The organism is Mesorhizobium sp. SP-1A, from assembly GCF_032460275.1.
Classification (GTDB): domain Bacteria; phylum Pseudomonadota; class Alphaproteobacteria; order Rhizobiales; family Rhizobiaceae; genus Mesorhizobium.
The window spans coordinates 1-115,343 of the sequence record NZ_JAVXZD010000011.1; the positions used below are offsets into that span (position 1 = coordinate 1).

104 protein-coding genes (1 of these 104 running past the window's edge) are annotated in these 115,343 nt (G+C 64.0%); 39 read left to right on the forward strand and 65 right to left on the reverse strand.

What is annotated here, in order from left to right; genetic code table 11:
• Both QU595_RS27795 and QU595_RS27800 read left to right on the forward strand, forming a co-directional pair.
• On the forward strand, positions 1-378 hold a 378-nt coding region (locus QU595_RS27795; RefSeq protein ID WP_315928141.1), incomplete at its 5' end, for a hypothetical protein.
• A gap of 228 nt (positions 379-606) precedes the next feature.
• Positions 607-2,343, forward strand: coding sequence for a hypothetical protein (locus tag QU595_RS27800; protein ID WP_315928143.1), 1,737 nt, complete (start codon positions 607-609; stop codon positions 2,341-2,343).
• 63 nt (positions 2,344-2,406) lie between these two features.
• On the opposite strand, the gene QU595_RS27805 is transcribed toward QU595_RS27800, so the two are convergent.
• Both QU595_RS27805 and QU595_RS27810 read right to left on the reverse strand, forming a co-directional pair.
• Complete coding sequence (locus QU595_RS27805) at positions 2,407-3,702, reverse strand: FAD-binding oxidoreductase (protein ID WP_315928145.1); 1,296 nt, start codon at positions 3,700-3,702, stop codon at positions 2,407-2,409.
• Between the two features lie 23 nt (positions 3,703-3,725).
• A complete protein-coding gene (locus tag QU595_RS27810; RefSeq protein ID WP_315928147.1) occupies positions 3,726-5,039 on the reverse strand; it encodes an MFS transporter in 1,314 nt (437 codons plus the stop codon).
• 89 nt (positions 5,040-5,128) lie between these two features.
• Between QU595_RS27810 and QU595_RS27815 the strand changes: the two genes are divergently transcribed.
• On the forward strand, positions 5,129-6,118 hold the full coding sequence (locus tag QU595_RS27815) for a LysR family transcriptional regulator (RefSeq protein ID WP_315928149.1): 990 nt from the start codon (positions 5,129-5,131) through the stop codon (positions 6,116-6,118).
• A 95-nt stretch (positions 6,119-6,213) separates the two neighbouring features.
• On the forward strand, positions 6,214-7,137 hold the full coding sequence (locus QU595_RS27820; protein ID WP_315928151.1) for a LysR substrate-binding domain-containing protein: 924 nt from the start codon (positions 6,214-6,216) through the stop codon (positions 7,135-7,137).
• A 14-nt stretch (positions 7,138-7,151) separates the two neighbouring features.
• Here QU595_RS27820 and QU595_RS27825 read toward each other — a convergent pair whose 3' ends face one another.
• From QU595_RS27825 to QU595_RS27880, 12 genes are all read right to left on the reverse strand, one after another.
• Positions 7,152-7,940: an ABC transporter permease gene (locus QU595_RS27825; protein ID WP_315928153.1), complete on the reverse strand. Its 789-nt coding sequence runs from the start codon at positions 7,938-7,940 to the stop codon at positions 7,152-7,154.
• Positions 7,941-7,946: 6 nt separating this feature from the next.
• Positions 7,947-8,831 carry an ABC transporter permease gene (locus QU595_RS27830; RefSeq protein WP_315928155.1) on the reverse strand — a complete coding sequence of 295 codons (885 nt, stop codon included), beginning with the start codon at positions 8,829-8,831 and terminating at the stop codon, positions 7,947-7,949.
• A complete protein-coding gene (locus tag QU595_RS27835) occupies positions 8,824-9,930 on the reverse strand; it encodes an ABC transporter ATP-binding protein (protein ID WP_315928157.1) in 1,107 nt (368 codons plus the stop codon). The genes QU595_RS27830 and QU595_RS27835 overlap by 8 nt, the downstream gene beginning before the upstream one ends.
• 2 nt (positions 9,931-9,932) lie before the next feature.
• Positions 9,933-11,012 carry a polyamine ABC transporter substrate-binding protein gene (locus QU595_RS27840; protein ID WP_315928159.1) on the reverse strand — a complete coding sequence of 360 codons (1,080 nt, stop codon included), beginning with the start codon at positions 11,010-11,012 and terminating at the stop codon, positions 9,933-9,935.
• Between the two features lie 47 nt (positions 11,013-11,059).
• The gene (locus QU595_RS27845; RefSeq protein ID WP_315928161.1) at positions 11,060-12,328 is read right to left on the reverse strand and encodes an FAD-binding oxidoreductase; all 1,269 of its coding nucleotides are present in this window, start codon (positions 12,326-12,328) and stop codon (positions 11,060-11,062) included.
• A 4-nt stretch (positions 12,329-12,332) separates the two neighbouring features.
• On the reverse strand, positions 12,333-12,722 hold the full coding sequence (locus QU595_RS27850; RefSeq protein WP_315928163.1) for a RidA family protein: 390 nt from the start codon (positions 12,720-12,722) through the stop codon (positions 12,333-12,335).
• A 153-nt stretch (positions 12,723-12,875) separates the two neighbouring features.
• Entirely contained in the window at positions 12,876-14,498 is a 1,623-nt protein-coding gene (locus QU595_RS27855; protein ID WP_315928165.1) for a 5-guanidino-2-oxopentanoate decarboxylase, read from the reverse strand.
• Positions 14,499-14,623: 125 nt separating this feature from the next.
• Positions 14,624-15,415, reverse strand: coding sequence for an amino acid ABC transporter ATP-binding protein (locus QU595_RS27860; protein ID WP_315928167.1), 792 nt, complete (start codon positions 15,413-15,415; stop codon positions 14,624-14,626).
• On the reverse strand, positions 15,405-16,469 hold the full coding sequence (locus QU595_RS27865) for a uroporphyrinogen decarboxylase family protein (protein ID WP_315928169.1): 1,065 nt from the start codon (positions 16,467-16,469) through the stop codon (positions 15,405-15,407). Before QU595_RS27865 ends, QU595_RS27860 begins: the two co-directional genes overlap by 11 nt.
• Positions 16,470-16,481: 12 nt before the next feature.
• The gene (locus QU595_RS27870; RefSeq protein WP_315928171.1) at positions 16,482-17,180 is read right to left on the reverse strand and encodes an ABC transporter permease subunit; all 699 of its coding nucleotides are present in this window, start codon (positions 17,178-17,180) and stop codon (positions 16,482-16,484) included.
• A 2-nt stretch (positions 17,181-17,182) separates the two neighbouring features.
• A complete protein-coding gene (locus QU595_RS27875) occupies positions 17,183-17,890 on the reverse strand; it encodes an ABC transporter permease subunit (protein ID WP_315928173.1) in 708 nt (235 codons plus the stop codon).
• Between the two features lie 131 nt (positions 17,891-18,021).
• Positions 18,022-18,858 (reverse strand): transporter substrate-binding domain-containing protein, encoded by an 837-nt coding sequence (locus tag QU595_RS27880; RefSeq protein WP_315928175.1) that lies wholly within the window; start codon positions 18,856-18,858, stop codon positions 18,022-18,024.
• Between the two features lie 125 nt (positions 18,859-18,983).
• On the opposite strand from QU595_RS27880, the gene QU595_RS27885 reads away from it, so the two are divergent.
• From QU595_RS27885 to QU595_RS27905, 5 genes are all read left to right on the forward strand, one after another.
• Positions 18,984-19,883 carry a LysR substrate-binding domain-containing protein gene (locus QU595_RS27885; protein ID WP_315928177.1) on the forward strand — a complete coding sequence of 300 codons (900 nt, stop codon included), beginning with the start codon at positions 18,984-18,986 and terminating at the stop codon, positions 19,881-19,883.
• Positions 19,884-20,053: 170 nt separating this feature from the next.
• On the forward strand, positions 20,054-21,709 hold the full coding sequence (locus QU595_RS27890; protein ID WP_315928180.1) for a sulfatase-like hydrolase/transferase: 1,656 nt from the start codon (positions 20,054-20,056) through the stop codon (positions 21,707-21,709).
• 293 nt (positions 21,710-22,002) lie between these two features.
• Positions 22,003-23,559 (forward strand): ABC transporter substrate-binding protein, encoded by a 1,557-nt coding sequence (locus QU595_RS27895; RefSeq protein WP_315928182.1) that lies wholly within the window; start codon positions 22,003-22,005, stop codon positions 23,557-23,559.
• 242 nt (positions 23,560-23,801) lie between these two features.
• Positions 23,802-24,809 (forward strand): hypothetical protein, encoded by a 1,008-nt coding sequence (locus QU595_RS27900; protein ID WP_315928184.1) that lies wholly within the window; start codon positions 23,802-23,804, stop codon positions 24,807-24,809.
• 53 nt (positions 24,810-24,862) lie between these two features.
• Entirely contained in the window at positions 24,863-26,044 is a 1,182-nt protein-coding gene (locus QU595_RS27905; RefSeq protein WP_315928186.1) for an acyl-CoA dehydrogenase family protein, read from the forward strand.
• A 152-nt stretch (positions 26,045-26,196) separates the two neighbouring features.
• Here QU595_RS27905 and QU595_RS27910 read toward each other — a convergent pair whose 3' ends face one another.
• The 8 genes from QU595_RS27910 to QU595_RS27945 all read right to left on the reverse strand — a co-directional run bounded on the left by QU595_RS27910 (position 26,197) and on the right by QU595_RS27945 (position 33,113).
• Positions 26,197-26,481 (reverse strand): hypothetical protein, encoded by a 285-nt coding sequence (locus tag QU595_RS27910; RefSeq protein ID WP_315928188.1) that lies wholly within the window; start codon positions 26,479-26,481, stop codon positions 26,197-26,199.
• A 131-nt stretch (positions 26,482-26,612) separates the two neighbouring features.
• Positions 26,613-27,002, reverse strand: coding sequence for a carboxymuconolactone decarboxylase family protein (locus QU595_RS27915; RefSeq protein WP_315928190.1), 390 nt, complete (start codon positions 27,000-27,002; stop codon positions 26,613-26,615).
• On the reverse strand, positions 27,002-27,925 hold the full coding sequence (locus tag QU595_RS27920; RefSeq protein ID WP_315928192.1) for a fumarylacetoacetate hydrolase family protein: 924 nt from the start codon (positions 27,923-27,925) through the stop codon (positions 27,002-27,004). The genes QU595_RS27915 and QU595_RS27920 overlap by 1 nt, the downstream gene beginning before the upstream one ends.
• 42 nt (positions 27,926-27,967) lie before the next feature.
• Positions 27,968-29,191, reverse strand: a complete 1,224-nt coding sequence (locus QU595_RS27925) for an acyl-CoA dehydrogenase family protein (protein ID WP_315928194.1) — start codon at positions 29,189-29,191, stop codon at positions 27,968-27,970.
• Positions 29,192-29,276: 85 nt separating this feature from the next.
• Positions 29,277-29,840, reverse strand: a complete 564-nt coding sequence (locus tag QU595_RS27930) for a VOC family protein (protein WP_315928196.1) — start codon at positions 29,838-29,840, stop codon at positions 29,277-29,279.
• 193 nt (positions 29,841-30,033) lie between these two features.
• Positions 30,034-30,849 carry a helix-turn-helix transcriptional regulator gene (locus QU595_RS27935; RefSeq protein WP_315928197.1) on the reverse strand — a complete coding sequence of 272 codons (816 nt, stop codon included), beginning with the start codon at positions 30,847-30,849 and terminating at the stop codon, positions 30,034-30,036.
• A 64-nt stretch (positions 30,850-30,913) separates the two neighbouring features.
• Positions 30,914-32,284: an aminotransferase class III-fold pyridoxal phosphate-dependent enzyme gene (locus QU595_RS27940; protein WP_315928199.1), complete on the reverse strand. Its 1,371-nt coding sequence runs from the start codon at positions 32,282-32,284 to the stop codon at positions 30,914-30,916.
• A gap of 28 nt (positions 32,285-32,312) precedes the next feature.
• Positions 32,313-33,113 (reverse strand): IclR family transcriptional regulator, encoded by an 801-nt coding sequence (locus tag QU595_RS27945; RefSeq protein ID WP_315928201.1) that lies wholly within the window; start codon positions 33,111-33,113, stop codon positions 32,313-32,315.
• Positions 33,114-33,342: 229 nt separating this feature from the next.
• Between QU595_RS27945 and QU595_RS27950 the strand changes: the two genes are divergently transcribed.
• Both QU595_RS27950 and QU595_RS27955 read left to right on the forward strand, forming a co-directional pair.
• Complete coding sequence (locus QU595_RS27950; RefSeq protein WP_315928203.1) at positions 33,343-34,830, forward strand: aldehyde dehydrogenase; 1,488 nt, start codon at positions 33,343-33,345, stop codon at positions 34,828-34,830.
• Positions 34,815-36,131: a Tm-1-like ATP-binding domain-containing protein gene (locus tag QU595_RS27955; RefSeq protein ID WP_410000588.1), complete on the forward strand. Its 1,317-nt coding sequence runs from the start codon at positions 34,815-34,817 to the stop codon at positions 36,129-36,131. The genes QU595_RS27950 and QU595_RS27955 overlap by 16 nt, the downstream gene beginning before the upstream one ends.
• 103 nt (positions 36,132-36,234) lie before the next feature.
• Here the strand turns inward: QU595_RS27955 and QU595_RS27960 are convergent, their stop codons facing one another.
• The 5 genes from QU595_RS27960 to QU595_RS27980 form a co-directional block, all read right to left on the reverse strand.
• Complete coding sequence (locus QU595_RS27960) at positions 36,235-38,079, reverse strand: ABC transporter ATP-binding protein (RefSeq protein WP_315928207.1); 1,845 nt, start codon at positions 38,077-38,079, stop codon at positions 36,235-36,237.
• A complete protein-coding gene (locus tag QU595_RS27965; protein WP_315928209.1) occupies positions 38,076-38,951 on the reverse strand; it encodes an ABC transporter permease in 876 nt (291 codons plus the stop codon). The genes QU595_RS27960 and QU595_RS27965 overlap by 4 nt, the downstream gene beginning before the upstream one ends.
• A 17-nt stretch (positions 38,952-38,968) precedes the next feature.
• Positions 38,969-39,901, reverse strand: a complete 933-nt coding sequence (locus tag QU595_RS27970) for an ABC transporter permease (protein WP_315928211.1) — start codon at positions 39,899-39,901, stop codon at positions 38,969-38,971.
• Positions 39,902-39,918: 17 nt separating this feature from the next.
• Entirely contained in the window at positions 39,919-41,460 is a 1,542-nt protein-coding gene (locus tag QU595_RS27975; protein WP_315928213.1) for an ABC transporter substrate-binding protein, read from the reverse strand.
• 221 nt (positions 41,461-41,681) lie between these two features.
• On the reverse strand, positions 41,682-42,332 hold the full coding sequence (locus QU595_RS27980) for an HAD-IA family hydrolase (protein WP_315928215.1): 651 nt from the start codon (positions 42,330-42,332) through the stop codon (positions 41,682-41,684).
• Positions 42,333-42,529: 197 nt separating this feature from the next.
• Here QU595_RS27980 and QU595_RS27985 point away from each other — a divergent pair, with 197 nt between their 5' ends.
• The 9 genes from QU595_RS27985 (at position 42,530) to QU595_RS28025 (ending at position 53,784) form a co-directional block, all read left to right on the forward strand.
• Positions 42,530-43,804: an acyl-CoA dehydrogenase family protein gene (locus tag QU595_RS27985; protein ID WP_315928217.1), complete on the forward strand. Its 1,275-nt coding sequence runs from the start codon at positions 42,530-42,532 to the stop codon at positions 43,802-43,804.
• A gap of 103 nt (positions 43,805-43,907) precedes the next feature.
• A complete protein-coding gene (locus QU595_RS27990) occupies positions 43,908-44,447 on the forward strand; it encodes a flavin reductase family protein (protein WP_315928219.1) in 540 nt (179 codons plus the stop codon).
• 215 nt (positions 44,448-44,662) lie between these two features.
• Positions 44,663-46,057 carry an MFS transporter gene (locus QU595_RS27995; protein ID WP_315928221.1) on the forward strand — a complete coding sequence of 465 codons (1,395 nt, stop codon included), beginning with the start codon at positions 44,663-44,665 and terminating at the stop codon, positions 46,055-46,057.
• A gap of 104 nt (positions 46,058-46,161) precedes the next feature.
• Positions 46,162-47,184 (forward strand): LacI family DNA-binding transcriptional regulator, encoded by a 1,023-nt coding sequence (locus QU595_RS28000; protein WP_315928223.1) that lies wholly within the window; start codon positions 46,162-46,164, stop codon positions 47,182-47,184.
• Between the two features lie 13 nt (positions 47,185-47,197).
• Entirely contained in the window at positions 47,198-48,178 is a 981-nt protein-coding gene (locus tag QU595_RS28005; protein ID WP_315928225.1) for a nucleoside hydrolase, read from the forward strand.
• 464 nt (positions 48,179-48,642) lie between these two features.
• On the forward strand, positions 48,643-49,581 hold the full coding sequence (locus tag QU595_RS28010) for an ABC transporter substrate-binding protein (RefSeq protein ID WP_315928227.1): 939 nt from the start codon (positions 48,643-48,645) through the stop codon (positions 49,579-49,581).
• A gap of 158 nt (positions 49,582-49,739) precedes the next feature.
• On the forward strand, positions 49,740-50,825 hold the full coding sequence (locus QU595_RS28015) for a betaine/proline/choline family ABC transporter ATP-binding protein (protein ID WP_315928229.1): 1,086 nt from the start codon (positions 49,740-49,742) through the stop codon (positions 50,823-50,825).
• Positions 50,822-52,924 (forward strand): ABC transporter permease, encoded by a 2,103-nt coding sequence (locus QU595_RS28020; RefSeq protein ID WP_315928231.1) that lies wholly within the window; start codon positions 50,822-50,824, stop codon positions 52,922-52,924. Before QU595_RS28015 ends, QU595_RS28020 begins: the two co-directional genes overlap by 4 nt.
• Positions 52,925-53,013: 89 nt before the next feature.
• Positions 53,014-53,784, forward strand: coding sequence for an SDR family oxidoreductase (locus tag QU595_RS28025; RefSeq protein ID WP_315928233.1), 771 nt, complete (start codon positions 53,014-53,016; stop codon positions 53,782-53,784).
• A 98-nt stretch (positions 53,785-53,882) separates the two neighbouring features.
• Here the strand turns inward: QU595_RS28025 and QU595_RS28030 are convergent, their stop codons facing one another.
• From QU595_RS28030 to QU595_RS28055, 6 genes are all read right to left on the reverse strand, one after another.
• Positions 53,883-54,332: a DoxX family protein gene (locus tag QU595_RS28030; protein ID WP_315928235.1), complete on the reverse strand. Its 450-nt coding sequence runs from the start codon at positions 54,330-54,332 to the stop codon at positions 53,883-53,885.
• A 67-nt stretch (positions 54,333-54,399) separates the two neighbouring features.
• A complete protein-coding gene (locus tag QU595_RS28035; RefSeq protein ID WP_315928237.1) occupies positions 54,400-54,870 on the reverse strand; it encodes a tetratricopeptide repeat protein in 471 nt (156 codons plus the stop codon).
• Between the two features lie 15 nt (positions 54,871-54,885).
• Complete coding sequence (locus QU595_RS28040; RefSeq protein ID WP_315928239.1) at positions 54,886-55,860, reverse strand: MBL fold metallo-hydrolase; 975 nt, start codon at positions 55,858-55,860, stop codon at positions 54,886-54,888.
• A 150-nt stretch (positions 55,861-56,010) separates the two neighbouring features.
• Positions 56,011-56,265, reverse strand: a complete 255-nt coding sequence (locus QU595_RS28045; protein ID WP_315928241.1) for a DUF680 domain-containing protein — start codon at positions 56,263-56,265, stop codon at positions 56,011-56,013.
• Between the two features lie 106 nt (positions 56,266-56,371).
• Positions 56,372-57,244 (reverse strand): anti-sigma factor, encoded by an 873-nt coding sequence (locus QU595_RS28050; RefSeq protein ID WP_315928243.1) that lies wholly within the window; start codon positions 57,242-57,244, stop codon positions 56,372-56,374.
• Complete coding sequence (locus QU595_RS28055; protein ID WP_315928341.1) at positions 57,241-57,783, reverse strand: sigma-70 family RNA polymerase sigma factor; 543 nt, start codon at positions 57,781-57,783, stop codon at positions 57,241-57,243. The genes QU595_RS28050 and QU595_RS28055 overlap by 4 nt, the downstream gene beginning before the upstream one ends.
• A 488-nt stretch (positions 57,784-58,271) precedes the next feature.
• On the opposite strand from QU595_RS28055, the gene QU595_RS28060 reads away from it, so the two are divergent.
• The gene (locus QU595_RS28060; protein ID WP_315928245.1) at positions 58,272-59,435 is read left to right on the forward strand and encodes a cytochrome P450; all 1,164 of its coding nucleotides are present in this window, start codon (positions 58,272-58,274) and stop codon (positions 59,433-59,435) included.
• 359 nt (positions 59,436-59,794) lie between these two features.
• Here QU595_RS28060 and mnhG read toward each other — a convergent pair whose 3' ends face one another.
• Genes mnhG through QU595_RS28090 form a run of 6 tightly spaced genes read right to left on the reverse strand, consistent with a single transcriptional unit; the run spans position 59,795 to position 65,816 of the window.
• A complete protein-coding gene (gene mnhG, locus QU595_RS28065; protein WP_315928247.1) occupies positions 59,795-60,178 on the reverse strand; it encodes a monovalent cation/H(+) antiporter subunit G in 384 nt (127 codons plus the stop codon).
• A complete protein-coding gene (locus QU595_RS28070) occupies positions 60,175-60,456 on the reverse strand; it encodes a K+/H+ antiporter subunit F (RefSeq protein WP_315928249.1) in 282 nt (93 codons plus the stop codon). Before QU595_RS28070 ends, mnhG begins: the two co-directional genes overlap by 4 nt.
• Positions 60,453-60,938, reverse strand: a complete 486-nt coding sequence (locus QU595_RS28075) for a Na+/H+ antiporter subunit E (RefSeq protein WP_315928251.1) — start codon at positions 60,936-60,938, stop codon at positions 60,453-60,455. Before QU595_RS28075 ends, QU595_RS28070 begins: the two co-directional genes overlap by 4 nt.
• A complete protein-coding gene (locus tag QU595_RS28080; protein WP_315928253.1) occupies positions 60,935-62,578 on the reverse strand; it encodes a monovalent cation/H+ antiporter subunit D in 1,644 nt (547 codons plus the stop codon). The genes QU595_RS28075 and QU595_RS28080 overlap by 4 nt, the downstream gene beginning before the upstream one ends.
• Complete coding sequence (locus tag QU595_RS28085; protein ID WP_315928255.1) at positions 62,578-62,919, reverse strand: Na+/H+ antiporter subunit C; 342 nt, start codon at positions 62,917-62,919, stop codon at positions 62,578-62,580. The genes QU595_RS28080 and QU595_RS28085 overlap by 1 nt, the downstream gene beginning before the upstream one ends.
• A complete protein-coding gene (locus QU595_RS28090) occupies positions 62,919-65,816 on the reverse strand; it encodes a monovalent cation/H+ antiporter subunit A (protein ID WP_315928257.1) in 2,898 nt (965 codons plus the stop codon). The genes QU595_RS28085 and QU595_RS28090 overlap by 1 nt, the downstream gene beginning before the upstream one ends.
• A 259-nt stretch (positions 65,817-66,075) precedes the next feature.
• Here QU595_RS28090 and QU595_RS28095 point away from each other — a divergent pair, with 259 nt between their 5' ends.
• Entirely contained in the window at positions 66,076-67,467 is a 1,392-nt protein-coding gene (locus QU595_RS28095) for a multicopper oxidase family protein (protein ID WP_315928259.1), read from the forward strand.
• 17 nt (positions 67,468-67,484) lie between these two features.
• On the opposite strand, the gene nadC is transcribed toward QU595_RS28095, so the two are convergent.
• The 6 genes from nadC to QU595_RS28125 all read right to left on the reverse strand — a co-directional run bounded on the left by nadC (position 67,485) and on the right by QU595_RS28125 (position 74,991).
• Positions 67,485-68,333 carry a carboxylating nicotinate-nucleotide diphosphorylase gene (nadC, locus tag QU595_RS28100; protein WP_315928261.1) on the reverse strand — a complete coding sequence of 283 codons (849 nt, stop codon included), beginning with the start codon at positions 68,331-68,333 and terminating at the stop codon, positions 67,485-67,487.
• A 4-nt stretch (positions 68,334-68,337) separates the two neighbouring features.
• Positions 68,338-69,885 carry an L-aspartate oxidase gene (locus tag QU595_RS28105; RefSeq protein WP_315928263.1) on the reverse strand — a complete coding sequence of 516 codons (1,548 nt, stop codon included), beginning with the start codon at positions 69,883-69,885 and terminating at the stop codon, positions 68,338-68,340.
• A complete protein-coding gene (gene nadA / locus QU595_RS28110) occupies positions 69,882-70,856 on the reverse strand; it encodes a quinolinate synthase NadA (protein ID WP_315928265.1) in 975 nt (324 codons plus the stop codon). Before nadA ends, QU595_RS28105 begins: the two co-directional genes overlap by 4 nt.
• A gap of 67 nt (positions 70,857-70,923) precedes the next feature.
• The gene (locus tag QU595_RS28115; protein WP_315928267.1) at positions 70,924-71,892 is read right to left on the reverse strand and encodes an NrtR DNA-binding winged helix domain-containing protein; all 969 of its coding nucleotides are present in this window, start codon (positions 71,890-71,892) and stop codon (positions 70,924-70,926) included.
• Positions 71,893-72,028: 136 nt separating this feature from the next.
• Positions 72,029-73,360 carry an MFS transporter gene (locus tag QU595_RS28120; RefSeq protein WP_315928269.1) on the reverse strand — a complete coding sequence of 444 codons (1,332 nt, stop codon included), beginning with the start codon at positions 73,358-73,360 and terminating at the stop codon, positions 72,029-72,031.
• Positions 73,321-74,991, reverse strand: coding sequence for a choline dehydrogenase (locus QU595_RS28125; RefSeq protein WP_315928271.1), 1,671 nt, complete (start codon positions 74,989-74,991; stop codon positions 73,321-73,323). Before QU595_RS28125 ends, QU595_RS28120 begins: the two co-directional genes overlap by 40 nt.
• A 191-nt stretch (positions 74,992-75,182) precedes the next feature.
• Here QU595_RS28125 and QU595_RS28130 point away from each other — a divergent pair, with 191 nt between their 5' ends.
• The 8 genes from QU595_RS28130 (at position 75,183) to QU595_RS28165 (ending at position 83,154) form a co-directional block, all read left to right on the forward strand.
• The gene (locus QU595_RS28130; protein ID WP_315928273.1) at positions 75,183-75,956 is read left to right on the forward strand and encodes an IclR family transcriptional regulator; all 774 of its coding nucleotides are present in this window, start codon (positions 75,183-75,185) and stop codon (positions 75,954-75,956) included.
• A 228-nt stretch (positions 75,957-76,184) separates the two neighbouring features.
• Complete coding sequence (locus QU595_RS28135; RefSeq protein ID WP_315928275.1) at positions 76,185-76,622, forward strand: antitoxin Xre/MbcA/ParS toxin-binding domain-containing protein; 438 nt, start codon at positions 76,185-76,187, stop codon at positions 76,620-76,622.
• Entirely contained in the window at positions 76,622-77,323 is a 702-nt protein-coding gene (locus QU595_RS28140) for an RES family NAD+ phosphorylase (protein ID WP_315928277.1), read from the forward strand. Before QU595_RS28135 ends, QU595_RS28140 begins: the two co-directional genes overlap by 1 nt.
• 52 nt (positions 77,324-77,375) lie before the next feature.
• Positions 77,376-78,833, forward strand: coding sequence for a phospholipase D-like domain-containing protein (locus QU595_RS28145; protein WP_315928279.1), 1,458 nt, complete (start codon positions 77,376-77,378; stop codon positions 78,831-78,833).
• A gap of 126 nt (positions 78,834-78,959) precedes the next feature.
• Complete coding sequence (locus tag QU595_RS28150; protein ID WP_315928281.1) at positions 78,960-79,793, forward strand: endonuclease/exonuclease/phosphatase family protein; 834 nt, start codon at positions 78,960-78,962, stop codon at positions 79,791-79,793.
• 212 nt (positions 79,794-80,005) lie between these two features.
• A complete protein-coding gene (locus tag QU595_RS28155) occupies positions 80,006-81,007 on the forward strand; it encodes an ABC transporter substrate-binding protein (protein ID WP_315928283.1) in 1,002 nt (333 codons plus the stop codon).
• Positions 81,008-81,221: 214 nt separating this feature from the next.
• Positions 81,222-82,109, forward strand: a complete 888-nt coding sequence (locus QU595_RS28160) for a proline/glycine betaine ABC transporter permease (RefSeq protein WP_315928285.1) — start codon at positions 81,222-81,224, stop codon at positions 82,107-82,109.
• Positions 82,102-83,154 (forward strand): glycine betaine/L-proline ABC transporter ATP-binding protein, encoded by a 1,053-nt coding sequence (locus tag QU595_RS28165; protein ID WP_315928287.1) that lies wholly within the window; start codon positions 82,102-82,104, stop codon positions 83,152-83,154. The genes QU595_RS28160 and QU595_RS28165 overlap by 8 nt, the downstream gene beginning before the upstream one ends.
• 59 nt (positions 83,155-83,213) lie before the next feature.
• Here the strand turns inward: QU595_RS28165 and QU595_RS28170 are convergent, their stop codons facing one another.
• The gene (locus QU595_RS28170) at positions 83,214-83,645 is read right to left on the reverse strand and encodes an organic hydroperoxide resistance protein (protein WP_315928289.1); all 432 of its coding nucleotides are present in this window, start codon (positions 83,643-83,645) and stop codon (positions 83,214-83,216) included.
• Positions 83,646-83,794: 149 nt separating this feature from the next.
• On the opposite strand from QU595_RS28170, the gene QU595_RS28175 reads away from it, so the two are divergent.
• Entirely contained in the window at positions 83,795-84,274 is a 480-nt protein-coding gene (locus QU595_RS28175; RefSeq protein ID WP_315928291.1) for a MarR family transcriptional regulator, read from the forward strand.
• A 74-nt stretch (positions 84,275-84,348) separates the two neighbouring features.
• Here QU595_RS28175 and QU595_RS28180 read toward each other — a convergent pair whose 3' ends face one another.
• From QU595_RS28180 to QU595_RS28250, 15 genes are all read right to left on the reverse strand, one after another.
• Entirely contained in the window at positions 84,349-85,542 is a 1,194-nt protein-coding gene (locus QU595_RS28180; RefSeq protein WP_315928343.1) for a GGDEF domain-containing protein, read from the reverse strand.
• A gap of 119 nt (positions 85,543-85,661) precedes the next feature.
• Entirely contained in the window at positions 85,662-86,939 is a 1,278-nt protein-coding gene (locus QU595_RS28185) for an NAD(P)/FAD-dependent oxidoreductase (protein WP_315928293.1), read from the reverse strand.
• Positions 86,940-87,088: 149 nt separating this feature from the next.
• Positions 87,089-88,807 carry an adenine deaminase gene (ade, locus tag QU595_RS28190; RefSeq protein WP_315928295.1) on the reverse strand — a complete coding sequence of 573 codons (1,719 nt, stop codon included), beginning with the start codon at positions 88,805-88,807 and terminating at the stop codon, positions 87,089-87,091.
• 168 nt (positions 88,808-88,975) lie between these two features.
• Entirely contained in the window at positions 88,976-89,800 is an 825-nt protein-coding gene (locus QU595_RS28195; RefSeq protein WP_315928297.1) for a family 1 encapsulin nanocompartment shell protein, read from the reverse strand.
• The gene (locus tag QU595_RS28200; RefSeq protein ID WP_315928299.1) at positions 89,797-90,861 is read right to left on the reverse strand and encodes a Dyp-type peroxidase; all 1,065 of its coding nucleotides are present in this window, start codon (positions 90,859-90,861) and stop codon (positions 89,797-89,799) included. Before QU595_RS28200 ends, QU595_RS28195 begins: the two co-directional genes overlap by 4 nt.
• A 124-nt stretch (positions 90,862-90,985) precedes the next feature.
• On the reverse strand, positions 90,986-91,513 hold the full coding sequence (locus QU595_RS28205) for a DUF1269 domain-containing protein (RefSeq protein WP_315928301.1): 528 nt from the start codon (positions 91,511-91,513) through the stop codon (positions 90,986-90,988).
• Positions 91,514-91,637: 124 nt separating this feature from the next.
• Entirely contained in the window at positions 91,638-91,928 is a 291-nt protein-coding gene (locus QU595_RS28210) for a chaperone modulator CbpM (RefSeq protein WP_315928303.1), read from the reverse strand.
• Positions 91,925-92,827 carry a J domain-containing protein gene (locus tag QU595_RS28215; protein WP_315928305.1) on the reverse strand — a complete coding sequence of 301 codons (903 nt, stop codon included), beginning with the start codon at positions 92,825-92,827 and terminating at the stop codon, positions 91,925-91,927. The genes QU595_RS28210 and QU595_RS28215 overlap by 4 nt, the downstream gene beginning before the upstream one ends.
• Positions 92,828-92,965: 138 nt before the next feature.
• Complete coding sequence (locus tag QU595_RS28220) at positions 92,966-93,664, reverse strand: CDGSH iron-sulfur domain-containing protein (protein ID WP_315928307.1); 699 nt, start codon at positions 93,662-93,664, stop codon at positions 92,966-92,968.
• Between the two features lie 221 nt (positions 93,665-93,885).
• Complete coding sequence (locus QU595_RS28225) at positions 93,886-95,283, reverse strand: FAD-binding oxidoreductase (RefSeq protein WP_315928309.1); 1,398 nt, start codon at positions 95,281-95,283, stop codon at positions 93,886-93,888.
• Between the two features lie 33 nt (positions 95,284-95,316).
• A complete protein-coding gene (locus QU595_RS28230) occupies positions 95,317-96,123 on the reverse strand; it encodes an ABC transporter permease (protein ID WP_315928311.1) in 807 nt (268 codons plus the stop codon).
• A 1-nt stretch (position 96,124) separates the two neighbouring features.
• A complete protein-coding gene (locus tag QU595_RS28235; protein WP_315928313.1) occupies positions 96,125-96,958 on the reverse strand; it encodes an ABC transporter permease in 834 nt (277 codons plus the stop codon).
• A 10-nt stretch (positions 96,959-96,968) separates the two neighbouring features.
• On the reverse strand, positions 96,969-98,084 hold the full coding sequence (locus tag QU595_RS28240) for an ABC transporter substrate-binding protein (RefSeq protein WP_315928315.1): 1,116 nt from the start codon (positions 98,082-98,084) through the stop codon (positions 96,969-96,971).
• Positions 98,085-98,150: 66 nt separating this feature from the next.
• The gene (locus tag QU595_RS28245; protein ID WP_315928317.1) at positions 98,151-99,257 is read right to left on the reverse strand and encodes an ABC transporter ATP-binding protein; all 1,107 of its coding nucleotides are present in this window, start codon (positions 99,255-99,257) and stop codon (positions 98,151-98,153) included.
• A 182-nt stretch (positions 99,258-99,439) separates the two neighbouring features.
• On the reverse strand, positions 99,440-100,348 hold the full coding sequence (locus QU595_RS28250; protein WP_315928319.1) for a LysR substrate-binding domain-containing protein: 909 nt from the start codon (positions 100,346-100,348) through the stop codon (positions 99,440-99,442).
• Positions 100,349-100,508: 160 nt separating this feature from the next.
• Between QU595_RS28250 and QU595_RS28255 the strand changes: the two genes are divergently transcribed.
• Genes QU595_RS28255 through QU595_RS28270 form a run of 4 tightly spaced genes read left to right on the forward strand, consistent with a single transcriptional unit; the run spans position 100,509 to position 106,425 of the window.
• Entirely contained in the window at positions 100,509-102,092 is a 1,584-nt protein-coding gene (locus QU595_RS28255; protein WP_315928321.1) for an amidohydrolase, read from the forward strand.
• A gap of 41 nt (positions 102,093-102,133) precedes the next feature.
• Positions 102,134-103,861, forward strand: coding sequence for an amidohydrolase (locus tag QU595_RS28260; protein WP_315928322.1), 1,728 nt, complete (start codon positions 102,134-102,136; stop codon positions 103,859-103,861).
• Positions 103,855-104,811, forward strand: coding sequence for a GTP-binding protein (locus QU595_RS28265; RefSeq protein ID WP_315928324.1), 957 nt, complete (start codon positions 103,855-103,857; stop codon positions 104,809-104,811). Before QU595_RS28260 ends, QU595_RS28265 begins: the two co-directional genes overlap by 7 nt.
• Positions 104,812-106,425, forward strand: coding sequence for a 5-guanidino-2-oxopentanoate decarboxylase (locus QU595_RS28270; RefSeq protein ID WP_315928326.1), 1,614 nt, complete (start codon positions 104,812-104,814; stop codon positions 106,423-106,425).
• A 42-nt stretch (positions 106,426-106,467) separates the two neighbouring features.
• On the opposite strand, the gene QU595_RS28275 is transcribed toward QU595_RS28270, so the two are convergent.
• Complete coding sequence (locus QU595_RS28275) at positions 106,468-107,133, reverse strand: GntR family transcriptional regulator (RefSeq protein WP_315928328.1); 666 nt, start codon at positions 107,131-107,133, stop codon at positions 106,468-106,470.
• Between the two features lie 108 nt (positions 107,134-107,241).
• Between QU595_RS28275 and QU595_RS28280 the strand changes: the two genes are divergently transcribed.
• From QU595_RS28280 to QU595_RS28295, 4 genes are read left to right on the forward strand one after another with little or no spacing between them, the layout of a single operon-like run.
• On the forward strand, positions 107,242-108,027 hold the full coding sequence (locus QU595_RS28280; RefSeq protein ID WP_315928330.1) for a 5-oxoprolinase subunit PxpA: 786 nt from the start codon (positions 107,242-107,244) through the stop codon (positions 108,025-108,027).
• Positions 108,020-109,627: an urea amidolyase family protein gene (locus tag QU595_RS28285; protein WP_315928332.1), complete on the forward strand. Its 1,608-nt coding sequence runs from the start codon at positions 108,020-108,022 to the stop codon at positions 109,625-109,627. Before QU595_RS28280 ends, QU595_RS28285 begins: the two co-directional genes overlap by 8 nt.
• Entirely contained in the window at positions 109,624-111,330 is a 1,707-nt protein-coding gene (locus tag QU595_RS28290; RefSeq protein WP_315928334.1) for an acetyl/propionyl/methylcrotonyl-CoA carboxylase subunit alpha, read from the forward strand. Before QU595_RS28285 ends, QU595_RS28290 begins: the two co-directional genes overlap by 4 nt.
• A 57-nt stretch (positions 111,331-111,387) precedes the next feature.
• Positions 111,388-112,251 carry an urea carboxylase-associated family protein gene (locus tag QU595_RS28295; protein WP_315928336.1) on the forward strand — a complete coding sequence of 288 codons (864 nt, stop codon included), beginning with the start codon at positions 111,388-111,390 and terminating at the stop codon, positions 112,249-112,251.
• Positions 112,252-112,395: 144 nt separating this feature from the next.
• Here QU595_RS28295 and repC read toward each other — a convergent pair whose 3' ends face one another.
• From repC to repA, 3 genes are all read right to left on the reverse strand, one after another.
• Positions 112,396-113,637: a plasmid replication protein RepC gene (repC, locus tag QU595_RS28300; RefSeq protein WP_315928338.1), complete on the reverse strand. Its 1,242-nt coding sequence runs from the start codon at positions 113,635-113,637 to the stop codon at positions 112,396-112,398.
• A 154-nt stretch (positions 113,638-113,791) separates the two neighbouring features.
• Positions 113,792-114,817: a plasmid partitioning protein RepB gene (gene repB, locus QU595_RS28305; RefSeq protein WP_315928340.1), complete on the reverse strand. Its 1,026-nt coding sequence runs from the start codon at positions 114,815-114,817 to the stop codon at positions 113,792-113,794.
• Positions 114,802-115,343, reverse strand: partial view of a plasmid partitioning protein RepA gene (gene repA, locus QU595_RS28310; protein WP_315928345.1) — the 3' end only. The gene runs 649 nt beyond the window's last position; the window shows 542 of its 1,191 coding nt (coding positions 650-1,191); its start codon lies off the right edge, out of view; its stop codon occupies positions 114,802-114,804. Before repA ends, repB begins: the two co-directional genes overlap by 16 nt.

Genomic DNA, 115,343 nt, shown 5'->3' on the forward strand with positions numbered 1-115,343 from the left:
ACCGCCGTCGTTGATGACGCGTATATAGTCGCCACCTCACAGAACTGTCAATCGCATTCTCTCCCTTTTTTGAACTTTTTGCGACGACACCAAAAACTCACCAAAAACCCAACAACCAACCCAACCCAAAACCAACCCGCAGCCGGGCAAGCGCCAACCGCCAGAGCGGGAGAGGGACTTAGCAGTCTCGGGAGGAATAGCTGGAACGCGCAGTTGGGCCTGCGGCGTCAGCGTCCAGCCATCGTCCAGCGCCACCCGCTCACCGGCATCGAGACTGAATGCATAGCCGAAGCCGCCATGTTCACATTGGCCGCATGGCGGTTTGACGGTCGGGCTTGTGTGCGCGCGCCGAGCACATTTGCCGGAAGGAGACTTTGACCTCGATCATTTGATCTCCGAGCTACATGGCTACTTTTTGAACCCCTGCCCAACCTCTCCGGGTTCCTACTGGAGAGCCCACCGACTAGGAAAAGGGAACACGGTTGGGTTCGCCCAACGTTTCAGACATACCTTGTAACGGTTCGATGACATAAAAAAGCAACGTTATCGCGGCCTGTTTCGATATTGCTTTGGGTTCGAGGCCGGCAGGTCGCAGAGACAAAATATATGAAGCCAAAAACCGCCATCGACCAACCGGCCCATGAACAGATTCTTGCGGCGGTAGACCGTATCTGCACTTCCGAGATTTTCAAAAATTCCGACCAGCTACGCAGGCTTCTCGTCTATCTTGTCACCGAGACGTTGGAAGGCCGCAGCGCGCGCATAAAATCCTATTCCATCGCATTGGGCGTCTTCGGCCGTCCAGCGGATTTCGATGGCACCCGCGACACCATTGCGCGAACCACGGCAAGCAGGCTGCGAACGGCGCTGGAAAAATACTACGCCGAGAACGGTAATGAGCCGGTCCGGATCCGCTTGCCCAAGGGACGTTATGTGCCGGAGTTCGCGACGATCTCGACATCCGGCAATGGCGGGCCGGCACATCGTATGAAACCGTCGAGACGGTGGGCACTCGTGTTCCCTTTCTTGATCCTCGGCATTCTCGGCGTGGCCGTCGGCGCATCTTATTTCCGCTCTCCCGACGAATTGCGCAAAGCTGAGATATTCGTCTCGCCCGTGGAAATTTCGCCAGGTCGAACAGACAGTTTCAAGGCCGCGACGGCGCTCTCGGAACGCCTCGTCACAAAACTGGTCACCCGCGGTGGCGCAGACATCGTGGCACTGCCGCCCGGAACGGAGGCGCCGGGAGAATCTCAAGACACATCCCGCGTACAGCTTCTGTTGACCAGCGCGATTGAGAAGCAAAGCGGACCTTTCATGGTCCGCTGGAAACTGACGGACCTTCTTTCGCAAAAGATCATATGGGCGGCGAAACTGGACATGGACGGCGAGGAAACGGCCGACATCGACCGGGTTGCGTCCGCCATTGCAGCTCGCGTCCTGGGGATCGAAGGTGTTCTGCCGAGCTGGCTGGCGCAGTCGATGCCGATAAGACCCAGCCTGTATCAATGTCTTACCGGGTCGCCGCGTGACGAAATATATTACGACACTGCCGTGCAACTGGCCGCCGCCAACTGCCTGGAAGAAGAGGTCCGCGCCCGACCCGGCCAAGGCGAGGTCTGGGCCGCGCTAAGCCTTGTCTATGATGCCCTCGGCCGGAACTCTGCCTCCTTCGGTGAAGACCCCGGCGGATATTTGCGCAAACAGCGGAACGCCGCCGAGAAGGCACGCGCACTGGCGCCGCAGCTGCTTCTGACCAAGCAGGCGATCATGTTCTCCGCCTTTGCCGACGGCCAGTTTTCGATCTTTCGGGACACCGAAAAGCAATTGCTCGCTGAATTTCCGGGTGATTCCTTCATCAAGTTCCAGATCGGGCATGCACTGGCGGCCATGGGTCAGTTTGACGAGGCTTTGCCGCTGGTGAAACAGGCGATCGCCGAGACCGAAGGGGAAACGAGCGTCGGCTATCTGGTCCTTGCCTTCAAGAGCTTTATAGATAAGGATTTTCAATCCTGCATAGATTACCTGTACAAGACGGGGACAGAGAAATATTACATCGTCGACCTCCTGAGAACGGCCGCATTCTCCCAGCTTGGCTATCAAGACAAAGCGAGGGAATCATGGGACATGATTGCTAAAGCTCAGGCCGAACTACGACAGATATTTCTATTCCGATTTCAAAAGCAGGAAGGTCAGCGCTCAGTACTACACGCCGATCGCAGACGGACTGACAAAGCTCGGCATTTCTCTCGAAGGAGACCAAAGATCGGACGAACCCGCTCGCCGGCTATCGAGGACCATGACCGATGGCAGGTTTTGATGATCATGTTGCGCGGGAGATAGGCGAATCTATCGTCCCGGCAAGGCCGGAGAAAATCCTGCCGAAGACTGACGGGCCGCTCCGGGTCATGGGCGCGCTTGCGCGACCAGCCGGATATGCTTGCGCATCGACATGGCGACGCCGATGCGACGCAACGGCTCGGGCGGTATCCAGGACGGCTTTGCCCATTCAAGGCAACCCCGCAGCAGCGTGCTATCCTGCCCGGCGATATGTTCGGCCAGAAGCTTGCCGAGCAGGGACATCTTGATGATGCCCGAACCGTTGCAGCCTGAAACGCCATAGAGCCCTGGGCCGACCTCGCCGAAGAACGGCGCGCCGTTGCGGGTGATGCTCACCGCGCCGCCCCAGACATATTCCAGCTCATGCGACGGCATGTCGGGATAGCGCTTGCGATAGGCGTTCCTCAGGGCGGCCTCGACCTCGGCATTGTCGAGTTCGCGCTCGTAGGAGAAGCCGGTGCGGATCATGTAGCGATCGCCGACCTTGCGCGTGGTCGCGCCCATCCGCTCGGCCGGCACCATGCCCCAATCGGACGCCGCGCCCAGCCGGTCCGCATCTTCGGCAGGGAGCGCGGGCGTCAGTCCGGCGTAGGTGTACATGGTGATCTGGCGGCTGCGCGCGATGCCGAAACGGCCGAGGAAGCTGTTGTTGGCGAAGATCACCATATCGGCCTCGACCTCGCCTTGCGGCGTCACGACAGTGTGCGGCTTGCCACGCCGCACATCGAGAACCGGCGTCTCTTCAGCCAGAATGACATTCTGTGGCAGGTTGTCTGCCAGGCCGCGCACCAGCGCCGCAGGCTGCACGAGAATGCAGTTCGGCATCCAGACGGCGGCACGATAGAACGAGGTGCCGAGCCTGTCCGCCAAATCGGCCCGGGACAGCGCCTCGAAGGAGGCGCCCACCGATTTCAGCCGCCCGGCAAGCTCCTTCAGCTCGGCTTCGCCCTGCTCCGTCATTGCGGCTTTGTAATTGCCGCAAGGATTCCAACCGCAATCGATGCCATGCCGACCGACCAGCTCTTCGAGCCATTTGCGGCCGGTCTGCAGGAACAGCTTCTGCCACTCGGCTTCCTTTGCATCCTTGCTGGCCTGGATCTTGGCGTAGGGCTGGTCGATCAGGAAGCCGGAATTGCGGCCGGCCGCGCCCTCTCCCACCGTCGAGCTTTCCAGCAGCACGATCCTTTCGTCGGGAAACAGTTCCGCCAGGCGCCGGGACACCGCGATACCCGCATAGCCTGCGCCGATGACGGCGAAACGCGCCTTGCGGATGCCGGAGAGCCCTGCGGTAACCACGACTCGCGGCGCGAGAAGCCTGTTCCAGCCGCTAGGCCGGCCATAGACGGGAGAGATAACGCGCATCCGGGTTTCCTTGGATATTCTGCCTAGCTCAGCGCCACGCCGCGGGTCTCACGCAGGTAGAACAGCGGGATCATCGAGATCAGGCAGCAGAAGATGACGAGATACGCCGGCGCCAGCGAATCGCCCGTCACGCCGATCAGCCAGGTGGCGGTGAACTGGGCGAAGCCGCCGAAGATGGCCGCGCCGATCGCCTGGGCGATGCCCATGCCGCTGGCGCGCACCTTGGCCGGAAAATTCTCGGTGACGAGGGTCAGATTGCCCACGGCGCACATGGCTGCCAGGAAGGCCAGGCCACCCAGCATCGGCATCAGGATCCAGAGCGAAGGCTGCATGTTCATGAGGTGGAAGCTGGGGATGGCCACCGCGATCGACAGGATGCGCGAAGCCCAGGCGAGCGGCTTGCGGCCGATGACGTCGCTGAGCGCTCCGAGCAACGGACTTGCCACACAGGCGACGATTCCGCCGACGATCGTTGCCGACAATGCCAGCGAGGCCGGCATCTTCAGCTGCGCCACTGCATAAGTCGGCAGGTAGATGATGAAGATGTAGGAGGTGATCTGCGAGCCGGCCTGGATCAAGGTCGACATCAGCGAAAGCCCGGCATGGCTGCCGGCCAATTCCGACAAAGCACCTTCGTCGGCCTTCGTGGCTTGCGGTTCGAGCTCACGCGCGAACGTCTCCTTGAGGCGCCGGCGTATGTACATGCCGATCGGGGCGATCAGCATGCCGACCACGAAGGGTATCCGCCAGCCCCAGGATTCCAGCGAAACCGGGTCGAGGATCTCGGTGAGGCTGAACGAAATGAAGGCGGCGACGAGGATCGCGAGGCCCTGGCTGGCCATCTGCCAGCTGATGAAGAAGCCACGCCGGTCGGCGGGCGCGGCTTCGGCCAGCATCGAGGTCGACGCACCCACCTCGCCGCCGGCGGAAAAGCCCTGAAGGACGCGGCCAGCCACGATCAGCGCCGGAGCGAGCACGCCGATCTGCGCATAGGTCGGCGCGAAGGCGATGATGCCGGTGCCGAGCGCCATCAGGCCGAGCGTCAGCGACATGGCCACCTTGCGGCCGCGACGGTCGGCATAGGCGCCGAGCACGATGCTGCCCAGCGGCCGGAAAAAGAACCCGACGCCGAAAGTGGCGAGCGACGCCAGCATGGAGCCGAATTCGTTGCCGACCGGGAAGAAGGCCTTGCCGATGGCGGCCGCGAAGAAGCTGTAGATAAGGAAGTCGTAGAATTCCAGGGCGTTGCCGACGGTGATTGCCGCCACTACCCGCCGCTTGGACATGACATTGTTTGACATGCGAGCAAATGTGCCCGCGTTGAGAACGCTTTCCACGATTTTCCTCCTGAATCGGCGCGCTGCGGATCAAATTCCAGCCGCGACGGTCCTGATCTCCTCAATCCTCATTATCGAATTGCACATCTTTGCTGTCCAATGCATTGTTAGACGCATTTTCATGCAGTGAGTGCATCATGGACCTGAAGCACCTTCATCATGTCGTGGCATTGGCCGACACACTGAATTTCCGCAAAGCCGCGGAGCAGGTGCATCTTAGCCAGCCCGCCTTCAGCCGCAGCATAGCCGCTTTCGAGCACGAGATTGGCTTGCGCGTCTTCGACCGGGACCGCAGCACCGTCGAACCGACTTCCATCGGGAAGCTCGTGGTGCAGCGCGCCAGAAGGTTGCTTCTGGAGGCCGGCAGCCTGTCCAACGACCTGAAACTCATCCGCAATGCCGAACTGGGCGAGGTGATCTTCGGCGCGGGACCCTTCCCCGCCGCCTCCATCGTCGCGCCTGCGTTGCGCTCGTTCCATGCCCGCCACCCGAGGATTTCGATCCGGGTGGAGGTCAACAACTGGCTGCAACTGCTGCGGATGCTTCATGAAGGCCTCATCGATTTCTTCATCGCCGACACGCGCGCCCTCCCCGCCGACGACCATGTGGACATAAACTGGCTGGGCGGCCTGCCGATCGGTTTCTTCTGCCGCAACGGACATCCGCTGCAACCTGCCGCCGATACCGCCGAGCCGCACCGGATCACGACCCGGGACCTGCTCGCCTATCCGCTGGCCTCGGTGCGGATGCCGGAGATAGGCAGGCGCGAACTGAGCCAGTCGCTGGGCCTTCCACCAGCCTCGCCGCTGCCGTTGCAAATCGAATGCGACGACATCACCCTGCTCAAGCAATTGGTGCCGGGCGCCGACATCGTGCTGATCTGCGCCAACCTGCTGGTGCAACGCGAACTGGACGCCGGAGAGATGGTGCAGCTGCCCATTCCCAATCTCGCGCCGGCCTATGGCGACTGGGGCATCGTCAAGCTTGCCGGCCGGACTCTGTCCCCGGCCGGACAGATCGTCGCCGACGAGCTGAGCGCCATCATGGCCGGGATCGTCGGCGCGTTGCCGAAAAAATAGATCGGCGCGCGCGGGCGCGTTGCGGGTCGGCTCCTTTCCCTTTGGCGCAATAAGTCCCTATATCGGCTCCGTGGAACGACTAGGAAGGGGAACCGTTGGCAGCGTCCATCAATTTCCGGCATCTGGAGGCAATACGTGCGCTCATCCTGTCCGGCTCGGTCACGGGAGCGGCCGCCCGGCTGAATGTGACCCAGCCGGCGGTGAGCCAACTCATCCGGGATGCGGAGGAGCGGCTGGGCTTTACCTTGTTCAACCGGGAACTAGGACGGCTGTCGCCCACCAAAAAAGCCGAACTGATTCTGGAGATGTTCGAGCGCTCCCTGTCGGGACTCGATGCGATCAACGACTATTGCGCCCATCTGAAACAATCCGAGCATCGCCGGATCGTCGTCTCCACGATCCCAAGCTTCGCGGCTGCCGTGCTGCCGCAGGTCATCAGGACCTATCGGGACGAGATCAGCCCAGATTTCTTCCTGATAAAATCGGCGAACACCGAGATGGGCATCGCGTCCGTCCGCTACAATTCGTCCGATCTCGCCTTCGGCGTGAACCTCGATCCCGTTCCGGGCGTGGAATGCGCCACCGTTTGCCGGTCGCAGGCGCTTTGCTACCTGCCGCCCGACCATCCGCTCGGTCAAAAAAGGGTCATCACGCCGGCTGATCTGGCCGGTCTGCCGATGATCACGCTGTCGCGAATGGAAGGCATCGCACAGGCGATTGCCGCCAGCATTCCGGATCATGGCCGCGCGGTGGTGGAATGCCCCGCGGCAATCACCGTGCTGGCGCTGGTGGAGGCAGGTATCGGCTATACGCTGCTGGACCCGATGACGGCCTCGGTCTTCCGTTCCGAACGGATCATCCTGCGCCATTTCTCCGAGCACGTACCGTTCGACCACAGGGTCTATTGGTCCACCTCCAAACCCACCGGCTTCGAACTCGACCGGGTGATCGAGCTGTCGCAGTCTTTCGCCGCCGCTGCGGTGAACCGGACGCTGGAAAGGGTGCCGGCCAGCGGTTGAGCGCACCGGCGACGTCAGCCGGTGGAGCGCCGTGCGAGCAGCCGCTTCACCGCAGCATCCGCCAAGAGAACGATGGTCGTGATGCCGATCAGGAAAGCGCTGACGGCCGCGATGGTCGGCTCGATTTCCATGCGCAAGCTGTTCCAGATGCGCACCGGCAATGTTTCGGAGGCCACGCCGGACAGGAAAAGGGAGATGACCAGCTCGTCGAAGGACGCCAGGAAGCTGAACAGCGCGGCCGAAAGCAGCGCCGGCAGGACCAGCGGCAGCACGATCCTGCGGAAGACGGTGAGCCGGTCCGCGCCGAGACTGAGCGCGGCCCTTTCGAGGTTGATGTCGACGCCCTGCAGCGCGGACATCAGGATCAGCACCACGATCGGGACGGCGACCACGGAATGCCCGACCGCAATCCACAACTTCACGCCCACCAGCCCGAGCGGCACGGAGGCGAAGTAGAGCGCGATCGCGGTAATGATATGCGGCACGATCAGCGGCAAGAGCACGAAAGACAGCATGAGCTGCTTGGCCGGTATTCGGCCACGCACGAAGGCGTAGGCGCCCAGGAAGCCCAGCACCGTGGAAATGACGCAGGTCGCGGCCGCGATGGCGAGGCTGGCGAACAGGGCGGAGCGCCAGCCGTCGTCGCCGAAGAACCTGGCGTACCATTGCAGCGACACCGACGAGGGCGGGAACGACAGGAAACGGTCGCCCGAGAAGGACAGGATGACCACGATGACGATGGGCAGGACAAGCACGGCGCACAGCACGCCCGCGATGCTCTTGACGATCGTGTCTGCGCGCATGGCGGCCTACCCCATCATCTTCTGCAGGTTGGAAAAGCGGTAATAGACCGCATAGAGCACCAGCGTGATCGCCAGCAGGAACAGCGACATGATCGAGGCCAGCGGCCAGTTCAACGTCAGCTCCACCTCGCGCTCGATCAGCATGGCGATCATCACATCCTTCGGGCCGCCCATCAGCGCCGGCGTGATGAAGAAGCCGATGGATAGAATAAAGACGATGAGACAGCCCGAGAACACCCCGTGCAGGGTCAACGGCAGGTAGACGCGGCGGAACGTATAGAAGCCGCCGGCGCCGAGGCTGCGGGCCGCATGCAGCAGCCGGTCGTCTATGCTTTTCATCGCGGCATAGAGCGTCAGCACCAGATAAGGCAGCAGCACATAGCTCATGCCGATGACGACGCCGGTCGTATTGTACATCAATTGCAGCGGCGACGAGATCACGCCGAGTTGCAGCAGCACCTCGTTGACGATGCCGTTGCGGCCGAGGATCACCATCCACGAATAGGTCCGCACGATGATGGAGGTGAAGTACGGCAGCACGATGCAGATAACCATCAAGGTCAATGCAAGCCCGCGCGAGCGCGACATGGCATAGGCGATCGGATAGGCGATCACCAGCGCCACCAGCGTCACGACCAGGGATATCCAGTTGGTCTTCAGGATGGCATCGCGGATGGTCGAGGAGAACAGCACCGTCTGGATGGTCTTCAAGACCTCCGGCAGGCTCTGGCCGGTTTCGCGCAGCGAATTGAAGAAGAACCAGAGCGTAGGCGCCACGAACACGACGAGCAGCAGCGCCAGCAGCGGCAGCAGGAACAGGCCGGGATCGACGGTCCTTCGCCGTGTCCGGACGGACATGCCCTCATGCCTGGTCAAGGTTGCGTCAGCCATGGCGGAACATCAGGCTGTCGGCGGCGTTCCAGGCCGCGACCACTTCATCGCCATTGCGGAACAGCTCCTGTCCCGCGCCGTTCTGCAGATCCACGGTCAGCGGCTTTCCCGAGCCAATGTCGACGCTGTAGCGCACGACATTGCCGAGGAACGAGATGCGCGAGACGGTGCCGGGCAGCGAATTCAGCCCCGTGGCGTCAACCTTGCCGGGAGTGCGTTCGCAATGCTTGCGCAGCAGCGTTATCTTCTCCGGCCGCACGAAATGACCGGCCGGCGCGCGGATCGAGGCATCGTTGAATGTCCTTGCCGCGCGCAGCCGGGAACCGGTGGAGGTCTCCAGCGTGCCCTCTGCCTCATGATGCAGATTGCCGCCGATCAGATTGGCCTCGCCGAGGAAATTGCCGGCGAAAATCGAGCCAGGCTCCTCATAGACACGTTTCGGTTCGCCGAGCTGTTCGATGCGGCCGCCGTTCATGATGACGATGACATCCGACATGTTCATCGCTTCTTCCTGGTCGTGCGTCACGTAGACGACGGTCATGCCCAGCCGCTGCTGGATTTCCTTGATCTCGACCTGCATCTGGTAGCGCAGGTTCTTGTCGAGAGCGCCGAGCGGCTCGTCCATCAGCACCACCGGCGGGTGGAAGACAACCGCGCGGGCAAGCGCCACGCGCTGCTGCTGGCCGCCGGAAAGCGCCCCGGGCAGCCGCTTCTCGAAGCCCGACAGGCGCACCATATCGAGCGCCCAGGCGACGCGTTCCGCGATCTCGGCCGCCGGCAGCTTCCTGACCCGAAGCGGGAAGGCGATGTTCTCCGCCACCGAAAGATGGGGAAACAGCGCATAGTTCTGGAAAACGACCCCGAGATTGCGGTGCTGCGCCGGCAGCCCCACCACGTCCTGGTCGTTGATGAGGATGGAGCCTGCCGTCGCCTCGACGAAGCCTGCGATCATCATCAGCGTCGTCGTCTTGCCGGAGCCGCTGGGGCCCAGCAACGACACGAACTCGCCCGAGCCTATATCGAGCGATACGTCGGAAACGACGGTGTGCTTGCCGTAATCCTTGCGAAGTCCCTTCAGCCGGATCGACCCGCCCTTCATGCTCAGCCTCCCAATATCCAGGTGGACCATTTCTGGCTGACGGCCTGGCGGTTGTCGGCCCACCATTCGGCGTCGAGCACAAAGCCCTTGTCCGCCAGTTCCGGCGAACCGGGAACGCGCGCCAGCATTTCCTTGGGCAGCTTGTCAAAGGCCTTGCGGTTTACCGGCCCGGCATTCCAGCGCTTGCAGAATTCGGCCTGCACGTCGGGGCTGACGCAGAAATCCACAAACTTGACCGCCGCATCGCGGTTGCGTGCATCCTTGAAGATCGAATAGGCCTGCACCAGCATCATATGCTGGTTCCACTGTATAGCGAGCGGCGCGCCCTCCTGGATGATGTTGGCGATGCGCGTGTGCCAGACCGAGCCGAGATCGACCTCGCCGTCGGCCAGCATCTGGGTGGACAGCGCGCCCGTGTCCCAGAACTTCTTGATAGCCGGGCGCACCCGCGACATCGAGGCGAAGCCGCGGTCGATGTCGAGCGGGTAAAGCTTGTCCATCGGCACCCCGTCCGCGATCAGCGCGAATTCGAGATTCGCGGCCCCGCTGGCGATATCGGCGAGCATGCGATCGCCGGGGAATTTTTCCAGATCCCAGAAGTCTTGCCAGGATTTCGGTTCGCTGCTGGCTGCAAAAGCCTTCATGCTGTAACCGAGCACCGAAGCATAGATGAAGTTGCCGACGAGATAGTCGCGCTTGAACTCGGGCTTCAGGTCGGCAGGATCGGTGAACTTGAACTCGTTGTAAGGAATATCGAGCAGCGCACCGAGCTTGTGCAACTGCACCAGCGGGTCGTCGCCGGTGTCGATGACGTCGAGTTCCACATTGCCCGACTTGAACATGGCGAGCAGCTTGGCGGTGGTAGCCGCGACGGGAACGACCTTGATGCCGGTCTGCTTCTCGAACGGATCGTAGATCACCTCCCGGCGGATGTCGTCATAGGCACCGCCCGGCGTGCGCACGATCACCTGCTGCGCGGCGAGCGCCCGCGGAATGAAAAGGTAGGGTGCGGCCAACGTGGCGCCGGCGGCGGTCAGGAAACGCCTGCGATCCAGGCTTGTCGTTTTGCTTTTCGAAGACATCGATGTTCCTCCCATTGATGACTGTTGGCCGTGCTGCCGGCCGCGAGCTAGAATCTCCCGAGCCGGTAGGGAACGACGTCGATCGCCGGTTTGCTTCCAAGAATTTTCTGGGCGACGACAAGACCGGTCGTTGAAGCCGCCGTCATGCCGAAATGGCCATGACCGCAGGCGATGCTGATGTCGGGCCGGCCGGGAACCGTGTCGATGATCGGCAGGCTGTCCGGCGTGGACGGGCGGAAACCCATCCACATCGTGTATTTTTCGCCGCGCAGCGTCGGGAACAGATGGCGGGCGTGATCGAGCAGGACATCGGCCCGCCTGATGTCCGGCGGCTTGTCGAGCCCGGCCAGTTCGACGGTGCCGGCTATCCGGATGCCGTTTTCCAGCGGCGTTGCGCCAAAACCCCGGTTCCGATCGAGCACCGGCAGGCGCAGATCGAGCGATGCCCCGTGCACCATCACATGATAGCCGCGCTCCGTATCGAGCGGCAGCTTGACCCCGAGCGGCGCCAGCAGAGAACGCGACCAGGCGCCGGCCGAGACCACGACCTTGCCGAAGGCAGCGTCGTCCAGATTGGTGACAAGCCTTGTGCGCCCCGCACCTTCCGGCACGATGCGCATGACCCGCTCCTGACGAAATCGTCCGCCCGCCTCCAGCAGGCATTGCAGCAGCGTTTCCACCAGACGGCGGGGGCTGACCGTGTAGCCGTTGCGAGGGAAGAAGAGCGCTCTCTTCGCGTCCGGCGAAATGGCAGGAATGAGCCGATGAAGCTCGTACTCCTCCATCTCCTCCACCTCGACCCTGTTCTGCTCCCATATCTTGCGCACCGTGCGGCTGGCTCTGGTTTCCGGTCCGCTCTTCAGAAGCTGTATCTGGCCCGACAGGCGAAAGAGGTCGTCGAAGCGTTCGTTGCCGACCAGTTCCCTGTAGTTGTCGAAGGAATTCCGGTGCATGGCGTTGAGCGCCCGCGACGCCTGCAAGGCCCGCCCGGGCGTGCCGGCGCGCAGGAACCGAAGGAGCCAAGGGAACATGTGCGGCAGATAGGCCGGGTCGATGGTCAACGGGCCGAGCGGGTCGGCCAGCCAGCGCGGGACATTGACCACCATGCCGGGCATGGGTCCCGGCACGCAGCTGTCGATGCTGATGAGCCCCGCATTGCCGAACGAGGCACCCGCCGCCGCCCCCCCGGCATCGTAGACGGTGACGTCAAGCCCCGCGCGCCGCAGGTAAAGCGCCGCGCAAAGGCCGATGATGCCCGCGCCGATGACCGCTACGCCGGCACTTTCCGCATCTGCTGTGGCCGGCGCGCTGACCATTGTCTCAGTCCGCCGGGCCGACATGGGCGTGCACGACCATCTCGATGCGCATGCCGGGGACCAAGAGTTCCTTCACAACCACCGTGGCGCGGTTCGGATAGGGCTCCTTGAAAAACTCCTTGTAGACCGCGTTCATGCCCTCCGCGTCGGCGCCCTCGACCAGATAGACCAGGACCTGCACGACGTCGGCCAACGAACCGCCGGCGGCTTTCATCACCTTGTCCAGGTTGGAGAGGCACCTGCGCGTCTGATCGCGGATGTCGCCTTCGACGCGCACTTCGCCCGATGCCGGATCGCGCGGTATCTGGACTGTGTAGACCTTGCCCCCGGCCTTGACCGCGTTGGAAACCGGTCCCTTGTTCTGGGGCAACCCCCAATCCACCACTTCAAACATCTGCCGGCCTCAATCCGTTGCTATCCGGTCAAGGCTACTCATCGCATCAGGCGTTGGAAAATGAGATTAAGTTAAGCGCTATAAGCTGGGCTAATGGGCTCGAAACGGGGCCGCCGCTCAAGCACCCGATCGAGGAAAAAAAGTACGACGCCATCAGGCGGCCAGCGATAGCGCCAGGGGCGAGCCGGCCCGGATCTCGATGACGGTCGGCACCTTGCGATCGACGGAAGCCGACAATTCGCGTTCCAGCTCGTCCACCGTGCCGGGACGCGCCGCTTCGCAGCCCAGCGACCGGGCCAGCCCTATGAAGTCGGGCGTGAAGATATCGACGCCGATCCGCGGGATATCGCGCTCTTCCATGAAGCTCTTGATCTCGCCGTAGGATCCGTTGTTCCAGATGATGACGGCGGTGGCGATCCCCGCTTCCACCCCGGTGGCCAGTTCCTGCAGCGTAAACTGCAGGCCGCCGTCGCCTATGATGCAGACCGAGGGACGATCCGGCGCAGCGAGCCTCGCGCCCAGGGCGGCGGGCAGGCCATAGCCAAGCGTGCCGTAGCCTGTGGAGGAGTTGAAATAGGAACGGGGCCGCGGCGACTGATAGAACTGGTTGACGGCATAGACCGGCTCCGTCTGGTCGCCCACCACTATGGCATCGGGCAGCGCTGCGGTGACGGCTTCCATCAGCCGCGCATGGGTGCGGCAGGCCGGCCAGAGCCCGGCCTCGACCTTGCGGCGCACGCGGGCCGTCCTCGCGGTTCCGCCCCCCGCCTTGCGGACGTCACCCAGTGCCGCCAGCAGATTTGTAGCAGCGAGCCTGGCGTCGGCGGCGATCGGCAGGTCGCAACGCAGGCCGGTCACGAGCTGCATCGGATCGATATCGACGCGGATGAGTGTTCCGCCGAAGGAAAGCGGTTTCGCCTCGGGATACATCTCCGTTTCGCCGAATTCCGTGCCGATCGCGAGTACGACGTCGCAGGCCTGCATTTCGGCTTGCAACGGCTCCATGCCGAGATTTCCAGTCAACGCCAGCGGATGCCCCGCCTTGAGGATGCCGCGCCCATTGATGGTCATGAAGACCGGCGCGTCGAGCTTTTCGGCAATGGCGGCGATCTCCGCCGCGGCATCTGCCGCGCCGCCCCCCGCGACGATCAGGGGCTGTCGGGCTTGCTTCAAGAGCCCGGCCGCCTTTTCGATGGCGGCCGGATCGGCCGCCGGCCTGCCCGGCAATGGCCATGCATCCGTCGGCAGATGCCCGGCCGGCGCGACCATCACGTCGAGCGGGATTTCGATATGGACCGGCCGCGGGCGGGCGGAATTGAAGACGGTGAAGGCGCGGGCCATCACCTCCGGCAATTGCGCCGGGTCGAGCAGGGTGTGGCTGAAGGCGCTGACGCCTGCCACCAGATTGCGCTGGCTGGGAAGCTCGTGAAGCCGGCCCTGCCCCATGGCAATGTGCTCGCGGGAATTGACCGCCGAGATGACGAGCATGGGCACCGAGTCAGCATAGGCCTGCCCCATCGCGGTGGCAATATTGGTCATGCCGGGACCGGTGACGATGAAGCAGACGCCCGGCTTGCCCGTCACGCGGGCGTAGCCGTCGGCCATGAAGCCGGCGCCCTGCTCGTGACGCGGCGTGATATGGCGAATGCGTGTCGCCGGAAGGCCGCGATAGAGTTCGACCGTGTGTACGCCGGGTATGCCGAAGATCAGTTCGACGCCATAGGAGTCCAGCAGCTTGGCGAGATATTCGCCGGTGGTGAGATGGGTGTCCGGCATGGTGTCGTTGCCTTCCGCGTAAAAATGAATGGTTGATCCTGAAATGCGGTCTGCCGCACATCGGTGCGCGCCGGGCTTCGTCGCGGGCGGCCCGGCTGGAACATCCGCGCCACTTTCCTCGGCGATCAGCCGGCCGCCGTGCCCATCGCATTGCCCTGGCTGGCGAGGAAGCGGCGGAAGCCCTCATGCGGGTGGTTGCCGAAAGCCTCGCGCGGCGAAGCGTCGAGCCCGACCCGCCCCTCCTCGAAGAACACGACGCGGTTTGCCACCTCCCGCGCGAAACCGATCTCGTGGGTGACGACCAGCATGGTCATGCCGTCCTCCGCAAGGCCTCGCATCACCTGCAACACTTCGCCCACCAGCTCCGGATCGAGCGCCGAGGTCGGCTCGTCGAACAGGATGACCTTCGGCCGCATCGCAAGCGCGCGCGCTATGGCCACCCGCTGCTGCTGGCCGCCGGAAAGATGCATCGGATAATAATCCGCGCGGTCCGACAGGCCGACCCTGGCAAGAAGGGCGCGGGCTTCCTCGATACATTCGGCCTTCGGACGGCCGAGCACGTGGATCGGCGCTTCGGTGATGTTCTCGATCGCGGTCTTGTGGCTCCAGAGGTTGAAGCCCTGGAACACCATCCCCGTCACCGCCCGCAGGTTTTCGATCGTCTTGCGCGACGGCTTGGGGCCATTCCCGCCGAATGGGAAGGTCAATTCGCGGCCATCGATCGAAAGCCTGCCCTGGTCGGGCGTCTCGAGCAGGTTCAGGCAACGCAGGAAGGTGCTCTTCCCGGAACCCGATCGCCCCAGGATCGCGACCACCTCGCCCTTCCTGGCGCTCAGCGACACGCCCTTGAGGACCTTCAGGCCCGCAAAGCTTTTCTCGAGCCCTTCGACCCGTACGACAGGGGCGTCATTCGTCATTTCCGCTCTCCTCAAATTCGGCCTGCCGCGCACCGTGACGCGCCACTTCGTCGATCATGGCGTCGATCATTTCGTCGCTCGTGGACATGGTCAGCGAGCAACCGGGCGCAATCATCGTGCGCCTGGCGATCCGCGGTCCCATGACTTCACGCAGGTGCGCGCGGGCGGCTTCGACGTCCGTGCCCGAAATGGGCCCTTCTTCGTTGATCCCGCCGGCCACGACGCCCGGGAATTTCGCTATTCCCTGTTCGAGAGTCGGCCCCGCCATCCGGTCATGCCAGTTCAGCATGTTGACGGGATAGGCGGCCAGCCGGTCGAAATAAGCCCGCACGCCGTGGACGTGCAACATGCGCAACGGCAAGGCGCAGGCGGGAGAAGCGAGCACCCGCAGATCGTAGGGCTCGCCGAAGCGACGATGATCCTCTTCCGGCATGACATCGGCATCCGCGCATTGCGTCGCGATGAACAGGCCATGCGCCCCGGCCTCGACGGAGGCTGCCACGAAGCGGATCGTCGTCTGCGTGATCACTTCAAGAGCGGCCTCGAGCAGATCCGGGACATCGCGCATCGCCAGCAGGAGCCCATCCTTGCCGGCGAGCTTCAAAGCGGTGGTAAGCGGGCTGAAGATCGTCAGCAGAACCGGCGCCTCGCCGTCCAGGCCGGCCACGATGCGCGCCAGCGCCTCCACCTGGATGCCCAGGCAGCCGGCGCCCGGATCGAGCACCCGCAGCCGCTCCCAGTCGCAAAGGCGGGAGATGCCGGGGCTCAGGACGCGCCGCGTGCCGAACATCGAAGGCACGTAGTCCGTGCGCAGGCCCCAATCCTGGGCGCTGAAGGTGCCGGTCGGCATGAACTTCACGAGGTCGAAATCGAAACGGCGCTGCCAGCGCAGGCTGGCCTCCGCAAGCCCCTCAGCCGTCTCGTCTTCCACCGGGAAGTGCCGCCAGAGGCTGATCGGCAACCGGTCCACGGACTGGCCGGCCATAGTGCGTTCCAGCCGCTGCCAATGGTCGAGCGCCATCCTGCCGCCTGCGCGGCTTTTCTCACGTTGCATCTGATATCCCGGCTAGTTGGCCTGATAGGCTCGGACTGGTTTGATTCTTGGCGTCAGCGCGTGTTCCAGCCATCTCACGAGCAGCGTGGCCGCGACGTTGATCGCCAGATAGAACGCACCGGCCACGGACAGCACCTCGAACACCCGATAGGTTTCGGTGACGATGGCGAAGGCGCGCGCGGTGATTTCTGGAAGGGTGATGATGGAGGCTACCGCGCTCATCTTGACCAGGTAGACGATTTCGTTGCCGTAGGCCGGCAAGGCCTGCCGCAGGGCCTGCGGCAGCACGATCCGCCGCAGCGTCATCAGGCGCGACATGGCAAAGGCCCGCGCCGCGTCGATTTCCTTTTCGGAGACCGACAGCAGTCCGCCACGGAAGATTTCGCACGCATAGGCGGAAGCACAGGCCGAGATCGCGATGATCGCGCACCAGAACGGTTCGCGCAGCACCGGCCATAGAAAGCTTGAGCGGACGGCGGCGAACTGGGCGAGGCCGAAATAGATGACGTAGATCTGTATCAGCAACGGCAGGCCGCGGAATATCGCCAGATAAGCCACCACCGCGTTACGAGCCCATCCGGCGCCATATTGGCGCACGAGCGCGAGTCCCAGACCTAGAACGAAGCTGCACGCAAGGCTCAGCCCGACGATCTCGAGCGTCAGTGGCAGCCCCTGGCCAAGCTCAGCGATGACATGAAGGAAGAAGTCCATCTTCAGGCCCTTCGCGCAACGGTGCCGCGCCCGAACAGACGCTCGACCCGGCCGAGTGCGAGAACCGATCCCCCGGTCAGGAGCAGGTAGATGGCGGCGGCCACGACATAATAGGTGAACGGCTGGCGCGTGGAGGCGCCGGCGATGCCCGCCTGGCGCATGATCTCGACCAATCCCACCACCGAGATAAGCGAAGTCTCCTTGATCGTGGTCAGCCAGATGTTGCCGAGGCCGGGCAAGGCGTAGCGCAGGGCCAGCGGTCCGGTTATGCGTCGCGCTCTCTTGAACCGCGACATTCCGAATGCGGTCGCGGCCTCGACCTGACCGCGCGGCACGGCGGCGATCGCGCCGCGCAGCACCTCGCTGGAATAGGCGCCGCAGATCATGCCGATCGCCACCACGCCGGTGGCCATCGGGCTGATCTCGATATAACCCCGGTGGCCGAACCAGGCCGCGAACCAGCCGAGCGTGTTGCTGCCGCCGAAGAAGATCAGATAGATGATCAGCAGTTCCGGAACGCCGCGCACGATCGTGCCGTAGACTTGTGCCGGGCGTGCCAGGACCCGGGCTCCCGAAAGCTGGGCAAGCGTCAGTCCAAGCCCCACCGCCTGCCCGAACAGGAAAGCCAGGCAGGCGACGAGCAGGGTCATGCCCATGGCGCGCAGCATGAGTGCGCCCCAGACGCCCTCCCACAACGGTGAAAAATCCAATTCCGTGCCCTCCGGGTCCGCCTCCGCCCGGGCTCCAGAGCAGTGGCCCGGATCATTCCGGGCCGTCGCTCCACCCTTGTCTTGCCGCGTCCCCGCGACGCCAGGCGATCCCGCCCTGACAGCAAAAATGCTTACCGAACCGGCGTCATGTCCGCGTTGAACCATTTGTGGCTGAGATCGCGGACGGTCCCGTCGGCAATGGCCGCGTCAATGGCGGTCTGGAATTTCGCCTGCATCTCGTGATTGCCTTTGGCCACGAGCGCGCCAACCCCCTGCCCGAGCATTCCGCCCTCGAAGGCCGGGCCGATCAGCTTGTAGGAAACGTCCTTGTTGCGTCCGATCATCTCGGTTGCGTAAGACAACTGCGTGAGGCCCGCCGCCACGCGGCCGGAAGCGACGTCGATATCGATCTCGTCCAGCCGGCGGTACTGGCGCACGTCCGCCGCGTCCTTGAAATAGGTCTCGACGAAGCGCGCGCTGAGACCCGATGCCGACACACCAATTGACTGGCCGGAAAGGTGCTTGCGCATCTCCGCGATCGCCGCCTCGGCTGCGGCGGGATCCCGATCGAAGGACACCGGCGGCTTGGCTTCGACATTCGCCAGCGGACTGTCGGCCACGGTATAGAAGGCCATCGCCAGGGTCGCATATGGACCTGCCATATCGACCTTTTCGGCGCGGGCGGCGGTCATCGCGAAACCGGAAAACAGCACGTCGTAGCGGCCGGCGTCGAGTCCGGGCACCAGACCGTCCCAGCTGTTCTGGAGGAATGTGCATTCCGCGTTCATCCGCTTGCACAGGGTCTTGGCCAGATCGATCTCGAATCCGTCCAGTTCACCTTTGTCGTTCACGAAGTTCCATGGCCGGTAACCGCCCTCGGTCCCGATCCGGATCGGATCGGCCTGCGCGGCCCCCGCCGCGACCACGAACTGGAATGCCGCGACAAGAACGAGCTGCTTGGCTTTCATGATGTTCCTCCTGCAATGCCGCGCTCTTTTTGTCGCTATATGCGAATCTCTTGCAACAGAGAAAGTCTTGAGGAATTCCGTTAGATTTTCTAACGTGAGGGGGCATTCGACTGCCAGGAACCCCCATGCGACTGCCGCCCCTCAACGCTTTGCGCGTATTCGAAGCCGCCGCGCGGCTGGGCTCCTTCACGCTGGCGGGAAACGAACTGCTGGTTTCTCACGGAGCGGTCAGCCAGCAGATCCGCAACCTCGAGGATTGCCTCGGCACCAGCCTCTTCCTGCGGCAGGGAAACAGGATCGAGCTGACGGCGGCAGGGATCGCCATCTACGAGAATATCCGCAAAGGGCTGAAATCCTTCGAGGAGATATTCCAGATCCTGAAGCAGGCAGACAGCCTGCGCGGCGAGGTCACCGTCAGCGCGCCGCCGGGGCTGGTGGGTCATCGCCTGGTGCATCATCTGGGCGAGTTCCACCGGCGTTTCGCCGATGTGCGCCTGCGCCTGATCCCTTCCAACGAGGACCGTGAGGTGCACTCGCGCGACGTGGACATCTGCATCCGCTATGGAAACGGGGCGTGGCCCGGCCGCAACGTCGAGCACCTGACCGACATCTTCCTGTTCCCGGTGTGCAGTCCCGATCTGCTGCGGAACGGCGCCAGGCTCGAAACGCCGGCGGACCTTCGTCAATTCCCCATCCTGTGCGCGGACGACGGCTATGAATGGGATATCTGGCTGGGAAGCCTCGGCGTGACCGACGACCTTTCCGACCAGCGCCATTATCTCGGCAACGCGCTCAACACGACCGAGGCCTGCTGTCACGGCTTCGGCGTGGCCCTCTGCGGAAACATCAGTTCGTCCCACTATCTCCAGCGGGGGCTGCTGATCCGCCCCTTCGCGCATGCGGTGCGAACCGCCAATTCGCTTTTCCTCATCACCCGCGCCGACATTGTCCACAAGGCCGCCGCCAGCGCCACGGCCGACTGGCTGAGGGCGCTGTTCACCCCGCCGGCCACGGATCCGGGTTGATCGACATGAGGGCCCTAACTGCCTCTCGCGTCGCGGCGTCCATTCCTGCGCGACCGCCGCAAGCGCGGTGACGCCGGCAACGTCCGAACGGTTGTAACGTCATGCATCTGGGGTATTGAGATGCCGGGGTTCAGCCGGTCTGTTTCAGCGCCCACGTTGGAGAGCCATAGATGTCCGCCGCGAAAAATGTTCTGTTCATCATGTACGATCAGCTCAGATTCGACTATTTGAGTTGCGCCGGGCACCCTTACCTGAAGACACCGAATTTCGACCGCCTCGCCGCCAAGGGCGTGCGTTTCACCAACGCCTACGTCCAGTCGCCGATCTGCGGCCCGAGCCGAATGAGCTGTTACACCGGCAGGTATGTCCATTCTCACGGCGCAGCGGGGAACGGCTATCCCCTGAAGATCGGCGAGCGCACGCTGGGCGATTATCTGCGCGATGCCGGCGCGGAATGCTGGCTGATCGGCAAGACGCATATGGTGGCCGACGTCGAAGGCATGCGCCGGCTGGGCGTTCCCGCCGACAGCATCATCGGCGCGCGCGTCTCGGAATGCGGCTACGACATCTGGGTCCGCGAGGACGGCCTGGTTTGCATCGGGCCCGAGAACCCCGACGAGCCGATCGATTCACCCTATAACGACGCGCTTATCGCAAAGGGATATCCGGCGCCGAATCCCTGGCACGTCCACGCGAATTCAGGGATCGACGAGGCCGGCAACATCGCCTCGGGCTGGTATTTGAAGAACAGCCGCGCAGCCGCCAACATCCGCGAGGAAGACAGCGAAACACCCTGGCTGACCGACCGGGCCATCGAATTTCTGGACAGCCGGGGCGATGCGCCCTGGTTGTGCCATCTCTCCTTCATCAAGCCGCACTGGCCCTACATCGCGCCGGAGCCATATGCCTCGATGTTCGGGCCGGACAAAGTGGTGCCGCCGGTCCGCAGCGATGCGGAACGGCACAATGCCAATCCCGTCTTCGAGGCATTCATGGAGATGCCGGAAGGGCGCAGCTTCAGCCGCGACGAGGTTCGCGATACGGTCGTGCCGGCCTATATGGGGCTTGTGGCGCAGTGCGATGCCGAACTTGGGCGGCTGCTCGACCACCTCGAAGCCACCGGGCGCATGCAGGACACGATGATCGTGCTGACGTCCGATCACGGCGACTATCTCGGCGACCACTGGATGGGCGACAAGTGCCTGTTTCACGAGCCGTCCGTGAAGGTTCCGCTGGTCATCTACGACCCGTCGGAAGCAGCGGACAAGACACGCGGCACGCTATGCGATGCCCTTGTCGAAGCCATCGACCTCACCCCCACCTTCATCGAGGTCCTGGGAGGCAAGGTGCTCAAGCATGTCGTGGAGGGCCGCTCCCTGCTGCCCTGGCTGCGGGGTGAGACACCGGAGAACTGGAGAACCGCGGTCTTTTCGGAACTCGATTACGGCGGCCTGCTTCCGGCGGAGCGTCTCGACCTTTTGCCATCGGATGCACATCTGTTCATGATCTTCGACGGCCGCTTCAAGATGATGCATGCCGATGGCGGCTTCGCCCCCATACTTTTCGATCTTGAAACCGATCCGCGGGAACTGACCGATCTGGGCACCGATCCGGCACATGAAGAGACGAGGCAAAGGCTCTACGAAATGCTCAACCGCTGGGCTCGACGCTATGCCCAGCGCACGACGGTTACTGACGAGGCCCTGTTCGCACAGCGCGGCACGGAGGCCGATTTCGGTTGCCTGATCGGTTTCTGGGACGAAAGCGAAGTCGCGCCCGCGGTGCGTCCGTTCTTCGTCGGTAAGCCGGAACGAGACTATCGGTAGCCCGCAGACCGTTCGGCGGGATCATTCCGCCAGCACCCTCAAAGGTGCGGCGCGGAACGCTGTTACCAACCACAGGTAACAACCAAGGTGCCGGATAAGGCAACTTGCCTCGCCTGGCTGCGGTCGGAGGCGCGGAGTCTCACCTCGAAAGGGTATATACGCCGCCGGTTTCCCCAAAATAATCTTGCGACGAGGGGATCAAATTACACCTGATCTTCCATCTCAACGACAACAAGAATCGGCGGTGGTGGGGCAGCCCTGCCTGACACGGTCCGGCTCCAGAGGGACTTGCAATGGACACCAGAAATAGGACGACCGGCACGACCGGTTTTCAGACTTCACGTCGCGGCTTTCTCGGAATGACGTCCGCCTTGGTTCTGGCGGGAGCACTAGGCCCTGTCGCAGGCAGCGGTCGGGCGCAGGCGCAAACGCTCGCCAAGGGCGGCCGCATCGTCCTGGGTTTCGTCGGCAAGGGGGTGTTCGGCCCCGTCGACCCCTATCGCTCTGGCGACCCGGTCGTGACCCTGTTGAACCAGGGCGTGGTTTTCGAAGGCCTGACCCGTCTCGACAATAAAGGAGTCCTGGAGAACCTTCTGGCCGAGTCCGTCGAGGCCGAGGACGACACCGCCACCAAATGGATCATCAAGATCAAGCCCGCCGTGAAGTTTCACAACGGCAAGGAACTGACTGCCGAGGATGTCATCTTCAGCCTGAAGAAGATCCGCGAAGACGGCACCGTCGCGCGAGGATATCTGGGACCTATCTCCCGCTACGAGGCGCTGGACCCGTTGACCGTGCGTGTCACGCTGGAGGCGCCGCGCAACTGGTTCCCGGTCGCGCTCGCCGGCGGCTACTCCGGAATGGTGCCTGCCGACTACGACCAGAACAAGCCGATCGGCACCGGTCCGTTCAGGATCGCGTCGCTCGAACTGTCCCAGAGCATGTCCCTAGCCCGGTTCGACAGCCACCATGGGCAGCCCGCTTTCCTCGATCAGATCGAAATCAGGCCGTTTGAAGAGCCATCCGCGCTGCTGAATGGTCTATACGCCGGTCAGGTGGACGTCGCCACGGGCATCGACGCCTCATTGGTCGGCGAGATCGAGGGCAAGGAGGAATTCAAGCTCTACAATTCGGCGACGGGCAAGTGCTATCCCATCCACATGCGCGCCGATGTCGAGCCGTTCAAGGAGAACAAGCTGCGGCAGGCGATGCGGCTGGTGCTGGATCGCGACGCCGTCGTCAATTCCGCCTATAACGGCTACGCCAAGAAAGCCGACGACCTCTACTCACCCTTCGACCCGAACTACGACAAGTCCCTCGTAAGACAGCGCGATGTCGCGAAGGCCAAGGCGTTGGTCGAAGAAGCCGGCCTGAGCGGCATGTCGATCGAACTGGTGATGCAGGAGGATGTCGCAACCGCGTTGATCCTGGCCGAGAACGCCAAGGATATCGGGATCAACGTGACCGTCACCCAACTCGACCCTGCACGGTTCTTCAACGAGGAATTCACGCAACGCAAATTCCATGGCGGCGACTTCTATCCGCCTATGCCGTTCTTCATGACATCGTCGCTGATCGATGGGCCGAACCCCGGTATCCCGACCTTGAAGTGGACGGATGAGGAATATCTCGAAATCTGGAAGGCCGCCAATGCCAGTCACGATCCGGCCGACGTCGCAGCCAAGGTGAAACGTCTTCAGGAAATCCTGTTCGAGCGCGGAGCCTGGATCATTCCCGTGTTCTTCAATGAGTTGGGTTTCTATCGCTCGACCCTGGGCGGATTCCCGGAGTTCGACCAGTCGGGCAACGGCATGTTCCGGGCGCTGCCCACAATCGGCTTCGTGGCTTGAACCTAGCCACAATCGCCGTCAATCTGGCATAAATCGGCTCCCCAAACGCCCGGACGCTCAGCGTACCGGGCGTTCTGCATTGCAGCGTTACACCGCCAATGACTGCGTAACGCGACGCAGCGCAAGGCCCCGTCGATAGCATTTTCCGTTTCACCTTGGAGGGGTATGTACCCCCACGGCCGCTTGGACGATTTTCGTAGGAGAGGAAACGGCGGCCGCCGATCGGCCAGCGGGAGCAACGGATGAGACCTATCAGGGCAATCGTCTATGGGCTGGGCACCATGGGCAGGATGACCGCGAAATACCTGCGCGAAAAGAACGTGGAGGTGGTGGCCGCCTATGTGCGCACCACGGAGGGCAAGGATTTCTCCACCCCGGAATTGCAGGGTGTGCGGATCTGCACGCCGGACGTGCCGTTCGATCAGTTCGACGCGGATATCGCGCTCATGACGCATTGCTCGCGCCTTGCCGACCTGTTCGAGCCGGCGGCAAAGGCGGCAAAGGCCGGCCTCGACGTGCTGACCATCGCCGAGGACGCCTTCGAGCCGTTCTACATCGACAGCGAGACGGCAAAAGCGCGCGAGCTCGACGCCATCTTCCGCGCTCACGGCAGGACCTTGGCCAGCGTGGGCGTGCAGGACACCTTCTGGTTCGCGCAACCCTTGTCCTTCCTGGCGTCGGTGCAGAAGCTGGATCGCATCATCGGGCGCAATATCTGCGATCTCTCCGCCTTCGGCACAGCCGGGCAGCATGGCGGCCAGATGGGGCTGACGGCGGAAGAATTCCATGCGAAGGGCCACGGTGCCGTCTCGGAGCATCGCGGCATTTTCGAGGTGGCGCTGCGGCCGCTCTGCCGCGCGCTCGGCCTGGCGATCAGGTCCGCGAAGGTCACCAACGAACCGGTGCTCGCGGAAGCCGACATGCCGGTGGAGAAGCTCGGCCGCACGATCCGCAAGGGCACGACCTGCGGCACGATGGAGCGTGTCGTGTTCGAGCTGGAGGGCGGCGTGGTGGCCGAAGGCCAGTTCATCATGCGCTTCCTGCCGCAGGGCGAAGGCGCCTTCAACGAATGGATCGTCGAGGGCAATCCCGGCATGAATATGCGCACCGACAATTTCCATGGCGACGTCATCACCTGCGCCTCGCTGGTCAACCGCGTGCGCGACGTCATGGACGCCGGGCCCGGTTTCCTGAGCGTCGACCAGCTTCGCGCGCCCCGCTACTGGTCGGTGCTCGACCGCCGCAACTGACAGCCACGCCCTCCAACGGCCGCCCAGGCGGCAACAGAACCAGAGGTTCAACCGTGACGGCACACCCCCAGACCATCAAACCCGAACCCGCCGGCGAGGCTTACATGTCGTCGCAGGAGATCATTGAAAAGTTGAAGGCGCTCGGCCCCCTCATCGAGGAGGAGGCGAACGAAATCGACCGGATCCGTCACCTGACGCCGCGGGTGCTGGACGCCTTGCGGCAGGCGGGCGCGTTCCGCATCGCCTGGCCGGCTTCGTGGGGCGGCCCGGAAATGCGGTTCGAGGACCAGATCCGCGCCGTCGAGGCGCTGTCATATCACGACGCGTCGGTGGCCTGGAACGTACAGATATTGTCCGACACCGGGTTCTACGCCGCCCAATTCGCGGAGCCTGTGGCGCGCGAATTGTATACGTCCATGGATTTCGCCACCGCAGGCGGATACTACCCGCCCCAGCGCGCCGACCGTGTCGAAGGCGGCTGGCACATCAGGAAGGGCCGCTGGCCGTTCGGCAGTGGCATACACAGCGCCGACTGCATCGTCTGCGGCATCCACCTGCATGAAAACGGCGAGCTGCTCCGCGACGCCGAAGGCAAGCCGGAATTCCGCGTCGCCTATCTGCCGAAGGACGAAGTGAAGCTCCTCGACACCTGGTACACGCTGGGCCTGCGCGGGTCGGGGAGCACCGACTACGAGGTCGAGGACGTGGTGGTACCGGACAAATACGTCTTCAAATATTTCGAAGGAGCGGCCGAGCACCTGCCGCCGCTGGCGCGCTATGCCAACCTGATCGCGATCTCGCTGCAAGGCGTGGTTCTCGGGCTCGGCCGGCGCATCCTGGACGACGTCAACAAGGAACTGCGCAAGCGCTCGCCCAACGACCGCTTCATGCGCATCAACTACGCCGAGGCGGAGATGAACTATCGCGCCGCGCGCGATTTCTCCATCGCCGTTGCCACTCGTCTCAGCGATCGCCTGTTTTCCGGTGCGATGCTGACACCGGAGGAACAGTCCGAGGCGGAGCTTTCGTCCGTCAATGCCGGCCACCAGATCAAGAAGGCCTGCACCATGGCGATCGAGCTTCTGGGCGCGTCGACCATTTATGCCCGCAGCCCCTTCGAGCGCCGCCGCCGCGATCTCGATACGCTGCTGGTCCACATCAGTCACCAGCGCCGCGCGCTCGAGGCCGCGGGTGGACTGCTGCTCGGCGAAAAGAACCTGCCGCAGCTGGCCTAGAACGAACGGCATCCTTCCCGACGAAAGGAGCCCGCATGCAAGCCATGCGGGCCTTTTTCTTATGCTTCCGAACCCGCAGCTACAGACAAAGCCTGGCGCAAAAAAGGGCCGCGGCGGGCGCGGCCCTTCACCGATCGTGCTGGGAGATCGAATCATTCGACCGTCTTGTAGACGGTATCGGTGGACCTGTGGCCGAAGGCTTCTTCGAACTTGTCGATATACGGCCCCGCTTCGGCCTTGAAGGCCGCATAGGCCTCGGCGCTCGGCCATTCGTCGAAGTCCAGGAATTCCATGTCGCTGGTCACGGCGCGATGGCTGATGCGGCCATGCTTATCGAACAGCTTGATGATCGGTGCGAGCAATTCGCCGTTTTTGGAAGCCCACTCGACGACTGCGCTGTGGGCAACGGGGAAACGGATGACAACCATGACGGACATTTGGATTCTCCGGAGCTGGAATGGGAAGGGTGCAGGCAATCTTTTCCGACCTGCCGACCCGCTCCGTTTTTACCTCCACTGTGCAATCGCAGACATACCTTGCTTGGGTGACCTGCGGTCGATGACCGCCGTCAGGTGGTCGACGCTCCGTCCACTTCCTTGAAGACTTCCCGGGCCAGCCGGAAAGCCTCCACGCCGGCGGGAATGCCGGCATAGATGGCGAGTTGGATCAGCGTGTCCTTGATCTCCTCGCGCGTGCAGCCATTGGTGAGCGCGCCCCTCAAGTGCAGCTTGAATTCATGGCTCCGGTTGAGCGCGCCCAGCATGACCAGGTTGAGCAGGCTTTTGTCGCGGCGGCTCAGCGCCGTGCGGCCCCAGCCGGCACCCCAGCAATATTCGGTGACGAGGTTCTGGAAATCGCGGTTGAAGTCGTCGGCGGCGCCAAGCGACTTTTCCACATATTCGGTGCCCAGAACCGCCTTGCGGATTTCCAGCCCGCGTTCAAATGTTTCCTGTGACATCAGCGCTGTTCCTCATTGTGAATCGGATTGGAGAGGACACCGATACCAGGAATCTCGACGGCGATGGTATCGCCTTCCTTGAGGAAGACGGGCGGCTTGCGCTTGAAGCCGACACCGGCCGGCGTGCCGGTGGGAATGACGTCGCCCGGTTCCAGATCGATGAATTCGGCGATGTTCTCCAAAATGGTGGGAATATCGTAGATCATCGTCGAGGTGTTGGCCGATTGCTCGACCTTGCCGTTGAGCGTGGTCCTGATATCGAGATTGTGCGGGTCAGCGATCTCGTCGGCGGTGACGATGACCGGACCGAACGGGCCGGACGTGCGGAAGTTCTTGCCGGCGGTGTACTGCGTGATGCGGAACTGATAGTCGCGCACCGTCACGTCGTTGAAGATCGAATAGCCGAACACGTAATCCATCGCTTCGGCCTTGGAGATGCGCTTGCCCCTGGTGTCCTTGCCGATGATGACTGCCAGTTCGCCCTCCCAGTCGAGCTGGTGCGAGACTGCCGGAACCCGCACCGGCTCGCCATCGGCCACGAGCGTTCTCGCGAAGCGCGCGAACATGATGGGTATCGGCGAAATCTCCAGGCCCGCCTCCTTGGCATGCTCGGCATAGTTGCGCGCCACGCACACGATTTTGGGCGGACGGGCGATGGGCGGGAGAAGCTTCACCTCGGTCAAAGGCTTCGAGACGGCCGGCGCCTTGGTATTTTCCGCCTCGAAACGCACGATCACCTTTCGCGCGGAGGCCGAAAGCGCTTCGCAATCCTCGAAGAACTCCTCGACGCGCGCGGGGATCCTCGCGATCGAGCCATCCGAGGCCGCATAGGCCTCGCTGGCGCGCGCGAGATCGAGCACATGCTCACCGACGATCGCACCGAAACGGGGTTTGCCGTTTTCTTCGTAGCTGACGAGTTTCATGTCATCGTTCCTGTCATTGATCTGTTCGATGCCGAAGCCGGCCTAGAAAGCGAGGCCCCGGGTGCGGGCGAGCATTTCCTTGGCGATATTCGGCGCGCGGAACTCGAACTGGTCGTGGCCACGGCTGACGCACATGATGATGTCGCGCAAATAGCGCGGCAGCCGCGCGCCGTCCTTCAGCGCCGCGGACGATGCGGTCCTGACCAGAAGCTCCACCGCCTCGTAGGCCAGCCGCTCGGCCATGTGGTACATGCCATCCAGGCGCACTGCTTTTTCTATGGTGAAGGGCGCCTCGCCCGCCACGCAGCGGGCCGCATGTTCCAGATAGAGGTTGGCGCCCTGCAAAGTGATTGCGCGGGCGCTGTCGGCCAGCGCAACCGCCTGCCCGTAGGAGCGCTGGTAGTCGGGGTTGTAGGCCCTCAGCGTCGCCGTGCCCGGCGTGTTCCTGGTGGCGATGAGGTCCTCATACTCGTCGAGCGCGGCGAAGGCGAGGCCGGTCGCCATGGCCGCGAGGCCGCCTTCCGCGAAGGCGGCGAACAGCCCGCCATAGAGCGGGTTACCATGCAGGATTGACCCGACGGTGGGGCCGTCTATCCCGGCGTCGCCGTCGAAACGGAACGTCATGTGATCGGGCACGAACACGTCGTCCAGCACGACGCCGTGGGAGCCGCTGCCTTTCATGCCCATCAGATCGCCCCAATTGTCGAGGCGCGTGAAGCCGCCTTCAGGCACGACCACCGTAAGCATCGGCGCCTCGGTCGCGCCTTCAGCCTTGGGCAGAGCCATGTTGCCCATGAAGTGGCTGGCGTAGGGCACACCGGAACAATAGTACCAGGTGCCGCTGACCCGATAGCCGCCATCGACTTTCCCGGCGACGGGATTGTGGGCGACAAAGGACCACGGCGCCTGGAAATTCGGCCTGAGCCCGAATATCTCGGCCTGCGCGCGCTCATTGAAATAAGATGCTATCTGCGCGGCATGGCCGGTACCCAACGCAAACCACCAGCCGGTGTCGGGACATCCCCGCGCGATCTCGATGACGACACGGTAGAAGTCGTCGAGATTCATCTCATAGCCGCCGAACCGCTTCGGCTTGAGGATATGGAACAGCCCGGCCTCGGACAGCGCATCATAGATCTTCTGCGTTGGAAAGCGGTTCGCTTCGGTTGCGGGCTGCTCCTCACGCAGCAGCGGCCGCAGCGTTTCGGCGCGCGCGACGAGTTCGCCGACGGTGATGGCGGGGCCGGTCGAGGTGACGGCATTCATGGCTGACTTCCTGCATTCGGACGGGGCACGATCCCGGCTGATGGCGACCACCCCGGGATCATGACGCGACAATGGGAGAATTGAGCTAAGCCCGGGCACGCCCTGCATCGGCTTCGCGCTTTTGTGCGAAGGCATCGAAATCAAAGGCGAGCAGGTCGATCTCCTGGATGGGATCGTAGGGGCGCGGCTTGCCTTCCCAGCCGATCTTGTCGATGCCCCAATAGAATTCGAGCAGGTTGCCGTCGGGATCGCGGGCATAGAAGCGCGGCTGGTTGCCAGGCCCGCCCTTGCGACAATTGACGATCTCCACGCCGTCGTCGCGCATCTTGACGAAGAGATCGAGCAAGTCCTGCGGGCTGGCAAGCTCGAAGGCGATGTGATGCAGGCCGAATCCGTAGCGTGGGGCATCCGGCGCATCGTCGGGCAGGATGTCCTTGCGCATGCGGAAGATGGAAAGTTCGTGATGCGTGACGTCGCAGCGGATGAAGGCGCCGGCGGCGACAGCCACGCCGTGGCCGATCTTCTCTTCCGGATATTCGAACTTTTCCGTCAGCCGCATTCCCAGATAGCGCTCGTAGAACGCAACGGTGCGATCGATGTCCCGCACGGTGAGGCCGATATGGCCCAGCCTGGCAACCCTGGTCTGCATCTTTTCCTCTGGTCGATTATGGAACGTCTCTGTTCTCGAGTAGAACGGTGATGCCGCACTCTACAGTCGCGGCACCCTCGATCCCCTCCCCTTGAAACGTGACGAACCGGGCAACCGGTACTGCAAACGCGAGCGGAAGCCGCCCGGGTGCCGGGGCGGTTTAGGCCTCGTGGAATCGAAGGAAAGTCAGCTCTCAGTGATGACGCATCACGTCCATGTTATGCTCAACGATGGAGAAATAGCGCGCAAACAGCTCGTTCTGGCTCGACACGCGCAGCTTGGCATAAGCGCGCTTGCGGTGCGTGGCCACCGTGTTGATGCTGATGCCGAGGTTCAGGCTGATGCCGAGCACGGTGTAGCCGAGCACGATCGAGGCGCAGATCTGGGCCTCGCGCGCCGTCAGCGTGTTGTTGTCGGCGTTGATGGCTGCCTGCACGCGTTCGAGCAGCGCTTTCTGGCTGATGGCGCGGGGCCGTCCGGTGTCGCGATGCCGGGACACCTCGCCGTGCTTGTGCAGGATCTGGATGATGGCGGAGCCGCAATGCTGCAGGAACTCCATCGAGCCGTGCGAAAACTCCTCCCCGCCTTCCTCGCGATAGAAGCCGGCATAGATCCTTTTGGCATTCACCGTCGACGTGACGGCGAGCTCGTGCTTGATCCGGGGTTTGACGTAGAACTCCTGCCGGTAGGTGTCGTCCGCCGCTGCGGCGGGCGACACCAGAAGGCTGCATTTTGCCTCGGGCAGGTTTTCGTACATGTTCCAAACCGGATCGCTGCGATAGCCCTCCTTGATGTAGCTTTCGGCGAGCATGCGCGCCCGGCCCGAGGATTCCTCGGTGTTGGCCTGCGCCACAAGGGTTCTCATCGCGCTCTCGTCAGCCATGAACACGGTGCAATGATCGATGCCGATCAATCGGTTCATGGCGGCAAAGAAGCCCTGGCTGAAATCCTCTCGTCCGATCAGCGACACCATGTCTGCGATCGGTTCGATCGCACTTTGCACTTCCATTGGCGGAACCTCCCTTTTCCTCCACGCGCCGGAGGCATCTGCGCGCCGGCGCGGCTTTCCATCTTCAATGCGCCTTCAGTTTCCTCCCTGCGGCGGCGAGCCCCGCATCCAGTGCCGACAGGATACGGCTCACATGGCCACTGTCGATGACCAGGCAGGGCGAAATGATGACGTTGGCGCCGGAGGTACGCACCATCACGCCCTCCTCATAGGTCTTGTCATAGAGCGCCTGCACCACCTCCTTGGCCGCAGGCGTCTTCTTCTCTCGATCGCTCACCAGTTCCAATGCCGCCATCAGGCCCTTGCCGCGCGCATCGCCGACGATCTCGTGCCGCCGCTTCAAGTCCTGAAGGCCGGCGAGCAGTTCTTCGCCGCGCGCCTTGGCGTTGGCGGCCACGTCGAGACGCTTCACCTCGGAAAGCGTTGCCAGCGCCGCGGCGGCGCCGATCGGGTGGCCGGAATAGGTGTAACCATGGCTGATCGTGCCGGCCGGACCTTTTGCGGTCTCGAAAGCGCTTGCCAGATGCTCGCCGATCATGGCGGCACCGAGCGGGAAATAGCCGTTGGTGATACCCTTGGCCGTCGACATCATGTCCGGCTTGATGCCCCACAACCTCGAGCCGCATTCGGAGCCGGCGCGACCGAAGCCGGTGATGACCTCGTCGGCGATGAGCAGGATGCCGTGCCGGTCGCAGATTTCGCGCATGAGCGGGAAAAAGCTTTCATGCGGAACGATGACGCCGCCCGATCCGAGGACCGGCTCCATGATGAGTGCTGCGATGGTGTCGGCGCCGTGGAAGGCGATCTCCTCCTCGAACGCCTCGCCGATCTTGCGGGCAATCACCGCGCCGTCTTCCGTATCGAACGGGTTGCGATAGGTATAGGGCGACGGCAGGTGAATGACGCCGGCCAGCATCGGTTCGTAATTGCGCCGGAAGTTCGGATTGCCGTTGACCGAAGCGCCCCCGAAATGGGTGCCGTGATAGCCCTTCTTAAGCGACACGAATTTCGTGCGCTCCGGCTGGCCGTTCGCCCTGTGGTACTGCCTGGCCAGACGCAGGCACGTCTCGACCGAATCCGAACCGCCGGAGGTCAGGAAGGCCCGACCCATGCCTTCCGGCTTGAAGAACTCGCACAGCTCATAGGAAAGCTCGATCAGCGGCGAGGTGGTCGTGCCGCGGAAGGCGTTATAGTAGGGCAGCTTCTGCAACTGGCCGGTGATGGCCTGCTTCACCGGATCGCAGGAATAGCCGAGGTTGACGTTCCACAGGCCGCCGACGCCGTCCAGCGTGCGATGGCCGTGGATGTCGACGATCTCGACACCCTCGCCCCGCTCGATGATGCGGGGCGGGTTGGCACGCATTTCACCGGGGTGGGCCATGGGGTGCCAGACATGCTTGGCATTGTTCCCGATCAGGAAATTGGTATCGCGCATGTGAGGGTCCTTTCAGATGCAATCCGATTCAGGCAGCGTCGTCACGCGCTGCCATGAGCCGGTAGAGGTCAAGGAAATCCTGCGGCGGAATTCCGCCTAGCCGCCGCGTCGCCTCGATGCCGGCGGCCATGACTTCAAGCGCCGTCCTGGCCAGATTGGGCGCGTTCATGCGGTTAGCGGGCGTCGCCACCGCCACCGCACCCATGGCGATGCCGTCGGCGTTGAAGAATGGCGCGCCGACACCGACCACGTCGGCGTCGAAGCTGCAATCGGCGACGCTGTAGCCGCGCGAGCGCGTAAGCGAGAGCGCTTCCTCAAGGGCCTTGGCGTTGGAAACGGTGGTCGCCGTGAAGCGCGTCATCTGCGCGGCCAGCGCATGTTCCACGAACGCGGCGTCCGCATAGGCTAAGCAGGCAAGACCGGTGGCGGTGGCGTGAAGTTCCATGCGCGCGCCATATTCGACATGGACGCGGTTGCTGCGCGTCCCCTCCCTGGCGGCGACCGTGGCCACCTGTTGGCCGGCGATGACCGAGGCGTGCGAGGTTTCCGAGACCTTCTCCGTCAGCGCGTCGACCACCGCCTGGAGCGTGGCGCTCATCGGGGTCGTGATCTCGCGGGTGCGCGCCAGCCGCAGCACCGTCGCCCCCAGGCTGTAGTGCTTGGTCGCGGCCTGCCTGAAGACGTAGCCGTGCCGCTCCAGCACTTTCAGCATCCGGTGGCAGGTCGCGGTGTCGATGCCAGTGGCGCGCGCGATCTCCGTCAGCGTGAGCGACGGGCGCTGCTCCGTGAACAGGTCCAGGATCGTGAGGGCCTTGCCGACTGTACGCATGGGTCTTTCCGAACAGATGCTCCGATCCGTCTCCGCTCAGGAAAGGCTAATCTATTTCAAAATCACAAATCAATTTGATAATAGTGAAAGTTTACTGATACGGCAACGTCACCTTCCGCGGGTCTTTGATCCTGCCTGTTCCGGAAGCAATGCTGCGCGCAGAGATTGAAATGTGGAGACGTGCCGCCCGGAACCCTGCCTGCCGTGGCGGCTGCTCATTGGAGGCATTTTGCCCGACCAGCCCAAAATCGACGCCTTGCGTGACCGGCCCGTGCCGCCGCAGTCGCTGTTTATCGCCGGTCAGTGGCGTCCGGCTGCAAGCGGCGAGGACATCGGCGTCATATCGCCCATCGACGGCCGCACCATCACCCGCATCGCCCGTGCGGGGAGAGAGGACGTCGACGCCGCCGTGGCCGCCGCGCGCAAAGCCTACGAGGGCGGCGCCTGGTCCCGCATGGCGCCGGCCGCGCGCAAGAAGGTCATGATACGCATCGCCGAAGGCATCGAGGCGCGCGCGCTCGAACTCGCAGTGCTGGGCGTGCGCGACAACGGCACCGAAATCGCAATGGCACTGAAGGCCGAGCCGGGAAGTGCGGCCGCCACCTTCCGCTACTATGCCGAGGCCATCGACAAGGTCTATGGCGAGATCGCCCCCACCGCGGACGCGGTGCTGGGCCTGATCCACCGCGAGGCCGTGGGCGTTGTGGGGGCCATCGTGCCATGGAACATGCCGCTGATGATCGGCGCGTGGAAGCTGGCGCCTGCGCTTGCGGCCGGCAATTCGGTGGTGCTGAAACCGGCCGAGGCCGCTTCGCTCACCCTGTTGCAACTGGCCGCGATCTGCGCCGAAGCCGGCCTGCCGGAAGGCGTGCTCAACGTCGTGACCGGCGCCGGCTCAATCGTCGGCGAGGCGATCGCCACGCATATGGACGTGGACGTGCTGGCCTTCACCGGATCCAACGCAGTGGGCCGGCGGCTGCTCGAATATTCGGCGCGCTCCAACCTGAAGCGGGTCTATCTCGAACTCGGCGGCAAATCGCCCAACATCGTCTTTTCCGATGCCCCGGACCTTGACCGGGTCGCGAAAGCGTCGGCCAACGCCATCTTCCGCAATTCCGGCCAGGTCTGCGTGGCGGGCTCGCGGCTGCTGGTCCAGCGCAGCATCCATGACGAGGTGGTGGAACGGCTGGCGCAAGTCGCCGATGCCCTCAAGGTAGGCGATCCACTCGACCTTTCCAGTGACATCGGCGCGGTCGCCAGCGAAGCGCAGCTCGCCGGCAATCTGCGCTTCGCGCGGCAGGCCGTGGAGGAAGGCGCGCGCCGCGTGACCGGAGGGGAGCGCATCCTGGAAGAAACCGGCGGCTTCTACCAGCGGCCGGCGATTTTCGACGGCGTGACGCAGGACATGACGCTGGCGCGCGAGGAGGTGTTCGGACCGCTCTTGGCCGTCATCGCCTTCGATGACGAAGAGGAGGCCGTCCGCCTCGCCAACGCCACCGAATACGGCTTGGCGTCGGCAGTGTGGACCACCGATCTTTCGCGGGCGCATCGCATGGTGCGCGCGGTGCGCGCGGGCGTGGTGCACGTCAACACCTATGGCGGCTCCGACCTGACGGTGCCGCTTGGCGGCCACCGCCAGTCGGGCAACGGACACGACAAGTCGCTGCACGCGCTCGAAAAATACACGGCGCTCAAAACCGCATGGATACAGCTGTGAACGCATCCGGGGCCACACCATCCGCAGGCACGCGCAAGACCGTTCTCGTCATCGGGACCTTCGACACCAAGAAGGAAGAGCTTTCCTTCATGTGCGACGTGATGGAGGCCGGTGGCGGCGCCGTACTGACCATGGACGTCAGCGTGCTGGGAGATACGGACTTTCCCGTCTCCTTTTCCAAGCACGACGTGGCTGCCGCCGCAGGCGTGACGATAGCCGACGTCATCGCCGCCGGCGACGAGAGCCATGCGATGGCCCTCATGAGCAAGGGCGCACAGGCGCTCGCGCTCAGGCTGCTGGCGAAAAACCGGTTCGACGCCATGATCTCGCTGGGCGGGACGATGGGCACCGACCTGGCGCTGGACGTGGCGCTCGCGCTGCCGCTCGGCGTCCCAAAATATATCGTCTCCACCGTGGCATTTTCGGCGCTGGTCCCGCCCGATCGTCTCGCGCCCGACGTGCAGATGATCCTGTGGGCCGGCGGGCTTTACGGCCTGAACGCGATCTGCCGTTCGGCTCTCAGCCAGGCGGCGGGCGCGGTGCTGGGTGCGGCCCGCGCTGCCTGCGGCGTGCTGGACGGTCCACCGCTGGTCGGCATCTCCTCGCTCGGCAATGCCTCGTTGAAATACATGCGGCATCTCAAGCCGGCGCTGGCCCGTCGCGGCTACGAGGCGGCTTTCTTCCATGCCCAGGGCATGGGCGGACGGGCGATGGAGAGCCTTGCCGAACAGGGCACGCTGTCAGCCGTGTTCGACCTGTGCCTCCAGGAATTCAACAACGGCATCCACGGCTCCATCGTCAACAGCGGGCCGGAAAGGCTGTCGCGCGCCGGTGCGGCAGGCGTGCCGCAGATCGTCGCGCCGGGAACCGCGGATCTTGTCGATCTGCCGACATGGCAGCCACTGCCGCCGCGTTTCGAAGGGCGGCCCTGCCATGTGCACAACAAGCTGATCTCGTCGGTGACGCTGACGGAAGCCGAACGCCGCCACACCGCCCGCGAGATCGCCGCCCGCCTCAACAGCGCGCGAGGCCCCGTGCACGTGATCCTGCCACTGCGCGGCATCCAGGAATGGGATCGCGAAGGCGAGATCGGCCACGACCCGCAGGCGCTGGCAGGCTTCTTCGAGGAGCTCGGCGCCAGCCTGGCCACCTCCGTGCCGGTCACCGCCATCGACGCCCATATCAACGACCCCGCTTTCGCCGACGCGGTGATTGCCGTGTTCGACCGGTGGACGGCAGACGGCACCGTCGCACCGGCCGCCAGGGAAGCGGCGCGTGCATTTGCCCTGCCGACGGCCTGATTGCTTTCCGCTGGCGCCATCAAGCATATCGATCAATTTTCGCCCTTCCGCCAACCGCGGAAGGGCTTTTTTCTTGCGCTATGCGGTTGCGGGCGAGACCCGGTCAGGCCCTCAGCGGGACCTGCCGCGGCGCCTCGACACGATGATCGATGTCGGCTTCGAGGGCATTGGCCAGCAATTGCCGGGTATAAGGATGCTGCGGCCGGTCGATGACGTCGCCAACCTGTCCGATCTCGGCGACCCTGCCCTTGTCCAGCACCAAAACCCGGTCGGCGAGATTGCGCACGAGGGCGAGATTGTGCGTGACGAACAGCATGGTCAGCCCCCGGCGCGCCTTGAGGTCCTTCAGCAGATTGACGATGGCCGCCTGTACCGAGACATCGAGCGCCGACGTGATCTCGTCGCAGACCAGGATTTCGGGATCGGCCGCCAGCGCGCGGGCGATGGCCACGCGCTGGCGCTCGCCGCCGGAAAGCTGGTCGGGAAACACATGCATCGTTTCGGGCGTCAGACCGACCTGCGACAACACGCTGGCGATGGCCTCCCGCCGCTCGCGCCGGCCGCTCTTGCGAAAGGTGTCGTAGACCAGCCCGACGAGCTGTTCGACTGTCTGGCGCGGGTTGAGCGAGTTGTGAGGGCTCTGAAAGATGTACTGGATGGCCTGCAATTGCGCGCGCGACCGATCGCGTGCCCGTGGCGCGAGCGGCACGCCCTCGAAGAGCACCGTGCTCGTCTCCTGTTTCACCAGGCCGATCAGCGCGCGCGACAGCGTGCTCTTGCCGGAGCCGGACTCGCCGACGATGGCCAGGCATTCGCCCCGGCCGGCAGCGAAGCTGATGCCTTCCAGGACGCGATGGCTGCTATAGGACACGGAAAGGTCGCGCACCTCCAGCACCGGCTTCGCGACCGGGCCGGCCACAGGGTCCGCAAGGCGCTCGGGACGCGTGCCGCACACGCTTCCGGCCTTGACGCAGCGCACCAGATGCCTGGGCGCGGCTTCCGCGATCGCAACCGGCGCGCCCATGCAGGCCGTATCGGCGACGGGGCAACGCGGGTGGAAGAAGCAGCCTTTCGGCCGGCTCGCCACGCGCGCGGCGGACCCTGGAATGGTGGTCAGATGCGTACGGCAGCGCAGCTCGGGCACGGCGCCGAGCAGAGCGCGCGTGTAAGGATGCATCGGGTCGGTCAGGACGGTCTCGACGCGGCCCAGTTCCACGACCCGCCCCGAATACATGACCATGACGTGATCGGCTATGTTGGCGATCACGGAGAGGTCGTGCGTCACGTGCAGCGCGCCGATGCCCTGTTCGCGGCACAGCTTCTTGACGACATCGAGGATCCTGTTCTGCGTGGTCACGTCCAGCCCGGTCGTCGGCTCGTCCAGCACGATGAGCTTGGGCGCAAGGATCACCGCCATCGCGATGCCGATACGCTGCTGCTGGCCGCCGGAAAGCTGGTGCGGATAGCGCAACAGGAAAGCCCTGTCCGGCGGCAGGCCTACCGCGACCATGACGTCGGCGATCCGCCGCTCGATCTCGGCAGCCGGCGTTTCCGGCTCATGCGCCTCGATCACTTCTGCGAGCTGCAAGCCGATGCGCAGCGAAGGATTGAGAGCGGAGGCCGGATCCTGCGGCACATAGGCCACCGTCTTGCCGCGCAGCAGCCGCTTCCTCTCGCTGTCGAGGGCAAGCATGTTGGCGCCGGTGTCGCCGGCTATGTGCACCGTGCCGCCGGTGATCCTGGCGCCACCGCGCGCAAAGCCCAGCAGCGCCATGCCAACCGTGGTCTTGCCGGAACCCGATTCCCCCACGACACCCAGCACCTCGCCGGCGCGGATCGAAAAGCTCACGTCGTCGACGATGTCGGCACCGTCCGGCAATTCCACGCGCAGACCGCGCACATCCACGGCAAGCTGCATGCTCGACGAGCAGGAATGCGCCTGTGTCATGCCTCGCCTCCGGACTTGCGGCTGGTTCCCGAAACCGTGCCGGCGATGCCCTCGGCGATCATGTTGATGCCGAAGGCAAAGAATGCGATGCACAGGCCGGGCGCCAGCACCGGCAACGGCCGGGTGGCGATGCGGCCCCGGTTCTCGTTGATCATCAGTCCCCAATCGGCATTGGGCGGCTGGATGCCGTAGCCCATCACGCTCAGCGCGGCGATGCCGGCGATCGACCAGACGATGCGGATGCCGAACTCGACCAGCAGCGGGGTGGTGATGTTGGGCAGAACCTCCCGCCACAGGATGCGCCAGCGCGGCACGCTGAGCGCCTCGGCGAACTGCACGAATTCGCGCTCCACGATGTCGGCCGCCACGCCGCGCGTGATGCGCGCCACCTGCGGCATATGGGCAATGCCGACGAGCAGCACCACCAGCCATTCCTTGGTGCCGATCAGCGAAACGAACAAGAGCACGAAGATGATGAGCGGAATGGAAAGGAACACATCCATCACCCGCATGAGGAACTCTTCCAGCCAGCCTTTGCTGTAGGCCGCGACCAGACCGACCGTGACCCCCAGCACCATCCCGATGGACGCGGCCGCGAATGACATCCACACGACAGGTAAGCCGCCATAGAGCAGCCTCGACAGCACATCGCGACCACGGAAATCCGTGCCCAGCAGGAAGCCCCCGCCCGGCGGCATGAACGGCCTGCCCACGAAGGCATCCGGCCGGTAGGGCGCCAGCAGCGGCCCGAGCAGCGCCAGGGCGATCACCAGAAGCGTCACGGCGATGCCGATCTGCGTGCGGCGGTAGCGCGACGCCTCGCGGAACGCCAGCAACCATGTCGGGCCGTAGAGGACGGAAGAAGAACTCATGCCATGAACAATCCAGGTCAGCTTCTCAGGCGCGGCGTCATGAGGATCGTCAGAATGTCGGCCATCATGTTGAAGGTGATGTAGCCGCAGGCGAAGATCAGCACGATCGCCTGGATCACGAAGACGTCACGCTGCGCGACGGCCGACTGCAAGGCGCTGCCGAGCCCGGGATACTGAAAGATGAATTCCACCACCACCGCGCCGCCGAGGATGTAGGCGAGCGTCAGGGCCGCGGCCTGGATCGACGGCACGAGGCTGTTTCGCAAGGCGTGGCGCAGCAGCACGACACGCGGCGGCAGGCCCTTCAGCCGGGCTGTCACGACATATTCGGAGGCCAGCGCGTCCATCAGCGAAGCCCGTATCAGACGGCCGAGATAGGGCATCACCGCCAGTGTCAGCGTCAGCACCGGCAGCACCAGGACGCCCGGATTCTGAAGCACCGTCTGCCCCGGCGGCACCAGCGCCGTGGACGGCAGGAGGTGGAAGACCTGGGTCGACAGAAGCAGCACCAGGACGATGGCAATGACGAATTCGGGGATGCCGGCCGTGCCGATCAGGAAGCCGTTCATCGCATTGTCGAACAGGCGGCCGGGCTTGATCGCCATGATGGTTCCGATGGCGAAGGAAACCGGCAGCGCCACCACGCTTGTGACTGCCAGCAGCAGCAGCGTGTTGGTCAGCCGCGGCCTGACGATGTCCCAGACCGGCCCGCGGCTGATGAGCGACATGCCCATGTCGAGATGCAGCAGGCCGCCCATCCAGGCCAGGTATTGCGCCGACAGGGTGCGGTCCATGCCGAGTTGGGCCTTCAGCGCGGCGACGGCCTCCGGCGTGGCGCTGCGGCCCAATATGGCGCGCGCGGCGTCACCCGGCAGCACGTTTGTGGCGAAGAAGATGATCAGCGATATCAGGAAGAGCGTGAACACCCCCAGCGCCGAACGTCTGATCACGTGCCGCCAAAGCATCGTCAGCTCGCGAAGCCGAGACCAGGGAGCGCCCGGTAGATGCCCGCGCCGCTCTGGTCAAAACTCGGCAGGCCGGCGACCTCGGCCTTGCACAGCGCCAGTTCGTTGCCATAGACCGGGATGATCCAGCCGCCCCGTTCGAACAGGATCTCCTGCAGCTTCATGGTGATCTCGCGGCGGGCCTCCTCGTCGAGCGTGCCCGAGGCCTTCTCCCACAGTTCCAGATATTCGGGATCGCGCCAGCGGATCTGGTCGAGGCCGGCTTTCGGGCCGTCGGCCAGCGACGAGATCAGGAAGATCGGTCCGGACGGCCAGTAGTCCCCGCCGAAGAAATGCCGCTGCATGTATTCCTCGTTGAAGAACGCGGCGCCGTCGAGCTGCTTGACGGTGATGTTGATGCCAATCTCCTTGGCGTTTTCGGCAAGCACCAGCGCGGTCGCAACGTCGTTGTACATGACCAGTTCTAGCTCGGTGCCGGCCAGGCCCGCCTCCTCGATCAGCGCTTTCGCCTTGGCCACGTCGCGCTCGCGGTTCAGGGATTTGTCGAAATCGGGATCGTATCGTCCGTAGAGATCGCTCGCGAGCGTGGCGTTGCCGTTGTACACAGAGTTGAGCACAGCCTGGCGATCGATCACCAGCCGCAGCGCCTGCCGCAGCCGCACGTCGTTGAACGGCGCGACGTCGGTACGCATCTGGATGGGATAGAACCTGCCGGTAGGCGAATTGTAGATCTTGAACCTTTCGTCGCCTTCGACCTCGCCGATCAGCGAGGCGTCCACTTCGTTGATGATGTCGATCTGGCCCGACTGCAATGCGTTCAGCATCGCAGAAGGGTCCTCGAACGGGCGCAGCACGACCGAGTCCAGCAGCGCCGGAGTTCCGCGATACTTGTCGAAGCGGTCGAGCGTCACCGATTGCGACTGGACCACCTGGCCGATTTTAAAAGGCCCGGTCCCGACCGGCGCCTTCGGATCGAAATCGACCGGCAGGATGCTGGAATAGGGATCGGACAGGGCGGTGGGGAACCAGCTTCTCGGCGCTTCCAGCACCAGTCGCACCGTGTGGTCGTCGACCTTCTCGTAGGATTGCACCGGGCCGATATGACCGCCGGTCATGGTGCCCGGCTGGCGAAGGCGCTTGATGCTGAAGATCACGTCCTCCGCCTTCAGTTCCTTGCCGTTGTGGAACGGCACGCCTTTCTTGATCCTGATGGTCCAGACCTTGGCGCTGTCGTCGTCCGGCGTCACCGACTCGGCCAGGCACATCTCGATGCCGCCTTCGTTCGACTGCTTGGTGAGCGCCTCGAAGACGTTGAACTGGTTGGCGATGTTGACGGCGAGGTCGCCCGAGGGCATGTGCGGGTCGATCGGGCCCAATCCGGCCTGGCCTTGCGTGCCGATCGTCAGCTTGCCGCCTTTCGCAGGCGTCTTGGCGGCCGTTCCGGCAAGCGCCTTGCCCGCCAGCACGCCCTGCGCCGCGGCGCCGAAAGCGGCGAAACCGAAAGCGCCCTTGAGAAAGCTTCTCCTGCGGATTTCGAATGTCATGAAGCACCCCTCACTTGAGCCGGCCCTCCCGGCCGGAAATGCTTGTCAATTGCGAAGGCCATGATCGCGTCGCCATGCAAAAGGAGAATTTCGCGGCGGCCCCGCGGGCGCCGGTTTGGCCGGCTTCACGCTTCAATCATCGGCGGCCATCGCTTCCACCTGTACGGCATGATGGCTCCTTCAGCGGGCTTAGCCATACCCTTTGAGGGTGAAGAGGCGGTTCATACGCCGAGGAGCTCCAGGGCCCGGTCATAGCTTTCCTCTGGGCTCATCACGTCGAAATGCACGCAAGGAAGCGCCACCGCTTCCGCGCCCTCGATGTTCTTGCGCTGGTCGTCGACGAAGACGCAATTCTCCCGCGGCAGGCCGAGCGCGGCGATGACGAGCTCATAGGCCTTGGGGTCCGGTTTCAGGATGCCGGTATATGTCGCGTCGACCACCACGTCGAATTCCTCGATCAGCGGCAGGCGCTTGCGGAAGTCGGCGCCGTAGAACAGGTCCAGTTCGTTGGAGAGGATGGCCAGCCGCAGGCCCGCTTCCCGCACTTCGCGGATCGCTCGCCGGGCTTCCGGCCGCACCACCAGCTCGGGGTCGGCCCCCCTCGCCCGGCGCACAAAGGTCTGCATGTCTCTCCAGTCTTCACCGAGCAGGCGGCCGACCTCGGCGGCTCGCAGGCGCCAGTATTCCCGTTCGGTGATTTCCCGTTTCTGCATGGAAACCCATAGCGGATCGGTCGAGGCGTCGAACGGCCCCATCCAGGAAAGAGAGCCGACAGGCAGGCCGAGCGCCTTTTCCGTGATGTCATGGGTCTCGAAAAGGGTGCGCGTCACGACCCCGCCGAAATCGAGTATAAGGGCCCGGTCTTTTCTCATCGTCACGCTTTCCGTTTCCGGGGCTGCCGTTTCGGCATCCCCGCCCGGAACTTAGCGGGGAAGCGAGGCGCCGGTCATCCTCGCAAAGGGTGATGCCGCCTGCCCGCCGTGTCCCTGCGAGAGGGTATTTTGGATAGTTTCCGGCCGTTTAGAATCCGCTCCCTGTTGAACGCCCCTCATCGTGAGGACGACCGATCATGGGCAAAGCGGATTTGAAGACGGAAACCCTGACTGCAGCTGACGAAACGGCGCCTCCCGATTCCGAGGAACTGATCGCCAGGGCGCGGAAGTTGCAGCCGCTGCTGCGCGAAGAGCAGCAAGCTTGCGAGGAGCGCGGCCATCCCAGCCGGGACGTGGCCAAGGCGATCCGCGACGCAGGCCTGTTCCGCATCCTTTCGCCGAAGCGCTATGGCGGCTATCAGATGGCGCTGCCGAATTTCTACGCCGTGATCATGGAGATCGCGCGCGGCTGCCCCTCGACCGGCTGGTGGTACGCGCTGGGCGCGGCGCATGCCGTTCAGGTTTCCTCCTATCTCGAGAAGCAGGGACAGGACGAGGTTTTTGCGCACGGCCCGGATTTCTGCGCGCCCTGGAGCTTCAACGCCGATCGCGCCACCGCCCTGCCGGTGGCCGGCGGCTACCGCGTGAGCGGCAAATGGGCCTACTGCTCCGGTGCGCCGCACGCGGATTTCTTCATGGGCGGCATGAGCGTGCCGGACATGCAAGGCCGCACCGCCAGCCGCGAGACAAGCTGGATCGCGCCGACGCTCACCGTCGTCGTGCCCAGGGGGCAGTTCGAGATGCTGGATGATTGGGGCGATTTCCTGGGTATGCGCGGCAGCGGCTCGAACAGTGTGGTGCTGCAAGACGTGTTCGTGCCGGACCACATGACCATCCGCATGAACCACGCGGCCACGCTGTTCGGCGAGACCCCGGGCAGCCGGCTGCACGACGGCGCAGCGCTCTATGGCGGCCTGTTCAACGCCTTCGCCGAAGGCAGCCTCGCCGCCATGGCGGCAGGAACGGCCATGGCGGCGATCGACGAGTACATCCAGATCATGAAAACCAGGACGGCAGGCTTTTCCGGCCGGCGGCGCATCGATATCGAGGACTATCAGCGTACGCTGGGACTGGCCATCGTGATGGCGGACACGGCCCGCGCCGCCGCCATCCGTGGCGCCGAAATCTACATGGAGACATCCGCCCGTTCCGTGGCCGACATCGCCCCTTTCACCAACGAAGCCGGCGTGCGGCTGGACGGCATGTACCACATGATCGAGAAGCTGGTCGCGGAGGTCGTAGAGTCGCTGCTGCGCACCGCCAGTTCCGCCGCTTCGCGCAACGGCCAGAAGCTGCAGCGCTACTGGCGCGACGTCACCACGCTGCGCAGCCGGCGCGATCAGCTCGATTTCCGCGCCGCCGGCATCGCGCTCGAATATCTCAAGGCAGCAGGCCATCTCAGCTCCGGCTGACGCCGGAGCGGTCCCTCGCAAAGGGTATGGTCCGGATGGCGCCTGCGTTGTCTAACGGCCGCATGGACGAAGATTGCGCCAATTGCGCTCCGAGGATTTTGGCATGATCAGCATCGACCTGTTCAAGCACGGGATGCGGCGGCTGGCCGCTGGCGTGTGCGTGATCACCACAATGGACCAGGGCCGCCGCACCGGCCTTGTGGCGACGTCGGTCACCTCGTTCTCCGCCGACCCGCCTTCCCTGCTCATGTGCGTGAACCGCTCCTCGCAAAGCCACGAAGCGGTGAGCCGAAGCGGCATCTTCTGCGCCAACATCCTCGCTCACCAGGACACGGACTTCGCCGTGCTCTTCAGCTCTGCCGCCACCCGTGACGAGGCCTTTGCCGCGCGCGACTGGCGCGAACTGGAAACCGGCGCACCGGCCCTCGTCGGCGCCGTCGCCAGTTTCGACTGCCGCGTGATCAAGGAGGAACCCTTCCGCTCACACACCATCTTCGTCGGCGAGATCATGGACGCGTTGCTGCCCAACCGCGACATCGAGCCGCTCGTCTATATGGGCGGCTCCTACATGACCACCTCGCGGGGCCAGCCGCGCCAGCGCGAGCTGGCCATGGTCGACCGCATCGGTTTCTCCGACCTTTGACGCCATCACGCCGCGGGATGTCGGGCCGGTGCGGATGTGCCACGGTGCGGCGTCGACGGCATCGGTTCACCTGCGCTGACTTTTAGACCCTCCGCGGAACCTGGAGTGAATCCGGACTTCAACATTTCGCTTGCTTAATCTACGCGCGTAGAATAGCACTGCACGCGTTTATGGGAATGAGCCGGAAACCGTCAGTTCAGGACCAGGGAGGCCCGATGACCACTTTTCCTCTGTCTGCCGACGTGCAGAACGAACAGCACGCGGCGCAAGAGCGCCTCTCCACGCAGGCAGGTCGCCGCGATTTCTGGCGCGCGACCTTGTCCTGCTGGCTGGGCACCACGATGGAATATGCCGACTTTGCCCTTTACGGACTGGCGGCCGGGATCATTTTCGGCGACGTCTTTTTTCCCAATTCCACGCCGGTCATGGCGCTGCTTTCCAGTTTCGCCGCCTATTCGGTCGGGTTTATCGCCCGCCCCATCGGCGCGCTGTTTTTCGGCTGGATCGGCGATCACCACGGACGCAAGACGGTGATGGTCGCCACCATCGCCCTGATGGGGCTTTCCACCACCCTCATCGGCCTGATCCCAAGTTTCGCTCAGATCGGAGTGTGGGCTCCGGTATGTCTGGTCGCCCTGCGCTTCGCCCAGGGACTGGGCGCCGGCGCGGAACTTTCCGGCGGCACCGTCATGCTGGGGGAATATGCGCCGGTCAAACGCCGGGGACTGGTCTCCTCCATCATCGCCCTCGGGTCCAACAGCGGCACGCTTCTGGCATCGCTGGTGTGGCTGGTCGTGCTGCAGATGGATAAGGAGAGCCTCATGAGCTGGGGCTGGCGCATTCCTTTCCTCGGAAGCATGCTGATCGCCGCCGCCGCGTTGCTCATTCGCCGCCACATACGCGAAACGCCGGTATTCGAGCGCCAGAAAGCCCAGTTGCAGGCCGAGCGCGAGGAAGCGCTCAAGCGCGACCGGGAAACGCAACGGGGCGACAGCCGCGGTTTCTGGCGGCGCACCAAGGCGTTCTGGGTCATGGTGGGGTTGCGCATAGGCGAGAACGGTCCGTCTTATCTCGCCCAGGGCTTCATCATCGGCTATGTGGCGAAAGTGCTGATGGTCGACAAGTCGGTTCCGACAGTCGCCGTGTTCATCGCCTCGGTCCTGGGATTTGCTATCATTCCGCTGTCCGGCTGGCTCTCCGACCGCTTCGGCCGCCGCATAGTCTACCGCTGGTTCTGCCTGCTCCTGATCCTCTACGCGTTCCCCGCCTTCATGCTTTTGGACAGCCGGGAGCCATGGATCATCATTCCGACCATCGTCACCGGCATGGGGCTGGCCTCGCTGGGCATTTTCGGCGTGCAGGCCGCCTGGGGCGTGGAACTGTTCGGCGTGACCAACCGCTACACCAAGATGGCGTTCGCCAAGGAGCTGGGCTCCATCCTCTCCGGGGGCACGGCGCCGCTGGTTGCGTCCGCCCTGCTGTCGTTGACTGGGCACTGGTGGCCTATCGCGGCCTATTTCGCGCTGATGGCGGGGATCGGGTTCGTCACCACCTTCTTCGCGCCGGAGACGCGCGGGCGGGATCTCAACCTGCCCGAAGACGCGATCTGATCGGGCCTTGATGGGGCGCACGTTTCCCATCAAGGATTTTCGGGTCGCAACGTTTATGCTTTTCGAACACACCTTGAGTCTGTCGCTGATCTGACGGGTGACCCGTGACCCAATCCCATTCCCGGCGGATAACGCGCGCCGAAGTCGCCAAGGAAGCCGGCACTTCGGTGGCGGTCGTCAGCTATGTCATCAACGACGGACCGCGCCCCGTGGCGGAGGCCACACGGCACCGCGTGCTGGCGGCGATCAAGAAAACCGGCTACCGCCCCAACGGCATCGCCCGGGCGCTGGCCTCGGGCAGCACGCAGACTTACGGCCTGGTGGTGCCCAACATCGCCAACCCGTTCATCGCCTCCATGGCCCACGCCCTGCAACGGGAAGCCTTCGTCGACGGCAAGGTCCTGCTTCTCGGAGACTCCGGCGATAATCGCGAGCGCGAACGCGAGCTGATCAACAATTTGCTGCACCGCCAGGTCGATGGCCTGATCTACACCAGCGTGGATCGCCACCCCTATATCGACCTGATCCAGGCCAACGGCACCCCGTGCGTCATGCTCGACCAGGTCGATCCCGGGCTCAACGTCAGCATGATCCACGTCGATGAAGGGCAGGCCGCCTACCAGGTGACCCGGCATCTCATCGGGCATGGTTACAAGGGCATCGGCATCATCTGCGGTCCGCGCGATATGCTCAACACCCAGGACCGTATCCGTGGCTGGCAACTGGCCCTGGAAGAAGACGGCCAGGAAGCGAACCCGGCGTGGATCTTTTCCACGGACTATACCCGCGCCGGCGGCTATGAGGCGACCCTGCGCATGTTGACCGGCCCCCTGCCGCGCGCCCTGTTCGCCACCAACGAGCAACAGGCGTTCGGCTGCCTGCGTGCGCTGGCCGAACGCGGCCTGCGGGTGCCGCATGATCTGGCGCTCGTCTGCTTCAACGGCACCGAGCAATCCATCTACAATACCCCCTCGCTGACCACGGTGCGCCAGCCGGTGGACAACATGGCGCGCGCGGCGATCGACATGCTGAAGAACTGGGACGGCGAAGTCCGTCGTGCCGAATTCGAGTTCGATTTGCAGGTGGGAGAGTCGTGCGGCTGTTCTGGACATGAAGCATCAGACTGACAGAAGCAAACCCATGCGTGTGATCATCGATTGCGATCCCGGAAACGGCGTGGCCGGCGCCAATGTGGACGACGGTTTGGCGCTGGCATTGGCCTTCGCGGCACCGCAGATCTCGCTGGAGATGATCACCACGGTGGCCGGCAACACGCCGAGCGAAGTGGGGTATGCGGTGGCTTGCGATCTGGTGCGGCGGCTGGGGAAATCGCTCCCGGTCTGGCGCGGCGCCTCGCGCGCCCTGATGGAGGCGGCCGCCCCCTGGCGCGAACAGCTCGATCACGGCGTCGACCGGCACGGGCTGCGCGAACTGTGGCATGGCGTCCAGCCGCCGCAGCCATGTCCCGGTTCCGCGCCTGTCGCCCCCCACGCCATGGGCGAACTGATCTGCGACAACCCCGGCGAAATCACCCTGGTGGCGATCGCGCCGCTGACCAACGTCGCCTTGGCGATGCAGCTTTATCCGGAGATGGCTGGCGCGGTGAAGCGCATCGTGATCATGGGCGGCGCGTTTCACACGCCCGGCCTTCTCAAGGACACCAACTTCGGCATCGATCCCGAAGCGGCGCATGCGGTGTTGACGAGCGGCGCGCCCATTACCCTGGTGCCGATGGACGTGACGACGCAGACCCAGATGGTGCACGCCGATCTCGACCGGCTGACGCAGAAGAAGAACGTTCTCGGCAGCTATCTGGAGCAGACCATGCGGCCATGGATGGATTATTCCATGCGCACCCGCAATTTGCCGGGATGCTGGATCCATGACGCGCTGACGGTCGCCTGGCTGCTCGACCCGTCGCTGGCCACCGGGATCGACGACTATGTGGACGTCGCACTGGACGGCGTGGCGCGCGGCGTGACCTGCCGCTACGGGCCCGACAACCTGCGGCTCGCTGTGGGGGTGCCGGCGCCGCGGGGCGCGCCGGTCCACATCCTGCAGACGGTGGACAACCAGAGACTGCTGTCCCTGATCGAACACTATATTCACTGCTACGAGTAGCCGTGATCCCGGCCGGGACGCTCCGCGTTGCCGCATCGTGGCGGACCGTCACCCCCGAATTCCAACCGGAACGCAACCGCAATTATGGCCCAGATGCGGCCAGGCAGTAGTGCCAAAAGGCATCATTGTAGCCGTTTCGCCGCCCTGTATCCTCCGGTAGCCGATGCGGAATCGGTCGAATTCGAGCAGTTCCGGCAGTCCGGAAAACCGCCCGAAGCAGTTGCGTCCCAATCCAGCCAGCGGCGGAGCATGTGCTCCCTGACAGGCGACCGTAGCCGGGACCATCGGCAGTTTTAGCCAAATCGGGAGAGACCGATGGTAGCGAAAACAAACTTGCAAAAGGAGAGATCGCGGCAAGCGCGCCCTTGAAGGGAGCGTTGCGGATGGCGTTCGCCGATCCGGATGCAACAGCTCCTTCGAAATATGACGGACCAGTGAATCCTAACGATAATAAAGGGAACACCATGCTGATACGTCCAATTTGGAAGCTTTCGAGCATCGCACTCGCGACCTTCCTGGCAGCAAGCGCACCCGCGCTTACCGCCGATCTCGGTGCCAAGGGCGAGCCGATCAAGCTCGCGATGCTGGAATGGACCGGCGCTCACATCTCCACCCATGTCGCGGGACAACTTCTGGAGAAGCTCGGCTACAAGGTCGAATATGTGACGGCAGGCAATTTTCCGCAATTCTCGGGCCTCGCCGACGGTTCTCTCAGCGCGTCGGTCGAGATGTGGATGAACAATGTCGGCGACATCTACCCGAAGGTTCTCGCGGCCAAGCAGATCGAGGACATCGGATCGCTCGGGCTGAAGACACAGGAAGGCTGGATCTATCCCAAGTTCATGGAGAAGGTCTGCCCCGGCCTGCCGGACTGGACGGCGCTGTCAAAGCCGGAATGCGTCCAGGCCTTGTCGACGCCGGACACCGCTCCTAACGGCCGCTTCCTCGACTATCCCGCGGACTGGGGTTCGCGCTCCGCGACCATCATCGCAGACAACGAAATGCCCTACACCGCCGTTCCGGCGGGTTCCGAAGGCGCGCTGGTCGCTGAGCTCGGCTCCGCCGAGGCCGCAAAGACGCCGCTGGTCATGATGTTCTGGGCCCCGCATTACGCCTTGGCGGAAGCCGAGGTCGGCTGGATCAAGATGCCGCCCTGCAAGGAACAGACGCAGGCGCACTGCATCACCCCGCCCGATGTCGACAAGATCGTCTGGTCGGGCTTCGGCGCCAAGTGGCCTGCCGCATACGCCTTCCTGAAGGCGTTCCAGATGGACGCGACCGACCAGCAGAAGATGATGCTCGCCGTCGACAAGCAGGGCAAGGACCTCGACGCCGTTGCCAAGGCGTGGATCGACGACCACGAGTCGGTCTGGCAACCCTGGATCGACGCCGCCAAGAAGTGACCGGAAGGCCTTGGGCCTTCCGGGAGCGGTTCCAGTCTGAACGAAATCGCCGGAACCGCTCCGTTCCAATGTCTCGCGCATTTCCGGATGCGAAACCGCTTCGTGCTTTTGCCGGAAATGCCTGGCCGTCCCGCAAAGTCGTCTGGAGCTTGCGTCTCTTGGATACTCTTATTGAAACACACGGGCCCATTGTCGCCGCAGAAGCGAGACCCATCAAGCTCGCCTGCCGCAATGTGTGGAAGGTCTATGGCCAGCGTCCCGACTACTATTTCGACTCGCGCGGCTATGTGATCGATGCGGATGCGCTTTCCGAACGCATGCGTGCGGAAGCGCATCTGCCGGCGGTGGTGGACGCCAGCTTCGAGGTGGCGACCGGCGAGATCTTCGTCATCATGGGTCTCTCCGGGTCCGGCAAATCGACGCTGGTGCGCTGCCTGTCGCGATTGGTAGAGCCGAGCGCCGGCGAGATCCTCCTGAACGGCAGGAACCTGCTCAAGGCGTCGGCCAAGGAGCTGATCCAGATCCGGCGGCACGACATGGGGATGGTGTTCCAGAATTTCGGGCTGCTTCCACATCTCACGGTGCTCGAAAACGTCGCCTTTCCCCTGAAGATCCAACACAAGGGACAAAAGGAGCGCGAGGAGCGGGCGCGTGAGATGATTGCGCTGGTCGGGTTGAACGGCCGCGAGAAATCGCTGCCGAGTCAGCTCTCCGGCGGCCAGCAGCAACGGGTGGGCATCGCTCGCTCGCTCGCCGTGGGGCCGGAACTCTGGTTCCTCGACGAACCCTTCTCCGCCCTCGACCCGCTGATCCGCAGGCAGATGCAGGACGAGTTCCTGCGACTTCAGAAAATGCTGAAGAAGACCATCATCTTCATTACGCACGACATCGGCGAAGCCTTCCGCCTCGCCGACCGGCTGGCGATCATGCGGGCCGGCAAGATCGTCCAGATCGGCCGGCCGGCGGACATCGTGCTCAATCCGGCCGACGACTACGTCGCGCAGTTCACCGAGGAGATACCGCTGCTGCGCGTGATCAAGGCCGGCGATCTGGCAAAGCCGGCAGGGGAGATGAACATCGATCAAAGCATTGCCGCCGAAGCCAACATCGAGACGCTGATCCCAAGCATCGCCGGTGGCACGAAGGCGTTCAGGGTTCTGCGGGCGGACGGTCCGCCACACATGCTCCTGGCGGCCGATGTCCTCGCCGTACTTGAACGGGATATGCGCAGGCAGGCTCCATGACCGCCTTAGGAAACGTCCAGGACTACCGGCACAGCGTGCGGGTCGAACCAGGCCCGGCCGCATGGGGCGCTGTGATCGCTCTGGTTCTTGCCTGTATCGGGCTCAAGGGCAGCCTGCCATGGCTGGTCAATTTCCCCGTGGCGTGGCAGTTGCCGATCGTTGCGTGGATCAACGTCGTCAGCGACGCCGTCATCCACGCGATCCAACCATTGTTCCGGAGCATCTCGGCGCTGCTCGACGCTCCCATGCGTGGAATGCAGGCCGGGCTTGCCTGGTTGCCCTGGCCGGTGACCATGATCATCGTCGCCGCCTTGTCGTTGAAGTCAGGCGGGGTACGGCTCGCCCTCTTTGCGATCATCGCGCTGGGCTACCTGCTCATCGCCGGCTACTGGCCGCAAAGCATGAACACGCTCTCCCTCGTGCTCCTGGCGGTCCCAATTGCGGTCTGCTTCGGTTTCGTTCTCGGCGTGCTCGGCCACCGCTTGCCAAAGTTCCGGCCGGCGCTCCTGGCCTTGCTGGACCTGATGCAGACCGTGCCGGCTTTCGCCTATCTGATACCGCTGCTGCTTCTGTTCGGCTTCGGCCCGGTGGTCGGCCTTATCGCAAGCGCGATCTACGCGACCCCGCCGATGGTGCGCAACACCATGCTCGGCCTCGATCGCGTGCCTGGCGACATTCGCGAGTCCGGGCTGATGGGCGGTTGCACACGCCGACAGCAATTCTGGCATGTCGAGGTGCCGACGGCATTCCCGCAGATCCTTGTCGGCTTCAACCAGACGACCATGGCTGCCCTTTCCATGGTCATCGTCGCGGCGATCATCGGCGGCTTCGAGGATATCGGCTGGGAAGTCCTGTCCTCGATGCGCAAGGCCGAATTCGGCCAGAGCATCCTTTCCGGCCTGGTCATCGCGCTCCTGGCCATTCTGATCGATCGTCTGACAATCGGCTTCGCGAAGCGCCGCCCGACCGGCGAGACCCCTGCGATGGTGTGGATGACCTGGCAGCGTTTCGCACTGATCGTCGTGGTTGCCCTGGCGGCCGCCGTCGCCATCGAAATGATCTTGCCGAACATGCTGTCGGTGCCTTCGACCGGACTGCGCCAGCAGGTGGGGGTTATCAACGTCTGGCTGGTGGGCATCGTTCGCGACTATGCCTGGTTCTTCAACGGCATCCGCAACGCCGTGCTCTACAGCCTGCTTCTGCCCCTGAGGCTCGGCATTTCCGGCTCGGCGACACCTGTCGTGTGGGGCGTCCAACTGACGCCGACATGGATTGCGGCCTATGTCGTCCTGGTCCTCGCGATCGCCACCTTGGCGATGAACCGCTTCGGCTGGCGCGCCGCAGTAGCTTCCATCATGGCGGGAATATTGCTGTTTACCGGCGTCGGCGGCTTTCCCTGGCCGGCGTTCATTATCGGCATGGTGCTGTTGGCATACAGGCTTTCGGGACTGAAGCTTGCCTGTTTTACCTTGGTCGGCTTCGTCCTGATCCTGTTGTCGGGCTTGTGGGTTCCCCTCTGCCAGTCGCTCTATCTGACCGCGCTGGCGGTTCTTCTGTGTCTCGTCATCGGCGGGCTCCTGGGCATATGGGCAGCGCATAACGAGAGCGTCTCGCGCTTCCTGCGGCCAGTGTGCGACGCGCTGCAGACGATGCCGCAATTCGTGTTTCTCATCCCCGCTTTGATGTTCTTCAAGGTCGGCGAGTTCACGGCGATGATCGCCATCATGCTTTACGCGATCGTGCCGCCCATCCGCTATGTCGAGCACGGGCTTCGCCACGTCCGCGAAGACGTGGTCGAAGCGGTGCGGCAAATGGGAGCAACGCCGACGCAACTCCTGGGTCAGGCGAAGTTTCCGCTTGCGCTTCCTGTCATCATGCTGGGCGTCAACCAGACCATCATGGCCGCGCTGTCGATGCTGGCGATTGCAGCACTTGTCGGCACCCGCGATCTCGGCCAACAGGTCTACATCGCACTCGGCAAGGCAGATGCGGGCCTGGGGATCATGGCAGGCCTGGCGATTGCGTTCCTGGCGATCCTGGCCGACCGGCTTACCCAAGCGAGCATTCGCGGCAAGGACATCAAAATCGAAGCGGTTTGAATGTTCCAGCTCGGCGTTTGACGGAGCCCGATCGACGATGACCGCTTCGATCTCTTTCCTTGCAGCATAAGTTTTCAGAAGGCGGCGACATGGAGCCGAAGCGCGGAAGTTTGGCCGGCAAGGTCGCCATCGTGACGGGCGGCGGGCGCGGCATCGGCCGTGCGATTGTCAGACGATTGTCGGCCGACGGCGCACATGTCCTGACCTGTGGCCGCAACGGCCGTCCTTCCGACCTGCCGGCTTCCGTCGCCTGGGTTCAGGCGGACATCGCCAGCCGCGATGGGGCCGCCACGATCGTCGGGACCACCCGCGAACATTTCGGCACTCCGGCCATTCTCGTCAACAATGCCGGCATCCAGCTTGAAAAGACGGTCATGGAAACCAGCGATGACGACTGGGATCTGGTCATGGGCGTCAATTGCAGGGGTACCTTCAATATGTGCCGCGAAGTTCTGCCCTTGATGACGGAATCAGGTGGCAGCATCGTCAATATCGGGTCGATTTCCGGCAACGTCTCCGATCCCAGGATGGCCGTCTACAACGCCTCCAAAGCGTTTGTGCACGGGCTGACCCGATCGATCGCCATCGACCACGGACCGCGGGTGCGCTGCAATGCCGTCAGCCCCGGCTGGATCATGACGGCCATGGCATCGGACGGTTTCGCGCTGGCACGCGATCCCGAGCGGGCCAGGGAAGACGCCATCGCACGGCATGCGGTCGGCAGGCTCGGCGAGCCGGACGACATTGCCAACGCGGTTGCATGGCTGGTCTCCGACCAGGCCTCATTTGCAACCGGCCAGTGTTTCGTCTTCGATGGCGGGCTGACCGCCGCTTCTCCCCTGCAACCAGGTCTCTTCTAGAAATCCCGCTTGCGAGACGCGCCGCAGCAAGCGGACCTCTGCACATCTTCGCGGCTCAGTTTCCAGGCATTGGGCAAAAACCAGACCGGGGCCTTCACTCAGGGAAAGCGACGATAGCCGAGCAACCCTGAAACCGGAGTTTTGCGCAGCCGGTAGTCACACGACAGCGATCCTGCGCCCGCGGCGGCCAGAACGAACATGCCGCCAGCGATCGCAAGGTCCTTTTCGAAGTGCAGCAATTCGTTCTGGATCGAGAAATTGGCGTGAAACAGCATCGCCGTTGCCATGCAGAAAAGTCCGAGCCCGACGGCGCTCAGCCGCGTCAGCAATCCGATCGCGACCGCAAATCCTGCTCCGATCTGAAGCGCGATGACGGCCACGGTCAGAGGAAGGCCGATGCCCGACTGCGCCATGGCCTTGATCGTGCCGCCGAAATGAAACGCCAAGGTCGATCCCTCATGGACGAAGATCAGTGCGAGCAGCAGGCGGCCCGCCAGCAGCATGAAATCAGCCGGCCGGATCGTCGACGCGGTTGGTATCGTAGTCACGATCGGCTCCTTGTCTGGACAGATGAAGGCCTGAACGGATGAGGCAGGCAAAGCGCCTGCCTCGTCGTCACTTGGTCGTCTTTGTCGCGATCGCCTCCTGCAGATCCTTGAGCTCATCGCAGCCGCCGGGGCAGAGTTTCTGCAGCGAAGCCAGTTGTTCGTTGGCCTTGTCGATGTTTCCGGTTTCGACATAGAGCTCGCCGAGATATTCGCGCGCGGCCTTGAAATCCGGTCTGAGTTCCAGCGCCTTGTTGTAGTAGGTCAGGGAGGTCTGGAAATCTCCGGTCTTGCGCAGCGTGAAACCAAGCAGGTTGTAGACGTCCGGCTGCTGAACATCCTGCGCCAGGTCTCGCAGATCGGCCAGGGCGCCCTTGTAGTCCTTCGCGTCGATCTTCGCTCTGATCGCGGTCAGGTCGGGAGCGTCCGCCGAATCCATGTTGTCGACGGCATAGGCAGGCACGGAGGCCGCCACGGAGCTTGCCGCGAGAAGCGCGAGAGCTCCGATGGTTCCACGCAGTCCGGTCATCATCTGTTTCATTTTTCAGTCCTCCACTTAGCTCTGAGCGGTCGGCATGAAGCCATAGGCATTGCCGTCCTTCACGAACGTGCCTGTGCCCGGGAAGGGGAAATGCGAACCGCAGATTCTGATGTTGTCGGCTATCACACGGTCGATCAGCCTGCGGCGCGTCGCGACCGCAGCGGAACCGTCCTGGTCGTAGCTGCCTTGCCACTCGGGATGGGGCGCGAGCAGGGCCGGCACATACATGGTGTCGGCCGAAACCATGAACTGCTCGCTTCCCGCGTCGATGAGATAGACCGAATGTCCAGGCGTATGGCCGGGTGCGGCAACCAGGCGGACGCCGGGCACAACCTCGGTTCCGTCCTCTACCAATCGCCAGTTCTTCCATTTCGGGAAATTGTCGGCGATGCGCTTCCCGGCCGGCTTGCGGCCGGCAGGAAGCTTGTCCAGCCGGCTCGGCTCGGTCCACCAGTCATATTCGGCGGAATTGACGATCAGTTCGGTGTTCGGGAACACCGGTGCGCTTGTTGCCTTTTCCATCAGGCCCCAAACATGGTCCGGATGGAAGTGCGAGATCATGATCGTATCGATCGCCTTGTAGTCGATGCCGGCGGCCGCCATGTTGGCCGGAAGATGGGTCGCGTTCGCCTGCCACTGGCCGACGCCCGAGCCTGCATCCATCATGACCAGCCGGTCATTGATCTTCAGGACCACGACCGTGAGCGGTATGGGCATGAACTCGGTCGGCAGGCCCGCTTTGGCCAGAGCGGACTTCGTCTCATCGACCGAAGCATTGGCGATAAACGCGGGATCGTGCGGCTTGCGCCAGATGCCGTCATAGATGGCGGTGACCTCGATCGATCCTACCTTGTACCGATGGAAGCCGACGGCCGGCTCGACCGGGGTCGCGGCCTGGGCCGGCGAAACGAGTTCGAGTTTTCCGGCAAGGCCGAAAGCGGTTGCAGCGAGAGCGGTTCCAAGCACCGTGCGACGTGTCATGTTGAACATGGTGATCTCTCTTTTTCGATGCGGCTGCTCGCACCACGGCTGTCCACCGCAGATGGTTAACTGCGAGACGGCCGGATTTATTCCCGTCCTTGACAGAAACCTTGGACGAATGGCGAGCAGCTGGTTGCAAAACGCGTAGGCTGGCACGCCTCACTGCCCCCATATGCCCTGGCCGTAATCCGCGGGATCCTGCATCGTCGATGGCGCGGCGACGGCCCCGGTCTTCAGCCCGGTATCGACCTGCCTGTGCGTGGCGGAGACCCGTTTATGGATGGACGCGGTCACTGAACTGTCGACTGCTGCTGCCGGCTGCGAAATGAGACCGGGATCGAAGTGGTCGCTCCCGGCAAATGCACTTGCGGTTGCAATAAATAGCGCGGCGACGGAAAGGGATATTCTGGTCATTTTCTTGATCCTTTGAGCTTCGATTGTGCCGGCCTGACGAACCGGCTACTCAAAAGACCTTGGATGGATCCGATTTATTCCTGAGGACGTTGGAAATTCATGAATATCACATCGATGTGACTACGGCGCGAAAACGGGCAACGAAGCTGTCGAGCTCCGGCCGCTCCATGTCCGAGGCAGCCCAATAGCTGAAGGCGGGATCGCTCCATCTGACCAACGAAAAACCGCCCGCCGAAAGGTCGGCGGGATTACTCGCGGCACCGCCACTTCGTGGCTCGGCCACAAGTGTTATCAGGTGCTCGTTATGGCGGTAGACGAGTACCGGAACCGGCTTTCCGGCCAGCACCTCGACTCTCCCGCCGACGAGTGCAAATCCGTCCTTCGCAAGGTCGGGAGCCGGGGGCGAAACGCCAAGGCGCGCGTCCAGCCAAGGTTTCACCGTATGCCGATCCGACGAGACGACATCCACCGGGCTCGTTGCCAGCAGGCTTCTGCGGTGACCGTTCGCCACCGCCACGGCGACATTGTCCAGACTGGCGCTGGTCATCACCCATTGCGTCGCGCCGCTCGCCAGAACGGCGGTGACCACGATCGAAGCGGCCATGGCGCGCCAATCGAACGATCTGAAACCCCTGACCGGCCAGCCGGTTCGAACGCGCGTCGTTTTCGCACGCGATGAAGGGCGTTCCGATCGGCGGGTGAAAGGCGGAATTTCTACCCGTTCTGCATCTTCCTCCCCGAGCGCGCCGATCGCTGCGATGCGTTCCAGGAAAGCGTCGCTGACCTCAGGCCTTGGCAGCTTCGCCATGGCGGCGCGAAGCCTCACGATGCGGGCGTGCTCGGCCGCCAGTTCCGGATCGGCGGCGATCCGCCGCTCTACCGCCAGCGCTGCCGCGGCGTCGAGTTCGCCGTCGATGAGCGCATGGATCATCAAAGCCATGCCGGCCTTGTCTTCGGGCAGTGCGTCGCGCTCTGTCATTGCGCTCTCCCAAGATCGGCCGTCAGCTGGGCGCGCGCTCTGGCCAGGCGCGACATGACCGTGCCGATCGGTACGTCGAGCATCGCGGAAATCTCTCGATAGCTCAGGCCGTTGATGTCCCGCAGAACCAATGTCTCGCGAAATGGCTCCGCCAGTGCTGCAATCGCTGCTTCCAGCGCTTGCGTGTCCGCCTTGGCGATCAAATCGGTTTCCTGGCTGGGGCTCGACAGTAGACCGGCACCCTGGGCGGTGCTGACATCGTCGAGGTCGTTCAGGTCGCCGACGGCGACGACACCACGCGGGCGGTTGCGCGCCAACCAGCTATAGGAAGCGTTGCGCACAATGGTCAGCAACCAGGCCCGGGCATTGCCGCCGGCATAGCCGGAAATGCCGGCATAAGCCTTTATGCAGGCATCCTGGACCACGTCCTCGGCGTCGGCCGCACTGCCCGTCAGCCAGCGGGCCAACGCAAGCGCGTCGCCGAGATGCGGCAAAACCACCTGGTTGAACCGCTCTGTCTGGGCCGTCACGCTCAACATCGCGACATCGTGCGCCCCTGTCGGAGGCTTGGCATGTTCACGCCTGGGCAGCGACGGCGCCAAGGAAGCTGGCACGGCTGCCTGATTTCGCAAAAATGACGACATGACCGTTACCGGTGTCAAGCAATCCTGCGCCGAAAGAGTACGCCCGCACGTAAAGTCCGCAGGCCCGAGCGGTGGCGCCGACAGAACCCCGTTGCAAGAAAGGTGAGGCTGCGGGGACTCTTCGCATGACCGGACCCCATCTCCTGGAATTTGCATTTCATATCCAAGACCATGCCAGGACAGCTTTTATTCCCGGCCGGGCGTCGCTTCGGTCATGCTCGCCACGATCACGATCGCGGTCATACTGTTCCTCAATCAGTGACGACACGCCGGCGACGGCTCCGTTTGATCTCGCACAAAGACCCTTTGCGGGGGCCATGCCACGGTGTGCTGAAATGCCATGCCTGCCGCCGCGCGACAGAGGGACTGCCAGAGGGGTTTCCATGAGGCCGATGCCAGACGAGCCGCAGCCGGACTGGGACCCCAGATCCGGCAACGTCCTTTCCAATCAGATCGCGGCTTACGACGTGATGCGCGACCGCTGTCCGGTGGCCTATAGCGACTACCTGGGCTGGTCGCTGTTCCGGCACGACGACTTGGTGCGGGCGCTGGATGATCACCAGACCTTCAGCAACGTGGTCTCCAGCCACCTTTCGGTGCCGAACGGCATGGATCCGCCCCGGCATACGGCCTATCGGCAATTGATCGAGCGCCATTTCGATCCCGCGCGCGTCGATGCCTTCGAGCCGCGTTGCCGCACGATCTCGGTCAATCTCGTGTCCGGCCTTGAAAAAGGCGTGGAGATCGAACTGGTGACGCAACTAGCGCAGCGCTTCGCCGTGCAGATCCAGTGCGCCTTTCTCGGCTGGCCGGACAGCCTGCACGAACCGCTGCTTCGGTGGGTTCGCAAGAACCACGAGGCCACGCTGGCCAGGAACAGCTGCGCGATGGCGGCCATCGCGCTCGAATTCGACGGCTATATCCGCCTGTTGCTGGAAATGCGGCGCGAGGCCGGTGCGGCCGCCCCCGACGACATTACCACAAGTCTTTTGCAGGAACGGATCGGCGACCGGCCGCTGAACCACGAGGAGATTGTAAGCATCCTGCGCAACTGGACAGTCGGCGAACTGGGCACCATCACCGCCTGCGTCGGCATTCTGGCCCATTATCTCGCCGAAAATCCCGGGCTCCAGCAGCGGCTCCGGGAAGAGCCCGATCTGCTGCCCGCGGCGATCGACGAGATATTGCGGATGCATGGGCCGCTCATCTCCAACCGGCGCATGACGACCAGGCCGGTGGAGATCGGCGGCCGCAGGATCGCCGCCGGCGAGCGCATCACGCTGATGTGGGCATCTGCGAACCGCGATGAGGCAGTGTTCGGCGATCCCGACGAATTCCGCGCCGATCGGGACCCCGCGCAGAACCTTCTCTACGGCCGCGGCCTCCATGTCTGCCCGGGTGCGCAGTTGGCCCGGCTGGAGTTGCGTGTCCTTGTGGAGGAACTACTGAAGCAGACCCGGCACATCGCATTGGCACCCGGGCTGGCACCGGCGATCGCCGTCTATCCGGCAAGCGGGTTTTCCGAATTGCCTATGATTTTGACATAGTTTCCGGAGGCGCTGCCGCCTGCTCCTTCGACGACAGCCGCAGCCGGCAAGAGCGGAAGCACTGCCGCGTTCGGCCGTTCCGCCAATGCAATGTCGCCTGGGATTGCTGCATTGCACAAAACGCAATGCTTCCATGCGGAAATGGCAATGGAAATCCGCCGCGCCATCCCTTACATCGCGCTTATCGAATTCGTCGGGGCCTTCCTCCTCCCAGACCCCGACGGAAACGGCCGGCAATCTCCTCCTCCCGATAGCTGGCCGATCTATACGACGCCCGCCGCACCTCCTCCCGCGGCGGGCGTTGTGTTTTTCAGGACCTGGATCAGCGGAGCGGACCACGCTCGCAGGGCCTTCTTCGCCTACTCCTGTCGAGCCGACTGTTGACCGCGGTAGACAACCGCCTGCGCCGGCACGTCATCGCCGCCTTCCGCGCGGCTTCGATACAGAACGGCGCGAGCAAGCAGCATCAGCGTCACCGGCGTCGTGACGGTGATGAACACGCCGATCAGCAGTTCATGCAGCACGAGGCGCGCGCCGGACACCGAGAAGAAAACCATCGAAGCGAGCAATATGGCGCCTGTGCCCCAACTTGTGCCGAGCGTCGGCGCATGGATCCGTTCGAAAAAGGAGCCGAGCCGCAAGGCGCCTACGGCACCGACAAGGGTCAGCCCGGCACCGGCGAGCACCAGAACGGCGGTCGCGATGGCCGCCCATGCGGGCAGCGACTGTGCGGCTTCGCTCATTCGATCACCTCGCCACGCATCAGGAACTTGGCGAGCGCCACGGTCGAAACAAAGCCGACGATCGCGATCACCAGCGCCATCTCGAAGTAGAGGGTGCTGCCTGTGCGAATGCCGAATATCAAGGCCAGAAGCATCGCGCAGACATACATGGCGTCGAGGCAGAGCACGCGATCCTGCGCGCGCGGCCCGCGAATGAGCCGGTAGACGTAGCAGAGCATCGCAAGCACGATCATCAGCTGAGCGATGCACAGTGACCAGGACAGGATCGCGGCGCTCATTCGAAGATCTCCATCAGCATCGCTTCGTAGCGGTTCTTGATCAGGTCGATCCATTCCGCCTCGTCGCGCAGGTCGAGCACATGGATCAGCAGCATGCCGGAGATGGAATCATACTCGATCCACGCCGTGCCCGGCGTGCTGGTCACGATGCAGGCGAGCAGCGCCAGCGCCGTTCGGTCCCTGAGCGCAAGCGGAATCGCGACGAAGCCGGCGACACGGTCACGCCGCCGCCCTTGCAATATCACGCCGGCGACCGCCAGGTTCGACTGCATTATGTCGAGCGCCACGACAGCGCATAGCCGAGGGATAAGCCGCCATCGATGCAATCTTGGCTTCGAAGGCTGCAATGCCGCCAGCGCCCGCGACGCAATCAGCGCGACGACGATGCCGAGCAGAAGATGGCCCGGCGAAAAGCTGTTGAGCATCATCCACATCAGGACGAGGAATGAAGCGAACAGCGGATAGGGGAACACGCGGCTCATGGCGCCGCCCCCGCCGCGCTGCCCCGGATGTCCGCTTGCGGCAGCACCTTGCCGATATAGCGGTCCTGTTGGTGCATGGAGCGCGCCGTCGCGTCCGTGTAGCGCATCACCGCGCCGCCTTCGACCGTCAAAGCCAGGCAGAGCCCGATCAGAAGCACGATCGGCGCCGCCTCGACCACCCGGACGCGCGGCACGATGACTTCCAGCGGCGCCCAGAAGGTGCGTATACCGGTGCGCATCATGGAAATAAGCGCCGCCAGGCCCGACAGGATGAGCAGGGCCGCGAACGCCCATGTCCGGCCGGGTATCTCCGTCGCCACGCCGAGCCCGTCGAGATTCAACATGGCTGTCAGCAGCGCGAACTTGCCGATGAAACCCGAAAGCGGCGGCAGGCCGGCCAGCAGCAAGGCGATGCAGCCGAAACATATGCCGATGATCGCGAGCGCGCCGGGCAGCGCGACGCCGACTTCTTCGTCCTCCGTCTCCTCGTCATCGATCTCGTCGCCATAGGCTTCCATGGTCACGGTCAGCAGGTCCGCTCCGGGTTCCTGGGCTCGTTCGACCAGTTCTATCAGCAGAAAGAGAGCCGCGATGGTGAGCGTGGAGCTGACCAGGTAGAACAGCGCGCCTGAAACCACGGCCGTGTCGCCCATGCCGACGGAAGCCAGCAGCGTGCCGGAAGAAACCAGCAGGCTATAGCCTGCAAGCCTGCCCATCGCCTGCGATGCCAGAACACCGATGGCTCCGAAGGCTATCGTGGCCATGCCGCCGAACAGCAGGAAGGGACCACCGAAGCCGGTGAGCGCGCCGGCCTCGCTGCCGAACAGCAGCAAAGTGAGGCGCAGAAGAACGTAGAACCCCACCTTGCTGAGGATGGCGAAAAGCGCGGCGACGGGCGCGGCGGCGGCCATATAGGCCGAGGGCAGCCAGAAACAGAGCGGCCACATGCCGGCCTTGACGAGGAACGCCACGCCAAGGATGGCGAGACCCGCCTGGAGCAGCGTGCGGTCTCCCGCCGCAACGGCGGGCAGCCTTACTGCAAGATCGGCCATGTTGAGCGTGCCGGTGACGCCGTAGATCAGGCTGACTCCGATCAGAAACAGCAGCGACGCCGCCAGGTTGACGGCGATGTAGTGCAGGCCCGCACGCACGCGGAAAACGCCGGAGCCATGCAGCAACAAACCATAGGAGGCGGCGAGCAGCACCTCGAAAAACACGAACAGGTTGAACAGGTCGCCGGTAAGGAACGCCCCGCCGAGCCCCATCAGCAGGAACTGGAACAGCGTGTGGAAATGAGGGCCTGCCCTGTGCCAGCGGGCGAGCGAAAAGGTGAGCGAAGCGACCGCCAGGATCGAGGTCAGCAACAGCAGCAGTGCGGAGAGCCGGTCGAGCACCAGCACGATGCCGAACGGCGCCGGCCAGTCGCCGAGTGCGTAGGAGCGCGTCAGCGCCTCGGCGTCCGGCAGCTGCATGTCGGCCAGCCTGAGCAGCGCCAGCGCGACGACGAGAAGGAGCACGGTCGCGCCGATATTGATCGAAGCCTTGAGCCAATGACGCCGCTCATCGACCAGTAGCAGCACCGCACCGGCAGCCAGCGGCAGAAGGATCGGCACGATCAGGAGATGCTGCGTCCAGTCCATCAGCGCGGCTCCCGCCCGTCGACATGGTCGCTGCCGGTCAGGCCCCGCGACGCGAGCAGCACGACAAGGAACAGGGCCGTCGTCGCGAAACCGATGACGATGGCGGTCAGCACCAGCGCCTGCGGCACGGGGTCGGCATAATCGGCCACATTGACCGCGCCGCTCCCGGCAAGTACCGGCGCCGCCCCGACGCGCAGCCGGCCCATGCTGAAGATGAACAGATTGACCGCGTAGGAAAGCAAGGAGAGGCCGATGACGACCTGATAGGTGCGCGGCCGCAGCAGAAGCCAGACGCCCGACCCGGTCAGTGCTCCGATGGCAATGGCAAGCGTCAGTTCCATCACGGCTGCTCCCCGATGCGCGCGGCGCGCAGCCGCCGGATCGACTGGTGAGCGAGCGCGATAAGCACCAGCACCGTGGCCCCGACCACCAGCGAAAACACGCCGAGATCGAACAGCGCCGCACTCGCCGTCGGCACCTTTCCGATCACAGGCACGTCGATGTAGCGGAAATACGAGGTCAGGAACGGCTTGCCGAACAGCCAGGCCCCAAGACCGGTAAGAAGCGAGATGAGCAGTCCGCCGCCGATCCATTTGACCGGCAGGATGCGCAGCCTGTCTTCCACCCAGACCGTGCCGGCAGCCATATATTGCAGGATGAAGCCGGCAGCCATGGCCACGCCGGCGGCAAAGCCTCCGCCCGGCGCATCGTGACCGCGCAGGAAAAGATACGCCGCGAGCACAACGATCACGGGGAACATCCACTGCATGATGACCGCCGGCACGAAAAGATATTCGGCGGCCGTCGCCCCGGGCTCCCGGTCCGGTGCCGCCTCGTCATGGGCATGCTGGATGCGCTGCTGCTCCGGCCGTCCGATGCTGTCGGGAGCCGGGCGGAAACGGCGCAGCAGGGCAAAGACGGTGAGCGCCACGATGCCGAGCACCGTGATTTCGCCCAGCGTGTCGAAGCCGCGGAAATCGACGAGAATGACGTTGACGACATTGCGCCCGCCGCCTTCGCTGTAGGCCTTTTCCAAGAAAAAGCTGCCGATGCTGTCCGGCGGCGTGCGGGTCATGACCGCATAGGCGACGGCCGACATGCCCATACCGGCCACCACGGCCATGACGAAGTCGCGCATGCGGCGTAAGCGCGCCATCGCGCCGACCGGCTCCGTCAACGCCTGCGAGCGCTTCGGCAACCAGCGCAGGCCGAGCAGGATCAACACCGTCGTCACGATCTCGACGACAAGCTGTGTCGTGGCGAGATCCGGCGCGGAGAGCCACATGAAGGTCAGGCAGGTGACGAGGCCGGTGCCGCCGAGCAGCGCGAGTGCCGCAAGCCGGTGATATTTGGCCTGGTGAGCGGCGCCGAACGCGCAGGCGACCCCGATCGCCCACAGGCCGGCGAAAGCGAGGTCGGGAGCAGAGGAGGCTACTGGTCCGAAAGTGAAGCCTCCGACGAACAGCGGCACGAAAGCGGCCGCGAATGCGACGGACACCAGAAGCCGCAACTGAGGCTGGAGCCGCCGCGTGCCGAGGACATTTTCCAAGAAGCGCGCCCAGCGCCAGGAGACGGTGACCAGCACGCGCTCGAAGATGCGCTGACCATTGAGGCGGCCGATCAGGAACGGTCGTTCCGACGCCTCCAGATAATTTCCGATCGCCAGATAGAGCAAAGTGCCCGCGACCAGCGCGATCACGCTCATGGCCAGAGGTATGGTGAAGCCGTGCCAGATAGCAAGGCTGTATTCCGGCGTTTCCGCGCCGAGCACGGACGAGACCGCGACATGCAGGTAGGGGCCGATGGTCGGGCCCGGAACGATACCGACGACCAGGCAGGCAAAGACCAGGAAGGACACCGGAAAGCGCATCCAGAAAGGCGGCTCGTGCGGTTCGCGCGGGAAGTTTTCGGGCGGCGCGCCCATGAATATGGAATGGATCAGACGCATCGAATAGGTGACGGCAAGGGCGCTGCCCAGCACGGCCGCATAGGGAGCTATCCTGTCCACCCAGGAATCGGCATGCGTGGCGACCGCTTCGGCGAAGAACATCTCCTTGGAGAGGAAGCCGTTGAGCAGCGGCACGCCGGCCATGGCGGCGCTGGCCACCGTTGCCAGGGTGCCGGTGATCGGCATGTAGCGGAACAGGCCGCTCAACCGCCTCAGGTCGCGCGTGCCCGTTTCGTGGTCGATGATGCCGGCGGCCATGAAGAGTGAGGCTTTGAAAGTCGCATGGTTCACCATGTGGAAGATGGCCGCCACCGCGCCCAGCGGACTGCCGAGACTGAGAAGCAGCGTGATCAGGCCCAGATGGCTAATCGTGGAGTAGGCGAGCAGACCCTTCAGGTCCTGCTGGAACATGGCGAGATAGGCGCCGAGCACCAGGGAGGCCATGCCGGCGAGACCGACGATCGTGAACCATTCGGGCGTACCGGACAGCACCGGCCACAGTCTGGCCATCAGGAACACGCCTGCCTTCACCATCGTGGCCGAATGCAGATAGGCCGACACCGGCGTCGGCGCGGCCATGGCATTGGGCAGCCAGAAATGGAAGGGGAACTGCGCGCTCTTGGTGAAGGCTCCGAGCAGGATCAGCAGGAGAGCCGGAACATAGAGGTCGCTCGAGCGGATCAGGTCGCCCGATTGCAGCACGCGGTCGAGATCGTAGCTGCCGACGATATGACCGATGACAAGCACGCCGGCGAGCAGCCCCAGGCCGCCGATTGCCGTTACCGTCAAGGCCATTCGCGCGCCGTCGCGCGCCGCCGGATTCTGGTGCCAATAGCCGATCAGAAGGAAGGAGAAGATGCTGGTCAGTTCCCAGAACACGACCAGCAGGATGAGGTTGCCCGAAGTGACCACCCCGAGCATCGATCCCATGAACGCCAGGAAGAGCAGGTAGAACCTGCGCACGGAATCGTCCGGCGAGATGTAGTAGCGTGTGTAGATGACGACGAGAAAGCCCATGCCGCTGACCAGCACGGCGAACAGCCAGGCGAAGCCGTCCATCCTCAGCACCAGATTCAGCCCGAGGCTCGGTATCCACTCCATTTCCTGCCGCACCACGGCGCCGCCGGCGATGGAAGGGTAGAAAGCGATTGCAAGAGCCAGGCAGAAAAGCGTGGTCCCGCCGGCCAGCCAGGTAGCCGGGTTACGGGAATCGGATGGCAGGAAGACAGCAGCCAGGCTCGCCAGGAAAGGGACTGCAACGATCAGAAATAGCGACGAAGTCCCCGTCATCCTTCGATATAGCTCACAAATCCTGGCGTATGGGTTGATCCCTGATGGCAGGACGTCCGCAGGCCGAAAACCCGGACGCCTCAGGTAGATAGACTGCTTATGCGGCCGGACGCAAGGATGCTTGGCGCTTTGAGCGGCCATGAAGCGGAGGAAAATCCGCCTCATCTTCATGCGACCGTTTGGCTGGGCCGACGCTATTGATGAGGACACAGGTCAACTTTAAAGTGGACACAGCCATCTCCGCACCCGGGTTACCTGAATGCCTGTCCTGACGCGCCGCAACTTCCTGAAGGCTTCCGCTGCCAGCGCCTGCGGTCTGGGGTTTGGGATGACGGGCAATCTGGTCGGCACCGCCCTGTCCGCCGCCGACCCCGTTGTCCTGAAGACGGCGAAGATACAGGCGCAGTTGGCAGACACCGGGCCGACGCGGGACGTGCTGACCTATGGTGAGGCGGGGATGCCGCCGGTGCTGCGCTTGACAAAGGGAAAGCCGTTCGCCGCAAGGCTGGTCAACGGCCTCGACGAGCCGACCACGGTCCATTGGCACGGCGTTCGCGTCCCGAACAAGATGGACGGCGTTCCGTTCATGACGCAACCCTATGTCTATACCGGCGACAGGTTCGACTATGCTTTCGCGCCGCCCGACGCCGGAACCTTCTGGTACCATCCACATTGCAACACGCTGACCCAGATGGGTCACGGCATGACCGGCGTGATCGTCGTGGAAAATCCGAACGATCCGCAATTCGACGCGGAAGTCGTACTCAACCTGCGAGATTGGCGCCTTGGCGGCGACGGCCAGTTCATCGCCCAGTTCCGCCCGCGCGACGCGGCGAAGTCCGGCACTTTCGGCACGGTGCGCACGACCAATTGGCAGGACGAACCGCGCTACGACGCCCCGGCGGGCGGGCTCGTCCGGTTGCGGATGGCCATCACCGACGTGACACGCGTCTATTCTTTCCAGATGGAGGGAGCGGAGGCGATGGTGATCGCCATCGACGGCAATCCGCTGCCGCAGCTTTTCCCGCTCGATGTGCTCCAGCTCGGGCCGGGCCAGCGTCTGGAATTGGCAGTGCGCATGCCCGACAGCGAGGGCGCGATCGTCAGCCTGAAGGACATCAAGGGCACCAGCCCCAAGGTTCTGGCGACGTTGCGCGCGACGGGGAAATCGCTGAAACGGGACATCCGCGATCTGGAGCCGCTGGAGCCCAACCCGGTCGAAAGGGTGGATCTAACCTCGGCGCAGCGCATTGCGCTGAGCCTCAGCGCGACGGCCGAGAACGCCGCGGTGGAAAGCATATGCGGCTCGCTCGGCTATGCCTTCTGGGCCATCAACAAGAGGCCGTGGTCGGGAGATACGCCCGATCCGACCGAACCTCTGGCCGAGTTGAAGCTCGGCATGAGCTACATTATAGACATGGAGAACCTGACGCCGCGCATTCATCCTCTCCATCTGCACGGCATGAGCTTCACGGTGCTGTCCTCGTCCACCGGACCGGTGCGCCAGCTCGTTTCAGACACCTATCTCATCCAGCCAAACGAAAAGGTGCAGCTCGGGCTCGTCGCAGACAATCTCGGCGACTGGCTGTTCCACTGCCACATCATCGAGCATCAGAAATCGGGCATGACCTGTTATTTGCGGGTCGTCTGAACCGCCGATCGCAGCGGCTACACCGTATCCAGTCCGATATCGAGGATCGGCGCGCTGTGCGTCAGCCAGCCGATGGAGATCAGATCGACGCCGGTCGCGGCAATGGCCGGCGCGGTGGCCGGCGTAACGCGGCCCGATGCTTCCGTGACGGCGCGTCCGCCGACCATGGCGACGGCCCGCGCAAGCTGTTCGGGAGACATATTGTCCAGCAGCACCGCATCGACGCCGGTTTCCAGCGCGATCTCCAATTGATCCAGCGTGTCGACTTCGACTTCGATCTTGACCATATGGCCGCAAGCCGCCTTCGCGCGCCGAATGGCGGTGCGGATGTCGCCGGCGATGGCGATGTGGTTGTCCTTGATGAGGACGGCATCGTCCAGTCCGAAACGATGGTTGGAACCGCCGCCGGCACGCACCGCATATTTCTCCAGCGCACGCAGGCCCGGCGTCGTCTTCCTGGTACAGACGATCTGCGCTTTGTGATCCCGGATAGCATCGACGATCGCGGCGGTCGCGGTGGCGATGCCGCTCAGATGGCACAGGAAATTGAGCGCCGTCCGCTCGGCGGTGAGAAGCGTGCGCGCGGAGCCGTGTGTCGTCGCAATGGCCTCTCCGGCGCGGACGCGGCTGCCGTCGGGGCGGGCGACCGCGATCTCGATGCCCGGGTCGATGGTACGGAACGCGCAAGCCGCGATATCGAGACCCGCAACCACGCCATCCTGCCGCGCCGCAAGCGTCACGGTCGCGGAAGCGTCGGCGGGAACGATCGCGTCGGTGGTTATGTCGCCGGCCCGGCCGAGATCCTCCAGAAGCGTAGCCCGCACGAGAGGCTCGAACATGATTTGCGGCAGGGGCGAAAGCTCCATCGGATCAGGCACTCCTTGCGAACGGCGTAGCCGGTTCGGCGATCGCGCTTGCGGTCTTCATGGCCTCGCCGAGTGTGAGGCGCGAGCGGCACGCCAGGCGGTTGCGCTGGGTGAAGTCGGAACGGCAGTGCGAACCACGGCTTTCATCGCGTTCGAACGCAGCGACTGCCATCATCAATGCGACCGCTGCGGGGTCGGATGCCGCATCGCAACTTTCGGCCAGCGGCAGCAGGGCCGCGACGGCGGTGCGCAGCGCCTCTCCGTCTCGCACGATGCCGAGCGCTTTGGAAACGATGGGCCGGACTGGCGCAGGATCCGGTTGCGTGGGCACGATCGCAGGCAATCGCCGACGATTGCCGCGCGGCGAGACGGCAGCCACGCTCTTTGCGACCCATGCGGCAGACACGACCGCCTCGGTAAGCGAATTGCTGGCGAGCCGGTTGGCGCCGTGCAGGCCGTTGCTGGCGACTTCACCGCAGGCCCAAAGACCAGGCACGGAACTGCGGCCGTCGCCATCCACCGCCACACCGCCCATATGATAGTGAACCGCGGGCCGCACGGGGATGGGCTCGACAGCGGGATCGATCCCCGCCTCCCGGCAAAGCTGCGCGATGCGCGGAAAACGGGCCGCGAACCTGTGGCCGAGACATTGCCGCGCATCGAGGAACACCTGCCGCCCGGCAGCCAGTTCCTTCCACACCGCCCGTGCCACGACGTCGCGCGGAGCAAGTTCGGCGCCGGGTGTATCGGCCAGGAAGCGCCGGCCATGCCCGTCGACCAGCACGGCTCCTTCGCCGCGCACGGCCTCGCTCACCAGCGACATCGGGCGCTGCGGCGTATCCAGCGCGGTGGGATGGAACTGCACGAATTCGAGGTCGGCGAGCGCGGCGCCGGCGCGGGCCGCCAGCGACAGCCCCTGGCCGAACGAGCCGAGCGGATTGGTCGTGTCGGCAAACAACCCGCCCACGCCGCCAGTCGCCAGCACGACGCGGTCGCTGGCAAGGGCCACCGCGCCGGCGTTTCCAACCGCTACTACCCCGACGATCCCACCGTCCTCCACCAGAAGGCGGCGAACGTCCATGCCTTCGAGCACTGTGATCGACGGCATGCGCCGCACCGCTGCGACAAGGGCGCGAACCAGTTCGCGGCCGGTGGCATCGCCTGCGGCGTGGACGATCCGCCGCCGTGAATGCGCCGCCTCCAGCCCGAGCAGAGGCGTACCGTCAGGCGCGCAATCGAGTGCAAGGCCAAGGCGACGCAGGGCGTCGATGGCGTGCGGAGCGGCTTCGACGACGCGCCTGACCACGGCTTCGTCGCACAAGCCGTCGCCCGCCGCCAATGTGTCTGCGACATGCAGTTCCGGGCTGTCGTCCGCTCCGAGGCTTGCAGCAAGTCCCCCCTGGGCAAGAACGCTGGAGGATTCTACCCCGAGCGGCGCCTTGGTGAGCAGGACGACCGGCTCCGGCGCGAGCCGGAGCGCGGTCATCAAACCCGCCGCGCCAGCGCCGACGATGATCGGCCGGCCGCACAGATCATGGACATCGGCGTTCATATGGCGAGCATGCGCTCCACGGCGCGGCGAGCGCGATCCGCGACTTCGGGATCGATGGTCACGGCATGCCTGTCGTGTTCCAGCGCATCGCGGATGTTGGCGAGCGTGATGCGCTTCATGTGCGGGCACAGGTTGCAGGGCCGCACGAAATCCACATCCGGATGCTCGACGGCGACGTTGTCGCTCATGGAGCATTCGGTCATCAGCACCACACGCGCCGGCTTGTGCCGCCCGACATAGTCCGACATCGCCGCCGTCGAGCCGGCGAAATCCGCCTCCGCGATCACTTCGGGCGGGCATTCGGGATGGGCAAGCACGGTGACGCCCGGATTGGCTTCGCGCAATTCGCGAATATCGGAAGGCGTGAAGCGCTCATGGACCTCGCAATGTCCCTTCCAGGCGATGATCTCGACTTTGGTCTGCGCGGCGATGTTGCGGGCCAGATATTCATCCGGCAGCATGATGACGCGCGGTACACCGAGCGACTCGACCACCGCCAGCGCATTGCCGGAGGTGCAGCAGATATCGGATTCAGCCTTCACCGCCGCCGAAGTGTTCACATAAGTGACGATCGGCACGCCCGGATGGCGCTCGCGCATCAGCCGCACGTCTTCTGCCGTGATGGAATCGGCCAGCGAGCATCCGGCGCCGAGATCGGGGATCAGCACGGTCTTGCCGGGATTGAGCAGCTTCGCCGTCTCGGCCATGAAATGCACGCCCGCCAGCACGATGACATCGGCATCGACGGCCATCGCCTTGCGGGCCAGTGCCAGGCTGTCGCCCACGATATCGGCCACGCAATGGAATATCTCCGGCGTCTGGTAGTTGTGCGCCAGGATGACCGCGTTGCGCTCGCGCTTCAGCTTCAGGATCGCGTCGATATCGCCGGAAAAGGCTGGCCATTCGATCGGCGGAATGACTCGGCGCACGCGATCGTAGAGCGAAGCGGATGTCGGTTGGGCGGCGAGCATTGGCTTCTCCGATTATGCTCTAGTTGAGTATAACTGGAGCATATGCTTACCTTGAGCATAAGAAATGTCAAGGCCGTGCGAGAGGCAATTTCGTGCCGGCCATCGCCCGTTCGGCAAGAACGGCATGACGGAAGCGGAACAGCTTCGCCGGCCGCCCACCCGTATCGGCGGTCGTGGCGCCGGTTTCCTCGACCAGTTCCTGCTGTTCGATGAGGCGACGGAAATTCTGCTTGTGAAGCGGCCGGCCGGCCAGCGCCTCCACGGTGCGCTGGAGCTGCAGAAGCGTGAAGACGGGCGGCATCAGCTCGAACACGACCGGCCGGTATTTGATCTTGGAGCGCAGCCGCGCGATCCCCGTCGCGAGGATGCGCCGGTGGTCGGCCGTCATTTCCTGGCCGGGCAACGGCGACCGCGCGGCGGCGGCGCTGCCGCGGCTGGCTTCCTCGACAAGGCCTGCCTCGTAGAGCAGTTCGTAGCGCTGCAGCGTGAGTTCCTCGTTCCAGTCACGATCGTCCAGTCCGAAGGCGATCACCACGCGCTGCCTGCGATTGCGCCGTGTCGCCTCGTCCTCGGCGCCGGCCGCCCAGGCGAGCAGGCGGGGCTGCAACACCTTCGGGATGATCGGCGCAACGCCGCTTCGGCGGTCCTCCCACGGAAAATAGTCGTACCAGCTGCGCCAGTCGCGATGGGAAGCCCCATTTGTCTGGTCTTCGCGCGTGAGGGCGAGATAGCTGATCGAGATGGCGCGCTGCTGGCGCTCGATGCCGGCGCGGTCGCGATCCGCGAACGTATAGAGCTGTTCGATGTAACCCAGCGACTGGCCGGTCTGACGCTCCACCCATGCCCTGAGGCCGGATTGCAGCGACCGGTGGCCGAGTTCGAAGGGGCCGGAAGGCAGGGCGTCGGCCTGCCCGATGGTGAGGACGCAGGGCTCGCCGTCGGTCACCGCGACGACCACGGCGATCAGGTCCACATGCACGTCGTGGACCTTGTCGCCTGTCTCTTCGGTTGTGCCTGCCGCTGCCTTTTCCTGCATGTTTCCGGAGACGGTTGTGCCGACCATCTCGGGATGATGGCTGAATCAGATCAGCGCAGAGCGTGGACGTTGCCGGCGCGCCCGTCAATGGGTCGCATATGGATCGCACGCAGCCGGCCCCGGCAACGATCGCGCCTCATCTGCGCCGTCCGGCCACCGCCAGCCCGGCGTCGCCGGGACGGGTATCCGCCACCGGCCCGCGGATCGCCGCGGCGCAGACCATGCTGATCAGCGCCGAGAACACCACATAGGCACACAGATACCAGGGGCTGCCGTTGCCGGTGGCGATCAGGTAGGTGGCGATGATGGGCGTGAGCCCGCTCGCGAAGATGCCGGAGAACTGGTAGACGAACGAGATGCCCGTATACCGCACGCGCGCGTCGAACAGATCGGAGAACAGCGCCGCCTCCGGTCCGTAGCACATGGCATAGATGACGCCGAACGGCACGATCAGCGCCAGTGCGATCATCACCGTGTCGCCGCCGCTCATCATCCAGAAGGCCGGAAACGTGCACAGCGCCAGAAGCAGCGAGCCGACGGCGTAGGTGCGCGGCCGGCCCCAGCGGTCCGACAGCTTGCCGAAGATCGGGATGGTAAAGATCATGATGAAGGCCGACAGCGTCACCAGCCACAATGCGGTCGTGCGCGGCACCTGCACATATTTCGACAGATAGACGATCGAGAACACGGCGAAGACGTTGAAGAACACACCGTCGATATAGCGCGCGCCCATACCGAGCAGGATATTCTTCGGATAATCTCGGACCATGTCCACGAAAGGAATCCTGGCTTCCGCCTGGCTGGCCTTGATGCGCTGGAATTCGGGCGTTTCCAGAATGCGCAAACGGATATAGAGGCCGACGACCACCAGAACGATGCTGGCGATGAAGCCGATGCGCCATCCCCAGGCCATGAATTGGTCTTCCGGCAGGAACGACATGATCGCGGTGACGCCGGACGCCAGGCACAGGCCGATGGCGAGCCCGATCTGCGGCAGGCTGGCATAATAGCCACGCCGCTCTTCGGGAGCGTATTCGTAGGCCATCAGCACGGCCCCGCCCCATTCGCCGCCGATGCCGATACCCTGCGCGATGCGCAGCACGAGCAGAAGGATCGGCGCCGCGACCCCGATCTGCTGATAGGTCGGCAGAAGGCCGATGAGCACGGTGGCGACGCCCATGATGAGCAGCGTGAGCACCAGCATGCTCTTGCGGCCGATCCTGTCGCCGAAATGGCCGAAGATCACGCCACCCAGCGGCCGCGCGATGAAGCCCACGGCAAAGGTGGTGTAGGCCAGCATGATCGAGACGACCGGGTCCTCGCCCGGAAAGAAAAGCGTGTTGAAGACGATGCCGGCGACGATGCCATAGAGAAAGAAATCGTACCATTCGATCGTCGCGCCGATGACGCTGGCATAGACGACGCGCCTCAGATCGCGGTCCGCCAGTCCTCCTGCCTGTCCTGCCATTCTCTCCTCCTCGATGGCGTTTCGACGTCTTCCCGGATCATGTCGGCAGCCTTCTCGCCGATCATGATGGCCGGAACATTGGTGTTGCCGGAGACCAGCCTCGGCATGATCGAGCAATCGACCACCCATAGGCCGTCGACGCCGCGCACCCGCAACCGTGGGTCGACCACGGCGTCGCGGTCCTCCGCGGGACCCATCCGGCAGGTGCCCGCGGGATGGAAAATGGTGGCGCCGTGATGGCGCGCGAAATCGAGCAGTTCCGCATCGCTCTGCTGCGCCTTGCCGGGCAGCATTTCTTCGGCAACATAGTCGGACAGCGGCTCGGTGCCCGCCAGCTTGCGGGCGAAGCGGACGGCGGCGACGGCACAACGCCGGTCGGTCTCGGCCTCGAGATAGTTCGCGACGATCTGCGGCGGCTCAAGCGGATCGGGCGAAGCCAGCGAGATCGTGCCGGTGCTTTCCGGCCGCAGCTGGCAGACCGAAAGCGTAAATCCTGGAAAGTCGTGCACCTTGCCGCCGGCCATGTCGGCCGACAACGTGGCGATGTGGAACTGGATGTCGGGCGTTTCCGATTCCGGCAGCACGCGCGTGAACAGTCCGCCCTGGTTGATGCCGATCGCCAGTGCGCCGGTGCGGAACAAAAGCCATTCCAGCCCGAGGCGGGCCCGGCCGAGCAGCGAGCGGAGCTGATCGTTGGTGGTGATCGGCTTGGTGCAGCGATAAATCAGCCGGATCTGCAAATGGTCCTGAAGGTTGCCGCCGACGCCGGGCAAGTCGGCCAGGACCGGAACGCCGTGCTGGCGCAGATGCTCGGCCGGCCCTAATCCCGAGAGCATCAGAAGTTGCGGCGACTGCACGGCGCCGGCCGACAGGATGACCCCGCGCCGGGCCCGCAGGCTGCCGGCCTGGCCCTTGTTCCGGAACTCTATGCCGGTCGCGCGCCGATCCTCGAACAGGACGCGGGTGACCTGCATCTCGGTGAAAATGGTGAGGTTCGCCCGTTGCTCGGCCGGCCGCAGATAGGCGACCGCGGTACTGCTGCGCCAGCCGTTACGGGTGGTGAGCTGGTAGTAGCCGACCCCTTCCTGGCTCGCGCCGTTGAAATCTTCGGTCCGCGGAACGCCGCAATTTTCGGCGGCGCCGATAACGGCTTCGATAAGTTCGTTCTTGCGCCCGATGCTGGTCACGCTCAGCGGACCATTGCTCCCGTGAAGCTGATCGTCGGCGAATTCTTCGTTGGCTTCCAGCTTGCGGAAATAGGGCAGCACATCGCGCCAGGACCAGCCGTCATTGCCGAGCGCTTCCCAGCCGTCATAGTCCTCCGGCTGACCGCGGACGACGATCAGGCCGTTGATGGAGGAACAGCCGCCAAGCACCCGGCCGCGCGGCCAGTAGATGCGGCGACCGCCCATATTCGCTTCCGGCTCGGTGTTGAACCGCCAGTTCACGCGCGAATCCCACATCGTCTTGCCGTAGCCGATGGGGAGATGGATCCAGAGATTGCGGTCGCGCGGACCGGCCTCGATCAAGGCGACGCTGTAGCGGCCGCCCTCCGAAAGCCGGTTGGCCAGGACGCAGCCCGACGAGCCGGCGCCCACGACGATAAAATCGAACTCTGCCGCAGCGCTCATGACCGCGCGTCTCCTCCCAGGACATGCGGAGGATGATCGACCTTTGGCAAACTGTCAACACGGTGAGATGTTTCGTCTCACTGAATGAGATATCGGAAGGACAAGACCACATCGCTCGGGAGCCTTTGACGCGATTGTGGCGCCTGCTATTGCTTGGCGCGACACCGGTCCAACGGACGAGGAAGCGCCACTTGGCACGACAGAAAGACGACGAGCGCGACAGCGGTTCGGCCATCAACCGCGTCCTCGATTTGATGGAAGCGATCGCACGCACCGGGCGCGCGCTGACCGTGCCGGAACTCTGCGGCATTCTGGATCTGCCCAAGCCGACGGCGCATCGCCTGTGCCAACGGCTTGAGAACGAAGGCTATCTGGCGCGCGAACCGGGCGGGCGTCATTATGCCGTCGGCCCGCGACTGATGCGTCTCAGCATCGACGTGCTGCGCTGGGGGGCCGGCGCGGAGCGCCGATCGATTCTCAAAGGCATCGTCGACGAGATCGGCGAAACCTGCAATTTCACCGCGCTGGCCGGCGATGAGGTCGTCTATGTCGACCGCGTGGAAGCGCGTTGGCCGCTGCGTCTTCACCTGGAGCCCGGATCGCGCGTGCCGCTGCACTGCACGGCGAGCGGCAAGCTGTTCCTCGCATCAATGCCGCCTGCGCGGCGCGAGCGGACGCTTTCGGCCATGAACCTCTCGCCCTTCACCGCCCACACCATCACCGACAGGGCGAAGCTGGAAGACGAACTCGCTGTCATCGCCAGCCAGGGCTACAGCCTCGACCGCGAGGAATTCCTGCTCGGGCTGGTGGCCATCGCCGTGCCGGTCAAGGACCGGTCCGGCGCAACGATCGCAGCCCTTGCCTGCCATGCGCCCGGCGCCCGCTTCGATCTCGGCAAGGCCGTCGAAAGGCTGCCCCTGTTCCTGGAGGCCGCCACCCGGCTCGCCGCCACGCTTCCGGATTGATCCCTGGTCCCAGCCGGCTTTTCGGCTCCCCTGCGCCTGCAACGGCAGCGTGCAGCACGCCCAGGCATTTGATTATTCGGATCGGTGCGCCGTTGCTGTCGATCAGGCGATCCGACGCGAGGACGGAAACCTCGATATCCGTCGCAGTGACGGGCGCAAAACACGGCCTGACTTGAAAATCCTGCCAATTGGCAGCATATTAGCTGCCAAACCTATGGAGATTGGACAATGGTTGCCGCACAATCGGTTGGCGACATCGCAGCCCAGGGTCCGCCGGCGAACCTGGCGGACGCATCGGCACGGTCGCGGCTCACCCCGGCAGCGATAACCGGCATCGTCAGGCTGGCGGAGATCTGGCGCCTGACCAGCGCCGAAACCTGCACCCTGATCGGCGACGTGTCGGAGCGGACCTGGTTCCGCATGAAGAAAGGCGCATGGGAAGGCACGCTCTCCCAGGACACGCTGACGCGTATCAGCGCGCTGATCGGCATCTTCAAGGGCCTGCGCCTGTTGTTTTCCGAACAGCTTGCGGACGAATGGGTGCGGCTGCCGAACAAGGGGCCGCTTTATGGCGGCCGGCGCCCGCTGGATGCGATGCTGGAAGGAGGCATTCCGAAGCTGCTGCAGGTGCGCCAGCATATCGATGCCTTGCGCGGCGGTCTCTGATGCAAAACCCGCCGAGGGTGGATATTTCCCGGCGCGACACGATCCGGCTGATTTCGACAGGCCGGCTGAAGGACCCTGTCCTGCTCCCCCTGGCCGGCAGCGATGGCGATCTGGCGGGATTGGCCGAACTCGAAGGGGCGACCAGCGGCCGCCTCAGGGCACAGGAGGGCGGCCTGCCCGACCTCGATCCGCGCGAACTGGTTTTCGGCCGGCCCGGTTACACCTTCATCAACGCCGCGTTCGCCTATACGCGGCCCGGCGGCAACCGCTTCAACGACGATTCCCGCGGCGCGTGGTATTGCGCTTTCGAGGTGGACACCGCTCTGGGGGAAATCTCGTTTCACCTGACCCGCGAACTCATCGCGATCGACCGCTTCGACAACACCACCGACTATGCCGAACTCGTCGCGGATTTCGTCGGCCGGTTCCACGATCTGCGCGGAGACGCGTTCAGGCACGATCCCGCGCTCGACCCCGACATCGCTACGGCCTATCCCGCCGGGCAGGCATTGGCGAAGCACCTGAGGGCGAAAGAGGGAGGGATCGGCATCGTCTACCCTTCCGTGCGCCGCCCGGGAGGGACCTGTCTTGCCGCTTTCTTTCCCGATCTCGTCCAGAACCTGCGCCAGGGCGGCATCTGGCGTCTGGAATGGCGCGGTTCGCCTGTGCCGACAATCCTGAACCTGGAAAACCGGCCATGACCCGACAGCCTCCGCACCGCGGCCTTGCGCGGACGATCCTCTAGGCCGCGCCATGTGGAGCTTCGTGCAAACCTACTGGCCCCATTTTCTCGCGATCCTGTCCGTCGTGGTGGCCGCCGTCGCCGCCGCCCATGCGGCAATGACGAAGGATGAAGTGCGCTCGGCCATCGGCTGGGTCGGCGTGATCGTCCTGTCGCCCATCGTCGGCGCGCTGATCTATGCCATCGCGGGAATAAACAGGATCAGGCGCGGTTCCATAGCCGCGGAAAGATCGGCAGCCGGCCATGAGATGCGCGAACATCCCAATTTCGACACGACCGACGATCTCGTCGGCGCGCGTTTCGGCGAAAGGTTCGTCGCCCTCAAGACCGTGGGAGACAGGATAACCCATCACAAGCTCACGACTTCAAACACCATCGACGTGCTTAAGACGGGCGACGAAGCCTATGCCGCCATGCTCGCCGCCATAGCGGGCGCCCGCCGCAGCATCCTGCTTGAAACCTACATCTTCGACCGCGATCCGATCGGCGTGCGCATCGCGGACGCCTTGATCCAGGCCTGCAAGAGAGGCGTCAGCGTAAGGGTGCTGATCGACGCGGTCGGTGCGCGCTATTCGGTCCCCAGCATCGTGGGCTATCTGCGGGAGGGCGGGGTTTCCACAGACGTGTTCAACGGCGCCATCATCATGGGATTGCGCCTGCCCTACGCCAATCTCAGGACGCATCGGAAAATCCTCGTGGTGGACGGGACCGCAGCGTTCATGGGAGGCATGAACATAAGGCAAGGCTTCACCGCCGAATTCGCCGGCGCCGGCAGCGCGCACGACACGCATTTTCATCTCAGGGGGCCGGTGGTCGGCGACATCTTCTCGACCGCGGCGGAGGACTGGTACTTCGCCAGCCGCGAGAGGCTGCAAGGCGACGCCTGGACGATCGAAGCCGCGGACGGCGAACCGGATTCACCGATCTTCGCGCGTGTCCTGCCTTCAGGTCCGGACGCCAGCCTCGAAGCCAATCACAAGATGCTGATGGGGGCCTTTTCCGTGGCGCACCGCTCCATCCGCATCATGTCACCCTATTTCCTGCCCGATCGCGAATTGATCAGCGCCCTGACCACGGCGGCGCGGCGCGGCGTGGAGATCGACATCGTCGTCCCCTCCGCCAACAATCTCGTTCTTGTCGACAGGGCCATGACGGCCCAGTTCGACCAGGTACTGAGAAGTTACTGCCGCGTCTGGCGCGCGAAAGGCGCCTTTGATCATTCCAAGCTGCTTTCGGTCGATTCCACCTGGGCCTTCGTCGGCTCCTCCAATCTCGATCCACGGTCCCTGCGGCTGAATTTCGAGATCGACCTGGAGGTGCTGGACAGAGCCTTCGCAAGCCGAATCGACGCACATATCGGCAGCGTGATCGACAAGGCAACGCAGGTCACATTGGCCGATCTGCGCGCCAGACCGTTCCCGATCCGTCTCGTGAACCGCATTTTGTGGCTGGGGTCGCCTTATCTCTGACAGATGTCGCCTGCAGGATCGTAAAACAGTTTGCATTTTTTGAGAGATTGCGCCGGCCTTCGCATTCTCTACGTACAAATTGCGGTATCACGTATAAAGTGGCGCTCCCGAAGAAGGGAAAGACATATGCAGAGATTGGCCGGCGGCGTTCCTTCCAGCATCCTCGAACGGATCCGCATGCGCAGGGAAAACCTCCAGCCGCCGACGCTGGTTCTCAATCCGCATCCGACCGGCATGCTCGTCGCCTCCTACAACGTGCACAAATGCGTCGGCACCGACGGCAAGTTCGATCCCGAGCGCACGGCGCGGGTGATCCGCGAGATCAATGCCGACGTCATCGCCCTGCAGGAAGCCGACAAGCGCTTCGGCGACCGCAACGGCCTGCTGGACCTCGAGCGGCTGGAGCGCGATACCGGCCTCGCCATCGTGCCGGTTTTCGGCAAGGCCAAGGCGCATGGCTGGCACGGAAACGTCGTCCTGTTCAGGCGCGGCACCGTGCGCGATGTCCACCAGATCAAGCTTCCGGGCCTGGAACCGCGCGGCGCGATCGTTGCCGAGATCGAACCGGAAGCCGGCAGGGCCATCAGGATCATAGCAGCGCATTTCGGCCTGTTGCGCCGCTCGCGCACCCATCAGGCGCGCACCATCTTCGACATCATGAAGGCCGACGGGATTCCGACCCTGCTGCTGGGCGATCTCAACGAGTGGCGCCTCAACGACCGCTCCGCCCTGAACGCGCTCGACAGCGCCTTCGGCCCCCTGCCCGCCGCGGTGCCCAGCTTCCCCTCGCGGTTGCCCCTACTGGCACTGGACCGCATCATCGCGAACCGGAACGACATTCTCTCCCCGGTGACGGTGCATGACACGCCTCTGGCGCGCGTGGCATCCGATCACCTGCCCATCAAGGCCGTCGTGGACCTGTCCTCCGCGCTGGGAGCGGGCGACCGCCAGGCGGCCTGACGGCCGGCCGCGGCACCACTTCGCCGCGCCATTCCGCGACAAACCGTCCTAAATCAAGCCGCGTCGCAAGCAGGCAATGATTCGTCGCGTGCAGGCAATATCCGAAGCGCCGCGACCTGTTGGCTTGTGGCATAGCTGTCTGCATCCAGAAATTGTCCCCGGAAGCGGAGAGCGGAGCGGAAACCATCATCGAACAATCGGGAGGAACATATATGCAGAAACTTCTTGCCTCGGCCGTCTTCGCCGTGGCGCTGGGCGGGTTCGCAGGCGCCGCGTCGGCCGCCGAGTGCGGCGACGTCACCATCGCCAACATGAACTGGCAGTCAGCCGAAGTGCTGGCCAACATCGACAAGATCATCCTGAACGCAGGTTACGGTTGCAAGGCCGATCTCGTGGTTGGCGACACCGTGCCGACCCTGACCTCGATGACGGAGAAGGGCGAGCCGGACGTCGCACCGGAAGGCTGGGTCGACCTGCTGCCCGATGTCGTGCATCGCGGCATCGCCGACAAGAAGCTGGTTTCGACCGGCCAGGCGCTGTCCGACGGAGCGGTGCAGGGTTGGTGGATCCCCAAATACATCGCCGACGCCCACCCCGACATAAAGACCATTCCGGATGCGCTGAAGCATCCCGAACTGTTCCCCTCGCCGGAGGATTCCTCCAAGGGCGCGGTGTTCAACGGCCCGCAAGGCTGGGGCGGCACGCTTGTCACGGGCCAGCTTTTCAAAGCCTATGACGCGGAAAAGGCCGGCTTCGTGCTGGTAGACACCGGCTCGGCCGCCGGGCTCGACGGCTCGATCGCCAAGGCCTACGAGCGCAAGCAAGGCTGGATGGGCTACTACTGGGCGCCGACCGCCATCCTCGGCAAGTACGAGATGGTGAAGCTCGACTACGGCGTGCCCTACGACGCCGCTGAATGGAAGCGCTGCAACACCGTGGCCGACTGCGCCGATCCGAAGCCGAACGAATGGCCGAAGGACCATGTCGAGACGCTGGTGACGACCAAGTTCGCCGAGCGCGCCGGTCCGGCCATGGACTATTTCAAGAAGCGCACCTGGTCGAACGCCACCGTCAACAAGCTGCTCTCCTGGATGACCGATAACCAGGCCACCGGCGAGGAAGGCGCAAAGCATTTCCTCAAGGAGCAGCCCGACGTCTGGACCCCATGGGTCTCGGCCGACGTCGCCGAAAAGGTCAAGAAGGCGATCGAGTAAGGATCGCCGTCTCTTCAACCGGAAGCGGCGGTTTACCGCCGCTTCTCTTTTTGGCCGACGCGGATCGCCCTTGGCGGATGGCTTGCAACAGCGCCCCCGCTGACGTTCAATCCCTTCGGAGCGCCGTTTCGATCCTTTCCGGCCAGCGAAGGCCGGCCTGGCGCCCGCCTCGGCACACATGCCTGCAGCCCCGCATGGAGACAGACAAAAAGCGATGGACTGGCTTCTGAGTTTTCCGCATTTGAACGACGACTTCCTTCGCGCGCTGAAGAAGAGCATCGACGAGGGTTTCAGGACCTTCACGCGCGCCTATGGCGACGGCATCGAATCCTTCTTCGACCCGCTGCAATATTTCCTCATCCATTCCGAGCGCTTCATGACCAACACGCCCTGGCCGATCATCCTGGCCCTGGTCGCCTTGATCGCCTGGTTCGCGACACGCAGTTGGAAGATCGTGGCCGGTTCGCTGCTGACGCTGGTGGTGATCGGCCTGTTCGACATGTGGGACGACACGATGAAGACCATCTCGATGATCTTCGTCTGCACGGTGTTGTCCATCATCATCGGCATTCCGATCGGCATCGCCATGTCCCGGTCCGACAGGTTGCAGAGCATGATCAACCCGGTGCTCGACGTGATGCAGACCATGCCGAGCTTCGTCTATCTCATCCCGGTGGTGATGCTGCTCGGCATCGGCAAGGTGCCGGGCCTGATCGCCGTCGTGATCTACGCCATCCCGCCGATGATCCGCCTGACCAATCTCGGCATAAGGCTGGTGGACAAGGACGTGCTGGAAGCGGCGGACGCCTATGGCTCGTCGGGCTGGCAGAAGCTGAAGAACGTGCAGATGCCGCTGGCACTGCCCACCATCATGGCCGGTGTCAACCAGACCATCATGATGGCGCTGGCGATGGTGGTCATCGCCTCCATGATCGGCGTGCAGGGGCTGGGCCAGCCCGTGCTGAAGGCCATCGCCAACCAGTATTTCACGCTCGGCGTCTTCAACGGGCTTGCCATCGTCGGCATCGCCATCATCTTCGACCGCGTCAGCCAGGCCTACGGCAAGCGCCTGCAGCGCCATCTCGAGGTGGTCCATGGCTGAGGCGCAGAAATCATTCGGCATCGAGGTCCGCTCGCTCTACAAGATCTTCGGCCCGTCGGATGCGGCCGCAAGGGCGGTCGAGCTGGTCAGGCAGGGCATGAGCAAGGCCGACCTCAACGCCAAGCATGGGCTGGTGCTCGGGCTCAAGGACATCAACATCTCGATGCCCGGCGGCGCGATCCAGGTGATCATGGGCCTGTCCGGCTCGGGCAAGTCCACCCTCATCCGCCATATCAACCGCCTCATCGATCCCACCGCCGGCCAGATGCTGGTGGGAGGCGCCGACGTGGTGAAGATGAACGACAAGGAGCTGCGCGAATTCCGCCGCAACCAGACGGCGATGGTGTTCCAGAAATTCGCGCTGCTGCCGCATCGCACCGTGCTCGACAACACGGTCTACGGGCTGGAGGTGCGCGGCCTGCCGCGCGAGAAGCAAGTGAAGGAGGCGATGCGCTGGATCGAGCGCGTGGGGCTGTCCGGCTTCGAGAACCGCTATCCCAACCAGCTCTCGGGCGGCATGCAGCAGCGTGTCGGGCTCGCGCGCGCGCTCACCAACGATGCGCCGATCCTTTTGATGGACGAGGCGTTCTCCGCCCTCGATCCGCTGATCCGCATGGACATGCAGACCGTCCTGCTCGATCTCCAGAAGGAAATCCGCAAGACCATCGTCTTCATCACCCACGACCTCGACGAGGCCTTGCGGCTCGGGGACCAGATCGCGATCCTGCGCGATGGCGAGATCATCCAGCAGGGCACGGGGCAGGACATCGTGCTGCGCCCCGCCAACGATTACATCGCCAAGTTCGTCAAGGAGGTGAACCGTGGTCGCGTCGTGCATGTCGAGGCGATCATGGAACGCGGCCCGGCGCCCGGCGGCCGCGAAATCCCGGCCTCGACCGTACTAGACGACGCCGCACGCCTGCTGCTGGCCAACGGCGGCGACCGCTTGAGCGTCGTCGACGAAAGCGGCCGGCCGATCGGCTCGGTCGGGCTGGAGCAGATCGCCGCCGCAATGGTGGGCGAAGAAGAGCCCGGGACCACGTAAGCGCAACCGCGCTTCCGCCGCTCCGTGCCTCGTGCGCGGAGCGGCGGCAGGTCGATCAATCAGGCGCGCGTGGTCGTCTTGATGTCCACGCTGGCCTTGATGGCGTTGGAATATGGGCAGATGCCATGGGCGGTCTCGACCAGCTCTCGGGCATCCGCTTCAGCCATGCCGGGCAGGTAGACATCGAGTTCGGCGGTGATTCCGAAGCCGCCTTCCGAACGCGGGCCGATGCCGATGGTCGCCGTGACAGTCGAGCCCTCCGGGACCTTCAATTTGGTCTGGGTTGCGGCGACGCGCATCGCACCGAGGTAGCAGGCGGAATAGCCGAGCGCGAACAGCTTTTCCGGGTTCGCCCCGTCTCCGCCGGGGCCGCCGAGCTCCTTGGGAACGACCAGCTGCAAATCGAGCGTGCCATCGGCCAGAGCCGTTCGGCCGTCGCGTCCGCCTCCGCTCGCAGTGGCCGAGGTCTTGTATTTTGCGTCTACCGACATCGCTTTCTCCATCCTTAGGTTGAACCCTGATTTTGCCGGTTCGCCCGCACATCAAAATATCGTGAGCGATAAAATCGCAGCCGATCTAAATTACCGGGCGCGGCTTGTCAACGCTTGCGATCTTATCGCCCGCGATATAAATTCCGTGCATGAAAGCCCAGCCGCCCGCATCACCGGATATCTCCGATCTGGACAGTTTCCTGTGCTTCGCGATCTACTCCGCGGGCCTGGCCTTCAATCGCGTCTATCGCCGGCAGTTGGACCGCCTCGGGCTGACCTATCCCCAATATCTGGTCATGGTCGCCCTATGGCAGGAGGACGACGTGACGATCGGGCATCTGGGGGAGCGGCTGTCGCTGGACACAAACACGCTCACGCCGATGTTGAAACGGCTGGAAGCGATGGGGTTGTTGACGCGAAGGCGCGACAGCGCGGACGAGCGGCGTGTGCTGGTTTCATTGACCGACAGGGGCCGGTCAATCCGGACAGATGCCCGCGACATCATGCGTTGCATCGTCGAGGCGACCGGTCTGTCGGACGATAAACTGGCCGGCCTGACCAAGGAGATGCAGGTATTGCGGCAGCGGCTCGAGCAATATGCCGAACGGCAAGAGGACCGCCGATCCTAGCGAGCCCTGTTATTGCGGACTTCATGGCAACGATGTCCCGAACGACTCCAGACAAAGCTGCCGCGCGCGAGGAATTACGCCACCGCCTGTAATTCGGTGGCGACGCGGTCGCGACCGGTGTTCTTGGCACGATAGAGCGCAGTATCGGCTCTATGGAGGACGCTCTCGAAGCCTTCGTCCGGCGAAGCGCAGAAGCCTATTCCCGCGCTGGCCGTACCTCTGACAGCTCCTTTTGCCGTTTCCACCGGCTGTGCCGCGAACGCGGCCCTGATGCGTTCTGCGGTGGAAGCGGCTACCGCTGGGGGAGCCTTGCGCATCACCAGAACGAATTCCTCTCCGCCCATCCGGGCGATCAGGTCCCCTTGCGCCGAGTTTTGACGCAGCGCCTGCGCGAACCCGCAAAGCACCCGGTCGCCTGCATGATGCCCGAACTGGTCGTTGATGGATTTGAACCCGTCCAGGTCGAAGACGACGACGGCATCGCCCGGACACAGGCTGTCGGATGCCAGATTGTCGAACAGCGCCCGGCGGTTCAGCAATCCGGTCAACGCATCGGTCTGTGCCTCGAGTCGATGGCGGCGGGCAACCCTGGACTGATTGAGGCCTAGCGACAATGCACCGATGCCGGTTATGCCGGCGATGGACATGATGGCGTTGAAATGTTCCGCCCAGTTGTCGGGCCGCTGTTCCAGCACCCAGCTGCCGCTGCGGAACAGCATGAACCCGCAGGCCAGGAACGACAGCGCCGACAGCATGTAAAGCAGCGTCACACCCGTGATGCAGGCAGGCGCTTCCGAACGTACGCCCCAATATTGCAGCGCCGTCATGGCCAGAAGCAGCGCCGCCAGAACGTTGTAGAACGCGATCCCCAGCCCGTTGAAGCCCAGTGCGATGGGCACGCCCACCGGAAGCGCTAAAGTTATGCTGAGAACCGTCGTTGCGATCCATCGCTGCTGCTTGCCGGCAAAAAGCCGCGCGGCCACGTAGATGGCAACGAAACCGACGATCTCGACGGTGAAGGCTATGGTCACCGGAACCGGCAGCCCGGGCGACATCGTCGCGTAAAGAATGACGCCGCCCCCCAAGAGCACCATGCCCAGCATCCAACCGATGAGGAAGCTATCCATTCTGTTCTGAAGCCACATGCTCAGCATCGTCAAAGCCAATGCCGTTGCGCATATGCCGGCCGCAAAAAACAGAGTATCCGGATCGAACCCCATCTTGCCCGCCCCCTTGCCTTCCATGCCCGATTCCGTTTCGTAGCACATCGCTGCCGATATCAGGTTTCCGAGTGGAATCGAGGTGAACGGAGAGTAAGCGTTCAGCCGCCCTTTTCCGTAAGCCCAGTTGCGACCCGGCGACCCATTTTTTGCCGGCCGTGCGCCGCTCAGGTCTCGTGGACCTTGCCGGTCCTGCCCTGCGTGATGAGCCGGGCGCTGCGCTGGCCGGTGAAATAGATCCAGAGCCAGCTCAGAGCGACTGCCAGGCGGTGGCGCATGCCGATCAGGAAGTAGATGTGAGCGAAGCCCCAGAGCCACCAGGCGAAGCGTCCCATGAACCTGATCCAGCCGAAATCCACGACGGCTGCTCGCTTGCCGATGGTCGCGAGGCTGCCGGCATCCTTGTAGCGGAAGGGCGGCAACGGATCCCGCCCGTCCAGCCGGGCTTTGATCGTATCGGCCACGTAGCGGCCTTCCTGCTTGGCTGCGGGCGCTATGCCGGGAACCGTTTTCCCGTCCGCCATGTCGACATGGACGGTATCGCCGATTGCGAAGATGTCCGGCTGCCCCGGAACCGTCAGATCCGGCTGCACGATGAGGCGCCCGGCACGGTCGGCCGCCGCGTGAAGCCATTCGGCCGCCGGTGAGGCAGCCACCCCCGCCGCCCAGATGATGGTTCTCGCCGCGAGATGTTCGCCGCCGGTCTCGACACCTTCGGCCGTGCAATCGGTGACCGGCCGCCCGAGCCTGACTTCCACGCCGAGCTTTGTCAGCGCACGCTGCGCATAGGCCGAAAGGTTCTCGCGAAAACCGGCAAGCAAGCGGGGGCCGGCTTCGACGAGGACGACCCGCGCGTCGCGCGTATCGATGTTGCGGAAATCGCTGCGCAGCGTGTCCCGGGCCAGTTCCGCGATCGTACCGGCCAACTCGACGCCGGTGGGCCCGCCGCCGATGACCACGAATGTCAGCAATGCGCGGCGCGCGGCCTTGTCAATCGCGCGCTCGGCTTCCTCGAAAGCGGTGAGAATCCTGCGCCGGATCGCGGTGGCGTCCTCGATGGTCTTCAGGCCCGGCGCATAGGGTTCCCATTCGTCATGACCGAAATAGGCATGCCTTGCGCCCGTCGCCAGGACCAGAATGTCGTAGGAGACGGTGGCGCCGTCCTCCAGCAGGACCCTTTTCTCCCGGCTGTCCACGCCCACCACCCTGCCAAGCAGAGTGGTCACGTTCTCGTAGCCACGCAGCAGGGAACGGATCGGCCACGCGATTTCCGAGGTCGCCAGCGACGCCGTGGCGACCTGGTAGAGCAGAGGCTGGAACAGATGGTGGTTGCGCCGGTCGATCACCGTGATGCGAACCGCGGTCCTTACCAATCGCCGCACGGCTTCCAGGCCGCCGAAACCGGCGCCGACGATGACGACATGATGCGCCGAGCCCGTCGTCATTCAGCCCTCCGGTCACGCCGCGGCAAGCGAATTTCCGCCATGCCGCTTGCGGTCCGTAGCGGTCCTCGCCAGGCGTCCTGTTCCAGCTTGCGCATCGTGCGGATATTTGTGCACGATCCCGCGTGTGGCGCCAGACGTTCCGGTAAAGGTCAGCCTTCGATCAGTTCGAACCGGTCCACATCGACCAATCCCTTGTCGGTGAGCTTGAGGTGGGGGATCACCGGCAGCGGCAGGAAAGCGAGTTGCAGGAACGGCTCCTCGAGCTGCGAACCGAGCGCTGCCGCCGCCTCCCGCAGATGATGCAGCTTCTCGCGAACCTGCTCGTATGGATCGTGACTCATCAGTCCTGCGATCGGCAGGGCGATTTCGGCGAGCACCTTGCCGTCCTGCACCACCACGAAACCGCCTTCGATTTCCCCCAGCCGGGCAACAGCCGTCGCGATGTCGGCGTCCGAGACGCCAACGGCGCAGATATTGTGGCTGTCATGGCCGACGGTTGAGGCGATCGCACCGCTCTTCAGTCCGAATCCGTGCACGAAACCGGCCGCGACATTGCCGGTCTTGCCGTGACGCTCCACCACCACGGCCTTGATCACATCGCGCCCGGGGTCGATATCGAAGGCGCCGTCCCGCACCGGCAAGGACAGGTCGAGCCTGTCGGTGACGATGCGGCCCGAAACCACGCCGATGACCGGCGTGGTGGCCGCATTGCGCGCCGGCACGCGGAAATCCGCCGCGGTCACGGAGCGCGCCTTGACGCTGCGGCGGCCGACCGGGGCGACCGCGCGCCGTGCGGCGAAAAGCTCATCGGTCACCACACGTCCGGCCGAGAGCACCGTTTCGGCGTGACAACCCTCCAGATTGTCTATGACCACCAGGTCGGCGCGCCAGCCCGGCGCCACCAGCCCGCGGTCGGAAAGCCCGAAGGCGCGCGCACCGGAGATGGATGCGGCACGGTACACGGCGAGCGGCTCCACCCCGCCCGCAATGGCCGTGCGGATCATGTAGTCGAGATGGCCCTGCTCGGCGATGTCGAGCGGATTGCGGTCGTCGGTGCACAGCGCGAGAAACGGCGAGTTGCGCTCCGTGATGATCGGCATCAGCGCCTTGAGGTCCTTCGACACGGAGCCTTCGCGCACCAATATATGCATTCCCTTGCGCAGCTTCTCCAGCGCCTCTGCGGCCGTCGTCGCCTCGTGCTCGGTGCGGATGCCGGCAGCCAGATAGCCGTTCAACCCGTAGCCGCCGAGAAGCGGCGCGTGCCCGTCTATGTGGCGGCCCTGGAAGGCTTCCAGCTTGGCCATGCAGACCGGGTCCTTGGCCAGCACACCGGGAAAATTCATGAATTCGGCAAGGCCGATCACTTTGGGATGGCTGGCGAAAGGCAGCAGGTCCTCGATGCGCAGCTCCGCGCCCGAGGTCTCCAGATGGGTCGCCGGTACGCAGCTCGAAAGCTGCACGCGGATATCCATGACGGTTTCGCCGACGCTGTCGAGGAAGAAGCGGATGCCCTCCACCCCCAGCACATTGGCTATCTCGTGCGGATCGCAGATCGCGGTGGTGATGCCGAGCGGCAGAACGCAGCGGTCGAATTCGTGCGGCGTGACCAGCGAGGATTCGATATGCAGATGCGTGTCGATGAAACCGGGCACGACGATGCGGCCGGAAATGTCGATTTCGCGGACGCCCTTGTATTCGGCGCAGGTGCCGACGATGCGATCACCGCAAACAGCGATGTCGCCCGCCACCAGCTCGCCCGTCACGAGATCGAAGAAGCGGCCGCCTTTCAGCACCAGGTCGGCAGGCTCCCTGCCTGCGCCCTGGTCGATCATGCTCTCCACCGAAACGCGTGTTCCCGAACCTGCCATGCCGCACCTTCATTCCATCGTCGGTTGTGTCGCGCCGAAATACGGCACCCGGCGCGGAGCGTTCCGGTCGAAAGCGACGAACACCGCAACCAGGCGCCGCCGGGTCACCCGTTATCTACATCTGCAAGCCTAACGCTGCACGCGCGATTTCGGCACCCCCAATTGCCCTTACTTCGCGCCGGGCGCGGTCGCTTCCGCAGACGACAGCACGACGGCGGCCTCGGTGGTGAGCAGCCGGAACGTGAAGCTTTCCTGGAAATACAATTCGACGGTCGTGCTGGAATGGCTGAGATAGCCGATCGAAATGTCTTGTCCGACATCCAGTTCGAAATCGCCGCCGCGGGTCGTCATCACGAACCCGCCCTCGATGGCCGGCGCCCAGACGATTCCGCCGTCGACCAGGCGGTCCAGATGGTGGAGGATGGGGTAGCCGCCTTCGTTTCCACCGCTGGCGGCGGTGTAAGCGTCGGCACCCAGCACGAGCGCGTAGGGGCCGTTGACGCCGGCCAGGCGCAACTGGCTGACAGCCTGCGCGACAGCCATGGGATAGGCGCTGACATCGGCGGGAAGCGCAACCCCGGCATTGCTGCTGCCTTCCCGGATTCCCTGGATGGCGGCGGCGGCATATCCATCGAACACGGCCCGGTCTTCGGCGAACGCGATCTTGCGCGCCGCCTCCTTGACCGGCGACCAGTCAGAATCCGTGGCGCCGCGTTCGACATCATCGATCTGCTGCCGCGACAGCTGGAACGGGACACGCAGTTCGACGAGCGCCTTCACGTCCCGCTGCAGCGACTGGATGCCTTCTGCCGGTGCTGTAATTTCCCTGACATGCCCCGTGTTCGCGGCGGAATAGTCCACGCCTTTTGGGCCGACGACATCGACGACGCGCCGTGCCGCCAGATAGCGCTTGAGAGTGCGGGAGGCCTCCTCTTCGATTTCCGCCCAGGCCGCGTCGGAGATGGGAGCCAGCTCCCGGTGGAGGTTATTCATTGTCCAGCCTCATTCTTCAAGGAACCAATTCTAAGTGAACCGTCGCCCGGCAAAGGCCGCGGTTTCTCCGCCGCTTCGGGTTCGCCCGCCGTCCGATCCGCCGCCATCGCTGGCGCACCGTCGGCCGCGACATTGTCCAGGAAGGTTGCCGTCGGCACGAAAAACAGCGTTCCCGTCACCGCGCGACTGAAATCGAGCAACCGGTCATAGTTCCCCGGCGGCTTGCCTATGAACATGTTGTCGAGCATCTGCTCTATCCGGCGCGGGGAGCGGGCGTAGCCGATGAAATAGGTGCCGAATTCGCCTTTGCCCACGTCGCCGAACGGCATGTTGTCGCGCAGGATTTCAAGCTGCTCGCCGTCTTCGACGATCGTGGTCAAGGCATTGTGGGCGAAGCTCGGCTTCACCGCATCGTCCAGTTCGATATCGGACAGCTTTTTCCTGCCGATGATATTCTCCTGCGTTTCGATCGGCAGCATGTTCCAGCCCTTCAGATCGTGCATGTATTTCTGCACGATCACGTAGCTGCCGCCGGCAAACGGCGCGTCCTCCTCGCCGATGATGGCGGCGTTGAAGGCGGCCGGACCGGAAGGGTTTTCGGTGCCATCGACGAAACCGATCAGGTCGCGGTCGTCGAAATAGTTGAAGCCATGCACCTCGTCCGCCACGGCGACCGCGCCATCGAGCCGCGACATGACCTGGGTCGCAAGCTCGAAGCACAGATCCATCCGGGTGGCGCGGATATGGAAGAGGATGTCCCCCGGCGTCGAGACGGCATGGTGCACGCCGTGGATTTCACGGAAGGGATGCAGATCCTTGGGCCTAGGCGCCCCAAACAACCGGTCCCAGGCCTCCGAGCCGAACGACATGACGCATGAGAGCTGCCCTTCGAGATCCCGAAAGCCCACGGCCCGCAAAAGCGCCGAAAGGTCTGCGCACAGGCCGCGAACGGTTGCCTCATGTTCCGGTGCGGGGTTGATCGTCAAGACAAGAAAGATCGCCGCCTTCGTCAGCTTCGCTTCAACGGGCTGCGAGATGGCAGACAACAGACCTGTGTCCATGTTCCCCCGCTCAATCCTTTATCGAAAAGATGCTACCGGCCGGCAGGCCGCAATACCAGATGCCAATGGCGCATGATGTCATAGGACGCCGCTTGGCCGCTACGTTCTTGCGGCCAAGCCGGGCTCAGGCTTTGGGTTCCTCGGCGGGCGCGGAACCACTGATACCGGGCGATGCCGCCAGCGCGTCGCGGAGGGCCTGTTCCTTGGTATGGTCGAGCGACGTCCTGAGCACGGTGCCGCCGGTACCCTTGATGGCGTCCAGCACCTTGTCGGCCGTCATGCTGCGAATGAGAATGAACAGTGCCGCATTACCGGGCTGAAGACTTGCCGAAAGCTCCTTCATGAACTCGTCATTGATGCCGACATCGGTAAGGGCGCCGGCAAGCGCGCCCGACGCGGCGCCGAGCGAGGCGCCCAGGAGCGGCATCAGGAAAATGGCGCCGACCAGAAGTCCCCAGAAGCCACCCGAAACGGCGCCCGCCGCCGTCGTGTTCATCAGTTGGATGAGCTTCACCCGGCCGTTGTCCTGCTTTACCGCGATCACGGCGTCGGAAAGCTCCATGAGATATTCCTTCTGCAGGTTCAACAGCTTCTGCCTCATCTCCTCGGCTTTTGCTTCGGTGGGATAGACGATGACGACCAGATCGGACATTTGGAGTCTCCTTGGCAGGTTGAAGATTGTCGAAGCCTCGTGGAAGGCTGACATTTCCGGGAAGCCCATTGTTAGGTCTTGTTCGATCTCCCATGTTTGACTTCGATCAACCCCTGACGCCCCATCATTCCGGCTTCCGCAAGTCCGCGATATCGTTGCGCAACTGCTCGAGCGCGCGGCGCATGCCGTGGAGTTGGTCGACGAGATGGAGAATGACGCCGATGCCTTCGTCGTTGGCGCCGAGATCGCGCTTGAGTTCCTGAATGAAATGGACGCGCGCGACATCGATCTCGCTGAAGCGCGGCCCTGCCGAAGTTTCTTCGGGAACGAGCCATTCCTGTTCGAGCCACAGTTCCAGCGTGTGCACCTGCAATCCCGAAGAGGTCAGGAACTCCTGCTTGGTCAGTCTCATCATCGCCTGTCCTCGCGCGGATTGAAGGCCTTGCCATTGGCCCAGTTCGACACGAACGTCTCCAGTTCCGGATCCGGCGATTTCGGCAGGACGATCTTCAGTCTGACGAACTGGTCGCCATGCCCCCCGCCCCGGCGCGGCGCTCCCTTCCCTTTAAGGCGGAGCGTCGTTCCGGTGTTCGATCCCTTGGGCACCGCCATGGTGACGTCGCCGGTCGGGGTCGGGACACGGATCTTTCCACCCAGAACAGCCTCGGAAAGCGAAATCGGCATTTCGAGGGTGATGTCATCGCCCTCGCGCGTGAAGCGGCGGTCCGGCAGGACTTCCACCTCGATCAGCGCGTCGCCCGGGCCTCCGGTGCCCATGCCGGGTACACCCTTGCCCTTGAGGCGCAATGTTTGGCCGTCCACCAGGCCGGGCGGTATCTTGACGTCGAGCGTGCTGCCGTCCGGTAATGTCAGGCGCTTGTTGGCGCCGGTGATCGAGTCCACGAAATCGATCGCCAGGCGATAGTGCATATCCTGGCCGCGCCGGTTGGCGCGGGCGCGCTGGCTGCGCCGCAAGATTTCCGCGAACGCGTCCTCGCCATCCATGAAATCGGCAAAGCCGGAGGCATCCGCATAGGGATGCTCCTGCCCTGCGGAAGCGTATTCACGATAATAATGATGCTGCGGCCGTTCCGCTCCCGTCGCGTCGATCTCGCCGGCATCGAAACGCTTGCGCTTCTCCGCGTCTCCAAGCAGATCGTAGGCGCCGGCGACCTCCTTGAATTTGTCCTCGGCCGATGTGTCTCCCGGATTGAGGTCCGGATGCAATTTCTTGGCAAGCTTGCGATAGGCGCTTTGGATTTCGGCGGCCGAAGCCGTGGGGGCGACGCCAAGAACTTCGTAGGGATTCTTCACAAACCGACCTCATCGCGCTCTGGTTGCGCAAGAATTTCACACTCGGTGCCCGCATGAAACCCCTTGGGTCGCTGGCTTCGAGGGAGCCGAACAATCCGGCATTTTTGCGGGACGGCACCGCCCGCGAACGCCGGCACGCTATTTCGATTTCGCCTGGAATTTGATTGCCGCATGCGTTCCGTCGCAGAACGGCTTGTTGCTGGACTCGCCGCAGCGGCAAAGCGTCATGCGGTTGCGCACCTCGTATTCCTCTCCATCGGCCGACACCAGGGCAATGCCGCCGCGTACCCAGATCGGCCCGCTGCAGCCCTGCGCCGGATCTTCCACGAAACCGATCGAGGGTTCGAGTTCCGGTTCCAGCGCCTTGCCCGCCTCCTTGTCCCAGACGACAAGCCGGCCCGCCGGACAATTCTGCACCTGGCGGACGAACACGGCGCGCACTTCCGGGTCCGCCGTGTCGGCCACCTCGTTCCAGACCTGCCCGTTGGGATCGCAAAAGCGTCCGAACGCACACAGGCTTTCCACATCCAGGAGCGCCAGCGAGGGGCCGTCGAACTCCTGCGCCCGTTCGAGATAGGGCGTCCGGTCGGCCGTCTCCGTGCCATCGAAGCCGATCTTCACGTGGGTACCGTCGCAGAATGGCTTCTTTCCTGAGTGGCCACAGCGGCAGAGCCAGAACTTCGCTCCCGCCGAGGGCAGATCCTGACCGATCCAGTTTTGCGACTGGCCTTCAGCGTCGGTTCCGATGGTCTGCTGGGAAAGCGGCACCTCGCCGGTCACGAGATACGGGCCGTTGCGCGTGACGGTGATGCGCATGGTTCTGGCGGCATGTTTCATCGACGATCTCCCTTCCTGGTAACATCGCTGGAGCCCCGCGCCATTATAACAATCGCAATCCGACCCGGGCGCAATCGTGCCATGCACCGTCGAGGCATGGCAACCCGGTTCAATTGCTGGGCGTCATTCGACCTGTTTCATGTCGCCGTCTTGCCGGTCTCGACCCGCCATGGCAGGGCCTCAGAGTCTTGAGCTTGAGATCACATGGCCAGATTCCGACCTTAGGGTCGTGGTCCGATGATCTTGCCGGGATTGAGAACGTCTGACGGGTCCAGCAATTCCTTGATGGCGCGCGCCAGTTGCTGCTTGACCGGATCTGCATGGCGTTCATAGGCATCGCGCTTGTCGAGGCCCACGCCATGTTCGGCCGAGAACGACCCGCCGATTTCCCGCAACCCGGCATAGAGAACGTCTTCGATCGCCCTGTAGCGTTCGCGCGACGGATTGTCGGCGTTGATCGAGATATGCAGGTTGCCGTCGGCCAGATGGCCGAAGACATAGGGAGAATAGGCCGCATCGAGAGCCTTGAGGCCCTCGCCGATGCGGGCGACATAGGCATCGATCGCACCGCCCGGGACCGAGACGTCGAAGGACGGCGGGTGATTGTGCATGCGCTCGATCATCTCGGTTTCTTCGCGCAGCCGCCAGATGGTTCGCGCCTGTTCCACCGAACCGGCGACCAGTCCGTCGATAATGCCGGTCTCTTCCCAGATCGAGGACAAGCCCTCTTCCAGCGCGCCGGCGGCGTCTTCGGCCGTTTCCGCGGCCAATTCGAGTGCGAGCAGGCATGGCGCTTCGAGCGGCAGCTTGGCGGGTTCGATGCCCAAGATACGGGCCATGGCCGCCGCGAATCCCTGCCACATGATCTCCGCGGCGCGCAGGCTCACGCCGGTCATGCCGAGGAAATGGCTGACGATGCGCTGGGCGCTGGCGGCGTCCCTTGTCCCGACCAGGGCCGTGGCCGGCACACCGCCGACAGGATCGAGGCGAACCACGGCGCGCGTGACGATGCCCAGCGTGCCTTCCGCCCCGACGAACAGGTGCTTGAGGTCATAGCCGGCGCTGGTCTTGAGCACGCGGGTCAGATCACGGAACACGCTGCCGTCCGGCAGCACGACCTCCAGGCCGAGCAGACGGTGGCGCATGGTGCCGTTTCGAAACGCCATGATGCCGCCGGCGTTGCTGGAGATCATGCCGCCGATGGTGCAACTGCCGCGGGCGGCGAGGTCGATGCCCGGGTCGAGCCCGTGACCCGCCGCAGCCTCCTGCAGCACGGCAAGCGGCGTCCCGGCCTGAACGACGGCAACACGGGCGAGCGGGTCGATCTCCTCGATCCGGTTCATCGCGCCAAGGTCGCAGATGATCTGGCCGGCGCTGGTCACCGCGCCGCCGGCAAGGCCGGTGCGTCCGCCTTGGGCCACCAGGGAAAGCCCTTTTTCAGCGCAAAAGCGCACAAGCGCCGCCACCTCCTCAACGCTTTTTGGGCGCACCAGCGCTTCCGCGCCGAAATTGCGATCGTCGAAACCGGGATCGCGGCTGGCAAGCTCGGCCCGATCCCAGACGGCCGCGCCGCCCGCCACGTTGCGCAGTTCGGCGAGAAGGTCGCTACGGCCGCTCATGTTCTTCATCCCGTTAGGTCCAGCCGACGGGCGTCAGGAACTTCCGCACGCCCGGCGATAGACGATACGCGCCGTCAGCACCGTCACCGTGATCAGGATCAGGATCACCGAGATCGCGGCGATTGCAGGATCGATATTGTCGCGCAGGCCCATCCACATCAAGCGCGGCAAGGTGATGGCGTTGACACTGGTGATGAACAGCGTGACGCCGATTTCCTCCCAGGAGAGCACGAAGGACAACAGCCACGCCGTCAGTATGCCGAACTTGATGTTCGGGATGATGACCTTGGTGGCTCTTTCCCAAGTGGTCGCGCCAAGGCCGCGCGCGGCGAGATCGATGCGCCGGTCGACCTGGCTGAGCGAGACAAGGATCAGCACCACCGCGAACGGCACGGTCACGACGACATGCGCCAGCACAACCCCTGGCCACGTGTCGTAGCCGACGAAGCTGCCGATGCCGGAAAGCGAGGTCAGAAGGAAATAGAGGGTGATCGCCGACACCACCGGCGGCACGATCATCGGCAAGAGCACGAAGCCGACCAGCACGGCGGCGAAGCGCGGCCGGAACATCCAGATGCCGAGGCTGAAGGCGAGCGCGAACAAGGTCGCCACCGTACTGGAGACGATGCCGACGCGCAGGCTGAGCAGGATGCTGTCCAGCCAGCGCGGGTCCTCGATCAGCGTACGGTAGTGCCTGAGCGACAGCGCCCCTGTCGGCATGGACAGCATGCGCGAGGGCGTGAGCGATACCGGCACCACCGCCAACAGCGGCATCAGCAGGAAGACCGCCACCAACAGCGCGACGAACAGCGCGACGGGACCTGGACGATAGCCACTCATCTCAGCCTGCCATCTGCGAGGGTTTGAGATAGCGGAACAGCGCCGCCGTGAGCAGGCCGACGATCACGACCAGGGTGATGCTGATGGCCGCGCCGAGGCCCCAGTCCGGGCTCTGGAAGATGCGCAGATAGACCAGTTCCGCCACCATGACGCTGCGCCCGCCGCCGAGGATCGCCGGGGTGACGAAGAAGCCGAGCGCGAAGACGAAGACGATCAGCGCCGCTCCGATGATGCCGGGCATGGTCATGGGCACGAACACCGACCAGAAGATGCGCGTGCGGCTGGCCCCCAGGCCGCGCGCGGCCAGCAGCACGCGCTCGTCCAGCGCGCGCATGGCCGAGGCGATGGGGAATACCGCGAAGGGAATGAGGAAATGCGTCATGCCGACCACGACGCCGAACTCGTTGCGCACGAGCGCGAGCGGCTCGCCGAGAATGCCGGTTGCGCGCAGCCAGGTGTTGATGAGACCCTGGTTGGACAGCAGCGCCACCCAGCCGAAGGCGCGCGTCAGCACCGAGATCCAGAACGGCACGAGGATGCAATATTCCGCCGCCAGCCGCTGGCCGGGCGTGCCGCGTACCCAGATGTAGGCGATGGCATAGGCAGCGGCCACTGCCGCCACCGTCACCAATGCGCAGATGCGGGCAGTGCGCACGAACACCGACTGCACCAGCGGGTCGGTGAGCAGCGCCTTATATTGGCCGAGCCCCGGCTCGGGCAGCGTGAAGCTCCATTTCACCACGCCGAGGAAGGGTATGCCATAGGCAAGTGCGAGGAAAAGTAGCAGCGGCGCCAGAAGCAGCGCCGCGCCGATATTGCTGGAGCGACCGAGCATGCGCCGGGGCTCAGGCAGAGATGATCTTGGTGTATTCGTCGAGCGCCGGCCCGTAGTGCTCGGCGTACCATTCCATATTGAGCGGAATCTGCTTGCTCATATTGGCGGGATCGACCGGGTTCAGCCGCTTCTTGTCGTCGGGGATCAGCGCGTCGGCGGCAGGGTTGGCAGGTCCTTGTCCGAGCATGTCGAACATGATGAGCTGCTTTTGCGGGTCCTGCGCGCTGGCGATGAACTTCATTGCGGTGTCGCGGCCGCCGGGATTGCCCTTGATGACCGCCATCGCTCCGGGCGACAGCAGGCCCTCGTCCCAGATGAACTTGATGCGGCCGCCCGAATCCTGCTCGATCAGCGAGGCGCGGGTGGACCAGATCAGGGCCATCGAGGCTTCGCCGTCCAGAAGCAGGGACTGGCTTTCCGAACCGCCGCCCCAATAGGCGACGACGTTTTCCTTGAACGCCGCGATCTTGTCGTGCGCGCGCTTGAGATCTAGCGGATAGAGCTTTTCCGGCGCCACGCCGTCGGCCAGAAGTGCTGCCTCCCACATGGCGCTGCCCCACTTGTAGAGCGAACGCTTGCCGGGAAACTTCTTCACGTCGAAGAAGTCGGCCATGGTCTTGGGAGCCTGATCGCCATATTTCTCCGAATCGTAGGCGATGACGTAGGAGAAGAAATAGGAGGACGCGGCGTAGTCCCAGCCGAAGCCCTTGCGCATCTTGTTCTTGTCGACGACCTTGTAGTCGATCTCCTCCATCATGCCCTGCTTGCCGAGCGTGATGGCCGAGAACGGATCGGCATCAACGATGTCCCAGCTCGGCGCGCCGCTCTTGAACTGCGCGGTGATGGCGCCTTCGGTCGGACCGGAGCCGTCCTGCTTGACCGGAATGCCGGTCTCCTTCTCGAACGGCTGGCCGTAGGCCTTGTCATAGGCGGTGACGGCATCTCCGCCCCAGTTGACGAAGACGAGCTGCTTGGCCGCGGCCGACGCGCGTGTGGCCTTGAGCGCCAGCGGCGCTCCGGCCAGCAGCATGGCTGCGAGCTGCGTGAAATGGCGGCGGGTGATATCGCCCCGTTTCACCTTCTCGGCGAGGATTTCGAGGCAGTCTTTCTGAAACGCGTCATCCATGGTGTTTCCCCTGTCTTTTCGTTGAGACGTCTTGTGGTTCGATGCTCGCCTGCCTGGCCTGTTCGCCTAGCTCGGTGTCGGCAGCAGGAAGCCCCGTTCGGCGGGCCAGGTCAGCCATACGGAATTGCCATTGCCCAGCGCATGCTGCGCCGTCTCGGTGGGCACCGAGACGGTGACCTTGGCGCCGCCGCGCGTCATCAGTTCCAGTCGGGTCGCCGAGCCGAGATAGGTGGACGAAGTCGCCGTGGCGGCGATGGCGTTCTCGTAAGGGCCGTTTTCCTGCGGCACCGGCTCGTGCGCGACCGTCATGTGCTCGGGTCGGATCGCCAGAACGGCATCGCCGCGAACATTGCCGCCGCCGGCGCGCAGGGCGATCTCGCGATCTTCGCACAACCCCCTCACCCCGCCTTGGTCGGAGCGGATGTCGCGCAACGGCAGCATGTTGATCTCGCCGAGGAATTCGGCCACGAACCGGTTGCCGGGGCGTTCGTACACGTCCTGTGGCGTGCCGACCTGAAGAAGTTCGCCATGATTGAAAATGGCGACGCGCGAGGACAGCGCCAGCGCCTCGCTCTGGTCGTGCGTGACGAAGACGAAAGTGGTGCCTGTCTCCTCGTGCAGGCGCTTCATTTCCGCCTGCATCTGGCCGCGCAGGCTCTTGTCCAGCGCCGAGAAAGGCTCGTCGAGCAACAGCACGCCCGGTTCGAAGGCGAGCGCCCGTGCCAGTGCCACGCGCTGCTGCTGGCCGCCGGAAAGTTTTGACGGCAGCTTGTGCTCGTGGCCTTTCAGGCCGACCCGCTCGACCATTTCGGCGACACGGCGCTTGATCTCCTGTTCGGGCTTGCGCCGCACCTTGAGCGGAAAGGCGATGTTGGCTGCGACGCTCATGTGCGGGAACAGGGCATAACCCTGGAAAACCATGCCGGCCTGGCGCTGCTCCGCCGGCCGGTCGGTGACGTCCACGCCGTCGCTGAACAATCGCCCTTCGCTGGGGCTTTCGAAACCGGCGAGGATCATCAGGAAAGTGGTCTTGCCGGAGCCGGAGGGCCCAAGCAGCGTCAGGAACTCGCCGCGGCCGATATCGAATGAAAGGTTCTTCAGCGCCTGGAAGGAGCCGAAGCTCTTGCCGATGCCGACCGCCTTGATTTCCGCTGCCTGCCCGGCCTGCTGCATACGCTCAACCTCACCTCTCGGCAAAAAGCGTAAGCGCGAGGCGAACTCACGGCAACCGAATTATTTTCGTCATATTTGCAAATTTGATTCACCATTCCGCGACAAGCCGGGAGCCGGTGTGACGCGCAGGCGGCGCGGCGGCCTTGCTGTCGGCAATCGAGCCACCCGCAGAACCGCCCTGATTATCCGTAGGTCCCGCGCACTTCGACCGCCGCGTTCGTGAGGTTGGAGCGCAGCCAGTCGCGGAATGCGGGCAGCACCGGATGGTCCGACTTCGCCAGATCCACGACCAGATAATAGGAGCGGGGCGAGCGTATGCCGATATCGAAAGGCCTTACCAGCCGTCCTTCGCTCAGTGCCTTGTGCCCGGTGAGTTCGTCGCCCATGGCGATGCCCTGGCCTGCGATGGCGGCCGAGAAGACGAGGTTCATGTCGGAGAAGAATATGCCGCCGGCAGGATCAGCGTTTTCCACCTTGGTCAGCGACAGCCAGCGCGCCCAGTCCTCGAAATCATTGAGATGCAGGAGATGGGTGCGCAGCACGTCGGCCGGCTTGGACAGGCCCCCTATCCTGTTCAGCAGGCTCGGGCTGCAGAGCGGCGTGAACTGCACATCGCACAGCAGTTCCACGCTGCGGTTCGGCCAGTTGCCGTCGCCGAAGGCGATGAAGGCGTCCACGTCGGGGTTGCTCACGTCGTCCAGGCGCCTCGGCGTCAGGATGGACAGCGCGACATCGCGATACATCTCCTGGAACGCCGCGATATGGGTGCAGAGCCACAGCGAGGCGAAGCCCGGCGTGCAACTGATGCGGAATGAACCGCCGATGCCGCCGTTGCCATATTGTGCGCCGGCATCGCCCAGCATCGTCAGCGCCTTGTGCACGTCATGCGCATAGCGCCGCCCCCGTGCGGTCAACGCCACGCCCTTGCCGACACGTTCGAGCAGGTCGAAGCCCAGATCGCGTTCGAGAAGCCGCAACTGGTGGCTGACGGCGCTGCGGGTGAGGTGCAGTTCGTCCGCCGCACGCCACACGCTGCCGTGCCGCGCGAAACTGTCGAGCGCGCGCAGCGCCTGTGTCGATGGTACCCGCAACTGCTTCTCCGTGTTCTGGTGAATGGAATTTGCACGAAACGGTAAAACATATCACTTTTTGCGCAAGCGTTTCACTGGTTTCCTCTCGGACGAACGGAATGCGGACCTTGTCCGCTCCGGCCTCAAACTTCGCAGCGATCGAGAGGAACGACGGATCGAAATGACCAGGAATATCGCCGAGGAAACCGCCACGCGCTGGGTGGACGAAAACGCCGCCGACCTGTCCAGATGGACCAGCGAGATCTGGCACAAGGGCGAGACTGCCTGGCGCGAGTACGAGTCCGCGGCCTGGTATGTCGAGCGGTTGCGCGCCGAGGGCTTTGAGGTCGAGGAAGGCTCGGGCGGCATGCCGACCGCCTTCGCGGCGAAATGGACGAACGGCAAGGGCGGCCCGGTCATCGCTTCCTATGCCGAATATGATGCCGTGCCGGGCAATTGCCAGGCGGCAAGCACCGTCAGGCAGCCGCGCGAGGGCTTGAATGAACATGCCGGCGGCCACACCGATCCGCATTCGGCGCTCGGCATGAGCGCTTTTGGCGGCCTGCTCGCCGCCAAGGCGGCCATGCAGGCGCATGACATTCCGGGAACGCTGAAATTCTTCGGCGAGCCGGCCGAGAAGGTGCGCGGCTCCAAGCCGATCCATGCGGCCAAGGGCTATTATGACGGCCTCGACGCCATGATCAGCTTCCACCCCTGCTACATGCTGCCGCTGTGCAACACGGTGAACTGGGACACGCATTGCGGCGCGGCCTATGCGATGGTCTACCGCTTCGTCTGCGACGAGCCGGAGACATGGCTGAAGCGCGCCGACGGCCTGCCCATCCCGCAGGCGCACAGCGCCGTGCGCGCGCCGGGCGCCAACGACGCGCTGTTCTATATGTACAACGCCTCCAAGGCCCTGCGTGATTCCATGCTGCCGCATATGGGCGGCTGGTCGATCAGCGAGGCGATCCTGACGGCCGGGCAGGCAACAGCCGACAATTTGCCGGCGCGGCTGGCCGAAATCCAGTACATCATCCGCGTGCCGACCGTGGAGATGGCCGAACAAGCCACGCTGATCCTCGACCGCAACGCCGAAGCCGCCGCCCGGCTTGCCCATTGCCGCGTGGAAAAAATCTGGGTGTCGAAGTCGCGCCCGGGCCTTGCCAACCATGTCATGGCGGAGCTGGTCTATGGCAAGCTCGCCGCCGTCGGCGCGCCGAAATGGGGCGAAAATGCCAAAAAAATCGCCCGTGAGATCCAGTCCAATCTGGGGCTGGAGCCGATGGCCGAGCCCTTCCTGCCCGATTGCGAGAAGCTGGTGACCCCTCAGGAAGCCGAGCGCATCCTGCGACAGGACCTGCCCCCGTCGCAGATCAACTACACCTCGGACGACTACACCGACATGTGCTGGCACGCGCCTACCGCGCGCCTTTACATCGCCCGTCCGATGCTCACAGGCCCGGCAGGCTATGCCTATCCCGATTGGGTGATGAACGCCCTGGGCGGCATTCCCGAAACCATCGATCCGATGGTCATCTGCGCTTCGAAGACGGTCGCCCATTCGATGCTCGAACTGATACAGAATACCGGCTTGCGCGACGCCGCCCGCAAGGAGTTCGAGGAGCGCACCGGCGGCGGCGTTGGCGGCACGAACTGGATACCGCCGCTTGCCGACTACGAGGCGCCGATCGGGCTGCGTTGGCCCGAATATGTCACCACCGTACGCGGCCGCGAATGGTGGATCCCGAGCGCCGGCTACTGAGCCGGCACTCAACGTTCCTTTCTGGCAGGTAGCTTACCGAAATGCGCGTTCTCTACGACCACCGCCCGAGCCATTCCGCCCGCAGCGTCCATGCGGACCTCGTGCTGGTCAACGGCCGCATCTACACCGGCGACCCGGGTTTGCCGTGGTGTTCCGCACTGGCTGCGGCGCGGGGGCGCATCGTCGCGCGCGGCGAGCGCGCGGACGTCGAGCACCTGATCGGCCCGCAGACGAGGGTGACCGACCTCGGCGGACGCTTCGCCATGCCGGGCCTCTACGACATGCATACCCATCCCGACCTAGCGCTGGCGCCGCGCTATGCCGAAGACCTCGATATCGGCATCGTCGATCCGACGCCGGACCAGGTCCGCGATGCCATCCTCGCCTATGCGGCCAAGCACCCGGACCGCGAGTGGATCTACGGCCAGTATTTCGTCCGCTACACATTCCGGCAAGCTGGGCTCGTGCCTGGCAAGGATTGGCTGGACACGGTGATGACCGACCGGCCGGTCGCCCTGCTCGACCGCATGTGGGGCACCATGATGGTCAATTCCGAGGCGCTGCGCCGCGCCGGCATCGAGACCCACACGCCCGACCCAGCCAACGGCTATCTGGAGCGCGATCCGGTGAGCGGCGAGCCGACCGGCCTTCTGATCGACGGCGCCTATGCGCTAATCCATGCAGCCATGCCCCCTACCCCGGTCCCGGTTCTGCGCGCCGCCTATCGCGACGGCGTACATTACCAGTCCGCGCGCGGCGTCGTGTCGACCAAATATGTCCATGTCTGCGAAAACCGGCTGAACGCGTTGCAGTCGCTCGACCAGGCGGGTGAACTCACCCTGCGTGTCGAGGCCGCGATAAGCTGGCAGGACGACATTTTTCCGGTGCGCCGTCGCTGGGAGCTGATCGCCGGGGAACGCCACTACTACCGCTCGGCCCGGCTCAACGCCAACGCCGTAAAATTCCATTTCGACGGCACGGTCGAGCCGCGCTCGTCCTATCTCATCACGCCCTGGGACGGCGGCAATTCCGGCTGGAGCGGCAAGCTTAACCTGACGCCCGAGCATCTTGCCGACATGATCTGGGACATGGACCGGCAGGGCATCCGCGTCATCGCCCATTGCACGGGCGATGCGGCCTCCGACACTTTCCTCGACGCGATCGAGGAAGCGCGCCGGCGTCCGGGCGGGCTCGGCGTGCGCCATCAGTGCGCGCACTCGACCATCCTGCATGGCGGTAACCTCAAGCGCTTCCGCGACCTCAATGTCACGGCCGAGTTCTCGCCGGTGTCGTGGTATCCGTCGAAATTCGTCTCGGGCGCACGCTCCGGCTACGGCCCGGAACGGCTGTCGCGCGCGTACAATATCAAGGGCGTGCTGGAAGCCGGCGGCGTTGCCGTCATCGGCACCGACTGGCCGGTCAGCCCGCTCGATCCGTGGATCGCGCTGGAAACCATGGTCACCCGCGCCAATCCGTGGGGCGAGGCCGAGGGCCGCTTCGGCGAGCCGATTTCTCTGACGCAGGCCATCGACGTAATGACCAAGAACGGCGCTTGGTCGATGGGCATCGAGCATGAGGCGGGCTCGCTCGAAGTGGGCAAGTCGGCCGACATCATCGTGCTCGACCGCAACCTGTTCGAGGTCGAGCCGCAGGGCAACATCCACTCCACCAAGGTGGACCTGACCTTCATGCAGGGTCAGCTCGTGCACGACCGGCTGAACGGGAACTCCGATGCCGTGTGGCACGGGGAGGCGCCGCAGCTATGGTGACGGAGGGCGCCGCGCCCGTACCCGTCACCGTCATCGGCGGCTTCCTTGGCGCGGGCAAGACGACGCTCGTCAACCACATCCTGAGCGGCGACCATCGGCTGAAGGTCGCCGTGCTGGTCAACGATTTCGGCGCGATCAACATCGACGCCGCGCTGATCACCTCGACCGAGGGCGGGCTCTACAGCCTGTCCAACGGTTGTGTCTGCTGCGGTCTCAACCAGGGCTTTGTCGAGCAGCTCGAAGAGCTCCTGGCCGCCCGCGCCGACATCGACCACATCGTGATCGAGGCGAGCGGCGTGGCCGATCCCGCCCGCATCATGGATACGGTGCGCTATTCACGTTTCTCATCGCGCCTGCGCGCGGATGCGATCGTCGTGGTGGTCGATGCCGCCGGCTTTGACGATGCGATCGCTGCCGCGCCCGGTCTTGCCGAAGCGCAGATCGGCTCTGCCGACCTTCTGGTCCTCAACAAGACCGACCTTGTCGGACGCGAAAAACTCGATGAATGGCGCGCGCGCTGGACCTTTCCGGACAGCCGGATCGTGGAAACCACGCAAGCGCGTGTGCCCTTCGAGATTCTGTTTGCCGGCGATGTTTCGGCGCGCCCCGTCGCCTCCGCTTTCGCGGCGGAGCCTGTTCACGAACAGGCTGTGAGCGCGCTCTGGCGGCATGATGGTGCGGTCGATCTGAAGCGCCTGCAGACGGTTCTTGCCGGCCTGCCCACGGCGGTCTATCGCGCCAAAGGATTCTTGCGCGCGACCGGCGGCCGGCGTTTTGCGGTGCATCTTGTCGGAACGCGCCTTTCCTTCGAGCAACTGACAAAAGCGCCGGAAGGCCTCGGCGCGGACAATATCCTCATGCTCATCGGCTTCGGTGAGCGACCGCCCTTCGACTCCATCCTGGCGCAGCTCGACGGCTGCGTGGAGACCGCTGCAAAAGGAACTGCCTGAATGAAGACGGTCGGAACCTATCTGGTCGAACTGCTCGCCGCCTATGGCGTCGACACCGTGTTCGGCATTCCGGGTGTGCACACGGTGGAAATGTATCGCGGCCTGCCCGGCAGCGGCATCCGCCACATCACGCCGCGCCACGAACAGGGCGCCGGCTTCATGGCCGACGGGTATGCCCGCGCCACCGGCAGGCCGGGCGTGTGCTTCATCATTTCCGGCCCCGGCCTCACCAACATCGCAACAGCCATGGCGCAGGCCTATGGCGATTCGGTGCCCATGCTGGTCATCACCAGCGTCAATGCGCCGGGTCGCATGGGATCGGGCGAAGGACACCTGCATGAGCTGCCCGACCAGCGCCAACTCGCCCGCCAGTTCACCGCCTTCAGCCACACCGTACTGCGCGCCGAGGAACTGCCGCAGGTCATCGCGCGCGCCTTCGCCGTCTTCTCCTCGGCACGGCCGCGCCCGGTGCATATCGAGCTGCCCATCGACCTGCTCACCCTGGACGCTTCGGACCTTCCCGCGGTAAAGCGCCCAGCCCCGACACGCCCGGCGCCGGAACACCACGCCATTGCCGAGGCTGCGGCCCTGTGCGCAGCGGCAAAGCGGCCGGTCATCATCGCCGGCGGTGGCGCGGCCGATGCCGGCGGGCCGCTGCGCTCTTTGGCCGAAGCGCTCGACGCGCCGGTCGTCATGACGGTGAACGGTCGCGGCGTCCTGCCTGCCGGCCATCCGCTCGGCGTGCCGTGCAGTCCTGCCATGGAGGCGACCAGCGCACTTATCGAGGCGGCTGATCTCGTGATTGCGGCCGGAACGGAGTTCGGCCCGACTGACTTCGATTTCTACGACACCGGCGGCGCGCGCATCAACGGAAAGCTGATCCGCATCGACATCGATCCCGAGCAGGCCATGCGCGGCCGCCCGGCCAACCTGGCGCTGGTCTCGGACACCCGGCTTGCGCTGGAAGCGCTGGTCGCTTCCGCCTCGCCACGCCCGGCAAGCGACGGGGCCAAGCGCGCCAAGGCCGCGCGCGACGGCGTGCGGCAGGCGCTCAACCCGGTTCTGCGCGCTGGCGTTCACCTCATGGAGGTCGTGCGCGACACGCTGCCCGACGTGGTGATCGCCGGCGACTCGGCTCAGCCGGTCTATGCCGGCTGCATCGACTTCGCCGCCAACAGGCCGCGTTCCTGGTTCTGCTCGGCCACCGGCTACGGCACGCTCGGCTACGCCCTGCCGGCGGCCGCTGGCGCGCTGATCGGCTCCGGCCGGTCCACCGTCTGTCTTGCCGGCGACGGCGGCATCCAGTTCACGCTGCCCGAACTGGGTGCGGCCCGCGAGGCCGGACTGCCTTTGATCGTGCTGTTGTGGAACAACAACGGCTATGGCGAGATCAAGGCCTATATGGAGGCGCGCGGCATCGAGCCGATCGGCGTCAACATCTACACGCCGGATTTCTTGGCCATCGCGCGCGGCTTCGGCTGCGAGGCCGAGAACCTGGACGATCCGCGCGATCTGCCGGCGAAGCTCAAGGCCGCCGCGCAGCGCAACCGGCCGACCGTGATCGAGATCGATGAAGCGGCCTATGTCGCATCGCTTGCGGCCGGTAACTCTTGACGCCGCTTCGGGTTGAGGTTGGGTCCGGGCGCCGCTGGACCGTCAGCGTTTTCGTCCGCGCTGGAGTGCGGCAAGCACTGCGCGCTCGGACTTTACAAGATAGGTTTCCAGCTGCGCGAGCGCCCCGGTCGCGTCCTGCCGTTCCAAAGCCTCGACCAGCGCCAGGTTGAGCCCGATATAGGGCTCATGAAGATGGGACGTGTCCTCGAGTTGGCCGAACACGAGCCGTAATTCCGCAAGCACCAGGTCGAAGCAGGCCGAAAGACGCGGACTGTCGCAAAGCTCCACCATGCGGCGATGGAATTCCATATTGAGCGTGCCGACGCGCCGCCAATCGCCTTCCCTGCGGGCTACGTCCGCCTCGACCGCCGTCTGCTGCATACGCGCAAGTGCAGGATGGCTGTTGCCAGCCGCCTGGATGGCACCTTTCTGGATCACCGCGCGCACCCGGTAGATGTCGATGACGGCCGCCTCGTCCGGCGCGGCGACGAAGACCCCTCGATTGGGAATGTAAGCCAACAGCCCCTGGCTGGTCAGCAGTCGAAAGACCTCGCGCAATGTGTTGCGCGAGACGCCGAAGCGGCTGGCGACCTGCTGCTCCGACAGCTTTTCCCCTGGCCCGAACTCACCTTCTATCAGCAGGTCGCGAATGCGCGTGGCTACCGTTTCGGCGAGCGAGCGGTCATCTTCCGGATTTTCAGGTTTCATCTAGGATCTAGGGGGTCCATTCTCATTATGGCCTTGCAGATTCATATTGTTGAACAATCATAATCATGATACTCAACAACGGAGAGTGATATCCGAAGGGACTGTGCCATGGCAAGCATCGATCTCAACAGCGACCTTGGCGAGAGCTTCGGCCCTTGGCCGATGGGCGACGACGTTTCCATGCTGGAGATCGTGACCAGCGCCAACATCGCCTGCGGCTTCCATGCCGGCGATCCGGCCGGCATTTTGACTGTGCTGAAGGAAGCGGCACGGCGTGGCGTTTCGGTCGGCGCGCATGTCGGCTACCGCGATCTCGTCGGCTTCGGCCGCCGCAACATGGATCCCTCCAGCGCTGAACTGGTCGGCGACACGATCTACCAGATCGGCGCCTTGCAGGGTCTCGCCCGCGCAGCGGGAACGACGGTGCGCTACGTCAAGCCGCACGGCGCGCTTTACAACACCATCGCCCACGACGCGCGGCAGGCCGCCGACGTGATCGCCGGGATCAAGGCGATCGATCCCTCGCTGATCCTCATGGCGCTGGCCGGCGCACCGATCGTCGAACAGGCCCGCGCTGCGGGTCTCGCCGTGGTGTGCGAGGCCTTCGCCGATCGCGCCTATAACGCCGACGGCAGCCTGGTCAGCCGCCGCCTGCCCGGTTCGGTCATCCATGATCCGGAAGTCGTGGCCGAGCGTATGCTGCGCATGGTCACGGAGGGGAAAATCGCCACCACAGACGGCGTGGAAATTCCGCTCGAGGCGCAATCCATCTGCATTCACGGCGACAATCCCGCTGCGGTGGCGCTCGCCCGCGCGTTGCGCGAAAAACTGGCGAAGCGCGGCGTCGAGCTGAAAGCCTTCGCCGATATGACAAAAGCCGTGAGCCGTGGCTAAGCGCTTGCGCGTTCTGCCCGCCGGGCTGGATTGTCTGCTCGTCGAACTGGGCGATCTGGAAACGGCGATGTCACTGTTCGACTGCCTGCTCGCCGCGCCGCTGCATGGCGTGATGGAAATGGTGCCGGCCGCCCGCACGGTGATGGTTCGCTTCGATCCGCTCGTCACCGATCGCACGCGGATCGTGGAAGAACTGGCGCGCATCGACCTTTCCGTCCACAACGCTCGCAAGGGCGAACTTTACGAGATTCCGGTCGCTTACGACGGCGAAGACCTGGACGACGTGGCGAAATTGCTCGGCTGGACGGTCGAAGAGGTGATCCGCCGCCATACGGCAGCAACCTTCACCGTCGCTTTCACCGGATTCGCGCCGGGCTTTGCCTATATGACCTGCGACGATCCCGGCTTCGACGTACCGCGCCGCAACAGTCCGCGCACGCATGTGCCGGCGGGATCTGTCGCTATTGCCGGCCAGTTCGGCGGGATCTATCCGTCCGACAGTCCCGGTGGGTGGCAAATCCTGGGGCGCACACCCGTCAAGATGTGGGACACGGCGCGCGACAAGCCGGCACTGCTCGCCCCCGGTGACCGCGTGCAGTTTCGCAATATGGCCGAAGGCGCGCGGGCTCCGGTCTTCGCAGCGCGCAAACAGGAAGCGCGAGCCCTGAGCCCAACGCAGGGGCTGCGCGTCACACGCTGCGATCGCCCGGCGCTCTATCAGGACCGCGGCCGGCCCGGCCGCGCCGACCAGGGCGTCGCCGAATCGGGCGCACTCGACCGCCATTCGCTTGCCGAAGCCAATCTCTGCGTCGGCAATCCCCGCGATGCGGCGGCGCTGGAGATCGTCTTTGGCGGATTTTCCCTGCGGACGGATCGTCCCGTCACATTGGCGGTGACCGGTGCACCCTGCCCGCTCACCATTCATACGCATGATGGCGGCATGGTTGCCGCGCCCTTCGCAAAGCCCTTCGCGCTCGACGCCGGCGACGAGTTGAGCCTCGGCATTCCGCCGGAAGGCGCGCGCAGCTACCTGGCGCTGCGCGGCGGCTTCGTGGTCGAGCCGGTGCTCGGCTCCGCCGCCACCGACACGCTGGCGAAGGTGGGCCCCGCCCTCGTGCAAACCGGCGACGTGCTGGTTCCGGCAGATCGGCCAGCCTGCGCCGTCGATCCCTGCCGCCCGCAGCCACTCCCCCTGCCTCGCGCCGGTGAGATGGTGACGCTCGACATCGCGCTCGGGCCGCGTACCGACTGGTTCACAGACCAGGGCATCGAGACATTGCTTTCGCAGGAATGGCTGGTCACGGCGGAATCGAGCCGCGTCGGCATGCGCCTCTCGGGCAACGAGACGCTCGAACGGCGCGACCATGCCGAACTTCCATCCGAAGGTACGCCGAACGGCGCGATCCAGGTGCCGCATAGCGGCCAGCCGGTGCTGTTCCTGGCCGACCATCCCGTGACGGGCGGCTATCCGGTCATCGGCGTGGTGGCGCGTCATCATCTCGATCTGGCCGGACAAATGCCGATCGGCGCGCGCATCCGTTTCAATCCGATAGCCGGCTTCGATCCGCAGGAGATCGAGCAGAGGAACCCCGCACGATGAAAAAGCTGCTCATCGCCAATCGTGGCGAAATCGCCGTACGCATCGCGCGAGCCGCCCGCGACTACGGCGTCGCCTCTGTGGCGATCTATTCCGACGCCGACGCGGCCTCGCTCCACGCCGAAATGGCCGACGAAGCCTATGGGCTCGGCGCAGGCCGCCCGGCCGAGACCTATCTGAACATCGAAAAAATCCTCGGCATCGCCCGCCGCTCCGGTGCCGACGCCGTTCATCCCGGCTACGGTTTCCTGTCGGAGCGGGCGGAATTCGCTCGCGCGGTGATCGAGGCCGGGCTGATCTGGATCGGTCCCGCGCCGGAGGTCATCGACGCGCTCGGCGACAAGGTCGAGGCCCGCCGCATTGCTGAAAAGGTCGGCGCGCCGCTGGTCAAGGGTTCCGACGGGCCGCTGGCCTCGGCAGCTGAAGCCGTGGCCTTCGCCAAGGAAGTCGGACTGCCGCTGGCGATCAAGGCCGCGTTCGGCGGTGGCGGGCGCGGCATGAAGGTTGCCTACCGTATCGAGGAAGTGGGTGAACTGTTCGAATCCGCCGTGCGCGAAGCGACCGAGGCCTTCGGACGCGGCGAGTGCTATGCCGAGCAGTTCCTCGACAAGCCCCGCCATATCGAGGCCCAGATCATCGCCGACAGCCATGGCAACACGGCGGTGCTGGGCACCCGCGACTGCTCCTTGCAGCGGCGCAACCAGAAGCTGGTCGAAGAAGCCCCTGCCCCCTTCATCAGCGACGAGCAGCGCGACCGCATCCACGACGCAGCCCGTGCCATCTGTGCGGAGGCCGGTTATACCGGCGCGGGCACGGTGGAGTTTCTTCTGTCGCAAGACGGCGTGATCTCCTTCCTGGAGGTGAACACGCGCCTTCAGGTCGAGCATCCCGTCACCGAGGAGACAACCGGCGTCGATATCGTCATCGAGCAATTGCGCATCGCTGACGGCCTGCCGCTTTCCACGCAGACGCCTGCGCCGCGCGGCCACGCCTTCGAATTCCGCATCAATGCCGAGGATCCGGGCCGCGGCTTCCTGCCGACGCCGGGGCATATCAGCCTGTTCCGTGCCCCTTCCGGGCCTGGCGTGCGGCTCGACGCCGGCATCGAAACCGGCTCCGACATTTCCGGCCTCTATGACTCGATGATGGCAAAGCTCGTCATTACCGGCGCGACGCGTGCGGAAGCGCTGGTCCGCGCTCGGCGCGCGCTGGCCGAATTCCGCATCGAAGGCGTCGCGTCGGTGCTGCCGTTCCATCGCGCGGTGGTGGACGAACCCGATTTCACCGGCGAAGACGGCTTCAAGGTCTTCACCAACTGGATCGAGACGGAATTTCGCGGCATCGCGCCTGCCCCGCGAGTCGATCCTTTCGAGGGCGGGCTGCTGCACAGCTTCATCGAGATCGACGGCAAGCGGCACATGCTCGCTCTGCCCGCGGCGCTGTTCGCCAATGTCGCGGTGCCGCAATCGATCGGGTCGACCCGGCCTGCGCCGGATGATGATGCGGTGCGCGCCCCTATCCCCGGTACGCTCCAGAAATGGCTGGTAGAGGACGGGGCGACGGTCGCGGAGGGCGACGTCATCGCCCTGATCGAGGCCATGAAGATGGAAACGCGTATCGCCGCCCCGAAAGCGGGCCGCATCCACGTCAAGATCGAGGCAGGCTCATCAGTCGAGCTAAATGCCGTGCTCGCCACCATCGACTGACGCTCATCGCGCTTCACAAAGGTCGGCAAAGACCAAAAAAGTTTCCGGAGAACCAAGATGAAACCCAGACCCGTTACCGAAGCTCCTCTGGACGCCGCCACCCGCAAGGCGATCAGGCCTGTGATCTGCTATCCGGTCGATACCTTGCCCCGTCCCGACCTTGCCGCCTATCGTGCGTTGCGCGACGACCTTACCTTTGTCGAGCGCGTTGTCGTGCCGCCACGCGATGCAGCCTGCTGGACCGTGCCGGCGGGGCATTTCTGTCGCATCCTTTGCAGCGAGGGTCCCCAGGTCGGCGACCTCAACCTGTTCAACGCCAACGATCTGAACGAGAGGTTCTACAGCGGCAAGACACGCGCGTTGAACGGCACCCATGTGGGGCTTGGCGACCAGCTCTTTTCCAGCTTTCCCTATATGCGCCCCATCGCCACCATCACCCACGATACGCTCGACTGGTACGGCTTCGACGAGTTCGGCGGTTCGGTGCATGACGTTATCGGGACGCGCTGCGATCCCTATACCAACAATCTGCTCAGTCATGGCGGACAGTATCACCATTGCTGCCATTCGAACCTCACCCGCGCCTTCGCGGAAAAGACAGGCAAGCCGCTCGCCGAGGCGGAGACCTATATCCATGATGTGCTGAACGTCTTCATGTGCACCGGTTTCACCCGTGACACCGGGCAATATTTCATGAAGGCGAGCCCGGTGCGTCCCGGCGACTATCTGGAATTCTTCGCGGAAATCGATCTCCTTGGCTGCATGTCGGCCTGCCCGGGTGGAGATTGCTCGACCGTGCATTCGTCGGATGCCGCCGCCTGCTATCCGATGGTCGTGGAGATCTACAGGCCCGCAGGCCGGCCGCAAGGCTGGGCTCCGCCGGCGGTCAACGGCTATGACAGATCGCATGGGCTCCAATAGTCCTGCATTCGGACAGCTCCCGGCATGTGTATATCTTGTGCGGTTAAATTTGCTCACAGCACTATAAACCGCACGGCCTGTCTCCTGCTTAAAACGGCCTGTAATTAGCCTGTCGCTTGCTGAAAGCCCGGGTCCGTAGCTTTTTCAAGCAGCCTTCCGATTACTCTGGAGATATCTCGGTGCTGTCCTCCTGTTTGGCGGCAAGCTATGGGCCTTGAGTGTTGCCAGCAGCATTGGGCCGACCGAGAATTGCCCTGCCCTCGCTTTTTCTGTCAGGGCGCGCAGATATCCTCCCGCTGAATTTATATCCTGAGCCCTCTGCAAGATGCAGGCGATGACGATCGCTGCCGTTTCCGGGCCCATGACGCGGCAGGCGTCTTCGTAGGCCGGCAGTGAGACCCCAAGATACCCCTTCACCTGAACGGCCGTTGCCGCCAAATCGCGCCAGCTTCCGATTTCCGTAGGCGCATAGTTCGAGATGTCGGGACAGGCTTTCAACACCAGATCGAGCGAACAGGCTTGGGGCGATTGCCGTGGTTGGTCGGACGGCTTGGTGTCTGCGTGGGTGGTTTTGCGTGGCAGTTCAGATTTAACAGGTAAATAGGTATGTGAATTAGAATGCTGCGGTTCATTTTGGGACTCTTTGGCGCCCAGATTCCCGACATTTATCAGTTTTTTCAAAGCGATATCGATCTCTTCGCGAATTGCGTCGAGCTTCGTGGCAAAAGGCTCGAGTTCGTGGAGGTCCGCCTTGCGGGGAAGCTGGTCGACGACGGCCCTGTAACGGCTCCACAGCCCTTCCCAGGCGCCGGGAGCACCTTCGTTCATCGCCGCTTCGATCAGTTTGCCGATGTCTCGACGCTGCAGCGTGATGCGCTCCCGCATCCGCTTCAGGGCCCGGTTGTTCCTGCGGACACGCTCGGCGGCCATGTGGAACTCTTCCGCACGCGCCAGCAGCGGCGCCAGGGAAAAGCCGAAAGCGTCTTCCAGCTCCCCTCCCCTGCCCTTGTGCGCGTATCGTTTACCGTTGGGACTGTCCTTGCGCAGGATGATGCCGCACTCGAGCAGCGCGGCCAGATGCCGGCGCAGCGTGGCATTGGCCATGCCATGGGCGCGAAGCGACAGTTGCTTGTTCGAGGGAAAGACGATCAGCCCGTTCTCTTCCGACAGGTCATCGTCGGGATAGAATGATAACAGACCGGCAAGCACGGCCAGTGCACGGTCGCCGATGCCGATGATGGATTTTCCTTCGCACAGATCACGATAGACCTGCCATTTGCCGACCACTTTGCCTTCGGGGATCTCGATGGCCTTCATCCGTGCTGCCATCAAGGCAAACGACATCGGCCGGCTCCCAAAGGGAGTCGCTGCAATATGCCTCTCCATGTTCTTTCACCTTCGATAAGGCAAAAGAAATCTGCCCGTCAAAGCGACGCCAAAACTCTTGACAGTGATTTGCGGAAATGTGATTCTCTGATTGTCTAGATCTGAGAAGGGCTTCCGCGACGGTGACGTTTCGGGGGCCTTTTCTTTTGCGGGGTCAATCTCCTGTTGATGCCTTCTGCGATCTTCGGAAGTCCTGATAAAGACCCTCCAATCGCGCCGTGATGTAGCCCGCGAAGCTGGGTCCGTCCTTGGACTCGTAAGTCACGACGGTCTTCTTCGCAGTGGATTTGAGCGTAACGGCCACGGACTTGTCGTCGGACATCCAGGGACGGATGCTTTCACTGCCGCTCGCTTTGGTGGAAGCCGGCTTTGCTATGGCGTCGAAGACAGCTTCGAAACGTGCCGCGCTCGCAAGCTTGTTGAATTCCGCTGTCGCGACCAGTTCTCGCCAGTTCTCAGGGCTGGTGTTTGCCAGCCGCTCAACCAGTTTGTCCCAACGCGGCCTGCCTATGCCGGGCGCTGCGCCGATCGTTTCGATCAACTCGATCGGTAGTTTGCGGGCCAGAGCGATCATTTCCGAAAGCACGCCCTTCGAACGGGTGCCGAGCGTCTGCATGATCACCATGCGCGAGGTACCCCGGTCCTCGAGGCGAAGCGCAAAGAGTGCGCGTTCGATGAAGCTGAGATCCTTTCGCTCGAGGTTTTCGTTACCTTGAGCGATCACCAGCTCGTCGTCGGTCAGCTCCTTGACAAACGCCTTTACGGGTTGCCCGAGGCGGCGAAGCGCGGCCACCCTGCGGTGGCCGAAAGCCAATTGATAGCGCTCGCGCCGCTCGGGATGCGGCCGCACCAGCACAGGCAATATCTGCCCGTTTTCCCGAATGCTTTCGACAAGGGCTTCAAAATCGTCGCTGGCGAAATCATCGAGGCGATCCTTCACAAAGGAGGCGTCGATATCCGCCGGATCGAGCTCAACTATGGTGAGGCCGTCGGCCAGCGCCTTGCGCAGAACGTCGGCCTCTTGACCCAATCCGGAGATCGCCTCGTTCATGCTCTGAAGGGCGCCGGAGGTCATGTGCGGACGCTGCCGCGGCGCGGGGTTCTCAGTTGAGAACTTTGCCGTGATCGGTGTCAGATAGTCCTTCAGCGCGTCGCGTCTTTTCGTCATTTGCGGCCCCATGTCTGCGCTACCAGAGATTCCACCTCCCCGTTCAGAGCGTCCATGGCTTCCATGGCCCTGTCATAGGTCTGGCGATGGAAGTTCTCGCGGCCGACTTCGTACAATGTCTGCTTGGTGATCCCGGCATCAGAGATGGCTGCGGATTTCACCATCGCGTTGGTCAGCACGCGATCGCCGAACAGACCCCTCAAAAGCCCGGCGATCTGGGACTGAGAGCTGTCGTTGGGCTCGTAGCGGGTCAGAACATAGCGGAAGAAATCGTAGCCGGCATTGCCGCCTGCCCTTTCCACGACGTCGAACAAGCCGGCGGTCATGTGAAGGAACTGCGACATCGAGGCGACGTCGAGCATCTGGGGATGGATCGTGACAAGAACGGAAGTCGCCGCGCAGAGCGCCGACAAGGTGAGATATCCGAGCGACGGCGGACAATCCAGGATGATGACGTCATAGTCGGGTTCCACGGACGATAGCGCCGAGGCGACCCGTGCGAAAAACATCCGGTCAGCCGACCGCACCCTTTCGGTCA

Excerpts from the sequence above, each read along its gene's own strand:
- QU595_RS27995 (WP_315928221.1), top strand. The coding sequence starts at position 44,663 with ATGACCACTTTTCCTCTGTCTGCCGACGTGCAGAACGAACAGCACGCG.
- QU595_RS28045 (WP_315928241.1), bottom strand. The coding sequence starts at position 56,265 with ATGACCAGAATATCCCTTTCCGTCGCCGCGCTATTTATTGCAACCGCA.
- QU595_RS28195 (WP_315928297.1), bottom strand. The coding sequence starts at position 89,800 with ATGAATAACCTCCACCGGGAGCTGGCTCCCATCTCCGACGCGGCCTGG.
- QU595_RS28060 (WP_315928245.1), top strand. The coding sequence starts at position 58,272 with ATGAGGCCGATGCCAGACGAGCCGCAGCCGGACTGGGACCCCAGATCC.
- QU595_RS27955 (WP_410000588.1), top strand. The coding sequence starts at position 34,815 with ATGGATACAGCTGTGAACGCATCCGGGGCCACACCATCCGCAGGCACG.
- QU595_RS28210 (WP_315928303.1), bottom strand. The coding sequence starts at position 91,928 with ATGATGAGACTGACCAAGCAGGAGTTCCTGACCTCTTCGGGATTGCAG.
- QU595_RS28105 (WP_315928263.1), bottom strand. The coding sequence starts at position 69,885 with ATGAACGCCGATGTCCATGATCTGTGCGGCCGGCCGATCATCGTCGGC.
- QU595_RS28055 (WP_315928341.1), bottom strand. The coding sequence starts at position 57,783 with ATGTTGAGCGTGACGGCCCAGACAGAGCGGTTCAACCAGGTGGTTTTG.
- ade (WP_315928295.1), bottom strand. The coding sequence starts at position 88,807 with ATGGCAGGTTCGGGAACACGCGTTTCGGTGGAGAGCATGATCGACCAG.
- QU595_RS28080 (WP_315928253.1), bottom strand. The coding sequence starts at position 62,578 with ATGGACTGGACGCAGCATCTCCTGATCGTGCCGATCCTTCTGCCGCTG.
- QU595_RS27975 (WP_315928213.1), bottom strand. The coding sequence starts at position 41,460 with ATGACATTCGAAATCCGCAGGAGAAGCTTTCTCAAGGGCGCTTTCGGT.
- QU595_RS27830 (WP_315928155.1), bottom strand. The coding sequence starts at position 8,831 with ATGGCTGACGCAACCTTGACCAGGCATGAGGGCATGTCCGTCCGGACA.
- QU595_RS27800 (WP_315928143.1), top strand. The coding sequence starts at position 607 with ATGAAGCCAAAAACCGCCATCGACCAACCGGCCCATGAACAGATTCTT.
- QU595_RS28040 (WP_315928239.1), bottom strand. The coding sequence starts at position 55,860 with ATGTTCAACATGACACGTCGCACGGTGCTTGGAACCGCTCTCGCTGCA.
- QU595_RS27835 (WP_315928157.1), bottom strand. The coding sequence starts at position 9,930 with ATGAAGGGCGGGTCGATCCGGCTGAAGGGACTTCGCAAGGATTACGGC.
- QU595_RS28175 (WP_315928291.1), top strand. The coding sequence starts at position 83,795 with ATGAAAGCCCAGCCGCCCGCATCACCGGATATCTCCGATCTGGACAGT.
- QU595_RS28240 (WP_315928315.1), bottom strand. The coding sequence starts at position 98,084 with ATGGATGACGCGTTTCAGAAAGACTGCCTCGAAATCCTCGCCGAGAAG.
- QU595_RS28185 (WP_315928293.1), bottom strand. The coding sequence starts at position 86,939 with ATGACGACGGGCTCGGCGCATCATGTCGTCATCGTCGGCGCCGGTTTC.
- QU595_RS27860 (WP_315928167.1), bottom strand. The coding sequence starts at position 15,415 with ATGACGAATGACGCCCCTGTCGTACGGGTCGAAGGGCTCGAGAAAAGC.
- QU595_RS27805 (WP_315928145.1), bottom strand. The coding sequence starts at position 3,702 with ATGCGCGTTATCTCTCCCGTCTATGGCCGGCCTAGCGGCTGGAACAGG.
- QU595_RS28160 (WP_315928285.1), top strand. The coding sequence starts at position 81,222 with ATGGACTGGCTTCTGAGTTTTCCGCATTTGAACGACGACTTCCTTCGC.
- QU595_RS28205 (WP_315928301.1), bottom strand. The coding sequence starts at position 91,513 with ATGTCCGATCTGGTCGTCATCGTCTATCCCACCGAAGCAAAAGCCGAG.
- QU595_RS28225 (WP_315928309.1), bottom strand. The coding sequence starts at position 95,283 with ATGAGCGGCCGTAGCGACCTTCTCGCCGAACTGCGCAACGTGGCGGGC.
- QU595_RS28145 (WP_315928279.1), top strand. The coding sequence starts at position 77,376 with ATGTGGAGCTTCGTGCAAACCTACTGGCCCCATTTTCTCGCGATCCTG.
- QU595_RS27850 (WP_315928163.1), bottom strand. The coding sequence starts at position 12,722 with ATGTTTGAAGTGGTGGATTGGGGGTTGCCCCAGAACAAGGGACCGGTT.
- QU595_RS27825 (WP_315928153.1), bottom strand. The coding sequence starts at position 7,940 with ATGCGCGCAGACACGATCGTCAAGAGCATCGCGGGCGTGCTGTGCGCC.
- QU595_RS27920 (WP_315928192.1), bottom strand. The coding sequence starts at position 27,925 with ATGAAACTCGTCAGCTACGAAGAAAACGGCAAACCCCGTTTCGGTGCG.
- QU595_RS27880 (WP_315928175.1), bottom strand. The coding sequence starts at position 18,858 with ATGAAAGCCAAGCAGCTCGTTCTTGTCGCGGCATTCCAGTTCGTGGTC.
- QU595_RS28120 (WP_315928269.1), bottom strand. The coding sequence starts at position 73,360 with ATGGCAGGACAGGCAGGAGGACTGGCGGACCGCGATCTGAGGCGCGTC.
- QU595_RS28070 (WP_315928249.1), bottom strand. The coding sequence starts at position 60,456 with ATGAGCGCCGCGATCCTGTCCTGGTCACTGTGCATCGCTCAGCTGATG.
- QU595_RS28270 (WP_315928326.1), top strand. The coding sequence starts at position 104,812 with ATGAAGACGGTCGGAACCTATCTGGTCGAACTGCTCGCCGCCTATGGC.
- QU595_RS27940 (WP_315928199.1), bottom strand. The coding sequence starts at position 32,284 with ATGCGCGATACCAATTTCCTGATCGGGAACAATGCCAAGCATGTCTGG.
- QU595_RS28090 (WP_315928257.1), bottom strand. The coding sequence starts at position 65,816 with ATGACGGGGACTTCGTCGCTATTTCTGATCGTTGCAGTCCCTTTCCTG.
- QU595_RS27840 (WP_315928159.1), bottom strand. The coding sequence starts at position 11,012 with ATGTCTTCGAAAAGCAAAACGACAAGCCTGGATCGCAGGCGTTTCCTG.
- repC (WP_315928338.1), bottom strand. The coding sequence starts at position 113,637 with ATGGAGAGGCATATTGCAGCGACTCCCTTTGGGAGCCGGCCGATGTCG.
- QU595_RS27965 (WP_315928209.1), bottom strand. The coding sequence starts at position 38,951 with ATGAGTTCTTCTTCCGTCCTCTACGGCCCGACATGGTTGCTGGCGTTC.
- QU595_RS28150 (WP_315928281.1), top strand. The coding sequence starts at position 78,960 with ATGCAGAGATTGGCCGGCGGCGTTCCTTCCAGCATCCTCGAACGGATC.
- QU595_RS27855 (WP_315928165.1), bottom strand. The coding sequence starts at position 14,498 with ATGCCGGACACCCATCTCACCACCGGCGAATATCTCGCCAAGCTGCTG.
- QU595_RS28005 (WP_315928225.1), top strand. The coding sequence starts at position 47,198 with ATGCGTGTGATCATCGATTGCGATCCCGGAAACGGCGTGGCCGGCGCC.
- QU595_RS28235 (WP_315928313.1), bottom strand. The coding sequence starts at position 96,958 with ATGCTCGGTCGCTCCAGCAATATCGGCGCGGCGCTGCTTCTGGCGCCG.
- QU595_RS28265 (WP_315928324.1), top strand. The coding sequence starts at position 103,855 with ATGGTGACGGAGGGCGCCGCGCCCGTACCCGTCACCGTCATCGGCGGC.
- QU595_RS27915 (WP_315928190.1), bottom strand. The coding sequence starts at position 27,002 with ATGTCACAGGAAACATTTGAACGCGGGCTGGAAATCCGCAAGGCGGTT.
- QU595_RS27925 (WP_315928194.1), bottom strand. The coding sequence starts at position 29,191 with ATGAATGCCGTCACCTCGACCGGCCCCGCCATCACCGTCGGCGAACTC.
- QU595_RS28245 (WP_315928317.1), bottom strand. The coding sequence starts at position 99,257 with ATGCAGCAGGCCGGGCAGGCAGCGGAAATCAAGGCGGTCGGCATCGGC.
- QU595_RS28170 (WP_315928289.1), bottom strand. The coding sequence starts at position 83,645 with ATGTCGGTAGACGCAAAATACAAGACCTCGGCCACTGCGAGCGGAGGC.
- QU595_RS27990 (WP_315928219.1), top strand. The coding sequence starts at position 43,908 with ATGATCAGCATCGACCTGTTCAAGCACGGGATGCGGCGGCTGGCCGCT.
- QU595_RS28050 (WP_315928243.1), bottom strand. The coding sequence starts at position 57,244 with ATGACAGAGCGCGACGCACTGCCCGAAGACAAGGCCGGCATGGCTTTG.
- QU595_RS27910 (WP_315928188.1), bottom strand. The coding sequence starts at position 26,481 with ATGTCCGTCATGGTTGTCATCCGTTTCCCCGTTGCCCACAGCGCAGTC.
- QU595_RS28200 (WP_315928299.1), bottom strand. The coding sequence starts at position 90,861 with ATGGACACAGGTCTGTTGTCTGCCATCTCGCAGCCCGTTGAAGCGAAG.
- QU595_RS28220 (WP_315928307.1), bottom strand. The coding sequence starts at position 93,664 with ATGAAACATGCCGCCAGAACCATGCGCATCACCGTCACGCGCAACGGC.
- nadA (WP_315928265.1), bottom strand. The coding sequence starts at position 70,856 with ATGCTCGCCGCCCAACCGACATCCGCTTCGCTCTACGATCGCGTGCGC.
- QU595_RS28085 (WP_315928255.1), bottom strand. The coding sequence starts at position 62,919 with ATGGAACTGACGCTTGCCATTGCCATCGGAGCACTGACCGGGTCGGGC.
- nadC (WP_315928261.1), bottom strand. The coding sequence starts at position 68,333 with ATGGAGCTTTCGCCCCTGCCGCAAATCATGTTCGAGCCTCTCGTGCGG.
- QU595_RS28010 (WP_315928227.1), top strand. The coding sequence starts at position 48,643 with ATGCTGATACGTCCAATTTGGAAGCTTTCGAGCATCGCACTCGCGACC.
- QU595_RS27930 (WP_315928196.1), bottom strand. The coding sequence starts at position 29,840 with ATGCAGACCAGGGTTGCCAGGCTGGGCCATATCGGCCTCACCGTGCGG.
- QU595_RS27870 (WP_315928171.1), bottom strand. The coding sequence starts at position 17,180 with ATGGACTTCTTCCTTCATGTCATCGCTGAGCTTGGCCAGGGGCTGCCA.
- QU595_RS28025 (WP_315928233.1), top strand. The coding sequence starts at position 53,014 with ATGGAGCCGAAGCGCGGAAGTTTGGCCGGCAAGGTCGCCATCGTGACG.
- QU595_RS28020 (WP_315928231.1), top strand. The coding sequence starts at position 50,822 with ATGACCGCCTTAGGAAACGTCCAGGACTACCGGCACAGCGTGCGGGTC.
- QU595_RS27945 (WP_315928201.1), bottom strand. The coding sequence starts at position 33,113 with ATGCGTACAGTCGGCAAGGCCCTCACGATCCTGGACCTGTTCACGGAG.
- QU595_RS28075 (WP_315928251.1), bottom strand. The coding sequence starts at position 60,938 with ATGAGCCGCGTGTTCCCCTATCCGCTGTTCGCTTCATTCCTCGTCCTG.
- QU595_RS27890 (WP_315928180.1), top strand. The coding sequence starts at position 20,054 with ATGTCCGCCGCGAAAAATGTTCTGTTCATCATGTACGATCAGCTCAGA.
- QU595_RS27885 (WP_315928177.1), top strand. The coding sequence starts at position 18,984 with ATGCGACTGCCGCCCCTCAACGCTTTGCGCGTATTCGAAGCCGCCGCG.
- QU595_RS28165 (WP_315928287.1), top strand. The coding sequence starts at position 82,102 with ATGGCTGAGGCGCAGAAATCATTCGGCATCGAGGTCCGCTCGCTCTAC.
- QU595_RS28275 (WP_315928328.1), bottom strand. The coding sequence starts at position 107,133 with ATGAAACCTGAAAATCCGGAAGATGACCGCTCGCTCGCCGAAACGGTA.
- repB (WP_315928340.1), bottom strand. The coding sequence starts at position 114,817 with ATGGGGCCGCAAATGACGAAAAGACGCGACGCGCTGAAGGACTATCTG.
- QU595_RS27900 (WP_315928184.1), top strand. The coding sequence starts at position 23,802 with ATGAGACCTATCAGGGCAATCGTCTATGGGCTGGGCACCATGGGCAGG.
- QU595_RS27980 (WP_315928215.1), bottom strand. The coding sequence starts at position 42,332 with ATGAGAAAAGACCGGGCCCTTATACTCGATTTCGGCGGGGTCGTGACG.
- QU595_RS28155 (WP_315928283.1), top strand. The coding sequence starts at position 80,006 with ATGCAGAAACTTCTTGCCTCGGCCGTCTTCGCCGTGGCGCTGGGCGGG.
- QU595_RS28125 (WP_315928271.1), bottom strand. The coding sequence starts at position 74,991 with ATGAGCGCTGCGGCAGAGTTCGATTTTATCGTCGTGGGCGCCGGCTCG.
- QU595_RS28280 (WP_315928330.1), top strand. The coding sequence starts at position 107,242 with ATGGCAAGCATCGATCTCAACAGCGACCTTGGCGAGAGCTTCGGCCCT.
- QU595_RS28255 (WP_315928321.1), top strand. The coding sequence starts at position 100,509 with ATGACCAGGAATATCGCCGAGGAAACCGCCACGCGCTGGGTGGACGAA.
- QU595_RS28095 (WP_315928259.1), top strand. The coding sequence starts at position 66,076 with ATGCCTGTCCTGACGCGCCGCAACTTCCTGAAGGCTTCCGCTGCCAGC.
- QU595_RS28295 (WP_315928336.1), top strand. The coding sequence starts at position 111,388 with ATGAAACCCAGACCCGTTACCGAAGCTCCTCTGGACGCCGCCACCCGC.
- QU595_RS28140 (WP_315928277.1), top strand. The coding sequence starts at position 76,622 with ATGCAAAACCCGCCGAGGGTGGATATTTCCCGGCGCGACACGATCCGG.
- QU595_RS28180 (WP_315928343.1), bottom strand. The coding sequence starts at position 85,542 with ATGTGCTACGAAACGGAATCGGGCATGGAAGGCAAGGGGGCGGGCAAG.
- mnhG (WP_315928247.1), bottom strand. The coding sequence starts at position 60,178 with ATGAGCGAAGCCGCACAGTCGCTGCCCGCATGGGCGGCCATCGCGACC.
- QU595_RS27845 (WP_315928161.1), bottom strand. The coding sequence starts at position 12,328 with ATGGTCAGCGCGCCGGCCACAGCAGATGCGGAAAGTGCCGGCGTAGCG.
- QU595_RS27985 (WP_315928217.1), top strand. The coding sequence starts at position 42,530 with ATGGGCAAAGCGGATTTGAAGACGGAAACCCTGACTGCAGCTGACGAA.
- QU595_RS27935 (WP_315928197.1), bottom strand. The coding sequence starts at position 30,849 with ATGGAAGTGCAAAGTGCGATCGAACCGATCGCAGACATGGTGTCGCTG.
- QU595_RS27895 (WP_315928182.1), top strand. The coding sequence starts at position 22,003 with ATGGACACCAGAAATAGGACGACCGGCACGACCGGTTTTCAGACTTCA.
- QU595_RS28035 (WP_315928237.1), bottom strand. The coding sequence starts at position 54,870 with ATGAAACAGATGATGACCGGACTGCGTGGAACCATCGGAGCTCTCGCG.
- QU595_RS27865 (WP_315928169.1), bottom strand. The coding sequence starts at position 16,469 with ATGCAACGTGAGAAAAGCCGCGCAGGCGGCAGGATGGCGCTCGACCAT.
- QU595_RS28115 (WP_315928267.1), bottom strand. The coding sequence starts at position 71,892 with ATGCAGGAAAAGGCAGCGGCAGGCACAACCGAAGAGACAGGCGACAAG.
- QU595_RS28135 (WP_315928275.1), top strand. The coding sequence starts at position 76,185 with ATGGTTGCCGCACAATCGGTTGGCGACATCGCAGCCCAGGGTCCGCCG.
- QU595_RS27960 (WP_315928207.1), bottom strand. The coding sequence starts at position 38,079 with ATGACACAGGCGCATTCCTGCTCGTCGAGCATGCAGCTTGCCGTGGAT.
- QU595_RS28290 (WP_315928334.1), top strand. The coding sequence starts at position 109,624 with ATGAAAAAGCTGCTCATCGCCAATCGTGGCGAAATCGCCGTACGCATC.
- QU595_RS28230 (WP_315928311.1), bottom strand. The coding sequence starts at position 96,123 with ATGAGTGGCTATCGTCCAGGTCCCGTCGCGCTGTTCGTCGCGCTGTTG.
- QU595_RS28260 (WP_315928322.1), top strand. The coding sequence starts at position 102,134 with ATGCGCGTTCTCTACGACCACCGCCCGAGCCATTCCGCCCGCAGCGTC.